General features: G+C 58.2%; 106 protein-coding genes, 1 tRNA gene and 7 pseudogenes (1 of these 114 only partly in view). 48 read left to right on the forward strand and 66 right to left on the reverse strand.

Translation table 11 applies throughout. The features are described from left to right. The 6 genes and pseudogenes from AC2FD8_RS07650 to AC2FD8_RS07675 form a co-directional block, all read left to right on the forward strand. Positions 1-7 carry the end of a Gfo/Idh/MocA family protein gene (locus AC2FD8_RS07650; RefSeq protein WP_496855221.1) on the forward strand. Its footprint begins 1,184 nt before the window's first position, so 7 of the gene's 1,191 nt are visible here — the last part of the coding sequence; its start codon lies off the left edge, out of view; it ends in the stop codon at positions 5-7. Between the two features lie 137 nt (positions 8-144). Continuing rightward, positions 145-1,074, forward strand: coding sequence for a sugar phosphate isomerase/epimerase family protein (locus AC2FD8_RS07655; protein WP_496874296.1), 930 nt, complete (start codon positions 145-147; stop codon positions 1,072-1,074). Further along, the gene (locus AC2FD8_RS07660; protein ID WP_496855219.1) at positions 1,055-2,464 is read left to right on the forward strand and encodes an aldehyde dehydrogenase family protein; all 1,410 of its coding nucleotides are present in this window, start codon (positions 1,055-1,057) and stop codon (positions 2,462-2,464) included. The genes AC2FD8_RS07655 and AC2FD8_RS07660 overlap by 20 nt, the downstream gene beginning before the upstream one ends. Then, positions 2,464-4,245 (forward strand): thiamine pyrophosphate-binding protein, encoded by a 1,782-nt coding sequence (locus AC2FD8_RS07665; protein WP_496855217.1) that lies wholly within the window; start codon positions 2,464-2,466, stop codon positions 4,243-4,245. The genes AC2FD8_RS07660 and AC2FD8_RS07665 overlap by 1 nt, the downstream gene beginning before the upstream one ends. Before the next feature lie 151 nt (positions 4,246-4,396). Next, positions 4,397-4,606 (forward strand): annotated as a pseudogene (locus AC2FD8_RS07670) (IS3 family transposase); the annotation flags it as partial. 180 nt (positions 4,607-4,786) lie between these two features. Continuing rightward, positions 4,787-5,935 (forward strand): amidohydrolase, encoded by a 1,149-nt coding sequence (locus AC2FD8_RS07675; protein ID WP_496855216.1) that lies wholly within the window; start codon positions 4,787-4,789, stop codon positions 5,933-5,935. A gap of 146 nt (positions 5,936-6,081) precedes the next feature. On the opposite strand, the gene AC2FD8_RS07680 is transcribed toward AC2FD8_RS07675, so the two are convergent. The 10 genes and pseudogenes from AC2FD8_RS07680 to AC2FD8_RS07725 form a co-directional block, all read right to left on the reverse strand. Continuing rightward, the gene (locus AC2FD8_RS07680) at positions 6,082-6,486 is read right to left on the reverse strand and encodes a universal stress protein (protein WP_496855214.1); all 405 of its coding nucleotides are present in this window, start codon (positions 6,484-6,486) and stop codon (positions 6,082-6,084) included. Between the two features lie 12 nt (positions 6,487-6,498). Continuing rightward, positions 6,499-7,806 (reverse strand): TRAP transporter large permease, encoded by a 1,308-nt coding sequence (locus tag AC2FD8_RS07685; protein WP_496855212.1) that lies wholly within the window; start codon positions 7,804-7,806, stop codon positions 6,499-6,501. Between the two features lie 170 nt (positions 7,807-7,976). Next, positions 7,977-9,023, reverse strand: coding sequence for a TRAP transporter substrate-binding protein (locus AC2FD8_RS07690; RefSeq protein WP_496855210.1), 1,047 nt, complete (start codon positions 9,021-9,023; stop codon positions 7,977-7,979). Between the two features lie 70 nt (positions 9,024-9,093). Beyond that, a complete protein-coding gene (locus AC2FD8_RS07695) occupies positions 9,094-9,603 on the reverse strand; it encodes a TRAP transporter small permease subunit (RefSeq protein WP_496855208.1) in 510 nt (169 codons plus the stop codon). Positions 9,604-9,937: 334 nt separating this feature from the next. Then, positions 9,938-11,440, reverse strand: a complete 1,503-nt coding sequence (locus tag AC2FD8_RS07700; protein ID WP_496855206.1) for a CoA-acylating methylmalonate-semialdehyde dehydrogenase — start codon at positions 11,438-11,440, stop codon at positions 9,938-9,940. Positions 11,441-11,600: 160 nt separating this feature from the next. Beyond that, a complete protein-coding gene (locus tag AC2FD8_RS07705) occupies positions 11,601-13,214 on the reverse strand; it encodes an aminotransferase-like domain-containing protein (RefSeq protein ID WP_496855205.1) in 1,614 nt (537 codons plus the stop codon). Next, a complete protein-coding gene (locus tag AC2FD8_RS07710) occupies positions 13,189-14,184 on the reverse strand; it encodes an MBL fold metallo-hydrolase (protein WP_496855203.1) in 996 nt (331 codons plus the stop codon). The genes AC2FD8_RS07705 and AC2FD8_RS07710 overlap by 26 nt, the downstream gene beginning before the upstream one ends. A gap of 109 nt (positions 14,185-14,293) precedes the next feature. Continuing rightward, on the reverse strand, positions 14,294-15,409 hold the full coding sequence (locus tag AC2FD8_RS07715; RefSeq protein WP_496855201.1) for a LuxR C-terminal-related transcriptional regulator: 1,116 nt from the start codon (positions 15,407-15,409) through the stop codon (positions 14,294-14,296). A 103-nt stretch (positions 15,410-15,512) separates the two neighbouring features. Further along, positions 15,513-15,647, reverse strand: a pseudogene (locus AC2FD8_RS07720) (IS3 family transposase); the annotation flags it as partial. A gap of 15 nt (positions 15,648-15,662) precedes the next feature. Further along, a complete protein-coding gene (locus AC2FD8_RS07725; RefSeq protein WP_496855199.1) occupies positions 15,663-15,800 on the reverse strand; it encodes a hypothetical protein in 138 nt (45 codons plus the stop codon). A gap of 74 nt (positions 15,801-15,874) precedes the next feature. On the opposite strand from AC2FD8_RS07725, the gene AC2FD8_RS07730 reads away from it, so the two are divergent. From AC2FD8_RS07730 to AC2FD8_RS07740, 3 genes and pseudogenes are all read left to right on the forward strand, one after another. Further along, complete coding sequence (locus AC2FD8_RS07730) at positions 15,875-16,090, forward strand: hypothetical protein (protein ID WP_496855197.1); 216 nt, start codon at positions 15,875-15,877, stop codon at positions 16,088-16,090. A 191-nt stretch (positions 16,091-16,281) separates the two neighbouring features. Then, positions 16,282-19,014 (forward strand): aminotransferase class I/II-fold pyridoxal phosphate-dependent enzyme, encoded by a 2,733-nt coding sequence (locus AC2FD8_RS07735; RefSeq protein WP_496855196.1) that lies wholly within the window; start codon positions 16,282-16,284, stop codon positions 19,012-19,014. 118 nt (positions 19,015-19,132) lie between these two features. Next, positions 19,133-19,273, forward strand: a pseudogene (locus tag AC2FD8_RS07740) (DDE-type integrase/transposase/recombinase); the annotation flags it as partial. A 46-nt stretch (positions 19,274-19,319) separates the two neighbouring features. On the opposite strand, the pseudogene AC2FD8_RS07745 reads toward AC2FD8_RS07740, so the two are convergent. Beyond that, positions 19,320-19,451, reverse strand: a pseudogene (locus tag AC2FD8_RS07745) (3-methyl-2-oxobutanoate hydroxymethyltransferase); the annotation flags it as partial. A 29-nt stretch (positions 19,452-19,480) separates the two neighbouring features. Here AC2FD8_RS07745 and AC2FD8_RS07750 point away from each other — a divergent pair. After that, positions 19,481-19,798 carry a hypothetical protein gene (locus tag AC2FD8_RS07750; protein WP_496855194.1) on the forward strand — a complete coding sequence of 106 codons (318 nt, stop codon included), beginning with the start codon at positions 19,481-19,483 and terminating at the stop codon, positions 19,796-19,798. A 151-nt stretch (positions 19,799-19,949) separates the two neighbouring features. On the opposite strand, the gene AC2FD8_RS07755 is transcribed toward AC2FD8_RS07750, so the two are convergent. Both AC2FD8_RS07755 and AC2FD8_RS07760 read right to left on the reverse strand, forming a co-directional pair. Further along, a complete protein-coding gene (locus AC2FD8_RS07755) occupies positions 19,950-20,336 on the reverse strand; it encodes a hypothetical protein (protein ID WP_496855192.1) in 387 nt (128 codons plus the stop codon). Positions 20,337-20,354: 18 nt separating this feature from the next. Continuing rightward, positions 20,355-20,978 (reverse strand): HD domain-containing protein, encoded by a 624-nt coding sequence (locus AC2FD8_RS07760; RefSeq protein WP_496855190.1) that lies wholly within the window; start codon positions 20,976-20,978, stop codon positions 20,355-20,357. Between the two features lie 140 nt (positions 20,979-21,118). Here AC2FD8_RS07760 and AC2FD8_RS07765 point away from each other — a divergent pair, with 140 nt between their 5' ends. Next, on the forward strand, positions 21,119-22,003 hold the full coding sequence (locus tag AC2FD8_RS07765; RefSeq protein ID WP_496855188.1) for a LysR family transcriptional regulator: 885 nt from the start codon (positions 21,119-21,121) through the stop codon (positions 22,001-22,003). 250 nt (positions 22,004-22,253) lie between these two features. Here the strand turns inward: AC2FD8_RS07765 and AC2FD8_RS07770 are convergent, their stop codons facing one another. From AC2FD8_RS07770 to xdhA, 10 genes are all read right to left on the reverse strand, one after another. Continuing rightward, positions 22,254-23,306 carry an aromatic ring-hydroxylating oxygenase subunit alpha gene (locus tag AC2FD8_RS07770; protein ID WP_496855186.1) on the reverse strand — a complete coding sequence of 351 codons (1,053 nt, stop codon included), beginning with the start codon at positions 23,304-23,306 and terminating at the stop codon, positions 22,254-22,256. A gap of 284 nt (positions 23,307-23,590) precedes the next feature. Then, complete coding sequence (locus AC2FD8_RS07775) at positions 23,591-24,733, reverse strand: aromatic ring-hydroxylating oxygenase subunit alpha (RefSeq protein WP_496855184.1); 1,143 nt, start codon at positions 24,731-24,733, stop codon at positions 23,591-23,593. 322 nt (positions 24,734-25,055) lie between these two features. After that, complete coding sequence (locus AC2FD8_RS07780; protein WP_496855182.1) at positions 25,056-25,559, reverse strand: hypothetical protein; 504 nt, start codon at positions 25,557-25,559, stop codon at positions 25,056-25,058. 69 nt (positions 25,560-25,628) lie between these two features. After that, the gene (locus tag AC2FD8_RS07785) at positions 25,629-26,705 is read right to left on the reverse strand and encodes a BMP family ABC transporter substrate-binding protein (protein WP_496855180.1); all 1,077 of its coding nucleotides are present in this window, start codon (positions 26,703-26,705) and stop codon (positions 25,629-25,631) included. A gap of 31 nt (positions 26,706-26,736) precedes the next feature. Next, a complete protein-coding gene (locus tag AC2FD8_RS07790) occupies positions 26,737-27,657 on the reverse strand; it encodes an ABC transporter permease (protein ID WP_496855178.1) in 921 nt (306 codons plus the stop codon). Beyond that, entirely contained in the window at positions 27,657-28,739 is a 1,083-nt protein-coding gene (locus AC2FD8_RS07795; protein ID WP_496855176.1) for an ABC transporter permease, read from the reverse strand. The genes AC2FD8_RS07790 and AC2FD8_RS07795 overlap by 1 nt, the downstream gene beginning before the upstream one ends. 63 nt (positions 28,740-28,802) lie before the next feature. Continuing rightward, on the reverse strand, positions 28,803-30,320 hold the full coding sequence (locus AC2FD8_RS07800; protein ID WP_496855174.1) for an ABC transporter ATP-binding protein: 1,518 nt from the start codon (positions 30,318-30,320) through the stop codon (positions 28,803-28,805). Further along, positions 30,317-31,252: a xanthine dehydrogenase accessory protein XdhC gene (xdhC, locus tag AC2FD8_RS07805; protein ID WP_496855173.1), complete on the reverse strand. Its 936-nt coding sequence runs from the start codon at positions 31,250-31,252 to the stop codon at positions 30,317-30,319. Before xdhC ends, AC2FD8_RS07800 begins: the two co-directional genes overlap by 4 nt. Beyond that, positions 31,252-33,654 carry a xanthine dehydrogenase molybdopterin binding subunit gene (gene xdhB / locus AC2FD8_RS07810; protein WP_496855171.1) on the reverse strand — a complete coding sequence of 801 codons (2,403 nt, stop codon included), beginning with the start codon at positions 33,652-33,654 and terminating at the stop codon, positions 31,252-31,254. Before xdhB ends, xdhC begins: the two co-directional genes overlap by 1 nt. Then, positions 33,651-35,048 carry a xanthine dehydrogenase small subunit gene (gene xdhA / locus AC2FD8_RS07815; protein WP_496855169.1) on the reverse strand — a complete coding sequence of 466 codons (1,398 nt, stop codon included), beginning with the start codon at positions 35,046-35,048 and terminating at the stop codon, positions 33,651-33,653. Before xdhA ends, xdhB begins: the two co-directional genes overlap by 4 nt. A 343-nt stretch (positions 35,049-35,391) precedes the next feature. Between xdhA and dnaE the strand changes: the two genes are divergently transcribed. Continuing rightward, a complete protein-coding gene (gene dnaE / locus AC2FD8_RS07820; protein ID WP_496855167.1) occupies positions 35,392-38,946 on the forward strand; it encodes a DNA polymerase III subunit alpha in 3,555 nt (1,184 codons plus the stop codon). A gap of 28 nt (positions 38,947-38,974) precedes the next feature. Here dnaE and AC2FD8_RS07825 read toward each other — a convergent pair whose 3' ends face one another. Continuing rightward, positions 38,975-39,613, reverse strand: coding sequence for an imm11 family protein (locus AC2FD8_RS07825; RefSeq protein WP_496855165.1), 639 nt, complete (start codon positions 39,611-39,613; stop codon positions 38,975-38,977). A 59-nt stretch (positions 39,614-39,672) separates the two neighbouring features. Then, entirely contained in the window at positions 39,673-39,867 is a 195-nt protein-coding gene (locus AC2FD8_RS07830; protein ID WP_496855163.1) for a SlyX family protein, read from the reverse strand. 137 nt (positions 39,868-40,004) lie between these two features. Here AC2FD8_RS07830 and hisS point away from each other — a divergent pair, with 137 nt between their 5' ends. From hisS to hisG, 3 genes are read left to right on the forward strand one after another with little or no spacing between them, the layout of a single operon-like run. After that, positions 40,005-41,492, forward strand: coding sequence for a histidine--tRNA ligase (gene hisS / locus AC2FD8_RS07835; RefSeq protein ID WP_496855161.1), 1,488 nt, complete (start codon positions 40,005-40,007; stop codon positions 41,490-41,492). Positions 41,493-41,495: 3 nt separating this feature from the next. Continuing rightward, positions 41,496-42,584, forward strand: a complete 1,089-nt coding sequence (locus AC2FD8_RS07840; RefSeq protein WP_496855159.1) for an ATP phosphoribosyltransferase regulatory subunit — start codon at positions 41,496-41,498, stop codon at positions 42,582-42,584. Next, positions 42,581-43,270 (forward strand): ATP phosphoribosyltransferase, encoded by a 690-nt coding sequence (gene hisG / locus AC2FD8_RS07845; protein WP_496855158.1) that lies wholly within the window; start codon positions 42,581-42,583, stop codon positions 43,268-43,270. Before AC2FD8_RS07840 ends, hisG begins: the two co-directional genes overlap by 4 nt. Here the strand turns inward: hisG and AC2FD8_RS07850 are convergent, their stop codons facing one another. Then, the gene (locus AC2FD8_RS07850; RefSeq protein WP_496855156.1) at positions 43,271-43,702 is read right to left on the reverse strand and encodes a DUF1489 family protein; all 432 of its coding nucleotides are present in this window, start codon (positions 43,700-43,702) and stop codon (positions 43,271-43,273) included. A 129-nt stretch (positions 43,703-43,831) separates the two neighbouring features. Between AC2FD8_RS07850 and AC2FD8_RS07855 the strand changes: the two genes are divergently transcribed. Together AC2FD8_RS07855 and AC2FD8_RS07860 are read left to right on the forward strand one after the other, a co-directional pair. Beyond that, complete coding sequence (locus AC2FD8_RS07855) at positions 43,832-46,114, forward strand: adenosylcobalamin-dependent ribonucleoside-diphosphate reductase (protein WP_496855154.1); 2,283 nt, start codon at positions 43,832-43,834, stop codon at positions 46,112-46,114. Positions 46,115-46,205: 91 nt separating this feature from the next. Further along, positions 46,206-47,164 (forward strand): IS630 family transposase gene (locus tag AC2FD8_RS07860; protein ID WP_496855152.1). Its coding sequence is split into 2 segments (ribosomal slippage): positions 46,206-46,547 and positions 46,550-47,164, totalling 957 coding nucleotides; the frame shifts between segments, so codons are not numbered across the junction. Between the two features lies 1 nt (position 47,165). Here the strand turns inward: AC2FD8_RS07860 and AC2FD8_RS07865 are convergent. Beyond that, on the reverse strand, positions 47,166-47,831 hold the full coding sequence (locus AC2FD8_RS07865) for a hypothetical protein (RefSeq protein WP_496855150.1): 666 nt from the start codon (positions 47,829-47,831) through the stop codon (positions 47,166-47,168). 80 nt (positions 47,832-47,911) lie between these two features. On the opposite strand from AC2FD8_RS07865, the gene AC2FD8_RS07870 reads away from it, so the two are divergent. Further along, on the forward strand, positions 47,912-48,130 hold the full coding sequence (locus AC2FD8_RS07870; RefSeq protein WP_496855149.1) for a hypothetical protein: 219 nt from the start codon (positions 47,912-47,914) through the stop codon (positions 48,128-48,130). A gap of 123 nt (positions 48,131-48,253) precedes the next feature. On the opposite strand, the gene AC2FD8_RS07875 is transcribed toward AC2FD8_RS07870, so the two are convergent. The 9 genes from AC2FD8_RS07875 to AC2FD8_RS07915 form a co-directional block, all read right to left on the reverse strand. Further along, complete coding sequence (locus tag AC2FD8_RS07875) at positions 48,254-48,511, reverse strand: hypothetical protein (RefSeq protein WP_496855147.1); 258 nt, start codon at positions 48,509-48,511, stop codon at positions 48,254-48,256. A gap of 11 nt (positions 48,512-48,522) precedes the next feature. Further along, positions 48,523-49,218: a NapC/NirT family cytochrome c gene (locus tag AC2FD8_RS07880; RefSeq protein WP_496855145.1), complete on the reverse strand. Its 696-nt coding sequence runs from the start codon at positions 49,216-49,218 to the stop codon at positions 48,523-48,525. 29 nt (positions 49,219-49,247) lie between these two features. Continuing rightward, the gene (locus AC2FD8_RS07885) at positions 49,248-49,685 is read right to left on the reverse strand and encodes a nitrate reductase cytochrome c-type subunit (RefSeq protein ID WP_496855144.1); all 438 of its coding nucleotides are present in this window, start codon (positions 49,683-49,685) and stop codon (positions 49,248-49,250) included. Between the two features lie 22 nt (positions 49,686-49,707). Then, positions 49,708-50,607: a quinol dehydrogenase ferredoxin subunit NapH gene (gene napH, locus AC2FD8_RS07890; protein ID WP_496855143.1), complete on the reverse strand. Its 900-nt coding sequence runs from the start codon at positions 50,605-50,607 to the stop codon at positions 49,708-49,710. After that, complete coding sequence (gene napG, locus AC2FD8_RS07895; RefSeq protein WP_496855141.1) at positions 50,604-51,410, reverse strand: ferredoxin-type protein NapG; 807 nt, start codon at positions 51,408-51,410, stop codon at positions 50,604-50,606. The genes napH and napG overlap by 4 nt, the downstream gene beginning before the upstream one ends. 18 nt (positions 51,411-51,428) lie before the next feature. Beyond that, positions 51,429-53,921, reverse strand: a complete 2,493-nt coding sequence (napA, locus tag AC2FD8_RS07900; protein WP_496855139.1) for a nitrate reductase catalytic subunit NapA — start codon at positions 53,919-53,921, stop codon at positions 51,429-51,431. Continuing rightward, a complete protein-coding gene (locus AC2FD8_RS07905) occupies positions 53,918-54,211 on the reverse strand; it encodes a chaperone NapD (protein WP_496855137.1) in 294 nt (97 codons plus the stop codon). The genes napA and AC2FD8_RS07905 overlap by 4 nt, the downstream gene beginning before the upstream one ends. After that, the gene (gene napF / locus AC2FD8_RS07910; RefSeq protein WP_496855135.1) at positions 54,208-54,657 is read right to left on the reverse strand and encodes a ferredoxin-type protein NapF; all 450 of its coding nucleotides are present in this window, start codon (positions 54,655-54,657) and stop codon (positions 54,208-54,210) included. The genes AC2FD8_RS07905 and napF overlap by 4 nt, the downstream gene beginning before the upstream one ends. Positions 54,658-54,795: 138 nt before the next feature. After that, the gene (locus AC2FD8_RS07915) at positions 54,796-55,476 is read right to left on the reverse strand and encodes a Crp/Fnr family transcriptional regulator (protein WP_496855133.1); all 681 of its coding nucleotides are present in this window, start codon (positions 55,474-55,476) and stop codon (positions 54,796-54,798) included. A 166-nt stretch (positions 55,477-55,642) separates the two neighbouring features. On the opposite strand from AC2FD8_RS07915, the gene AC2FD8_RS07920 reads away from it, so the two are divergent. The 3 genes from AC2FD8_RS07920 to AC2FD8_RS07930 are packed head-to-tail and all read left to right on the forward strand — an operon-like array spanning position 55,643 to position 57,894. Next, positions 55,643-56,107, forward strand: coding sequence for a transposase (locus tag AC2FD8_RS07920; RefSeq protein WP_496855131.1), 465 nt, complete (start codon positions 55,643-55,645; stop codon positions 56,105-56,107). A 60-nt stretch (positions 56,108-56,167) separates the two neighbouring features. Then, a complete protein-coding gene (locus tag AC2FD8_RS07925) occupies positions 56,168-57,001 on the forward strand; it encodes an IS3 family transposase (protein ID WP_496874299.1) in 834 nt (277 codons plus the stop codon). A 59-nt stretch (positions 57,002-57,060) separates the two neighbouring features. Further along, positions 57,061-57,894 carry an exonuclease domain-containing protein gene (locus tag AC2FD8_RS07930; RefSeq protein WP_496855128.1) on the forward strand — a complete coding sequence of 278 codons (834 nt, stop codon included), beginning with the start codon at positions 57,061-57,063 and terminating at the stop codon, positions 57,892-57,894. A gap of 274 nt (positions 57,895-58,168) precedes the next feature. On the opposite strand, the gene ftrA is transcribed toward AC2FD8_RS07930, so the two are convergent. Continuing rightward, a complete protein-coding gene (gene ftrA / locus AC2FD8_RS07935; protein ID WP_496855126.1) occupies positions 58,169-59,140 on the reverse strand; it encodes a transcriptional regulator FtrA in 972 nt (323 codons plus the stop codon). A gap of 99 nt (positions 59,141-59,239) precedes the next feature. On the opposite strand from ftrA, the gene AC2FD8_RS07940 reads away from it, so the two are divergent. Both AC2FD8_RS07940 and AC2FD8_RS07945 read left to right on the forward strand, forming a co-directional pair. Then, complete coding sequence (locus AC2FD8_RS07940; protein ID WP_496855124.1) at positions 59,240-59,683, forward strand: rhodanese-like domain-containing protein; 444 nt, start codon at positions 59,240-59,242, stop codon at positions 59,681-59,683. 44 nt (positions 59,684-59,727) lie between these two features. Further along, on the forward strand, positions 59,728-60,198 hold the full coding sequence (locus AC2FD8_RS07945) for a GNAT family N-acetyltransferase (RefSeq protein ID WP_496855122.1): 471 nt from the start codon (positions 59,728-59,730) through the stop codon (positions 60,196-60,198). Positions 60,199-60,378: 180 nt separating this feature from the next. Here the strand turns inward: AC2FD8_RS07945 and AC2FD8_RS07950 are convergent, their stop codons facing one another. Continuing rightward, on the reverse strand, positions 60,379-60,963 hold the full coding sequence (locus tag AC2FD8_RS07950; protein ID WP_496855120.1) for a TetR/AcrR family transcriptional regulator: 585 nt from the start codon (positions 60,961-60,963) through the stop codon (positions 60,379-60,381). A 64-nt stretch (positions 60,964-61,027) separates the two neighbouring features. Here AC2FD8_RS07950 and AC2FD8_RS07955 point away from each other — a divergent pair, with 64 nt between their 5' ends. After that, positions 61,028-61,387 carry a nuclear transport factor 2 family protein gene (locus AC2FD8_RS07955; protein WP_496855118.1) on the forward strand — a complete coding sequence of 120 codons (360 nt, stop codon included), beginning with the start codon at positions 61,028-61,030 and terminating at the stop codon, positions 61,385-61,387. Positions 61,388-61,397: 10 nt separating this feature from the next. After that, positions 61,398-61,838 carry a hypothetical protein gene (locus AC2FD8_RS07960; RefSeq protein ID WP_496855116.1) on the forward strand — a complete coding sequence of 147 codons (441 nt, stop codon included), beginning with the start codon at positions 61,398-61,400 and terminating at the stop codon, positions 61,836-61,838. Between the two features lie 12 nt (positions 61,839-61,850). Here AC2FD8_RS07960 and AC2FD8_RS07965 read toward each other — a convergent pair. From AC2FD8_RS07965 to AC2FD8_RS07980, 4 genes and pseudogenes are all read right to left on the reverse strand, one after another. Then, positions 61,851-62,048: pseudogene (locus tag AC2FD8_RS07965) on the reverse strand (transposase); the annotation flags it as partial. A gap of 41 nt (positions 62,049-62,089) precedes the next feature. Next, entirely contained in the window at positions 62,090-63,715 is a 1,626-nt protein-coding gene (locus AC2FD8_RS07970; RefSeq protein ID WP_496855115.1) for an FAD-binding oxidoreductase, read from the reverse strand. A gap of 23 nt (positions 63,716-63,738) precedes the next feature. Beyond that, positions 63,739-64,215 carry a nuclear transport factor 2 family protein gene (locus tag AC2FD8_RS07975; protein WP_496874297.1) on the reverse strand — a complete coding sequence of 159 codons (477 nt, stop codon included), beginning with the start codon at positions 64,213-64,215 and terminating at the stop codon, positions 63,739-63,741. Positions 64,216-64,249: 34 nt separating this feature from the next. Next, on the reverse strand, positions 64,250-64,870 hold the full coding sequence (locus tag AC2FD8_RS07980) for a glutathione S-transferase family protein (RefSeq protein ID WP_496855111.1): 621 nt from the start codon (positions 64,868-64,870) through the stop codon (positions 64,250-64,252). Positions 64,871-64,985: 115 nt separating this feature from the next. Between AC2FD8_RS07980 and AC2FD8_RS07985 the strand changes: the two genes are divergently transcribed. After that, positions 64,986-65,885 (forward strand): LysR family transcriptional regulator, encoded by a 900-nt coding sequence (locus AC2FD8_RS07985; protein ID WP_496855109.1) that lies wholly within the window; start codon positions 64,986-64,988, stop codon positions 65,883-65,885. Positions 65,886-66,111: 226 nt separating this feature from the next. Here the strand turns inward: AC2FD8_RS07985 and AC2FD8_RS07990 are convergent. Beyond that, positions 66,112-68,547 (reverse strand): annotated as a pseudogene (locus tag AC2FD8_RS07990) (GcvT family protein). Positions 68,548-68,782: 235 nt separating this feature from the next. Between AC2FD8_RS07990 and AC2FD8_RS07995 the strand changes: the two are divergent. The 7 genes and pseudogenes from AC2FD8_RS07995 to AC2FD8_RS08025 form a co-directional block, all read left to right on the forward strand. After that, positions 68,783-68,944, forward strand: a pseudogene (locus AC2FD8_RS07995) (trimethylamine methyltransferase family protein); the annotation flags it as partial. A 107-nt stretch (positions 68,945-69,051) separates the two neighbouring features. Further along, entirely contained in the window at positions 69,052-69,204 is a 153-nt protein-coding gene (locus tag AC2FD8_RS08000) for a hypothetical protein (RefSeq protein ID WP_496855107.1), read from the forward strand. A gap of 101 nt (positions 69,205-69,305) precedes the next feature. Beyond that, positions 69,306-69,461 carry a hypothetical protein gene (locus AC2FD8_RS08005; protein WP_496855105.1) on the forward strand — a complete coding sequence of 52 codons (156 nt, stop codon included), beginning with the start codon at positions 69,306-69,308 and terminating at the stop codon, positions 69,459-69,461. A 350-nt stretch (positions 69,462-69,811) separates the two neighbouring features. Next, entirely contained in the window at positions 69,812-70,426 is a 615-nt protein-coding gene (locus AC2FD8_RS08010; RefSeq protein ID WP_496855103.1) for a CDP-alcohol phosphatidyltransferase family protein, read from the forward strand. Positions 70,427-70,441: 15 nt separating this feature from the next. Further along, positions 70,442-71,638, forward strand: coding sequence for an ABC transporter substrate-binding protein (locus tag AC2FD8_RS08015; RefSeq protein WP_496855101.1), 1,197 nt, complete (start codon positions 70,442-70,444; stop codon positions 71,636-71,638). Continuing rightward, complete coding sequence (locus AC2FD8_RS08020; RefSeq protein WP_496855099.1) at positions 71,628-73,340, forward strand: ABC transporter permease; 1,713 nt, start codon at positions 71,628-71,630, stop codon at positions 73,338-73,340. The genes AC2FD8_RS08015 and AC2FD8_RS08020 overlap by 11 nt, the downstream gene beginning before the upstream one ends. Beyond that, complete coding sequence (locus AC2FD8_RS08025; RefSeq protein WP_496855377.1) at positions 73,336-73,968, forward strand: ATP-binding cassette domain-containing protein; 633 nt, start codon at positions 73,336-73,338, stop codon at positions 73,966-73,968. The genes AC2FD8_RS08020 and AC2FD8_RS08025 overlap by 5 nt, the downstream gene beginning before the upstream one ends. A 47-nt stretch (positions 73,969-74,015) precedes the next feature. Here the strand turns inward: AC2FD8_RS08025 and AC2FD8_RS08030 are convergent, their stop codons facing one another. From AC2FD8_RS08030 to AC2FD8_RS08045, 4 genes are all read right to left on the reverse strand, one after another. Further along, the gene (locus AC2FD8_RS08030) at positions 74,016-75,413 is read right to left on the reverse strand and encodes a Dyp-type peroxidase (RefSeq protein WP_496855097.1); all 1,398 of its coding nucleotides are present in this window, start codon (positions 75,411-75,413) and stop codon (positions 74,016-74,018) included. Next, a complete protein-coding gene (locus AC2FD8_RS08035; protein WP_170376913.1) occupies positions 75,410-76,126 on the reverse strand; it encodes a hypothetical protein in 717 nt (238 codons plus the stop codon). Before AC2FD8_RS08035 ends, AC2FD8_RS08030 begins: the two co-directional genes overlap by 4 nt. Before the next feature lie 4 nt (positions 76,127-76,130). After that, positions 76,131-77,144, reverse strand: a complete 1,014-nt coding sequence (locus AC2FD8_RS08040) for a catalase (protein ID WP_496855095.1) — start codon at positions 77,142-77,144, stop codon at positions 76,131-76,133. Between the two features lie 133 nt (positions 77,145-77,277). Then, positions 77,278-78,327 (reverse strand): patatin-like phospholipase family protein, encoded by a 1,050-nt coding sequence (locus AC2FD8_RS08045; protein ID WP_496855094.1) that lies wholly within the window; start codon positions 78,325-78,327, stop codon positions 77,278-77,280. 221 nt (positions 78,328-78,548) lie between these two features. Between AC2FD8_RS08045 and AC2FD8_RS08050 the strand changes: the two genes are divergently transcribed. Further along, entirely contained in the window at positions 78,549-79,472 is a 924-nt protein-coding gene (locus AC2FD8_RS08050; protein WP_496855092.1) for an SMP-30/gluconolactonase/LRE family protein, read from the forward strand. Between the two features lie 142 nt (positions 79,473-79,614). On the opposite strand, the gene AC2FD8_RS08055 is transcribed toward AC2FD8_RS08050, so the two are convergent. The 6 genes from AC2FD8_RS08055 to AC2FD8_RS08080 form a co-directional block, all read right to left on the reverse strand. Continuing rightward, a complete protein-coding gene (locus tag AC2FD8_RS08055; protein ID WP_496855090.1) occupies positions 79,615-80,355 on the reverse strand; it encodes a 4'-phosphopantetheinyl transferase family protein in 741 nt (246 codons plus the stop codon). Between the two features lie 205 nt (positions 80,356-80,560). After that, positions 80,561-81,580 carry an endonuclease/exonuclease/phosphatase family protein gene (locus tag AC2FD8_RS08060; protein ID WP_496874298.1) on the reverse strand — a complete coding sequence of 340 codons (1,020 nt, stop codon included), beginning with the start codon at positions 81,578-81,580 and terminating at the stop codon, positions 80,561-80,563. Continuing rightward, positions 81,577-82,623 (reverse strand): ABC transporter ATP-binding protein, encoded by a 1,047-nt coding sequence (locus AC2FD8_RS08065; protein WP_496855088.1) that lies wholly within the window; start codon positions 82,621-82,623, stop codon positions 81,577-81,579. The genes AC2FD8_RS08060 and AC2FD8_RS08065 overlap by 4 nt, the downstream gene beginning before the upstream one ends. An 11-nt stretch (positions 82,624-82,634) precedes the next feature. Further along, positions 82,635-83,528 carry an ABC transporter permease subunit gene (locus AC2FD8_RS08070; RefSeq protein WP_496855087.1) on the reverse strand — a complete coding sequence of 298 codons (894 nt, stop codon included), beginning with the start codon at positions 83,526-83,528 and terminating at the stop codon, positions 82,635-82,637. A gap of 11 nt (positions 83,529-83,539) precedes the next feature. Then, positions 83,540-84,421: an ABC transporter permease subunit gene (locus tag AC2FD8_RS08075; RefSeq protein WP_496855085.1), complete on the reverse strand. Its 882-nt coding sequence runs from the start codon at positions 84,419-84,421 to the stop codon at positions 83,540-83,542. Positions 84,422-84,493: 72 nt separating this feature from the next. Beyond that, entirely contained in the window at positions 84,494-85,798 is a 1,305-nt protein-coding gene (locus AC2FD8_RS08080; RefSeq protein WP_496855083.1) for an extracellular solute-binding protein, read from the reverse strand. A gap of 216 nt (positions 85,799-86,014) precedes the next feature. Here AC2FD8_RS08080 and AC2FD8_RS08085 point away from each other — a divergent pair, with 216 nt between their 5' ends. Then, entirely contained in the window at positions 86,015-87,043 is a 1,029-nt protein-coding gene (locus AC2FD8_RS08085; protein WP_496855081.1) for a LacI family DNA-binding transcriptional regulator, read from the forward strand. Between the two features lie 134 nt (positions 87,044-87,177). On the opposite strand, the gene AC2FD8_RS08090 is transcribed toward AC2FD8_RS08085, so the two are convergent. Then, the gene (locus AC2FD8_RS08090) at positions 87,178-87,573 is read right to left on the reverse strand and encodes an RrF2 family transcriptional regulator (RefSeq protein ID WP_496855079.1); all 396 of its coding nucleotides are present in this window, start codon (positions 87,571-87,573) and stop codon (positions 87,178-87,180) included. A 104-nt stretch (positions 87,574-87,677) separates the two neighbouring features. Between AC2FD8_RS08090 and AC2FD8_RS08095 the strand changes: the two genes are divergently transcribed. Genes AC2FD8_RS08095 through AC2FD8_RS08105 form a run of 3 tightly spaced genes read left to right on the forward strand, consistent with a single transcriptional unit; the run spans position 87,678 to position 89,778 of the window. Then, positions 87,678-88,889, forward strand: coding sequence for a GTP-binding protein (locus AC2FD8_RS08095; RefSeq protein WP_496855077.1), 1,212 nt, complete (start codon positions 87,678-87,680; stop codon positions 88,887-88,889). Next, positions 88,886-89,521 (forward strand): DUF1826 domain-containing protein, encoded by a 636-nt coding sequence (locus AC2FD8_RS08100; RefSeq protein ID WP_496855075.1) that lies wholly within the window; start codon positions 88,886-88,888, stop codon positions 89,519-89,521. Before AC2FD8_RS08095 ends, AC2FD8_RS08100 begins: the two co-directional genes overlap by 4 nt. Next, positions 89,518-89,778, forward strand: a complete 261-nt coding sequence (locus tag AC2FD8_RS08105; RefSeq protein ID WP_496855073.1) for a DUF6525 family protein — start codon at positions 89,518-89,520, stop codon at positions 89,776-89,778. Before AC2FD8_RS08100 ends, AC2FD8_RS08105 begins: the two co-directional genes overlap by 4 nt. Before the next feature lie 174 nt (positions 89,779-89,952). On the opposite strand, the gene AC2FD8_RS08110 is transcribed toward AC2FD8_RS08105, so the two are convergent. The 7 genes from AC2FD8_RS08110 to AC2FD8_RS08140 all read right to left on the reverse strand — a co-directional run bounded on the left by AC2FD8_RS08110 (position 89,953) and on the right by AC2FD8_RS08140 (position 97,262). Continuing rightward, entirely contained in the window at positions 89,953-91,959 is a 2,007-nt protein-coding gene (locus tag AC2FD8_RS08110; protein WP_496855071.1) for an adenylate/guanylate cyclase domain-containing protein, read from the reverse strand. Between the two features lie 203 nt (positions 91,960-92,162). Continuing rightward, the gene (locus AC2FD8_RS08115; RefSeq protein WP_496855069.1) at positions 92,163-93,428 is read right to left on the reverse strand and encodes an ABC transporter permease; all 1,266 of its coding nucleotides are present in this window, start codon (positions 93,426-93,428) and stop codon (positions 92,163-92,165) included. Continuing rightward, complete coding sequence (locus tag AC2FD8_RS08120; protein ID WP_496855067.1) at positions 93,425-94,231, reverse strand: taurine ABC transporter ATP-binding protein; 807 nt, start codon at positions 94,229-94,231, stop codon at positions 93,425-93,427. Before AC2FD8_RS08120 ends, AC2FD8_RS08115 begins: the two co-directional genes overlap by 4 nt. A 69-nt stretch (positions 94,232-94,300) precedes the next feature. Beyond that, positions 94,301-95,296 (reverse strand): taurine ABC transporter substrate-binding protein, encoded by a 996-nt coding sequence (locus AC2FD8_RS08125; RefSeq protein ID WP_496855066.1) that lies wholly within the window; start codon positions 95,294-95,296, stop codon positions 94,301-94,303. Continuing rightward, complete coding sequence (locus AC2FD8_RS08130) at positions 95,293-95,619, reverse strand: hypothetical protein (RefSeq protein WP_496855064.1); 327 nt, start codon at positions 95,617-95,619, stop codon at positions 95,293-95,295. Before AC2FD8_RS08130 ends, AC2FD8_RS08125 begins: the two co-directional genes overlap by 4 nt. Beyond that, positions 95,616-95,996, reverse strand: coding sequence for a carboxymuconolactone decarboxylase family protein (locus AC2FD8_RS08135; protein ID WP_496855062.1), 381 nt, complete (start codon positions 95,994-95,996; stop codon positions 95,616-95,618). Before AC2FD8_RS08135 ends, AC2FD8_RS08130 begins: the two co-directional genes overlap by 4 nt. Before the next feature lie 168 nt (positions 95,997-96,164). Beyond that, positions 96,165-97,262: an aromatic ring-hydroxylating oxygenase subunit alpha gene (locus tag AC2FD8_RS08140; RefSeq protein WP_496855060.1), complete on the reverse strand. Its 1,098-nt coding sequence runs from the start codon at positions 97,260-97,262 to the stop codon at positions 96,165-96,167. A gap of 134 nt (positions 97,263-97,396) precedes the next feature. Between AC2FD8_RS08140 and AC2FD8_RS08145 the strand changes: the two genes are divergently transcribed. From AC2FD8_RS08145 to AC2FD8_RS08155, 3 genes are all read left to right on the forward strand, one after another. Further along, positions 97,397-99,874, forward strand: a complete 2,478-nt coding sequence (locus AC2FD8_RS08145) for an FAD-dependent oxidoreductase (protein WP_496855058.1) — start codon at positions 97,397-97,399, stop codon at positions 99,872-99,874. A 66-nt stretch (positions 99,875-99,940) separates the two neighbouring features. After that, positions 99,941-101,044: a mandelate racemase/muconate lactonizing enzyme family protein gene (locus AC2FD8_RS08150; RefSeq protein ID WP_496855056.1), complete on the forward strand. Its 1,104-nt coding sequence runs from the start codon at positions 99,941-99,943 to the stop codon at positions 101,042-101,044. 98 nt (positions 101,045-101,142) lie between these two features. Further along, positions 101,143-101,307 carry a hypothetical protein gene (locus AC2FD8_RS08155; RefSeq protein WP_496855054.1) on the forward strand — a complete coding sequence of 55 codons (165 nt, stop codon included), beginning with the start codon at positions 101,143-101,145 and terminating at the stop codon, positions 101,305-101,307. A gap of 97 nt (positions 101,308-101,404) precedes the next feature. On the opposite strand, the gene AC2FD8_RS08160 is transcribed toward AC2FD8_RS08155, so the two are convergent. Then, positions 101,405-101,481 (reverse strand) — tRNA-Pro (locus AC2FD8_RS08160). A gap of 105 nt (positions 101,482-101,586) precedes the next feature. Beyond that, positions 101,587-102,702 (reverse strand): THUMP domain-containing class I SAM-dependent RNA methyltransferase, encoded by a 1,116-nt coding sequence (locus AC2FD8_RS08165; RefSeq protein ID WP_496855052.1) that lies wholly within the window; start codon positions 102,700-102,702, stop codon positions 101,587-101,589. A gap of 295 nt (positions 102,703-102,997) precedes the next feature. On the opposite strand from AC2FD8_RS08165, the gene AC2FD8_RS08170 reads away from it, so the two are divergent. The 6 genes from AC2FD8_RS08170 to nqrF are packed head-to-tail and all read left to right on the forward strand — an operon-like array spanning position 102,998 to position 108,870. Then, on the forward strand, positions 102,998-104,341 hold the full coding sequence (locus AC2FD8_RS08170; protein WP_496855050.1) for a Na(+)-translocating NADH-quinone reductase subunit A: 1,344 nt from the start codon (positions 102,998-103,000) through the stop codon (positions 104,339-104,341). A 5-nt stretch (positions 104,342-104,346) separates the two neighbouring features. Then, positions 104,347-105,555 (forward strand): NADH:ubiquinone reductase (Na(+)-transporting) subunit B, encoded by a 1,209-nt coding sequence (locus AC2FD8_RS08175; protein ID WP_496855048.1) that lies wholly within the window; start codon positions 104,347-104,349, stop codon positions 105,553-105,555. Continuing rightward, positions 105,548-106,375: a Na(+)-translocating NADH-quinone reductase subunit C gene (locus AC2FD8_RS08180; RefSeq protein ID WP_496855046.1), complete on the forward strand. Its 828-nt coding sequence runs from the start codon at positions 105,548-105,550 to the stop codon at positions 106,373-106,375. The genes AC2FD8_RS08175 and AC2FD8_RS08180 overlap by 8 nt, the downstream gene beginning before the upstream one ends. Continuing rightward, complete coding sequence (locus AC2FD8_RS08185; RefSeq protein ID WP_496855044.1) at positions 106,375-107,028, forward strand: NADH:ubiquinone reductase (Na(+)-transporting) subunit D; 654 nt, start codon at positions 106,375-106,377, stop codon at positions 107,026-107,028. The genes AC2FD8_RS08180 and AC2FD8_RS08185 overlap by 1 nt, the downstream gene beginning before the upstream one ends. Beyond that, the gene (gene nqrE / locus AC2FD8_RS08190; RefSeq protein WP_039526851.1) at positions 107,028-107,636 is read left to right on the forward strand and encodes an NADH:ubiquinone reductase (Na(+)-transporting) subunit E; all 609 of its coding nucleotides are present in this window, start codon (positions 107,028-107,030) and stop codon (positions 107,634-107,636) included. The genes AC2FD8_RS08185 and nqrE overlap by 1 nt, the downstream gene beginning before the upstream one ends. Positions 107,637-107,646: 10 nt before the next feature. Continuing rightward, entirely contained in the window at positions 107,647-108,870 is a 1,224-nt protein-coding gene (gene nqrF / locus AC2FD8_RS08195) for an NADH:ubiquinone reductase (Na(+)-transporting) subunit F (protein WP_496855042.1), read from the forward strand. Between the two features lie 691 nt (positions 108,871-109,561). Here nqrF and tviB read toward each other — a convergent pair. Together tviB and AC2FD8_RS08205 are read right to left on the reverse strand one after the other, a co-directional pair. Further along, entirely contained in the window at positions 109,562-110,845 is a 1,284-nt protein-coding gene (tviB, locus tag AC2FD8_RS08200) for a Vi polysaccharide biosynthesis UDP-N-acetylglucosamine C-6 dehydrogenase TviB (RefSeq protein ID WP_496855040.1), read from the reverse strand. A gap of 15 nt (positions 110,846-110,860) precedes the next feature. Next, positions 110,861-111,874 carry a GDP-mannose 4,6-dehydratase gene (locus AC2FD8_RS08205; RefSeq protein ID WP_496855038.1) on the reverse strand — a complete coding sequence of 338 codons (1,014 nt, stop codon included), beginning with the start codon at positions 111,872-111,874 and terminating at the stop codon, positions 110,861-110,863. Between the two features lie 125 nt (positions 111,875-111,999). Here AC2FD8_RS08205 and AC2FD8_RS08210 point away from each other — a divergent pair, with 125 nt between their 5' ends. Next, complete coding sequence (locus tag AC2FD8_RS08210) at positions 112,000-112,743, forward strand: metallophosphoesterase family protein (protein ID WP_496855036.1); 744 nt, start codon at positions 112,000-112,002, stop codon at positions 112,741-112,743. A gap of 40 nt (positions 112,744-112,783) precedes the next feature. Here AC2FD8_RS08210 and AC2FD8_RS08215 read toward each other — a convergent pair whose 3' ends face one another. After that, positions 112,784-113,308, reverse strand: coding sequence for a CBS domain-containing protein (locus AC2FD8_RS08215; protein WP_496855034.1), 525 nt, complete (start codon positions 113,306-113,308; stop codon positions 112,784-112,786). Between the last annotated feature and the right edge of the window lie 75 nt (positions 113,309-113,383).

Consider the following 113,383-nt stretch of genomic DNA (forward strand, 5'->3'; position numbering starts at 1 on the left):
CGTATAACGAGTTGGAGTTGTAACGATTGAACACGCCCGGGAGACCCCCGGGCGTTTTTTGTTGGTGACCATATTCTAAGTTGATATTTTAAAAAATATCAGATATTTTTGCACACATGTGATGAAATTGAGATTCGCAGACATGTGGAGCTGTCGCTTATGGCGAAACCCGAAGAGGCAGGCGCAAGCCCCTCTCTCTATTCTTTGGCGCATCTGACGCTGATTGGCTGCACGCCGCCTGAGTTGGTCTATATCGCCGCGCGGGCCGGTTACGATGCCGTCAGCCCCCGGTTCATTCCGATGCATGTGCCTGGCGAGTTCACCCAGTCTCCGATCGACAAGGCGCAGGTCCAGGCCACCAAAGCCGCATTGTCCACAACAGGGCTAAAGGTGCTGGACGTTGAGCTGGCGCGCATTACGGAAGATGTCGATCCGCGCAGTTTTGAACCTTCTCTTGAGATCGGCGGGGAATTGGGCGCCAAGCGCATGATCATGAGCGCGTGGACCAATACCCGCGACGATCGTGATTTTCTGATCGACGTCTATTCCGAGACCTGCGAGTTGGCAGCGCCTTATGGGCTGACGGTGGATTTGGAATTCCCGAGCTTCTCTCGCTTGCGCACCCTGGACGAGACGTTGGATATTGTCCGCGCCTCTGATCAGCCGAATGGCGGTATTCTGGTCGATACGCTCTACTTGCACCTCAGTCGGGTGGATTTAGGAGAGCTTCTGCACGTCCCTTCGGACCTGTTTCACTTCCTGCATATCTCGGATTGCCTGCCCGGCATTGCCGATACGCGTGAGGGCATGATCCAGCTGGCCCGCGATGCGCGGCTCTATCCCGGTGAGGGCTGGATTGATTTCACGGGCATCATCGAACGGATGCCGCCAGTCGATTATTCCATTGAATTGCCCAACCAAAGCCGCGTTGCCGAGTTGGGATATGAAGAACACGCGCGTCGCTGTCTCAGCCACGCAAAGCGAACATTCGGCGCGGCGCGATCTCAGCGCCGCATGCCAGATGCAGCCATTCCAAAACACCAAGAGGATCATCATGGGCAAAGAGCTCACTGAAAACGACCGCAATATGGCGGGTGATATGCTGGCGCGCGCCCGCGCGGCCATGGCCGAGATCGAGGACTGGGATCAAGCGCGGCTCGACCGTCTGTCTCAGGCCATTGCGTGGTATGCAGGGAATGAGAAAACCTTCACGCGTCTGGCCCAACAAGGCGTAGATGAAAGCGGCATCGGAGATCGCGCAGGGCGCCCGGCGAAGAGATTCAAGATACACATGGTACTGCGTGATGTCCTGCGTACCCCTTCAACCGGTGTCGTCGAAGTGGATGAGGAAAAAGGACTGGTTAAATATGCCAAGCCAGCTGGCGTTATCGCATCCTTGATCCCAATGACCAACCCGGCGATGACGCCACCGGTGACCGGTGTTTCCGCCGCAAATGCCCGGAATGCCGTCATCTTCAGCCCGCATCCGCGAACCGCTCATACCACCTTCGAAATGGTCGAGGTCATGCGCGCGGCCTGCCGTGCCGCTGGTGCCCCCGAGGATCTGTTTCAATCCATTCGCAAACCGTCGATCCCGTTGACGCAACATCTGATGGAGATCTGCGACCTGACTTTGGCGACGGGTGGCAAGCCGATGGTCAAAGCGGCGTACAGTTCAGGGCGTCCGGCTTATGGTGTCGGTGCGGGCAATTCATCCATTGTCATCGATGAAACGGCCGATTTGGACATCGCGGCGCAGAACACCCGTATTTCCAAGACCTCTGACTTTGGCTCGGGCTGTTCAGCTGACGGCAACATCATCATCCAGCGATCGGTCTATGACGATATGGTCAAAGCGCTTGTGGCCGAAGGCGGGTACCTGTGTTCAGACGAAGAGAAGGCCATGCTCGAAGCGGCGATGTGGGACGAAAAGGGCAACCGTACGTTCCCGACCATCGCCTGCCCGCCGCAGCAAACGGCCGAGGTTGCCGGGTTCTCGATCCCCGAAGATCGCAAGTTTCTGATGGTTGAAAATCAGGGGCAAATCGGGCCGCAGCACAAGTTCTCGAAGGAGAAACTGACCACGCTGATGGCGCTTTATCACTTCGACACGTTCGATGACGCGCTGGAAACGGTCAGCCAGATTTACAACACCGGCGGCAAGGGCCATTCCTGCGGCATCTACAGCCACAATGACGATCATATCGACCGGCTCGCGCGTCTGGCTCCGGTCAGCCGTATGATGGTGCGACAGCCACAATCGAAGGCCAACGCAGGCGCCTGGACCAATGGCATGCCCATGACCAGCAGCCTGGGCTGCGGCATCTGGGGCGGCAACATCACCAATGAAAACGTCACCATGAAACACATGATGAACTACACTTGGGTCAGTCGTCCCATCCCCGAGGATCGCCCCTCGGAGCAGGACCTGTTCGGTGAGTTCTACGGGCAGGAGGTCGCGTGATGGACGCAAGCAAACTGGACGGCAAAACCGTCGCCGAACATATCGTTGATTTCCTCGAACGTCGCGAAGTCAAACATGTATTCGGCCTGTGCGGCCATACGAACATCGCGGTTCTGGCCGCATTGGCCGAAAGCCCGATTGATTTCGTCACCGTACGACACGAACAAATCGCCAGCCACGCGGCGGACGCTTACGCCCGCGTGACGGGCAAGGCCTCGGTGGTCTTGTCGCACCTCTCCCCAGGTTTGACAAATTGCGCCACCGGGGTCGCAAACGCGGCGCTGGACTGTATCCCCATGGTCGTGATCGCGGGCGATATTCCCACGCACTACTATGGCAAACATCCGCATCAGGAAGTAAACCTGCACGCGGACGCAGCCCAGTGGGAGATCTACCGACCCTTTGTTAAGCGCGCTTGGAGGGTAGATCGGGCTGATTTGATGGCCGAAATTCTGGAAAAGGCGTTTCATCTGGCCGAAAGCGGTCAGCCCGGACCGGTACTGGTCAACGTGCCCATGGACATCTTCTCGGAAGTGATCTCATCAGACAGTTTCGACCGTATCCGCGACAACACGCGCGCGCTCAGGAAACCGTCGATTGACGATGAAACAGCGCGAGATATTGTCGAAGCGTTGGCGCAGGCCGAAAACCCGGTCGCTTATGTCGGCGGTGGTATCCTGTTGGCACAAGCCAGCGAGGAATTGCGCGAATTCGTTGAACACATGGGCTTGCCCGTCGCGCATTCCCTGATGGGCAAGGGCGCGCTGCGGGACGATCATCCGCTGGTGCTGGGCATGACGGGCTTTTGGGGCACCGAATTGGTCAACCAGTCCTGCTTGAACGCGGATTATATCTTTGCAGTAGGGACAAGGTTCAAAGAGGCCGATTGTTCCAGCTGGTACCCCGGATACACATTCAACATTCCGGGTTCCAAGGTCATCCATATCGATATCGAACCGCAGGAGATCGGCCGGAATTACCCCACCGAGATCGGAGTCGTTGCGGATGCCAAAGCCGCGCTGCGTGTTCTCAACCGGGTCGCTCGCGAGATGTACCCGGACGGTTTCAACCGCCCGGCGCTGGAACAGCAGATCACGAATTTCCGGACAGATTTCAAGGCGCGCAACGTGGAAATGGCGACCTCATCGGCCTTTCCGATGATGCCCGAGCGTATTCTGGCAGATACTCGCAAGGCTCTGCCAGAAGATGCCATCATCACTACGGACGTTGGTTGGAACAAGAACGGCGTCGGACAACAGTTCGATATCCTGACGCCGGGTTCGATCCTGACGCCGGGCGGCTTTGCGACGATGGGTTTTGGCCCTCCGGGCGCGATCGGCGCAAAGCTGGCAGCACCTGATCGTGTTGTGCTTAGTCTGGTCGGCGACGGTGGTTTTGGTCAAAACCCGTCGATGTTGGCAACTGCGGTTGAACTTGATCTGGGCATCATATGGCTGGTCATGAACAACAACGCCTTCGGCACAATTGCTGGCCTTCAAAAGGCGCATTACGGTCTGACCTATGGAACAACCTTCCCCGGATCCGCCGAAGCACCTGCAAACGGACCGGGCTATGCCGACATTGCACGAGCCTACGGCGCGGAAGGCCACAGACTTAGCACTGCGGACGAGTTGTTGCCCGCGTTGGAAGCGGCAATCGCCAGTGGCAAGCCAACCGTGCTCGATGTGCCAATGATCAACAATCCGACACCAACGACCGGACACTGGAACATCCTGGACATATACTCACCCGACAAAGAGGTGTCTCACGTCGCGACCTGACCAGCCTATTCTTTCTGACATCAGCATCCATGGAATGGACTGGTTTGATTGCGTAGCAGAGGGTTTGACGCGCATCGTCACCATTAGACAATGGTGACGAGAATGAAATTCGGGTAACAAAAAGCGTCGGCAGCGAGGATCCCCAAAAGACATCCGCAGGAAGTAGAGGCGTCAACATTCCGCGGAGGGGAATATCCGTATTGTTTTTATGGGCTTCGTGGGGAACACAGCAATGCGGACCGTATCGCCGTGAGGGAATATCACACGCCTGTATGAAAGCCGCTCGAAGGAGTTCCTTGAAGCTGGCAAAAAGCGGTTGGCTGGCGATGTCGCCCGCCAGGCTACCAGTTCCGAAGTGAAGGCAGTGGCCGCCAAGCGACCCCGGCTCGGCGATCGGCGTAATGCTGGAGCGTAAGGGAATGACCTTGAACCACAAGAAACTATATTGGTCGAAATACTCCCCAGCAGAGGTCTTTTTTGTGTCTGCATTGCCGAGTATTCGGGGTACCCTCGTTGGACACCATCCAGCGGAAAAGAATGAATGCCACCAATTGACCTGATTGCGCTACGCCATGAATTTCACAGAACGCCCGAACTTGGGTTTGCTGAAGAAAACACAAAAGCAAGAGTTGCAGAATTCCTTGAGGATATTGGTATCGAGACCCATGTTGGCGCGGGTGTTGTTGGTGTCCTGAAACGGGGGAAAGGCAATCGTGCAATCGGTCTAAGGGCCGACATGGACGCGCTGCCAATCCTTGAGGCAAGCAAACATGACTATGTGTCTCAGACAGCGGGCGTCATGCACGCCTGCGGGCATGACGGCCATATGACAATGCTATTGGGCGCAGCGGCAGCCCTCGCTGAAGAGGCTGATTTTGATGGCACAGTCCTTTTCATTTTCCAACCCAACGAAGAACATGGTTTGGGCGCACAAGCCATGATTTCCGAGGGCATTCTGGAACGTTTCCCCGTCGAGGAAATCTATGCCATTCACAATCTGCCTGGCGCACCCGTGGGGCAGGTGTCTACGCGACCCGGTCAAATCTGTTCCAGCGAAAGCCTGTTTGAAATTTTGATCGAAGGACAAGGTGGCCACGCCTCCATGCCGCAGGTGGGGCGAGATGCCATTACCATCGGGGCAGAGATTGTGCAGGCGTTGCAAACCATCGTCTCGCGCAAGCTTGCTCCGGGCGCGGGCGTCGTGGTTTCGGTAACGGAATTCCTGACCGATGGTCAGCGCAATGTCCTACCTGGCACCGCAACCCTCAAGGGGGATGTGCGTGCGCGGATGCCCGAAGATCGCGAGGAAGTCGCGCGTCTCATGTGTCAGATTGCAGAAGGTATCGGAGCTGCCCATGGCGTATCGGTATCTGTGAAATTCAACACCGAGTTCATCGAGACGATCAATGCTCCGGACCAAACGCGCGCGGTGGTAGACGCAGCTCTGGCCCTTGGGTTGGAGACGGAAGGCAATCGCGAACCCATGAGCTTCTCCGAGGATTTCGCGCATTTCTCAGCCGCAGTGCCAGGATGTTTCTTGCTGATGGGCAACGGGGAAAAGGGGCCTTGTGGCCAGCCACTTCATTCAGACGACTATGATTTCAACGATGATCTGTTGCCAATTGGGTCTGCGTTTTGGGTACAGCTTGTGCGTGACCGCCTGCCAACAACCGGAGGCGGGAATGAGTAGTCGTGTTTGATGCACGAACGAATGCGTTCCGTGCTGAAATGAGCAAGGAAGGCGTCGATGTCGCTGCTTGTACCGCAGCGAAGGTCATCCCGGCGGGAGGTCCAATAGAAAGTACATAATTTGAAGGCACTGCCCTCAGATGAACCTTACCGGATCACCACAACGCTACAGTTAGCATGGCGTGTCACCCGCGCGGCCGTCGATCCTAGCAGCAGGTCCGAAAAGCCCGGGCGGTGAGAGGAGACCACGATGCAATCGGGTTTATGCTTCTTTTGCCAACTCAGGATCGCATTGGTGGAATGACCGGTCACCACGTGGATCTCTACGTCGTCGGCTCCAAACTGTTGGTAAAGTTCATCCGTGACGGCCTCGATGCTCTTTTCCATTTGATCTTTTGGGAAGTAAGAGCCGACATAGGACGGCAGCTCTTCCAGGATGGACAACGCTGAGATCCGCCCTCCTTTGTTCAACAGCTTTCGTGCGGCTTCCATTGAGGGCACGTACTCTGCGCTATGGCCTGGAACAATGGGGACAAGTATGTGATCGAACATCTGATGTTCCTTCTACTTCAGTGCATTGGGCAGCCAGGTCGCGATCTCAGGGAAGATGAAGATCAGGGTGAGGCCCACAAATTGCAGCACCACAAACGGCCCGACCGAGTTATAGACATCTCCCATGCTCACATCCTTGGGCAGAACCCCCTTGATCCAGAACAAGACGAACCCGAATGGCGGCGTAAGATAGGCAATCTGAATGTTCACGATGAACAACGCGCCGAACCACAGCTTGTCGATCCCCAATTCATCCACGATCGGGATGAACAGCGGAGTGCACAGCAGGATGATCGCCCAGTCGTCCATCACCATGCCCAGAATCAAGATGATCAGCATCATCATCAGCAGGATACCAGTGCTTCCGCCCGGCATGGACAACACCAGATTTGTCAGAAGATCCTGACTGCCCAGCGTATTGAACACGTTCAGGTAAATCGTGGCACCGATGAGAATCCACAGGCCCATTCCACTCAGTTTGACCGTGGAGATCAGCGACTCCAGCAGAACAGCTTTGGTCAGCTTGCCGTAGATAAAGTTAATGACAAATGCGCCCGCAGCGCCAAATGCTGCTGCCTCGGCCGGTGTCGCAATGCCGCCCCAGATGACGCCCAAAACGACCAGAATGAGCAGCGCAAAGGGCCAGATGCTCAAGACGGCGGTTACTTTTTCCTTCGCCGTGAATTTCTGGTCTGCCGGAAGGGCAGGGCCGAGTTCCGGCTGAATCCGGCAACGGATCCCGATATAGATGGTGTAGAAAGTGGCAAGCATCAGGCCCGGCATCAGGCCGGCCATGAACAAGTCACCGATAGAGACTTTTGCCAACAGACCATAGAAGATGAATGGCACGCTGGGCGGGATCAAAGCGCCCAAAGCGCCGCCCGCAGCGATACAACCGATGGCGATCTTACGATCATACCCATATCGCATCATGGATGGGTAAGCGATCTGACCCATCGTCGTCGTAGCGGGTGGTGTAATTCCGGTGATGGCTGCGAAAACAGTACAGACCTGAACTGTGCCCATCGCCAGACCGCCGTGGATATGGCCAATCAGCTTGTAGACCGCGTCATAGGCAGCCTCGGCAATGCCTGAAAATCGTATGAGCGATCCCATGAACAAAAACAGTGGAACCGTCACAAGGATCGAACTCCACGGTGTCGAATAGAACGCACTTGGTACCGCCAAAAGCGCACGTGGTTCAAACATCATCGCGAAAATGACGGCCGTGCCCCCAAGACCAAACGCAACTGGAAGGCCCATGAACAGGATGGCAAACAGGACAAGAAAGTATAATACAGTGATAAGTTCCAGGCTCATTTGGTCATCCTAACCAAGGATCCGAGGCACATGGTGGCCGCGTTGATCCAGTAATTATTCTTTCGGTTCAGCGAAAAACTGAGTTGGTATCATCGGCCCCTTGCCAGGGGCCAATGAAGGTGCTGCATCCCTGAGATCGTCCAGACAGATGCAGCCACGCACAGAACAGATCAGTTCGATGCGGCTTTGTCGTCGAGGAACTTCCGGTAGATTTCAACGCCTTTTGCGTTGCCTTTGGATGCCGCGGCAACCTGGGGCCAGACTTCTTCGATGGACTTGGTGCGCATCCGCTCAACTTCTTCATCGCTCATGACGATGACTTCGCCGCCAGAATCACGGAGAATTTGCAGAGCTTCCTCAACGCCTTCCGCGTGCAAACGGCTGGTCTCGAAGTAAGTTTCCTTGAAAACCCCTTCGATCTGTTCGCGCTGCCAGTCGGTCAGAGCGTTCCAGGCCTGAAGGTTGACGAAGATCTCCTGGTGCTGCGCAGGGTTCCAGCCAGGCATGATCGCGTATTTGATCACTTCCTGGAAGGACATGTCGTCGATACCACCGGTGTCCCAGTACGTGCCGTCGATGGTTCCGAGCTTGATCGCAGTGTAGATTTCACCGCCGTTCATCGAAACAGGCGAGCCGCCCATGGTCGAGTGGAAGATGGCCTGCGGACCGCCTGCACGCATCTTTTGACCTTCGAGGTCTTCCATCTTCTCGACCGGGAACTTGGTGAACATTGCGTTGGGACCCTGGTTTGTCCAACCGACCCAATGCAGGTTCCGCGCGTTCGCCGCCTCCTGTACGATATCGCCGACGCGGTAATCCGGGTTGCCCCACATTACTTCCCAGGCCTCTTCGGTGCTGTTGGCGCCCATCGCCATGCCAAAGGCAAGCATCCCTTCGGGCATGTCACCGCCATAGACCGATCCCCAACCGGCATAGCCGTCTGTCTGACCAGCCGCTGCAGCCGCAAAAGCTTCGGAGCCACTGACCAGCGCACCTGCGGGTTCAACCCGGATCTTGACGGTGCCCTCTGTGGCTTTCTCGACCGCTTCAACCCATGGGATCAGACCATTGTCCCATCCGGCGTCGGTTTGATCAAAGGCCGGCTGGAACACCCATTCGGTTACCTCGTCAGGCGCGCCCTCGGCAAGCGCAGCGCCCGCACCGATTGCAAATGCACCCGCCAAGAGCGTTGCCTTTATTGATCTCTCAATCTTCATTTGGATCTCCTCCCAATTATTGAGTTGGTGTGCGACAGGTTGGCCCTGCCGAGATTTTCTGAGTACCCGGCTATTCGCCGCCTTCCCGTCCGAAAATGGTTTGGATGTCGCGCAACAGTTTGGTGATCACGATCGCCAAAACAAAAACTCCGCTGATCGGGATTGCGTATTTGATCGGATAAATCGGAATCGGGATTGCTGTTGGCGTCCACTGGTTCAGCATCTGTGAAAGGGCGGCTGCTTCGTAACCCTTCCAGATCAACGTGCCCAGAAACAGGATCGCGACCGGAGCTGTAAGAACATCAAGGATGGCCTTCTTGCGCGTGCTTGCCCCCGCATAGAACACGTCAAGCTTGACGAAACTGTCATACCGCAAGGCATAGACACCGCCGACACAAGCAAGAAGAACCATAGCGGCCTGAAGCGTCGTACCGATCCATTGGGACGGGCTGTTCAACGCATAACGCAGGAAGACGTCCGAAACACCGAAGACCATGCAGTACAATATCAGGAACCAGCCAATTCGCCCCATTACTTCGGCGATAGCGTTCGTTACGGCCTCACATCCACGCAAAAGCATGATCGTTCTCCCCTTTTTGGGGCCACATCAGACCTTGCTATCTGCGCCCAAGACGCAAAGCTTCGGATGACATGCCCCCGGTCTGCCGATTGGCTCGACAGGTTATTCCCATCTGATAGAACAATCAACCAATTGTGAGAGAAAGGCACAGATGGCAAAACATTTGGATACAGATTCCACTGTCGACCGTCGCAACTTCCCGAATAATTGTCACCGCGTCCTGGTTCTTTGACTGCGGCACCAGCGGCACAAAACCAACAAGGTCGCCAGACACAATTGCACCGCCAACCCCGAACAGATTTGACGGTGTCAATTCCGGTATTCTGTCGGGCCGTCAGACGTCTTTGCCGCCGGTAAAGTTGAATTCAGCGCCAGTGCGAATCCCGGACGGCCAGCGCGTGGTCATTGTCTTGAGACGTGTATTGAACCGCACACCTTCCATGCCGTGAATATGATGGTCCCCAAACAAGGACCGCTTCCATCCGCCAAACGAGTGATAGGCAACCGGCACCGGGATCGGCACGTTCACCCCGACCATGCCAATACGGGCTTTCGCCCAGAAATCGCGTGCTGCATCGCCGTCCTGGGTGAAGATGGCGGTGCCGTTGCCATATTCATGGTCATTCACAAGCCCTAGCGCTTCGTCATAGCTTTCCGCGCGCACGACCGACAGCACCGGGCCAAAGATCTCGTCCTTGTAGATCGACATATCTGGGGTCACGCGATCGAACAGGCAGCCTCCGATGAAGAAGCCATCCTCATAGCCCTGCAGGGAGATGCCGCGCCCGTCCACGACAAGTTCTGCCCCTTTCTCAAGCCCCTGGTCGATGTAGGAATGAATACGATCATAGCTTTCTTTGGTGATAACCGGCCCAAGTTCCGAGGATGGGTCGGTATAGGGCGCCACTTTCAGCGCACGTACCCTTGGCTCCAGTGCCGCAACCAGTCGATCGGCGGTGTCTTCACCGACGGGCACGGCCACCGAAATCGCCATACATCTCTCACCTGCCGAGCCATAGGCCGATCCGATCAGCGCATCTGTCACCTGATCCATGTCCGCATCGGGCATCACGACCAGATGGTTCTTTGCGCCACACAGCGCTTGAACCCTTTTGCCATTGGCCGTGCCGCGGGAATAGATGTATTGGCCAATTGCGGTTGATCCGACAAAGCTGACAGCCTGAACGGTCGGGTGATCAAGAAGCGTGTCCACGGCCTCTTTGTCGCCGTTGATCACGTTAAAGACACCGGATGGCAGTCCGGCCTGCGCCAGCAATTCCGCGATGCGCAGAACAACGCTGGGATCCCGTTCAGAGGGTTTCAGCACAAAGGTGTTTCCACAGGCGATAGAGACCGGGTACATCCATAGCGGCACCATGGCGGGAAAATTGAAAGGGGTGATACCGGCGACAACGCCAAGGGGCTGGCGCACAGAAAAACTATCGACATTTGCGGCGACCGCCTCCGAATACTCGCCCTTCAGAAGCTGCGGAATTCCACAGGCGAATTCCACGACCTCGATCCCGCGCGCAATCTCACCTTTTGCATCCGGTATTGTCTTGCCATGCTCCGCCGACAAAAGCTCGGCCAGCTCATCCGTGTGTTTCTTCAGCAGGTCGCGGAACTCAAACATCACCATGGCCCGCTTGGCCGGCGGGGTGGCAGCCCAGGCCGGAGCCGCTTCGTCGGCAGCTTGAACAATGGTGTTCACATCCTCGACCGAAGCCAGTGTGACCTTGCCTGTAACACCACCCGTTGCCGGGTTGATCACATCGGCGACCCGATTGCTTGTTCCGGGCCAATTCTCGTTCGAAACGAAGTGTCCCATAATGTTCATCGCGACCTCCCCCATATTTTTAACTGTTAAAGGTCAAAAAAAGTAAGGCAGAGCTAACTTTGGGTAGATACAGATGGGTTTTAGTTTGGACACAGATTTTGTCGCGCCCGGCAGAATCTGCGTTTCGCGTTGAACCCTGAAACAGGGCTTGAGGTCTTTGTCAGGCCGACCTCGCGCAGATATCGATCGCTTTGCGCAACCCGAGCAATCCCGGCTCGATCAGGTTGGTGCGCACCGCCGAAATACCAAGCCTGAAAGTGTGCTCGCCACCAAATGCATCCGAAAAACAGGCAGCAGACGGTTCGATGATGACGTTCTGGCTGCGTGCGACTTTGGCAATATTCTCGGCATTCAACCGATCCCGGCTGCGGAAAAAGAAGTTTGTGCTTCCGAACTCGTATTGCACATCAAAGTCGGGGAAAAGCTCCTCCACCAGCTGCGAAGCAACTGTCCACCTTTCCCTGAAGGCTTCGTGCAGCCGGGAACATAGCCCCTCGTGATATCCAAAGCGAAGAAACAATGAGGCCGTGTGCTGAAGGACATTGGGCGGGTGCCGGATCATCATCCCACGTAGGGCACGTGCCTCGCGCACAAGCGGCTCCTGTGCGACGAGGTATCCAAGTCGCAAACCGGGGGCCAGGCTTTTTGACAGGCTTCCGGTATAGATCACGCGGCCTTGCGCGTGATCACTGTAAAGCGGCGGCATGTTCTTTGGGTCAAAGTTCATGTCCCCTTCGTAGTCGTCTTCAATGATCAGGAAATCCATGCGTTCTGCCATTTCCAGCAGACGGGCCTTTCTGGCCGGAGACATCGACACCACGGTCGGGAATTGTCGGTTCGGCGTGACATAGACAAGATCGCAGCCTTCAAGCCGCTCGTCGATGACAAGGCCATCCTTGTCCACAGGAATGAACCGAACTTCATCGAAGGTTTGCTGGAAAATGTTGCGCGCATCGGCGTAGCCAGGGTCTTCCATCGCGACAACGCGTCCGAAACCTCGCAAAAGCGTCGCAACCATAAAGATCGCCTGTTGGGCGCCCATGGTCACAAGGACATTCTCGGGCTCAGCCGAAATGCCCCGCGCCGGGAGCAGCCTTGTGCAAATCTGCTCAACAAATGTCTCACAATCGAGGTATTGGTTGTCGCCCGTCCAAAGACTCAGATCCCGCATGTTCAGTGCCAGCCGCGAACATTCGCGCCACTCAGTCAGCGGAAACCGGTTTGCGGCGATCTGGTTGCAGACAAACGGATATTTGAAATCGGACCAATCCGACGGTCGCGACATACAGAACGCCTTCGACGGCAATCCCCGGCGGGTGATGCGTTCGACGATGTTGGGCGACACGTCATCTCCGAGCGCTGTCCGGGTTTCCAGCCGATTGACCTCGCGCGCTACGAAATATCCTGATCGCGGCATGGACGTAATCGCCCCGTCATCCAGCAATCTGGAATACGCTCCGAGCACTGAATTGACCGATACATCAAGGCTGCGAGCAAGCGCGCGGCAGGATGGCAGCTTTGCGCCATTCCGAAGCGCTCCCCTGGAAATCAAGTCGGAAATCCCGGAATGGATCTGGTCTCGAACGCCCAAAGGGTGATTGCGATCAACCGAGATCGACCGCAGCAACGCAGCCGCATTGGCGCTTGGCGCTTTTCCGGCTGCGGTGTTTTGTGTGGCATCCTGCTTGCGACCCCGATCGAGGTCGATCTCGGTCTGGCCATCACAGGCCAGACCGGACAGGGCCACTTTATGCGGTGTGTGCGTGGTTGCCAAAATAGAGGAACTCCTTGGACATTCCTTTCACATCTCCTGCTTCAAGTTGCAGCGAGGGGCCGTCGAGCATCTTGTAGCTCTTCTGCGACTTGACCCAGTCATCTGCGTGCTGAAGTGTTGTAAGGGTATATGATGTCGTCTCGCTCAGATAGTGTGTCGGGATCACGATATTTGGGTTCAGGCGCGTGACGATGTCATTACCCTGTTTGTAGTCCAGAATATGCTGCGAGCCATCGACCGGCAATGTCAATACGTCGACGCGGCCAATCGCATCCCAGAACTCCTGCGGCGGATTGTGCCGGTTGTCGCCCCAGATCAAGGTCCGAATGCCCCCGGTCTCGACCAGATAAACCACCATATCCATGTGGCTCACATTGTCAGGGGGGCAGGCATTCACGCCGAATTCCCCAAGTGCATTCGTCCAGTCATACCAACCCGGCGCCCGGCAGACGTGCTTGTCGGCAAAGCCGGTAATCTTGAGGTCGGCAAATTCGAAATTTCCCACCATCCGATCCAGGACCATGGTCGAAATCGGTCGGTGAATGGCGTCGTGGTCAAAATGCGTGTGGGTCGACATGCAGATGTCCACCGGCGTTTCAGGAAACTCGTTCTTGAACCACAAGCCCCAAGCCCCGGAAGGATCGTCCCGCCATGGGTCAAAAAGAACGCTCGCGCCCCCTGGCGAGGTTATCTTGATCGCACAATGTCCGAAGAAATCGATGCCCACGGCGCCCGCGACCGAGCTTCCTGTCGTCGCCTGCAGGTCGATGACATGATTATTGTTACCCGGCTGGGTCCAGTCCGTTGACTGGGCCTGGACTGAGGTGCCGCTCAGCAGGTTCGCGGCCCCGCCGACGCCAGCAGCTCCGGCCGCCATGAAGAACGATCGACGCGACAAGCCCGGAGCCAGCGCATCTTTTCGACCATTTTTCAGTGTGGGTTGAAGGTTGAGATCTTCTTTTTTGTCCATGGTGTCCTCCTGTCGCCGCTGTTTCTAGCGGTGAGAAAAAGGCTAGCACCGATGCAGATTTCCATACCATCAGATTACCAAGGGGAAACCATGGGGAATTCCCCCATGTTTATTTCCTGAGAGCCAACAGTTCAGACCTGAGATTCTTGCCCGATTTGCGCAGTCCCAGCTTGTTGCGGATGTTATGGCGGTGAAACTCGATTGTACTGTGTCCGCGCGACATCAACCGGGCGATGTCCTTGGTGGAATGTCCCTGAAGGATAAGCTGGGCAACTTCCTGTTCTGCTGGCGTCAGCTTGTCGAACACCGTCACAAGATGACCTGACATGTCTGCCGTTATGTCAGCAAGATTTTCCTCAATCATCTGCAAATAGGAATTGGCGACGGGGTCGCCCTCGATCCGTGCTTGCAGTTTTGACAATACCGGCAAAACCAAACCCTTGATTTGCGTCAGAAATCTTTCGTCATATTCGTCCCGAGATCTTTCAACACTTCGCAACAGCACCTTCAATGCCGCGTTGGACTCCTCCAGATCGCGGGTTCGGCGCAGCACGCGCCTTTCCGTATCTTCCAAAGTTTCTTTCAGTTTCTTTTCCAGCACGGTGCGCCGCTCGATCTCGATCAGCAGGGCAAGGTCGGCTTCGATGACCCGTGCGAACTCTTCCAGTCCCCGCCGAAACCGGAGCGCGCGCTGATTGTTGCGGCGGTCAAGCATGCAGATCGTTCCGAAGACGGAACTGTCGGGCCATTTAAGCGGCAATCCGATGTAAAAGCTCATGCCGTGTTCGAGGTCGTCATTGTCAGACCAGCGCGGGTCGGACAGGGCATCTTCAACGACAAGTTCTCCTTCGCGGATCACCGAATCGCAATACAGCTTGTCACTAAGCGTGAATGTCAGCCCTTCTTCATAGGAATGCGCGTCGGATTGATTGCGCAGGTACACCGAATGCTCGGGCGCATGGGTCTTCATCACCAGGCTGGCCGGGACCCCCGCAAGCTCGGCGATAAGATCGACGATACGCTGCCAGTTCAGGCGAGTTTGCTGCGGTATCTTCGGCTTGGGGATTTCATTTTCGCCGTCCAGTTGTTGCATATCCTCTCCTGTCGATGCCACGAGGATTCCAGCTTTCGATGGTAAGCTCACAATCCCGCGGACTTCGTACAGTAGCTTCAGACACAGGTTCTTCTTAGTCAACGGTGCGCGACATTTGGTGGGGCGCAGCATGTGAGAGGTGATCGCGGAAATTCGGACCAACGGTTAAGGTGGATCGCATGATGAAAGTGACGATCCAAAATGAAGAAACGCACGAACCATTTGCCAGAGTTTAAGGCGTACAGCCGATCTTCGACGAAATCGACACAATCGCTGCCCAACGGCGTTCATGCTGCCTTGCCTCAGCCAATACCATCCGCACAGCACACTCGCGCACTTCTGGTGAATACTTGTTCGTTGTCTTTCTCAAAACGCTCCATCCTACTCATGAATTGGAGACTCCGGTAAATTCGGCGCGGTTCGGGCCTTCCCACCAGACGCTTTGAAACCAAACGGCGTGAACCCAGCCCATGACGGGGCCGGGTGTTTCAATCACGTGCAGATCGCGGGCTTGCAAAAACATGCGGTTTTGTGTTCCGATGAAAATGCCGGATCACATGGCGGTCGCAATCGGTAAGAAAAGAGAAGAAAACCAAAATGACCCCCTTTGGCAAAACCGCAATCCAGATGCATGTCGGTGCTTTCTGTTCGAATGTCGAGACGATGTTGCAGCGGATTGACTTGATGATGGCACGGACCCCTCGGTGCCAGATCGCCCTGTCCCGCAAACTGGCGCCTTCTGGTTCACGCGACCGTCTTGAGCAGCCATTCTTCTCAAAGGACACCCAGTCACGCCTAAAGGATGCGGCGTGATGTTTCGGTATCTGGCTGAATCCCGGCTCGTTGTTCGAGAAACGCGAAGACAGGCAGATTTTCAACGATCCGGCAGTGATCAATCCAGGTGGCGAGACCCAGACCAATGATCTTTGTCTCTACGACGGGCGTTCAGGCACAGGCTGACACCCAGGCCGCTTTTCAACATAGGCAGGAAGGAAACACACTTTATGGACGGCAATTCCGAGAACGAAAAGCTTCACACCATCTCGGACTACTACAGCGCCTCGCAACTTAGGGCAGACCGATGGAGCGCCTTGCGGGAAACAGCGGAATCCCTGAGCCAGGGCGGCAACGCCGAATATCAGGAACGGGCGCGAAAGTTACTTCAGGCACTGGCACCGATTGAACTGTATTTTGCGTTTCCGGGTGGTTCAGCCTTCGACTATCTGCGCCGCTTGCTGGATCATGGAAATTTCGCCGATTTCTCAACCGCCGTGCGCCGGGTTTCAAGGGCGCTCACCTCGGGTGCCTATCGCCGCCGCTCGATCCCACTGATCGCGGATGAGACAGAAGTCGATGAGTTCGAGGATGAATCGACCCAAAGCCATGAAGCCCGCGCGCTGGGTCGGCCTTATTTTGAGGTTCTGATCGTTGACAATGTCAACGAGCATCAAGAGCGGTTCTTGCAACAAAGCCTGCAACGGATGCGCCGCAGTGAAGATCCGTTCATCTATGAAACGGTTATTGTCCCCAGTGTCGAGGACGCCTTGATCGGGGTTTTGTTCAACCAAAATGTGCAGGCAGTGATCGTCCGCCCCGGGTTGAGCTTGAAATCCAACAACGAAACCAACGTGTTGGGCCGCTATATCAGCCTTTATGGTGAAGGCGCCGATCTTGACGCATTGTCCCCTTCAGAATACGGCCCCGAGACCTGCCGCCGGATCGGCATGTTGCGGCCCGAACTGGATGCGTATCTGATTACCGACCGCTCTGCCGAGGATATTGCCGGTCATGATCTGGGTCTGTGCAGGCGCGTGTTCTACAATCAGGAGGACTTTCTGGAACTGCACCTGAACATCCTGCGCGGGGTGCAGCGGCGCTACAAGACGCCGTTTTTCACGGCGCTCAAGGAATATTCCAAGCAACCCACCGGCGTTTTCCACGCCATGCCGATCAGCCGCGGCAAGTCGATCAGCCGCAGTCATTGGATTCAGGACATGGGGGCATTCTACGGATCGAATATCTTCATGGCCGAAACCTCGGCCACCTCAGGTGGGCTGGATTCGCTGCTGGAGCCCAAGGGTCCGATCAAGGAGGCACAGGAAGCCGCCGCTCGTGCATTCGGATCAAAGCAGACCTACTTTGCCACCAACGGGACATCGACCTGCAATAAGATCGTTGTGCAGGCGCTGGTGAAACCCGGTGATATCGTGCTGGTCGACCGTGACTGCCACAAATCGCATCACTACGGCATGGTGCTGGCGGGGGCGAGCGTGGTTTACATGGACAGCTATCCGTTACACGATTACTCGATGTACGGTGCGGTCCCGATCCGCGAGATCAAGCACAAGCTGCTGGCCTTGCGTGCTGCTGGAAAGCTGGACCGCGTGCGCATGGTTCTGCTGACCAACTGCACCTTCGATGGCATCGTCTATAATGTGCAGCGGGTGATGCAGGAATGCCTGGCGATCAAGAAAGACCTTGTATTCCTGTGGGATGAGGCCTGGTTCGCCTATGCAAGGTTTGCACCAAATTCGCGTGTACGTACCGCAATGCGGTCGGCCAATATTCTGCGCGAACAATTTCGCACGACAGAACACGCCGAAGCGTATGAGGTTCAAAAGGCGGCTCTTGACGGCGCCGACGACGAGGTATGGCTGAACACACGCCTGATTGCGCCTCCCGATGCGCGGGTTCGGGTCTACGCCACGCAATCAACACACAAGACGCTGACATCCTTGCGGCAGGGCTCGATGATTCATGTCAACGACCAGCAATTCAAAGGCGCCGTGGAAGAGGCCTTTCACGAGGCCTATATGACCCACACTTCGACCTCGCCCAATTACCAGATCATCGCTTCGTTGGATGTCGGTCGGAGGCAGGTCGAGATCGAAGGATACGAGTTCGTCCAGAGGCAGGTTGAAAGCGCGATGGCGATCCGGCGGGCGGTGTCGACTCATCCACTGCTGAAGAAATACTTCAAGCTGATCACGGCGGGTGACATGATCCCTGAGCAATACCGCGAAAGCGGCATGGCCAGCTATTTCGATCCCGATCAGGGATGGGCCGATGTCTGGGATTGTTGGGCCAAGGACGAGTTCGTTCTGGATGCCACCCGGATTACCCTGCATGTTGGCGCGACCGGCTGGGATGGCGATACGTTCAAGACCAAGGTCCTGATGGACAAATACGGCATCCAGATCAACAAGACCTCGCGCAATACCGTGCTGTTCATGACTAATATTGGTACCACGCGCAGCTCGGTCGCCTATCTGATCGAAGTGCTGGTCGAGATCGCCAAGGAATTGGACGATCAGATGGACGATGCCTCGAAGATGGAAAAACGGGCCTTCGACAAGCGCGTCAGAAACCTGATCGAGCACGTCCCGCCGCTGCCCGATTTCAGCCGGTTCCACGACGCGTTCCGCTGCGAAAAAGGCACCGAGGCAGGCGATATCCGCACGGCGTTTTTCTTGTCCTATGACGAAGACAATTGCGACTACGTCGAACCCGACAAAGACATGCTGGACCGGCTGGAGGCAGGCGAAGAAATGGTCTCGGCTACCTTCGTTATCCCGTATCCGCCGGGCTTTCCCATTCTGGTGCCGGGGCAGGTCATCAGCCCCGAAATTCTGAAGTTCATGCAAGAACTGGACGTGTCGGAAATTCACGGATTCCGCGCAGACATGGGCCTGCGTATATTTACCGAAGATGCTTTGAAATCCGTCAAGAGAAAATAGGGGACCAGCCGGGCAGATGCCGAAGAAGGCGATCTGTCGCAAGCTTTGACCGACGTGTTTCATCTTGGTGCTGTGTGATCCAACTGACGGTTGACTACGGAAGTGCCCCGGGCTGCCCCCACTCAGAACGGATTGGCGTTTCCACCGGGGTCCTTCGACATACCGTTCGAGTTCTTTGACGGGCGACTGGGTTTATCTTTACCGAGCGATCGATAGACACGGCAAGACCCTGGATTCCATGTTGTCCGAGCGCCGGAATCTTCATAGCTTCTGAAGGTACGATATAGCTCCATCGCCTCTTCGTGCGTGCGCCCAAAGGCTTTCAATCCTCCGCGCCAATGGCTGAATGTCGGCACGAGGCCCATGTGAACCTGAACGGGGATCCCCTCGCGTGCCAGCATTTCCACAACCGGCAACGAGCGGTTGGTGAAATACATGTCTGTTCGGCCTCCATCTGACCCACTGCATGGCGCAGGATCTCTTCGTGGGTGGTGAACTGACGCCAGCCCATCGCGGTCCCGATGAAATGCGTCGACGCCAGTTCTCGCGCCAAGTCTATATCGCGATCCCAGACTGTCAGCGTATCAATCCCGGCTTAAACACAGGCACGGATTTCCTGCTCATTGGCAGGATTGCACATTGTCAAACACTGCCCGCTACCCTTGAGGTCCTGCAAATCCTTGACTGCAAAATTGCGCTTCGCGGGTTTGCGCCCGAAAGTGTAGATGTTTTTATTTCGCTTCTTGCTAAGTGTTCGACCATATTTTTCGGCGACGTTCCTTGATCAGCACCACAAACCAGACGGGATTGTTCTGGAATGTGATCATGGTGCCCCAGCCGTTGGCATAGGCATACCACTTGAAGCATTCCCAAAACGTCCAGAACTGCATCGCCACAAACGACCAGAACATGTTGTCCCAGACCTGGTTTTTGAACTAAAACGCTTTGGTATTCTTCATCATGGGGCGCATGTCATAGCGCATCTTATCTCCCTGAGTGCCGAACTTCCAAAGCAATACGTGAAGGCCGCCTGCGACAGTGAACAAGATGATGGAATTTCGAATCCAAACCTCTGAAATCCATCCGAATGACAGTGTTTCCGCGCGGCTTAGTTCTGGTGTGAAAAACAACCAGGTAATCACGGCACCAATCAGGAGCAGGCACCGCATGCCGACCGGATTCCAACTGCGCAGCAGATACATCAGAGAGGCGATCGGTTTCATCGGCCAATCCCAATAGGGCGCGACCTGGATCGGAAGCGAGGGCGTGAAGTTCCAGATTTGACGCGGCGTGCGTGCTTGAGGGTCTGCTCGCTCGGTCATGAATTGCCTTACCTTTGCCTATGCAGCTGCACGCTCAGCAGCGACCTGGGCGTTCACCAGCGGCTGATCAGCGGCCTGAGTGATTTCGGGGTCGTAGGGTGTCCGCGCAAACACCTCTTGAACCATGGGCGCGAAGAACGACAAGGGTAGCGTGTCATAATCAGGATCAAAACTGGCCTGATCCCAGCGTTCGCAGAATTCAGCGCAATCATCAAAATACTTGTGGCCACGGTGGCGTTCTCGCTTGTGCTGATCAAACCCTTCAAGGTGATGACCGTAGTAAAGCATCTGAAAATCCCCGTGGGTTTCAACGCACCAGCGGCATTGTTCGCGCACGAAGGGCTTCAGGATGCTTGCTGCGTACTCATCGTGATTATAGGGTGCAAAAATATCGCCGATATCATGCAGAAGTGCCGAAACAACCCAATCGGTATCAGCACCGTCGCGCCAGGCACGGGTCGCAGATTGTACCGAATGCCCCAGCCGCGTGATCTGATAGCCCGACAAGCTTTCGTCCAGATTTTCCAAAGCATGCAACAACCGATCTGCTGTTCCTTTGGTATGATCAATCTCATGCGCGGTGAGGAATTCATATTCTTCCTTGGTACCGTCTTTCATCTGGGTAAAGTTCACACGATCCATTTAGCTTGCCTTCGTTAAAATGTCGCTTGGGTTCTTGGGATACTGTCACAACCGGGGCTTTACCGCGATGCTAAATAGTGGAATGCTTGCATTCCATTTTGTTATGGCAGAGGCTTGAATTGCGCCGAAATACTCCTCCTTTGAATACGCTTCTGGTTTTTGAGGCCGCCGCGCGACATTGTAACTTCACCCGCGCGGCTGCAGAGTTGTCGGTGGCACAGCCAGCTGTCACGCGCCAAATAGCAAAATTGGAAAGCTGGATAGGTACAGAACTGTTCAATCGGCATGGGAACTCGGTCGAGTTAACTGCTGAGGGCCAAGCACTGGCGCAGGTTTCTGAGGGAATATTTGATCGGTTAGAGCTTGCGCTTCGGGATATTATTCCAAGAAACGATCAGGATATTCTGATCGGGTCGTCATTTGGGGTGGCGCATTTGTGGCTGATGCCAAGGATCAGCGGTATGCGCATGGCGGCCAGCGCAACAGTGAACTTTCGGACTTCAGACGACTACCGCAGTTTTGATGAACCGGGCGTCGATTGCTCAATACGATTTGGGAATGGTGATTTTGGTCCGTATTGTTGTGATCTGCTAATTCCGGAACGTTGCCAGATCATCGCAAGTCCAGCCTTTCTGACGGCTCATCCGGAATTCGATCCAAAGGACCCGATCCGGACAATAGGTACCAGGAACATGTTTGAACACGGCGACCCGCACGCGAACGGATGGACGACATGGTCCAGTTTCTATGAAGCCGCTGGGCAGGCCTTGCCTGACCCCGAACACCTGACAACAATTCTAAGCTACCCCACGATGCTTGACATGGTCTGCGCCGGTGAAGGTATCGGCATCGGGTATTGGGGATTGGAAGACCATCTCGTCGAAGAGCAGCGCATAAAAAGGGTTGGCAAGGCCATCGGTAGAGACGGCTATGGCTATTACCTCGTTTACAAAAAGGAAATGCTGGCAAAGCGTTCATTTGGTCGCTTGCGCGAGTTTCTTCTTAGCCCCGTGTCCGGTGGATAGAAATCATCCAGGAGACACGTAAGCTTCAAATGAGAAGCAGGAACAAACGGGCAATTTGGTGGCTTTGGATGCCCGACGATCCATTTCGTCGCGATCAAGTCTGAAGATCAGCAGGCCCCGTATCTGCTATCTATCGCACACGCCATACTTCGTGTTCGCCAACGGCAGGGAGGGGCTCCGAATGCCAAAGAGTCAGACGCAGAAACGCCTATTGTTGAGATATTTCAAGGGGTTCACGCTTCGCACACGTTCAGGCCAGATCAGGGGTCGTATCCTGTTGGGCCAGCCAGGTCTGGAAATCGCGGATCGTGCCTTCATAGTCATCCCCTGCCAGCGGCCCTTCGATCGCATGCGCAGAATGCAGCGCGACCTGCATGCGCTCAAGCTTTTCGCGATCCTCTCGGTTGACCTCTTCCCAAAGCGCAATTCGCCCTTGGATCGTGTCATGGTCGAGGTCATCGCGATAGACGGACATCGTCCATTTGACGCGGATCAGGTTCGCGTGGATTGGGAAGATGGACAGCGACACAAGCAGGCTGGCGGCTTGGCTGGCCACCTGTGTAGGAAACTTGGCAAAGAGGGACGACCGTTTTTGTTCTGCCTCGCTCAGGCCGGGCGCGCCGTCTCCGCGCGGCGTGATATTGTCTGGGTAATTCGCAGCGTAGGAGGTGTAGCCATCCCCGTTGACCAGCTTGCGCGACAGCCCTGACGGGGTGTAGCCGTGCAGGGTTTGCGGATGGACCACGCTCAGGTGGTAGCCTTCCATGAAGTTCTCAACCAGGCATTTCCAGTTGGTCTGCCAGTTCTCTTCAGCCACATGCACAAGGCGGAAATCCTCTGTCTTGTAGGGCGCCAGCATGGCATCAAGCTCGGGATGCTCAAACGGTGGGGCGTCTGGCGTCAGGTTCACGTAGATGAATCCGTTCCATAGCTGCACCTGGTGTTCCGGAAGCCTGCAGGATTTGGGATCAAAGCCCGCATTTTCCATCCGCGGAGCACGCAGCAAGGCACCGTCGCGCCCATAGGTCCATGCGTGATAGGAACAAACAAACCGCTTTGTGTTCCCGCTTCCTTCTGCCAGCGGCATTCCGCGATGGCGACACACATTTGCAAACACGCGGATACAGTCGTCATCGCTACGCACGACAAGCAAGGGCTCATTCAGAAGCTGCACAGTGAAAAAGTCTCCTGGTTCAGAGACTTCATCGACCCGGCCCAAACAGTGCCATCCTTTGCGCAGCACAGTGCGCGCCTCGTGGTCGAATTGCGCCTGAGAGGTATAGAACGTTCCGGGCATACCCATGGGGCGATCCGCAGGCAGGGCGGCCAAGTCTTGAAGTTTCGTTCGCAGATGGGTCGTTCCGGCCTCCGTTCTTGCGGTTTGCAAACGTCCCAGGAGGCCGCAACCGCCTCGGTGGGACAATCCTGGGTCCTGTCACTGCGCAGGTCGGCCACGGGCCAATTGACCTTGCCGACCAGCATCAGATCCGGCGCCCTTGGGCCAAGGCTTGGCACAGGTCATTGTCTCGCGTCTGTTTCGGGCAGGTACCGACAGTGTTGAATCGGCAAATGCGGGATTGGGCCATGCTAAGAGGCACCTCCCGCGTCGATTTTTGCCATCAAATACTGCGCAAAATCGTAGTTCGGGCGTTCCAGATGGCTCAAATGCCCGGGTGCTGCCGCTTCTGATGACAGACCCCGATACACCTTTTCGGTGCAGCCGCGATCCTCGACATTCACGTCATCTAAAAGCGTCTTGAGCGCGGTGAAATTGTCATGCGCATCCGGGTCATCGGCAAAGTCATTCGACATGCCGCCGCCAAAGCGGATATGCACCTGACCCGGCCCTTTGGGATGCAAAGACAGATACCAGAAATACCCCGGCGTCAGTGTGATCATCAGACTTGGATAAAGCGCCAGAAGAAAAGTCGTGCGGCGTTCATCGCCTTTTAGCCGATCATTGCTGGGATGCGCCATTGCTATGCGCAGGGATTCATCCTTCAGAATTGTGTGGTAGTTGAAGGCCGCGCTGCCGGGTGGGCAAATCATGTCCTCCAGCCGCGACAATCCACCAATCGTGCCCGCGTGACACACAGGCAAATGGTAGCTTTCCATGAAATTCTCGGCCAACACTTTCCAGTTGGTATCCCAGACATGTTCTTCATAGAACGCCTCGGAATAGTTGGCCATGTCATAGCCCTCGATCATCGCGGCCACCTCGGACAGCTGCTTGGCCACAGGGTCCGCGTTTGGATCAAGACAGACAAATACCCAGCCCAGCCATTCCTCGCAGCGGACCTGAGGCAGCGCGTAGTTTTCTTTGCAGAACCCCTCGTTCTGCTTCATCGCGGGCGCGCCGCGCAGCTTGCCGTCAAGGTTATAGGTCCAGGCGTGGTAGGGGCAGACGATTGTCTTGGCATTCCCGCGCCCATGCAAAAGTGTCGACATGCGGTGCAGGCACACATTGCTCATCGCGCGCAGATCTCCGCCTCGGTCGCGCAGCACAACGATTGGCTGCCCAGCAAGTTCACAGGCCACATAGTCCCCGATAGACGACAACGCATCGGCGCGACCCACACAATACCAATCCTTGCGGAAGATGTGTTCCAGCTCTGCATCGACAAAGCTCTGTTCTGTATAAACCTCAGTCGGCATGGCCCGCGCCCGTTCAAACGGGACCGAGGTATTGGCGCGCAGAGCGGCGATCGGATCAACTTGGTCTTTGGGCATGAACGAACCTCTTTGCCTGAGTCGCGGGTGGCCTACCGCCCTTGCATAATGAGACGGCTTTTGCTGGAAACAATCTAAAAGTCGATCTTGCCGATGATTTGATGCAGTTCAATCAAATTTAGGCGACACAAAATTGGTGCTGCACGGGCAAAACGACCAGCTTACCCGTGCGCACCGTTGACACGTGCGGCCCCAACGAAAACCGCGCGGGCTGTTTGGTTGAAACCTCCCAAGGCACCATAGACGCCCGCGACCGCGTGTCGGGCTTTGGGGTGTTACGGGGTTGTAAAGCGTTAGACGTCAGATATCTGGCGCCCGGGTTTCAGTGCACAAACCTATTTGCCAAAGACACTGATGATTCAACATAGGCTTCCACCTCGGACGCAGTCTGCAGGCGTTTGTTGATGTGAAGTGACAGACCCTTCTGATCACGCACCAAATAGGGTACATCGGCGGGTGTGTCGCCGAATTGATTCAACGCGGATAGCTCCGTCACGCCTTTCACGGGGTCGAATGCCTGTTCGGCCCCCGGGGCTGTCACAAGGGTTGCGGGGTCATCGTCTTCGATGGCACGCAACTCGCGCGCGTCGGGGCCGAGGCCCTTGAACAGACTATCCAGCATGACCCGGCCAAACCCTCCTGCTTTGGCCATCATGAGGTTGAACATCACCTGCGGTTTTTCCGGCAAAGGCGGGGCATATACGGCCAGACCAGATGATATCCCCAGATCGGGCCGACACCACACCGTATAGCTGGAGGCGCCGCTTCGGCTGCCGGTATGGATCTTCAGCTGCCATCCCTCATCGGGAGCGCTCAGAGCGGTCACCTAAAAAAGGCCCGCATGTCTATGCGGGCCTTTTCAATATTCTGAAGCCATGTCGCGGCAGGTCGCAATTTACTGCGGAATCTCGCCGTCCAAACCTTCGATGTAGAAGTTCATACCGGCCAGTGTGCCATCATCAGCGGTTTCGCCTTCGGCCAGCCAGTCGCTGCCATCCTGCTTTTTGATCGGGCCAGTGAAGGGGTGGTATTCACCTGCGGCCATGGCCGCTTTCAGCGCCAGAGCCTCTTCTTTGACATCTGCAGGAACCGCGTCCGAGATTTCGCCGATCGCGACCATACCCTCACGGATGCCGTCCCATGTGTTGGCGCTTTCCCAAGTGCCATCCATCACGGCCTTGGTCCGTGCGATGTAATAGGGCGCCCAGTCATCGATGATCGAGGATACGCGCGGGAACGGGGCGTATTCGCTCATGTCCGAAGCCTGGCCAAAGGTCACGACGTTGCCCGCCTCTTGCGCAGCGGCCTGAGGCGCGGTCGAGTCGGTATGCTGCAGGATTACGTCTGCGCCCTGTTCGATCAGAACGGTGGCGGCGTCAGCCTCTTTTGCCGGGTCGAACCAGGTGTAGGCCCAGACGATCTTGAACTCGACATCCGGGTTCACCTTCTTGGCGTGAAGATAGGCCGAGTTGATGCCACGGATCACCTCAGGGATGGGGTAGGACCCGATATAGCCGATGATGTTCGACTTGGTCATCTTACCGGCGATATGGCCCTGAACAGCGCGGCCTTCATAGAAACGGGCCGAGTAGACCGAGACGTTGTCGGCCGTTTTGTATCCGGTCGCATGTTCGAATTTCACATTCGGGAATTTCTTCGCCACGTTGATGGTCGGGTCCATGTAGCCGAAGGAGGTGGTGAAGATCAGGTCAGCGCCTTCCAGCGCCATTTGCGTCATGACGCGCTCGGCATCCGGGCCTTCGGGAACGGATTCGACAAAGACAGTTTCAACCTTGTCGCCGAACTCTTCCTCAACGGCCAGGCGGCCCTTGTTGTGTTCATAGGTCCAGCCGCCGTCGCCCACCGGGCCGACATAGACGAAGCCGACCTTGGTCTTGTCGTCAGCTGCCATGGCCCCCGAGGCAAGACCCAGCGCCATGGCGGCGCTTGCCAGAAGTGTCGTGAATTTCATGTGTTACTCCCCAAGTTGGTTCAGTTGGCCCCTAGTGCGAGGCATGGAAAATCCGGCCCAGTGAGGCAGGTGCGCTGCTCTTGTCGGCCGAAAGGATCACAAGCACAAGGATCGTGATGATGTAGGGCGACATTGCCAGATACTCGACCGGGATGGCAACGCCCGCTGCCTGCAAATTAAGCTGCAACACGGTGATGCCGCCGAACAAATAGGCACCCAGCAAGGCCCGCCAAGGCTTCCAACTGGCAAACACCACCAAGGCCAGAGCGATCCAGCCAACTCCAGCGGTCATGCCCTCGGTCCACTGAGGGACACGGATCAAGCTGATATAGGCACCGCCCAGCCCTGCGCAGGCCCCGCCGAACAGGATTGCCATGATGCGAATTTTGATGACCTTGTAGCCCAACGCATGCGCCGCATCGTGGTTTTCACCCACCGCGCGCAGGATCAGACCGACGCGTGTGTATTTCAGCGTAGCCCAGACCGCCGCAGTCAAAGCGATACCGACATAGAGGATCGGGTCATGCTGGAAAAAGATCGGCCCTATGACGGGGATATCGCTGATCAGGGGGATATGAATATCTCCCATGCTGGGTGGTTTGACCCCGACATAGCTTTGACCCAGCAGGGCACTGAACCCAAGGCCGAACAAAGTCAGCGCAAGGCCACTGGCAACCTGATTGGCCAAGGCGACCTGCGTCAGCAACACGAACAACAGCGACAGCACTGCGCCACCAATGGCCGATGCTATAAAACCTAACCACGGCGAGCCGGTCTCGACCGAGATCGCAAAGCCGCTGATTGCACCGACGATCATCATACCCTCGACACCAAGGTTCAGAACGCCTGCTTTTTCGACGACCAGCTCTCCGATCGCGGCCAGCAGCAGGGGGGTTGCGGCCACCATCAACGAGGCGACCAGAAGGACGGGATTGATTTCACCAAGGTCCATTACGCTACCTCGCTACGGGCCGCACGGATGCGGTAATTTGTCAGAAGATCGAGTGCCAGCAGGAAGAACAGAAGCATCCCCTGGAACACCTGAATGGCGGCGGCAGGCAAACCCAGCTGAGACTGCGCTATTTCGCCGCCGATATAAGTCAGCGCCATCAAGCCACCGGCCAGCAGGATACCCACCGGGTGCAGACGGCCAAGGAACGCCACGATGATCGCGGTAAAGCCATAGCCTACGTTAAAGTCGATGCTGACCACGCCCGAGGGGCCTGAGACTTCGAACATCCCCGCAAGCCCCGCTAAAGCCCCGGACAGGCCCAGACAGAACAGGATCAGACGGGCCGGGTTCACACCGGCGAACTTTGCCGCACGAGGTGCCTCACCGGTCAAACGGATGTGAAAGCCCAGCATGTGCCGGTTCAGAAGGACATAGGAAAAGATCACTGCGATCAAGGCAGTGACCACACCCCAATGCATCCCTGAACCGGCGATCAGCTCAGCATTATGTGCGCTGTCATAGGATTGCAGATTGCGCGACCCGGGAAAGCCGAACCCTTCGGGGTTCTTCAGCAGGCCCAGAGACACCGAGGCCAGCATCTGTTCGGCCACGTAAACCAACATCAGCGACACAAGGATTTCGTTGGTGCCAAAGCGAACCTTCAGAAAGGCCGGGATCGTCGCCCAAAGCCAGCCACCAAACGCGCCCGCGATCACCATGATCGGAAAGATGTAAAACGCATCCAGAGGGTAAAAGGCCAGCCCGGCCCCGGCCCCGAAGATGGCCCCCATGATGTACTGCCCTTCGGCCCCGATATTCCAGATGCCGGCGCGAAAACCCAACGCCAGGCCGATCGCAATCAGCACCAATGGCGCGCCTTTTACCAGCAGTTGCGGGCGGTAGTAAAATGCGAACTCGCCGAACAGCGGCTCCCAGAAGATGGTGCCGATGGCCTCAACCGGGTTCTTGCCCAGAATGGCGAACAGGATACCGCCAAAGACCATCGTGGCAATTACCGCCACCAAGGGGGTCGCATAGGACCACGCTTTCGACGGTTGCGGCCGTTTTTCCAACACAATCATGTACTTATTCCCCGCCCGTCTTCATCTTTTTCCAAATACTCTCGCCGAAGTCGGCGCGACAGATCACACATGCGCCACCTCCATGCCATGGGCACCACCCATCATCAGGCCGATTTCGTCAACGGTAAGTCCCGTTGTTTCGCGTGGCGCGCTCAACCGCCCCTCGTTCAAGGCCGCAAAACTGTCCGAGATTTCCATCAACTCGTCCAAATCCTGACTGATGCAGATGACAGCGGTGCCCTTGGCCGCCAGATCCAGAATGGCCTGCCGGATCGACGCCGCCGCCGCTGCATCCACACCCCAGGTTGGCTGGTTCACCACCAACACCTCAGGGTTCTGCAAGACCTCCCGACCAATCACGAATTTCTGCAGGTTCCCGCCTGACAGCGATCGTGCCGCGTTCTCAGGGCCGGGCGTTCTGACGTCAAAGGCACTGATGATCTTTTCAGCGAAGCTCTTTGTCTCGGACCATTTGAGGAAGCCCCTGTTCTCCAATCCTTCGCGTACCGACCCGGTCAGCAGGGCATTCTCGGTCAGGCTCATATCCGGCGCGGCGGCATGGCCCAGACGTTCTTCGGGCGCAGTCAGCACGCCCAGTTTCCGACGGGCGGTGGGGCCAAGTTTGCCGATGTGCTGCCCATTGAACTTGATCGAGTCTGAGGGCGTTCGGATTTCACCCGACAGCACCCCCAGCAACTCATCCTGACCGTTGCCAGCGACACCGCCGATGCCAAGAACCTCACCTTTGCGGACCGTCATATGGACATTCTTCAGCGCCGTTCCGAATTCCGAGGGCGATGGCACCGACAAACCGCTGACATCCAACGCAACCTCGCCGAACTCACGGCCCGAGCGTTCGGGTGTCTGCAATGTCGAACCCACCATCATCTCGGCCATGTCGCGGGCCGAGGTTTCGGCGGGCACGCATTCACCCACATTCTTGCCCAGACGCAAGATCGTGGCGTGGTCACACAACGTACGGATTTCCTCCAGCTTGTGCGAAATATACAGGATCGAGGTGCCCTCAGACCGCAGCTTGTTCAACGTTTCAAACAGGATTTCGACCTCTTGCGGGGTCAGCACGCTGGTTGGTTCGTCCATGATCAGCAGCTTGGGATCCTGCAGAAGGCAGCGAATGATCTCGACCCGCTGACGCTCTCCCGCGGAAAGATCGCCGACCGTGCGGTACGGGTCCAAAGGCAAGCCATACGTCTCGGACACTTCGCGGATGCGCGAGGCCAGATCGCCCATAGGCGGCGGGTTCTCCATCCCCAGCGCAATATTTTCAGCCACGTTCAGCGCATCGAACAATGAGAAGTGCTGGAACACCATCGCAATCCCATCGGCCCGCGCCGCGCGTGGTTCCGCTGGGGCGAAAGGTTGGCCGCGCAACATCATGGCGCCGCTGTCCGGCTTCACCAGGCCATAGATCATTTTGACCAGCGTGGATTTCCCCGCGCCGTTTTCGCCCAAAAGCGCATGTACTTCGCCTTCGCCGATGTCGAAAGACACCTGATCATTGGCCACGACGCCTGGATAGGCCTTGGTCAGCCCTTGCAGGCTTAAGAGTGGAGTGGTCACGCGCTCAGGTCCTTCTTCAACTCAGTCTGTCGGGCCGGACGCAGAAGCTGCGCGGCGACGCCAACGGCGATCATTTGCGGGTGTTTGCCCAAGCCGGGATCGCCGATTGGACAGGTGATCCGGCTGATCTGTTCAGGCGAATGCCCAAGAGCTGCCAGCCGCGACCGGAACCGCGCCCATTTCGTAGCCGAGCCGATCAGCCCCGCAAAGCGGAAATCATGCGAAAGCAGCCGGTTGCACAGCTCTAAATCCAGATTGTGTGAATAAGTAAGCACAAGATGCTCGGCATCGGGCGGTGCATGGCGAACCAGCTCGGCCGGTTTGGCCACTGGAACTGAGGCGACACCTGCTGGGACCGAGGCCGGGAAGCGTTCGGGTCCTGTGTCGACCCAGGTGATCGCGATGTCGGGTAGGGGGGACAGAACGTCCACCAATGCTCGGCCTACATGGCCCGCACCCCAGATCCACAGGTTCCGCGTGGGCTTGTGAACGGGTTCCACCATCCAGCCCTCAATAAGCTGCGGTGCGGGGGCAATCCCCTGTCCACGTGCAGTTGCCAGCAACCGTTTCACGGACAGAGGCATTTCGCCTGCAGAAGCGGATCGCGCTATGACCGTGTCGCCGAGTGCTTCAACCGCCTTTAGATCAAAGACCTCGCTGAACAGTGAAACTGCACCGCCGCAGCATTGGCCCAACTCGGGGCCAAGCGCGTGATGGGTCAGACGGGCGGGTAGGGATTGGGCCCGTGCGGCTTCGGCGGCCTGAAACTCCAAAGTGCCGCCGCCGATCGTTCCGCTCTGGCCATCCGGCCAGACCAACATCGCGGCGCCCACCTCGCGCGGGGACGAGCCCTTGATCGCGGCGATGACCACACGAGTCACCGTTCCGTGGGTTTTGACTGCCTCCCTCAAAGCCTCCAGATCAAAGCCCATCAGATGCCTCCTTTCATCCGCTGGACACCGCGCCAGACTTCCTCGGCCGTGGCGGGTGCATCCAGCGCCGGATAGCTTTCGCCGCAGGCTGCGACCGCATTCGACAGGGCCAACCATGCCGATATACCCAGCATGAAAGGCGGTTCACCCACCGCTTTCGAGCGATAGATCGTGTCCTCGCGGTTCTCGCCATCCCACAGCGCGACATTGAAGATGTCGGGCCGGTCCGAGCAGGCGGGGATTTTGTAGGTCGAGGGCGCGTGTGTGCGCAGATTGCCCTTGCCATCCCAGACCAATTCTTCTGTCGTCAGCCAGCCTGCGCCTTGTACATAGCCGCCTTCGACCTGTCCGATATCGAGGGCCGGGTTCAGCGATGCTCCCGCATCATGCAGGATATCGGTGCGCAGAATGCGATTTTCGCCGGTCAGCGTGTCCACGGCCACCTCGGTCACCGAGGCCCCATAGGCGAAGTAAAAGAACGGACGCCCTCGCCCAGCAATCCGGTCCCATTCGATCTTGGGCGTTTTGTAGAAACCGGTTGCCGACAGGCTGATGCGCCCTTGATAGGCCAAAGCGGCGGCCTCAGAGAAGGTATAGCGTTCCGCACCGACTGAGACGTGACCGTCTGAGAAAGTAACTGTCGACGGGTCGGCCTGATGACGCTCGGCCAGATAGTCGGCCATGCGGTCGCGGATCGTGTCGCAGGCGGCTTTGACCGCCATGCCGTTCAGGTCACTGCCCGAAGACGCCGCCGTGGCCGAGGTATTGGGCACTTTGGCCGTATCGGTTGCGGTGATCTTGACCATCTCCAGTGGAATGCCAAAGCGCGACGCAGCGACCTGTGCGACTTTCTGGAACAGGCCTTGCCCCATCTCGGTGCCGCCGTGGTTCAGGTGGACCGAGCCGTCCTGATACACATGCACCAACGCACCTGCTTGATTGAGGTGGGTCAGCGTGAAGGAAATCCCGAACTTGACCGGCGAGAACGCAATGCCCTTCTTGATCACGCTGTTCTCTGCGTTCCATTTTTCGATGGCAGCCTTACGCGCGGCATAGTCGCTGGATTTCAGCAGAGCTTCGGTCATGCCATGCAGTTCGAAGTCGCTGACCTCCATGCCGTAGGGCGTGGTGTTTCCGCCTGCAGGCAGAGGGCGCACGGGCGCCTCGCCCATCTCAACTGCGCCGCGGCTGGTCAGGTCTTCATGCGGATCAGGCTGGCCCATTGGTTTCTCTGCCGGCGCAACCTCAGCGACCTTGTGGGCGGGTTCGTAGTAGTTGCGACGGCGCAGCTCGACCGGGTCCAGACCCAGTGCATGCGCGGCGTGGTCCATCACGCGTTCGATCCCGACCATGCCCTGAGGGCCTCCGAACCCACGATAGGCAGTTGCGGATTGGCTGTTGGTCTTAAGTCGGTGGCTTTCGATCCGCGCATTGGGCAGCAGGTAGGCGTTGTCCGAATGCAGCATCGCTCGGTCGGCGACGGGCAAAGACAAGTCCTGTGCCCAGCCGCAAATCACATAGTGGTGGAACGAGACGCCCTGAATATGGCCGTTCTCATCGAACCCGGCTTTGTAGGAGATGCGGAACGCGTGGCGTTTTCCGGTGATGATCATGTCGTCATCACGATCATAGCGCATCTTGCAGGCCTTGCCGGTTGCGCGCGCGGTGATTGCACAAGCCACGGCCAAAGCGTTTCCTTGGCTTTCCTTGCCGCCGAACCCGCCGCCCATCCGGCGGGTTTCAACCCGGACGGCGTGCATCGGAACGCCCAGTGCATCGGCCACCTTGTGCTGAATCTCGGTCGGGTGCTGGGTGGAACTGTGGACCAGCATATCCGCGCCTTCATTGGGCACGGCCAGAGCTGCCTGTCCTTCGAGGTAGAAATGCTCCTGCCCGCCAAGCTCAAAGCTTCCTTCGATGATATGGCGCGCGCTGGCGATTGCGGCATCCGCGTCGCCCTTGGCGTAGATGCGGGGGCCATCCTCGAACCGGCTGTCGGCGGCCAGAGCGTCTTCGATGGTCAGGATCGGGGTGTCTTCGGCATAGTCAATCTTGCCCAGCCGCGCGGCCTTGCGGGCGGCGAGGTGACTGGTGGCAACGACAAGAAACACCGGCTGACCGATATAGTGCACCGTGCCGTCCGACAGCAGCGGTTCATCATGGATCGAGGGAGAGACATCGTTGGCAAAGGGCAGATCCTCGGCCGTCATCACCATCACGACCCCATCTGCGGCCTTCACCGCCGACAGATCCATCGCGCTGATCGTACCTTTGGCAATCGTGCTCAGACCAAAAGCCAGATGAAGGGTGCCCTTTGGTGTCGGGATATCATCCACATAGCGCGCGGCACCTGCCACATGCAGTGGTGCCGCGTCGTGGGGGAGGGGTTTGGTCACGCTCATGCCGTCACCTTTAGCACGTCTGTCACTTCGCCCTGATCTTCCAGGAAATACCGTTCCAGCATCGCTTTGGCGGTCTCCAGTCGATAGGTTGCCGAGGCGCGCATGTCCGTGAGTGGTGAATAATCCTCGGCAAAGTTGGGCAGCGCGGCGTCAATCACCTCACGCGACCAAGGTTTGCCGATCAGTGCGGCCTCGACATGGGTTGCCCGTTTCGGCGTACCAGCCATACCACCAAATGCGATGCGCGCCTTGGTGACGGTGTCGTCAGTAACGGTGATATTGAAACACCCGCAAACGGCCGAGATATCCTGATCGAACCTTTTGCTGAGTTTGTAGCATTTCAACCGGTCGGGCTGGCGGGGGAAGCTGACCGCCTCGACGAACTCGCCGGGCGCGCGGTCTTGCTTGCCGTAGTCGATGAAGAAGTCCTCGATCGGGATGCTGCGGTGCGTGTCGCCCTTGCGCAAATGCAGGGTTGCGTTCAGGGCGATCAGCGCGGGTGGATTGTCCCCGATGGGCGAGCCATTGGCGATGTTGCCGCCGACAGTTGCCGCGTGGCGGACCTGAACGCTGGCATAACGGCGGATCATTTCAGCGTAGGAAGGGTAGAGACTGGCAAGAGCCTCGCCCATCCGGTTCATGTCGACCATGGCGCCGAACCGGATATTTTCGTCTGTGATTGTGACTTGTTTGAGGTCTTCGCAGCGGCTGAGGAAGATCACCGGGTCGAGGTCGCGCAGTTGCTTGGTGACCCACAGGCCAACATCAGTTGCACCGGCGATAAGGGTGGCGTCCGGGTGTCGCGCATAGATTGCCGCCAGTTCGTCGGATGACGTCGGAAGGTAGGGGGGCTCTGCCCCCCGGCCTGCGGCCTCCCCCCGAGGTATTTTCGAACAAGAGAAGGATTGGTCGTCGGTGATCCATTGCGGGACGGGCTGAGGTTCGGCGGCGTTGGCGGCGCGGATGATCGGGGCATAGCCGGTGCAGCGGCACAGGTTGCCCGCCAGTTGAGTGTCGTGGTCGGTCGCTCCATTCGTGTGACCGGCAACCATCGACATCACGAAGCCCGGTGTGCAAAATCCGCATTGTGAGCCGTGCAAATCGACCATCGCGTTCTGAACCGGATGAGGTTCTGCGTTCGGGCCGCTTGCGCCCTCGACCGTGCGGAGGGCTTTGCCATGGAGTTGCGGCAGGAACAGGATGCAGGCGTTCAGCGCCTTGGCGCCGCCCTCATCTGTGACCATCACGGTGCAGGCACCGCAATCGCCTTCGTTGCAGCCTTCCTTGGTGCCGGTCAGGCCGCGATCTTCGCGCAGCCAGTCCAACAGGGTGGCTGTCGGATTTACATCCGCCAGCTGCACTGTCTCTCCGTTCAGAAGAAACGTGATGTCCATTCGTGAAACCCGTCGCCTTACTCAGTTTTGCCCATTGGACCCTCCTTCGATGCGACGTAGAAAGAGTGGCGGGCGAAGTGCTTGCCGTCAGATGTTAGAAACAGCGCAGGTGATCTGGCAAGAAAAACTACCTATACGATGCATCATTGAACCCGGGCTGCCTTTGAATATTGCGTAATTGTAGAAGTCAGTCACTTGTAAATAAATACCTTTTCCGCAATGGCGCTGAATCTGGCCCGAAGCACCTTCTGAAAAAGCCGAATAATCGCCGCTGATTTTTTTGGCAGTCCGCAGAGTCGGTTCGCGCTTTTTCGTCGCTGCTGACTGGGGTAGCTTGCGGGGTATGAGCAGTACTCCTCGATTCATTCACCTTCGCGTTCACACTGAATACTCCCTGTTGGAAGGCGCTGTGCGGCTGAAAAAGCTGCCGGGCCTGTGTGAGAAGGCAGAGATGCCCGCCGTTGCGGTGACTGACACCAATTCTATGTTCTCGGCGCTGGAGTTTTCGGTAACCGCCAGCGGGACGGGTATTCAGCCGATCATGGGGTGCCAGGTCGATCTGACCTATGTGCAGCCGCAGCCCGGTGAAAAGCCGAAGGCACCTGCGCCCTTGGTTCTGCTGGCGCAGTCCGAGGTTGGGTATGAGAACCTGATGAAGCTGAGCTCTTGCCTTTACGTGGACAAGGGCGGGCAGTTGCCACAGGTTACTTTGGAGGAGCTTTCGGATCGATCCGAGGGTCTGATCTGTCTGACTGGGGGGCCGGAAGGCCCGGTCGGGATGTTGCTACAGCAAGGTCAGCGCCCGGCGGCTGACACTCTGGTAGACCGGTTGGCGGGGATGTTCCCGGATCGCCTGTACATCGAACTGCAACGCCATCCGGGTGAGGGCGGTCAGCCCGAGGCGGAACGCCTGACGGAGCGGGGCCATGTCGAGATGGCCTATGCCAAGAACCTGCCCCTGGTCGCCACCAATGACGTCTACTTTCCGACCTCGGATATGTATGAGGCGCATGATGCGCTGATCTGTATCGCCGAGGGGGCCTATGTCGATCAGCAAGCCGGTCGCCGCCGTCTGACCGCGCAGCATTATTTCAAGTCGCAGCAGGAAATGGTGACTCTGTTTGCAGATTTGCCCGAGGCGATTGAGAACACAGTCGAGATCGCGCGCCGTTGCGCCTTCATGGCCTACCGTCGTGATCCGATCTTGCCGAAATTTGCTGATGACGAGGTCGCGGAACTGCGCCGCATTGCAAATGACGGGCTGCAGAAGCGTCTGGCCGTGATCCCTCATGCGGTGACACCCGAGGAATATCAGGAACGTCTGGATTTTGAACTGGATATCATCGAGGGCATGGGGTTCCCCGGCTACTTCCTGATCGTTGCCGACTTTATCCAATGGTCCAAGGATCATGACATCCCTGTAGGCCCAGGGCGAGGGTCTGGTGCAGGGTCTTTGGTGGCTTATGCGCTGACGATCACCGATCTCGACCCTTTGCGCTACAGCTTGCTGTTCGAGCGCTTTCTGAACCCCGAGCGGGTTTCGATGCCGGACTTTGATATCGACTTCTGTATGGATCGCCGGGAAGAGGTGATCCGTTATGTCCAGCAAAAATACGGGCGCGACAAGGTGGGGCAGATCATCACCTTTGGTGCATTGCTGTCGAAAGCTGCCGTGCGTGACATCGGGCGGGTGTTGCAGATGCCTTATGGGCAGGTCGATCGGCTGTCCAAGATGATCCCCGTCGAGGGGGTGAAGCCTGTCTCGATCGAAAAGGCACTGAAGGACGAACCGCGACTGCGCGAAGAGGCGCGGAATGAAGAGGTTGTGGAGCGGTTGCTCAACTACGGCCAGCAGGTCGAAGGGTTGTTGCGGAACGCCTCGACCCATGCGGCGGGTGTGGTGATCGGGGATCGGCCACTGGACGCGCTGGTGCCTCTTTATCAGGATCCGCGATCCGATATGCCCGCGACCCAGTTCAATATGAAGTGGGTGGAACAGGCCGGGTTGGTGAAGTTCGACTTTCTGGGTCTGAAAACCCTGACCGTGATTCAGAATGCGATGGACCTGATCTTCAAGTCCGGGCGCCCTTTGCACATCGCGGCCGACGGGACCGAGCTTTACGAACCGGCTGACGGCGCCGAGAACCAGATCAATGCCATCCCGCTGGATGATGAGGCGACGTATAAGCTGTATTCGGCGGCCAAAACCGTGGCGGTGTTCCAGGTGGAATCCTCGGGCATGATGGATGCGCTCAAGCGGATGAAGCCGGATTGTATCGAAGACATCATCGCCCTCGTCGCGCTGTATCGTCCCGGTCCGATGGAAAACATCCCAAAGTTCTGCGAGGTCAAGAACAAGCTAAGCGAACGGGACACGCTGCACCCGTCCATCGACCATATTCTGGACGAGACGCAAGGCATCATCGTTTATCAGGAACAGGTGATGCAGATCGCGCAGGAAATGGCGGGATACAGCCTTGGCGGCGCCGACCTGCTGCGCCGCGCGATGGGTAAGAAAATTCAAGAGGCGATGGACGCCGAGCGACCCAAATTCCTCAAGGGTGCCGCCGAAAACGATGTGGACGAGGCCAAGGCGACCGAGGTCTGGAACCTGCTGGACAAGTTCGCCAATTACGGCTTCAACAAATCCCACGCGGCGGCCTATGCGGTGGTCAGCTATCAGACCGGCTGGCTGAAGGCGAACCACCCGGTCGAGTTCATGGCCGGTGTCATGAACTGCGATATTCACCTGACCGACAAGTTGGCCGTCTACTTCGAAGAGGTCCGCAAAGGGCTGGAACTGCCTTACATCCCGCCATGTGTGAACCGGTCTCAGGCCACGTTTGATGTGGACAACGGGCATCTGGTCTATGCGCTGGGCGCGTTGAAAAACGTAGGCGTCGAGGCGATGAGCCTTGTTGTGGAAGGGCGTCGCGCCGGAGGCGCGCAGGATCAAGGTCACGCCGGAGGGGCGCAGAATCAAGAGAGCGACAAGCCCTTCGTCAACCTGTTCGACTTCGCGCGCCGGGTCGATCTGAAGAAAGTCGGCAAGCGGCCGCTGGAAATGCTGGCACGGGCCGGGGCGTTTGATCAGCTCGACAAGAATCGCCGCCGTGTGTTCGAAAGCCTCGATCCGCTGGTGCAGTATTCGGCGGCGATCCATGAACAGAAGAACTCGAACCAGGTATCATTGTTTGGTGAGGCCGGGGATGACCTGCCCGAACCGCGCCTGTCGCCGACGCCCGACTGGTTGCCTGCCGAACGCCTGAGCGAAGAGTACAAGGCCATCGGCTTCTACCTGTCGGGCCACCCGCTGGACGACTATATGCCTGCGCTGAAACGCAAACAGGTGCTGACCCTGGATGAGGTGACGGAAAAGGCGCGTTCTGGCCCTCTGATCGCCAAGATGGCCGGGGTTGTTGCGGGCCGGCAGGAAAGGAAATCCGCGCGCGGTAATCGCTTTGCCTTTGCGCAGCTCTCGGACCCGACGGGCGCGTATGAGGTCACGCTGTTTTCCGACACGCTGGAAAAATGTCGTGACTTTCTGGAGACCGGCGCGCAGGTCGTTCTGACCGCCGAAGCCACAATGGAGGCCGATCAGTTGAAATTGCTGGGCCGCTCAGTCGGTCCGGTGGATTCGGTTGTGGCCGAGGCTGGTGCCACCGGCCTGCGTATCTTCGTCGATGCGCCACAGGTGCTGCCCACGGTGGCGACGGTGCTGGCAGATGCCACCAGTGCTGCAAAGGGGGCCGCCAAGGGGCCGATCCAGTTGTGCCTGATGGATCCCGGCTTGCCGGGCGATGTCGAGATGGATCTGGGTCAGAACTTCCCGATCAACCCACAGATCAAAGGCGCGATCAAGTCACTGGACGGCGTTCTGTCCGTGGAAGAGGTCTGATCACAGGCTCAGGGAGCACAGGGCAATGCTAGAGCGTGCCGACGGATGCACGGACCAGCCCCCAGCCTTTATCCACTCCGGCGGCTTTCAGGCCGGAAGCGAGAGCATCTGAGAGGAAGAAGATTCTAGGGACTTTGGGGTCAAGCCAGATGTCCGGGCCGTTCAGGGCTTCGGGAACAACCACCAACTCCTTTTCCCGGCCAATATTAGGGAGATATAGAACTCCGCCCCCTCGACAGTTGAGTGGCACATGAAGCTCCCCTTCTGGACCCAGAGCCTCATAGTTTCCCATGGATCGTTTGTTACACACGTTGAGAAGATAGTAAGGCTCGGGCGTTGTCGGCACTGTTTCTGTCGGGTCCAACAGCTTCAACGGGTGAAACACTGTATGCCCCAGATCGAACTGCTCCAGAACGGATTTGGTGGTTTCTGAGACAAGCGGATAGCCACCGCCATTGATAAAAGGATCAATATGGTATTCAGCCTTGGAATTGTAGAACCAGACATCCCCGACCTGCTCTTTGGTCAGGGGTTCCCCACGTTTCCAGCCACGACCTGACTCTTGAACCATCCGGTTGGACCATTCGATATCTTCCGCAGACCGTCTGGCTTTCCATCTGTCACCGAACTCTTTGCGCAGCACAGGTTTAATATTGATGTCGTTCATCGTCGTGGCAATCCACACGCAGGGGACATCCATGCCTTGGCTCTCCATCCCGGACCCTCTCAATAGTGCGGCGGGCGTTCGTCTCCGAATACAACCCCGCCCGAGCCTTCCTGCGCCCGTTCGGCCTCGCGTTGCAGCAGCATTTCGACGCGGCGGGTCAGGCGGTCGATCTCGGATTGCTGGCTTGTGACGACGGTGTTCAGCTCTTCGAGTGTACGGGTCAGATGGGCGATCTGTTCTTCCAGATGCTGCATGGTGATGTCCTGTGGGGTCTCGTTCAGGGACGGTCATAGCGGGCCTGCACAGCCAAGACCAGCGAAAGCGCGCCTTGCCCCGATGCGGGCCATGGGATAGACCGCGCGCGGAACATGACCTGTGAAGGACGCCCCCGATGGCCAAGCCCAAGAAACAGCCCCGCCCCAAGGCCGCAACGCCGAAAGGGTTCCGTGACTATTTCGGCGAGGAAGTCACGCAGCGCACCGAGATGCTGCGGACGATTGCAGGCGTGTATCATCGGTACGGGTTTGACGCCTTGGAAAGCAGCGCAGTCGAGACCGTCGAGGCGCTGGGCAAGTTCCTGCCCGACGTGGACCGCCCGAACGAAGGCGTCTTCGCATGGCAGGAATTTGACGAAGGCGGCAATGGCGATTGGATGGCCTTGCGCTATGATCTGACCGCACCTTTGGCCCGCGTCTATGCGCAGCACCGCAACGATCTGCCGACGCCCTATCGCCGCTATGCGATGGGGCCTGTGTGGCGGAACGAAAAGCCGGGGCCGGGGCGCTATCGTCAGTTTTATCAGTGCGATGCGGATACGGTCGGCACCGCCTCGATGGCGGCGGATGCCGAGATCTGCGCGATGCTGTCGGACACGCTGGAGACCGTGGGAATTCCGCGCGGCGACTATCTGGTGCGCGTGAACAACCGCAAGGTTCTGAACGGTGTGCTTGAGGCGATGGGGCTGGGCGAAGACGCCAGCGCCCGCGACAACGTCCTGCGCACCATCGACAAGTTCGACAAGGTGGGTGAGGCCGGTGTGCGTGAGCTGCTGACCAAGGGCCGTCTGGATGCCTCGGGCGCGTTTATCGATGGTGTGGGTCTGAGCGACGATCAGGCCGGGCCTGTGATTGCCTTCCTGACCTCCAAAGCTGCGGATACCGCCGGAACGCTGGCGAACCTGCGTGCGGCCGTGGGCGACAGCAAGATAGGTGCAGACGGCATTGCTGAGCTGGAACAGATCGGCGCATTGCTGGATGCGGGCGGATACGGTTCGGATCGGATCGAGATTGATCCGTCGGTTGTACGTGGTCTCGGCTACTACACCGGCCCGGTCTATGAAGCCGAACTGACCTTTGAGATTTTTGACGAAAAAGGCCGCAAGCGGCAGTTCGGGTCGGTCTCGGGCGGCGGGCGTTACGATGATCTGGTCAAACGCTTCACGGGGCAGGAAGTGCCTGCGACCGGTGTTTCCATCGGTGTTGACCGTCTGCTGGCCGCTCTGCGCGAAAAGGGTCGGCTTAGCGCGCAGGCGACAGGTCCTGTTGTTGTCACCGTGATGGATCGCGACCGTATGGCTGACTATCAGGCGATGGTGGCCGAGCTGCGCAACGCGGGTATCCGGGCCGAGGTTTATCTGGGCAATCCCAAGAACTTTGGCAATCAGCTGAAATATGCGGACAAGCGGAACTCTCCCATCGCCGTGATCGAAGGCGGTGACGAAAAGGCGGGCGGGATCGTTCAGATCAAAGATCTGATCCTTGGTGCCAAAATCGCCGAAAGCGCCACGCTTGAGGAATGGAAGGAACGCCCCAGCCAGTTCGAAGTGCCACGCGGTGATCTGGTCGCCAAGGTGCGTGAAATTCTGAACAGTCAGGACTGAGCCATGGCCAACCGTTCCCAGATACAGGCCCGCGCCGCGATGATGCGCGTCCGGTTCGAGGCGGCAGGCGCGCAGGTGGTCGATACGCCTCTGTTGCAACCGGCCGAGACTTTGCTGGACCTCTATGGCGAAGACATCCGCGCGCGTGCCTATGTCACCTCGGACGCCCTGCGGGGCGAGCAGATGTTACGGCCCGATTTCACTCTGCCCGTTGTACAGATGCATATGTCAGACGGGGCTGAGCCTGCGCGCTACACCTATTCCGGAGAGGTTTTTCGCCGTCAGGAGCATGACCCAGACCGCTCGAATGAATACATCCAGGTGGGCTATGAGGTCTTTGACCGCGACGACCCATCAGGCGCGGACGCCGAGGTGTTCTCGCTGTTTGCGTTGCAGTTAAGGGGTCTGCCTTTACGGGCCGCGACCGGGGATATCGGAATTCTGACCGCCGCCGTCGAGGGCCTTCGCACAACCGAGCGTCGCAAGACCGCCCTGATGCGGCACCTGTGGCGCCCCCGCCGGTTCCGTATTCTTCTGGACCGGTTTGCAGGTCGCAAACCCGGCCCCGAAGGGCGCGACGATCTGCTGAATGTCGCAGACCCTCTGGACAACGACATTCCGATGATCGGCAAGCGCCGTGCGTCCGAGATCGAGGCGCGGATCGAAGCCCTGCGCGAAGATCGCGACACACCGCCCATCTCAGACAACGAACTGGCCGGGTTGGAGACGCTGTTGAATGTGCGTGAGACCATGCCGTTTGCCTTGGAACAGTTGCGCGACGTTGCGGTCGACCTGCCGCAGATCACGCAAGCGCTTGATCGGCTTGAAGCCCGGATCGCAGCGATGCAGGCACGGGGTGTGGATGTCGAACGGTTGGATTTCGAAGCCTCCTACGGGCGGACTTCGATGGAGTATTACGACGGGTTTGTCTTTGGCTTTTACGCCGAAGGTCGCCCGGATCTAGCTCCGATCGCCACTGGCGGGCGCTATGATGCGCTGACCCGGCAGTTGGGCGACGGGTCCGAGATACCAGCGGTGGGCGGCGTCATTCGCCCGGACCTGATGCTCGAGATCGAGGAGGACGCGCAATGAGCCTGAAACTGGGTGTGCCTTCGAAGGGCCGGTTGATGGACAAGACCTTTGCATGGTTCGAAAAGCGCGGCATTACCCTGTCGCGCAGTGGATCGGACCGGGAATATGCGGGCAAGGTCGAGGGGATCGACGGCGTCTCGCTGATCCTGCTGTCGGCGGGCGAAATCCCGCGTGAGCTGGCCGCGGGCCGTATCCATCTGGGTGTAACGGGCGTTGACCTTGTGCAGGAGAAGCTGCCGCGCTGGGAGCAACAGGTTGAAGAAATCGCCGCGCTAGGCTTCGGCAAGGCGGATCTGATTATCGCCGCGCCGGCCTGCTGGGTCGATGTGGATACGCTGGACGATCTGGATGCAGCCGCCGCCGCTTTCCGCAGAACACACGGTCACCGGCTGCGGATCGCTACAAAATACCACCGTTTGGTGCGTGAGTTTCTGACCGATGCCGGGGTGGCCGACTATGCTCTGGTCGACAGTCAGGGCGCGACCGAAGGCACCGTGATGAACGAAACCGCCGAAGCCATAGCCGATATCACCTCGACCGGTGAAACCCTGCGGGCCAATCACCTGAAGATCCTTTCGGACGGTCTGATCCTGCAGTCGCAGGCGACCCTGTGGCGCAGCCGTGTTGCGAGTTACGAGGCGGGCGACAAGGCGGTTCTGTCCGCGCTTCTGGATCGCCTGCGCTGACTACAATATGCCGATTTCAGCCAGGGCGCGGTTCAGATCGTCGGGAAGGGCATCGTCTTGCGCGCGCGTTTTGGGCAGATCGGCAGGGGTGTCCTCGGGCTTGAGGTAGCGCCAGCCCTGAAAGGGGCGCTTCAGGGCGTTCTGGGTGCGATGCACTTCGGGGTCGAGAACGATGGCGCAGCGGCGGATACCGTCTTCGCCACGTACCTCATCTAGGCGCAGGATGCGCTGGCGGCATTGGATCACGCCTTTGATCACCCAATAGATCGACCCGCCGTTCAGAATCTCGGCCTCGCGCTTGGGCCACATGCGCGTCACATGGCGCGGGCAGCCATCCGCGTAAAGCGGCTTGCGGCTGTCCTGCCACGCCATCAGCGTCTCGACGCTTTCCGAGCCAACTGACAGCTTTATGAGGTTCACGTACTTATCCACAGCTTTCCCACAGAGTCGTCCCAAGGATGATCCTTATATTGTAGCCTTCAGGCGCTTGTCATCAAGGTGTTGTGGTTTAGTTGTGATCTGGGCTAGTCTGGATGCCTCTTTCAGCATAGGGAATCACCAATGAGCCGCTTTGCCGCCCCCATCGCCGAGCAGATCTGGGACATGAAATACCGCTTCAAACAGGCGGATGGCACGCCCATCGATCAAACGGTCGAGGACAGTTGGCGACGCATCGCCCGTGATCTGGCGCGGGTGGAAAAAGACCCGGCGCATTGGGAAGAAAAGTTCTACGCCGCGCTGGAGGATTTCAAATACCTGCCCGCCGGACGCATCACCGCAGGCGCGGGCACCGCACGGCAGGTGACCCTGTTCAACTGCTTCGTCATGGGCACCGTGCCCGACAGCATGGGCGGTATCTTCGACATGCTGAAAGAGGCTGCGTTGACCATGCAGCAGGGTGGTGGGATCGGCTATGATTTCTCAACCATCCGTCCGCGTGGGGCGGATGTGAAAGGGGTCGCTGCAGATGCTTCTGGCCCGCTGAGCTTCATGGATGTTTGGGACGCAATGTGCCGCACGATCATGTCCGCAGGCTCGCGCAGGGGCGCGATGATGGCGACGATGCGCTGCGATCACCCGGATATCGAACAGTTCATCACGGCCAAATCCGACCCGGCACGCTTGCGCATGTTCAACATGTCGGTGCTGGTGACCGATCCGTTCATGGAGGCGGTCAAGGCCGACGGCCCGTGGGAACTGGTGTTCGACGGCAAGGTTTATCACACCGTTCAGGCGCGGGACCTGTGGAACAAGATCATGCAGGCGACCTATGATTATGCCGAGCCGGGCGTGATCTTCATCGACCGCATCAACGCGGCCAACAACCTGAGCTATGTCGAGACGATTGCCGCGACCAACCCCTGTGGCGAGCAACCTCTGCCGCCCTACGGCGCATGCCTGTTGGGTTCGATCAATCTGGCTCGGTTGGTGGCTGAGCCGTTCGACGACGCCGCGCATCTGGACGAGGACGCTTTGAAAGAGCTGGTCGCCACCGCTGTGCGGATGATGGACAATGTGGTGGACGCGTCGAAGTTCCCTCTGCCCGAACAAGAGGCCGAGGCGCAGGCCAAGCGCCGCATCGGGCTGGGTGTGACAGGTCTCGCGGATGCGCTTTTGATGTTGGGCCTGCGCTATGGCTCGGACGAGGCGGCGCGTCAGACCGAGCGCTGGTTGCACGCAATCGCCCGCGCCGCGTATCTGGCGTCGGTGCAATTGGCGAAGGAGAAGGGGGCGTTCCCCTTGTTCGATGCCGAGAAATTCCTGTCCAGCGGCACGATGCAGCAGATGGATGACGATGTGCGCGATGAAATCCGCTCGCACGGGATCCGCAACGCGTTACTGACATCGATTGCGCCGACAGGGACGATCTCTCTCTATGCCGGGAACGTTTCGTCGGGGATCGAGCCGGTTTTTGCCTATGCCTACACGCGCAAAGTGTTGCAAAAGGATGGCTCGCGCACCGAGGAAGAGGTGGTGGACTATGCCGTCCAGATGTGGCGCGACAAGTTCGGCGACAAGAACCTACCTGAGTTTTTCGTGAATGCGCAGACACTTTCTCCGTCTGATCACGTCAAGATGCAGGCCGCGGCGCAGAAATGGATCGACAGTTCGATTTCGAAAACGATCAACTGCCCCGAAGATATCAGTTTTGATGCCTTCAAGGATGTCTACATGCAGGCCTGGGATCAGGGCTGCAAAGGCTGCACCACCTATCGCCCCAATGATGTGACCGGCTCGGTCCTGACCGTATCAGAAAGCGCCGACACAGCGCCGGGCGAAAGCGCCGCCGCCCCGCATGAAGTTGATGGCGGCGATGTCGTTTACATGTCCGAACCGCTGGACCGCCCGCAGTCGCTAGAGGGGTCGACCTACAAGTTAAAATGGCCCGACAGTGAGCATGCGATCTATCTGACGATCAATGATATTGTCATCGGAGGTCGCCGTCGCCCGTTCGAGGTGTTCATCAACTCGAAGAACATGGAGCATTACGCCTGGACGCTGGCGCTGACACGCATGATCTCAGCCGTATTCCGGCGAGGTGGGGATGTATCCTTCGTGGTCGAAGAGCTTAAGGCCGTGTTCGACCCGCGCGGCGGTGCCTGGGTGAAGGGCAAGTATATCCCCTCGATCCTGGCAGCAATTGGCGGCGTGATTGAGCAGCATATGGTAAATATAGGCTTCCTTGAGGGTGAGGGGATGGGGCTGAAGTCTGATCCTCAGGCGCAGGTCGTCAATATGGACGCTCCACGGGGCAAGGCATGCCCGTCCTGTGGGCAGTATGACATGGTGATGATCGAAGGTTGCATGACGTGTAGAAGCTGCGGTTATTCCAAATGTAGTTAGCCATGAGCTAAAGCGTTTCTAGAAAAACCTGAATCGTTAGGGATTCCCTTTGGCGGCTGATTGTGATTCATCCTGTTTGGGAGGATGGATCATGTCAGCACCTTTGCCGTCGGCGCTTCGGATGCGGTTTCAGAGATTGATTGAAGAAGGATTGAGCGGGCGCGCAGCGGCGTTGCGTCTGACGCTGTCGCCTGCGACGGGTGCACGCTGGGCGCGGCAAGTTCACCAAACCGGCCGGGTCGATCCGGCCCCTCAAGGCCGCCCGCTCGGTACCGGCAAACTTGCGCCTCATGAAGCCTTTGTCACGGAACTGATAACTCAGGATCCCGACATCACCTTGTTTGAACTACGCGATGCCCTGGCCGATGCCACCGGATTGCAGGTCCAGCACTCTGCCATTGGTCATCTGTTGAAACGCCTTGGCTTCACGCACAAAAAAAGTCGCTGGAGGCCACCGAACGCCGCCGCGCCAAGGTAAGGCGGCAGCGCGGGGATTGGTTCGCACATCGCCTGCCAGCTATCGCACGGATGCCGGAACGCGTTGTCTTTCTTGATGAAACAGCGGTCAAGACCAACCTCACCCGGCTGCGCGGCTGGGCCCCGCGCGGAAAACGCCTGAAAGCGGATGCACCGTTCGGCAGTTGGGGCACTCAAACCCTGATCACGGGCTTGACCGTTGATGCCCTGATCGCTCCCTGGGTGATCAAAGGGGCGATGAATGGTCCTGCCTTTGCCGCATATGTCCGCGAGGTTCTGGTCCCGGAGATTGCTCCTGGAACTGCCGTGGTGCTGGATAACCTGGCAACGCACCGTAACAAGGAGGCTGCAGCTGCGCTCAACGCGCATGGCTGCTGGTTTCTGTACTTGCCGCCATATTCGCCAGACCTGAACCCCATAGAACAAGCTTTCTCAAAGCTGAAAGCCCATCTGCGGCGCAAAGGCGCGCGCTCGTTCACGTCAGTATTCAACGCAATCGGCGAAATCTGTGAACTCTATGATCCAATCGAATGCTGGAACTACTTCAAAGCTGCCGGATATGCCTCAGGTTAAATTAGAAACGCTCTAAAACACCAATTGTGGAAACCAGCATCGGTCTGCAATTTAACCAGCTCAAACTGAAACTTTGACCATCAAAACTTTGCCACTGCTTTTGAGGCCGTGGCAATTTTAACAAAACCAGGTTGTTTTGTGGAAGATCTGCGCCTTCCCCTGACACAACGATATTCAGCATGTGCAAAAAGAAGATCAACACGCATGCGCCACGAACCACACCCAGCGGAAACTGCAACTGGGTCAACCAGCTTGTCCCAACGATCAGCACCGCGACAGCCATCTGCCAAGGATGAATGATAACATCATCCTGAAACAGCTCAATTGCGGCCCAATAGATCAGAACCGGGATCACGCCCGAAATCATCACAAGAACAAACTGGATTGGCCCCTCGCTCAGATTGATGCTCGGAGAGGAGACGATCACGTAAGGGCCAAGGCTCAGGCAAAGCAGCACCACGGCCAGACTTTTTCGGGTTCGGGGTCCGTTTGTCAGAAAGATCAAAGCACAGAGATAGAGAACACCAACGGCGCTGCCACGCAGGAAAACATCGAAGAGCGCTAAATCTGACATCACATGCATAAGCGAAGTTCGAATTGGCTTGCCGGTCAATGGCCAGGCCATGTCGAAACTGAAGAATCCTCGCCGAAAGCTCAAAATGCCCATCGGTTTTCGAATTCAGAGAGCATCTGCAATCCATGCGCGTCAGGTCGTTGTGCACATCCTTTCTTTACTTGGAGATGTTAATGACACATTTCACCACGCTCTTGTCCGTCTATACCAATGTCTTTGGTGGAGGCTTCATGCGCTATGTTATCGGAGCAGGCCGTTCTTTTGGTGCATGTGAACTGCTCCCAAATTCAACGCGTCCTAGAAGTTATCCGAAATTGGAAGCCGATGTTTGTTACACCTGCAAAATCAGCACTGCACCTTGGAGTTGCCTCGGTCGCGGTTCCAGCCAGTAACGTAACCTATTGAATTGGCATAGGCGGAGTTCGGTATCTGTCCCAATCAAGAACCTGCACACTGGGGCGAGCCTTGCAAAGCTGTGTAGCTCCCCAAAAGCGCTTGTCGTGCCAGCGTTATGCCTAAACTGTTGCACCCTTCAATCGAATGGCGCAGCCGACGCAGCCTGCCAGCACACCGACGATCACTGCGACTGTCAGTTCAAGCATCTCAACATGGGCAAAGTTCCAGCTGGCGAAGAGGAGGGTTTCTACCACCCCTACCACCCCGCCCATAATTGCGGCAAGCCAGAGGCGGCGGGTCATCATGCCCAGTGCAACGCCCAGGACACCAGGGAGACTCAGGGCATTTCCGCCAATTGTTCCAAGTAGTTCCAGCATCAGATCCCCCTTTATTCCGATCGGTTGCGCAAATAGAACTGAATGGCTTGCTGATCCGCGACTGCCTGTTGGCGGGGCGGGGCGGGCATGTTCAGCACTTCAAGCACTTTTTGGTACTCGTCCAGATATCCCGGCGGCAGCTCATGCGCGATGCCTTGGTGGCAGTCGATACAGGTCATGCCGGTGTCGATGGCGCGCTGGTGTTCAGATGCGGCGCGGGTCTCTTGCAGGGTGAAATCCATATACTCGAAATTGTGGCAGTTGCGGCATTCGCGGCTGTCCGAAGCCTTCATTTTGGTCCATACCGCCGACGCCATCTGTAACCGGTGTGCTTCGTATTTTTCCGGTGTGCTGATGGTGCCCATCACCTCGTGGTAGACATCCTTGACCGCCATGATTTTCGCTTTGAGTTTATGGTTCCATTCGTGCGGCACGTGGCAGTCCGAACAAATCGCCCGGACGCCGGAATGGTTGTTGTAGTGGATGGTTTCGCGGTATTCGCCGAGGTTCGTCTCCATCGTGTGGCAGGAGACGCAGAATTCTTCGGTATTCGTTGCTTCCAGGGCCCAGTGGAACCCGCCCCAGAAAATAATCCCGGCAAGGAATCCGGCGATCAGGGTGAAACCGACGCTCAGCATCGCGGTCGGGCCCCAGAACCAGTCCCAGAGCCGGCGGATACGACCGCGATTGTCGGGGGGGTTTGCCATCTTGGTCTCTCCTTCTGTTCAGGTGCGGCTCAGCGGCCCGAGGACGGCTGAAAGACATTCTCGACCAGCGCGGGCGCATCGGCCTGCGGCACGTGGCATTGGTTGCAGAAATACCGGGTTCCCGCGATGTGATCGAGTTCGTTGCCGTCACGGTCCAGATAATGCGTCATCGACAGGGTCGGCGCATTGCGCTCACCGGCCTTGGTCCAGTCGTGGCAGGACAGGCATTGATTGGTGCGGGTGTCGATCTGGTACTGGTCGATCGAATGCGGGATCAGCGGCGGTTGCTGGCGATAGTTGCGCTGCATGCGGCCTTCGATATTGCGGTGGATCTGATCGACCGCGACCGGCTCATCAACTTCGGCGCCGCGCAGGGTAGTGACCTGCGCCGATTGTGCGACAGCGATCCCACAGGCCAGCGCTGCCGGGATCAGGGCGGATAGGCCCCATATGGTTGGCTTGTTCATGTCTGGCTCTCCCTTTCTTTGGTCAGGCGGCGCGCGGGTCCGGCGCGGCAGGTGGTTCGGCCAATCGGTTGTCGAACCGATGGGTAAAGTTGAAAACGTCAACCGCACAAACATCGATGCAGCGGCCGCAATTGGAGCAATCGGGCGACAGGATCAGCGGGCTGGTGCCTGTCTTTCCCTTCAGCACAGGGGAAATCACCTGGTTTTCCGGGCAGACCGCGTAGCAATCCATGCAATCGTCACAGGCCGCGCGGTTGGCAGCGCTGACGCGCAGCAGGCTTTTCCGGCCAATCAGGCCATAGAAGGCGCCCACCGGGCAGACATGGCCGCACCAGCCGTGGCGCGACACGAATAGATCAAACAGAAAGATCGCGGCGATCATGGCCCAGACGAATCCCATGCCAAAGACCAGCCCGCGATGCAGCATGGTGATCGGGTTGATCAGTTCCCATGCGATGGTGCCGGTCAGGGCCGAAACGATCAGCACAGTGGCCATAATCCACAGCCGCGTGCTGCGCTTGGGTTGCCAACCCTTGGGCAGATACAGCCAACGATGCAGCCAGTTTGCGGCATCGGTCACCGGGTTGATCGGACAGACCCAGGAACAATAAACCCGCCCCCCGATCAGCGCATAGGTCACCAGCACGGTCCCCCCGCCGATCACGGCGGTCAGCGCAGGCCAATGCCCAGCGACCAAGCCTTGCAACAGGATGAACGGGTCGGTCAGCGGCAAAACACCCAGCGTCAGCGACCCGGCCAACGTGCCCTGCACGATCCAGATGCCGAACCAAGGGCCCAGCAGGAACAGCAGCAGGAAAAACAGCTGGCTGGCACGGCGCAGCAGCAGATAGCGATGCGCGCCGATCCAGCCTTTGACCGCGATGGCCTCTTGGCCCACCGGATCATGGGTGCGCGCGCTCATGGTCGGGCCTCCGGCAGTTTGAAGGCTGGCTCAAATCCGCCGGGTGTAACGAGGTTATCGGTCCCCGGCCCCGGCAGGCGATCGGGGAGATCGATCAACTCATCCACAAGCGGCGTGTTTTCCTCCCACCCCTTGCGATAGTGTTCAGCCGACGCGCCACGGGCCAGCCGCGCGGGCAGCACCTTGATCGCCGCCTCGGGCAGCACGCAGGCCTTTTCGCAGACCCCGCAGCCCGTGCAATGATCGGCATGCACGGTCGGCGCAAATATCGCGTGGTGGCCAGAGCGTTCGTTGTGCGACAATTCCAGCGTGATCGCGTCGTCGATGACCGGGCAAACGCGATAGCAGACATCGCAGCGCAGGCCGAGGAAGTTCAGACAGTTTTCCTGATCAACCAGCACGGCGGTGCCCATCTGCGCATCGTCGATATTGTCCAGCCCCTTGTCCAGCGCACCCGTCGGACAGGCGGCCACGCAAGGGATGTCATCGCACATTTCGCACGGTGTTTCGCGCGCGCTAAAATAGGGCGTGCCGGTGGCCGCCCCATCCACGCCCAGTTCCGCCAGTTTTAGCGTATCATAAGGGCAATCGCGCACGCACAGCCCGCAGCGGATGCAGGCGGCTAGAAAGTCCACTTCGGGCAGCGCGCCAGGCGGGCGCAGCGCCTCGGCCGGCAGGGCACGGGCGTCGCGGGCCAGATAGGTCAGCAGCGATCCGGCCGCGACGCAGCCACCCGCCATCCGTGCCGTATCCGTCAGGAATCGGCGTCGTTGTGGGGACAGGGGTTTGCTAGCGGTGGCCATGCCTTCACCCTCGCCGAACTATGCCCGCTCGATCTTGCAGGCGCATTTCTTGAAATCGGTTTCCTTGGACAATGGACAGGTGGCATCGAGCGTCAGCTTGTTGGTCAGCTGGCCCTCGTCAAACCAGGGCATGAACACCAGCCCGCGCGGCATCTTGTTGCGGCCGCGGGTTTCAACCCGGCTGGCGACCTCGCCCCGACGGGTAGAGACGATGATCTCTTGCCCCCGGCGCAACCCACGGTCCTTGGCATCTTCGGGGTGCATATAGACCACCGCTGCGGTATAGGCCCGGTGCAGTTCGGGGACCCGGCGGGTCATCGACCCGGAATGCCAATGCTCCAGCACCCGACCGGTGCAGAACCAGAGATCGTATTCTTCATCCGGCACTTCGGCAGCAACCTCGTAAGGGGCGAAGATGATATTCGCCTTGCCGTCCTTCTTGCCGTAGAAATTCACCTCGGACCCTTCGGGCACGTATGGATCATAGCCTTCGCGGAACCGATACAGCGTTTCATTGCCGTCCACGACCGGCCAGCGCAGGCCGCGTGCCTGGTGATACGTGTCGAAGGGCGCCAGATCATGCGCGTGGCCGCGGCCAAATTCGGCATATTCCTCGAACAGACCCTTTTGCACGTAGAACCCGAAATGTTCGGATTCGTCATTGGCAAAACCCTGGGCGGTTTCCGAAAGCGGGAACCTGTCGACCACGCCATTGGTAAAAAGCACGTCATAAAGCGTCTTGCCCGCCAGTTCAGGTTTCTTGGCAATTAGCTCCTCGCCCCAGGACTCTTCCACTGTGAAGCGCTTGGAAAACTCCATCACTTGCCAAAGGTCCGACTTGGCCTCGCCGGGTGCGTCCACCTGTTGGCGCCAGAACTGGGTCCGGCGTTCGGCGTTGCCATAGGCACCTTCCTTTTCCACCCACATCGCGGTGGGTAGGATCAGGTCGGCCGACATGGTGGTTACCGTGGGATAGGGGTCTGACACGGTGATAAAGTTTTCCGGGTTGCGATAGCCGGGATAGCCTTCTTCGTTGATATTGGGCGCGGCTTGCATGTTGTTGTTGCACTGCACCCAATAGGCATTCAGATCGCCATCCTTCAGCTTGCGGTTCTGCAGCACGGCGTGGAAACCGGGCTTGGGCGGAATGGTGCCCGCCGGGATATTCCAGGCGGTTTCGCAAATCTCGCGGTGCTTGTCGTTCATCACCACCATGTCGGCAGGCAGACGGTGGGCAAATGTGCCAACCTCGCGTGCTGTACCGCAGGCCGAGGGCTGCCCCGTCAACGAAAACGGCGAATTGCCCGGTTCGGAAATCTTGCCCACCAACAAGTGCACATTATACATCAGCGAATTGACCCATGATCCGCGCGTGTGCTGGTTGAACCCCATGGTCCAAAGGCTCATGACCTTGCGGTTGGGGTCGGCGTATTGCTGGGCCAGCCGCTCCAGTTGCTCTGCCGGGACGCCAGACAGTTCCGACACGTATTCCAGCGTATATGGCGCGACCGCAGCGGCATATTCATCAAAGCTCATCGGCTCCAGCTTGCCCGAATTGGGGTTCTCTGCGGCCTCTTGCAGTTCATGGGTATCGCGCAGACCATAGCCGATATCGGTTGCGGTCTTGGTGATGTTGACGTGCTTGCGAACAAACTCTTCGTTCACCGCGCCATTCTGGATGATGTAATTGGCGATATAGTTCAGGATCGCCAGGTCGGTCTGCGGCGCAAAGATCATGCCATTGTCGGCCAGCTCAAACGAGCGGTGTTCAAAGGTCGACAGCACATGCACCTCGGTCCCCGGTTTGGTCAGGCGCGTATCGGTCAGGCGCGACCACAGGATCGGGTGCATTTCCGCCATGTTCGACCCCCAAAGCACAAAGGTATCGGCGTGCTCCAGATCGTCGTAACAGCCCATCGGTTCATCAATGCCAAAGCTGCGGATGAACCCCACCACGGCAGACGCCATGCAATGCCGCGCATTGGGATCGATGTTGTTGGTGCGGAACCCGGCCTTCATCAGCTTGGCCGCGGCATAGCCTTCCCAAACCGTCCACTGGCCGGATCCGAACATGCCCACGCTGGTCGGGCCCTTTTTGGCCAGCGCTTCTTTCCACTTCTGCGCCATGACGTCAAAGGCCTCGTCCCAGGATACGGGCTCAAACTCTCCGTTCTTGTCATAGGTGCCGTTGGTCTTGCGCAGCAGCGGCGTGGTCAGCCGGTCCTGCCCATACATGATCTTGGACAGGAAATAGCCCTTGATGCAGTTTAGCCCGCGGTTCACCGATGCCTCAGGATCGCCCTGGGTGGCCACGACCCGGCCTTCCTTGGTGCCCACCAGAACCGAACAGCCCGTACCGCAGAACCGGCACGGCGCTTTGTCCCAGCGGATATCCGGCGTCGCGGCCTGGGCGTTGGCCGTGCCGGCAGCCAGCGGAATACCAGCGGCGGATGCGGTCGCAGTCGCGGCAGTTGCTTTCAAGAACGTACGGCGGGATTCGGAAATGGTCATGGGCTGGTCCTCCGGCTGATATCTTGGCTAAGGGCATTGGCGCGCGGACGAGTCTCCGCAAGGTCTTCGAAATGGTGATAGGTCAGGGTGAGAGAGATCACCCCGGGGATCTGGTGCAGGTCCATGATGATCTCGGACGCCATTCTTGCAGGCGTATCTTCAACCACCACAACAAATCGGCCGTCGTCGGCAGCGGCGTGAACCTCTACACCGTCGGTGTTCAGCATAGCGGCCTTGGCCGTCTCGGTGCGCTCCTGCGCGATATGAACAAGGCATCCGCAGATATTCATCCCGCCGCCTCCATGCGCTGCCCGGAGCCATATGTCATGGTGATCGCGCCTGTGGGGCATATGCTCACACAGGCCCCGCATCCGCTGCAGGCGTCAGGGTCGATATGGATCGCGCCTACCGGCCCGGCGCGCAGATAATAGCGCAGCGCACGCGTATCGCAGGCATCGGTGCAACTGCGGCAGGAAACGCCCGCGTTCAGCAGGCAGGCAGCGCCGAGCGATGCGGTCAGCGTCCAGGGCAGGCTGTCCAACTGCGCAAAAACGTCCTCTTCGCAGGCGTCCGCGCAATCGCCGCAGAAGGTGCAAAAATTGCCCGAGAAGTCGATGACTGGCGTTCGTGCGGGTCCATGCGTCAGGACCGTCTCCGGGCAGGCCGAAATACAATCGCCGCAAGATGTACATTTTTCCCGAACCCGAGACTCATCCGTCCACGGTGGCCGCACCATCCCTTCGTTACGCCTCTGCCAGCCGACCTGCCGTTTTTGCGATCTGAATACCTGATCTGCTGTCAAAACATTGCCCCCCGTGCTGACCTGAGCCTAGCCAGCCAGGCGATGCCCGTCCTTGACGGAAGTCAAGACTGACTAGGAAAGCATTGAGAAGTTTTTGAGCGCCTCAATATCATGCAAACGGATCTGCCGCCCCTTGATCGAAACGCCATGCTTGTTCAGCTTTCGAAAGGCGCGCGAAAGGGTTTCGGGCTCCATCCCCAGAAGGGAGGCAAGGACTTGCTTTTCATAAGGAATCTCGATGGTTTGGACCGACGCACCTTGGGGCGCACGGGCCAGGATATATTGGGCGATCCTCTCTGCGCCAGAATTCGACTTCAGCTGTTCAATCTGCCGGATCAGCCGGTGCATGTGCATGTAAGTTGCACTCAGGACCGCGCCGAATGCCTCTGGATCGGCGCCAATCGCCTTGCGAACTACCTCGTTGGGCACTGCAAGGACCCGGCTGTCGACCAGCGTGGCCGCCGATACCGGATAAGAATGTGAGCCAAAGACCAACGCCTCGGCAAAGCTATCCCCGCCGTGAAATACCTCCACCACCGTCTCTTTCCCGTCTTTGCCAATGCTCGAAAGTGACACAAGGCCAGATAGGATCGCATATACGGTCGTTGCATGCTCCCCCTGCCGAAACAGCGTCTCTCTTGCCGGAACCTCCAACACGCGACCCTGAGCAAAAACGCTGTTCCGAATTGCCTTTGGAAGAGAGCCAAAGAAAAGCGTCGACTGGGCGATCTCCATATCAACTTTAGTAATCATAGGTTTCTCTCTGTGAAGTCAGTTGGAATCACCGCGAAGTGTCCACAACAAACAATAACTTCCAATGACACAATATCCTCAATGTTGGAATTGGGCACGGTCCGTATTTTGCTAGTCTGTATTCGCCGCGGCGAAGATTTGGATCGCACCATTTCATTCTTCGCGATTGACCGGTCCCGCAGTCTTCGCCACCACCCGCAACCTGGATGATGCAGCTTCGAGCTATTGCTGCGTCAGCAATAGCCGCAGGTGCGCATGGTCGGTTGCTCGCCTGAACTTCGTCCCTGTTCCCGGACATCGGGGTAATTTACCTCTGTCCAGGAGAGGAGCATGGAATGGGACAATCGAGACGAACGTTCACAGTGAGTTCAAAGCCGCAGCTGTTGGTCGGCTTTATGAGCCTGGTGCTACACAAACCGGCGTGGCCAAGGAACTGGGTGTCACAAGCTCGCAGTTGAAGACGTGGCGGTTGGAGATTGAAGCGGCAGGATCGATGGCCGCGATGCGCAGGCAACAGGCGGATGCCGCGGAGTTGGATCGTTTGCGCAAAGAGAACAAGCGCTTGAAATTGGAAAACGAGATCCTGGAGAAAGCCTCCGTTTTTGTCGCCTCAAGGGCAGCGAAGACATGAACGCGAAGCGTGCTTTCATCGTTGCCCAATAGGCAAGTTATCCTGTCGCTCAGCTCTGTCGTGTTTTGGGCATTGCGCAGCTGGTTTTATGATTTTGAACACTCGCAACCGGCTCGAATTCGACGACAACAACGGTGCGCAGAGCGAGATGCCGATCTGCTTACAAAGATCAAAACAGCGTTCGCTCGAAGCAATAAGCGATACGGGTCGAAGCGGGTCCACCGGGATTTGAGGGCTGGCGGCGAGGTCGTGTCAGAGCGGCGCGTGGCGAAAATTACGCAAAAGAACAAGATCTCACCACGGCTGCACAAGCGACGCAAGCCGCGCACCACAGATAGTAATCACAGCCTTAAGCCCTCACCAAATCTGCTGGAACAAAAGTTCGATTGCATTATCCCAAACCGAATTTGGCTCGCTGATATCACTTACGTCGATACGGGCGAGGGATGGCTCTACGTCGTTGCAGTTAAGGATATGGCCACACGTGAAATCGTGGGTTGGGCTATGGACGATCATCTGCGTTCAGAACTGTGTTGTGATGCGCTGAACATGGCCCTGGGGCGACGTGGCCCGGTGCTCGGTCTCATCCATCATTCGGATCGCGGCGTCCAATATGCTGGGAGTGAATACCGTGCATTGCTGCGTTCTGCTAAGATCGTTCAATCCATGAGCCGGACAGGCCAGTGTCTCGACAACGCGCCAATGGAGAGCTTCTTTGCTTCGCTGAAAAAAGAGCTCGTACATCAAACGCAGTTCAAAACGCGCGCTCAGGCAAAAGCCGCGATCTTCGAGTACATTGAAATCTTCTACAACCGGCAGAGGCGACATTCGGCCATTGGTTACCAAACACCAGCGCAAGCGTACCTAACCATGACTTGGAAAAGCGCCGCGTAGGGTCAATAATCAAACTGTCCGGAAATCGGGACGAACTCCATGGCCGAGATTGCTGCTGCGTGGCAGCACAGATTTTTTCGCTCATGCCGCAATTTTCGTTCTGCGAGTGCGCGCAGCGAAAATATCAAATTCACAGGATGGGCTCTATTCCGCTGTTCGCCACAAACTGTACCAATGACTGCTATCATGTGCTGCGTGGTCTGGAAACGAAACCTGGCTGCCTCGCTCAGCTGCGGTCTGGCTTTGCATTAGTCAGTAAGCGTGTGAAAGTCATTATCATGGCCAATGCTGCATCTTTTTCTTTACCAACCTGTTTCAATCAGGCCGAACCACTAAGCGACAGTCTTAGGTTCATAGCTGTGGACGTCGAGACTGCCGGGTACGATATCGCGAGCATCTGTCAAATTGGCCTCGCGTTTGTAGGGTTTGACAGCTCAGTTGTAACTTATAGTGCATACATCGATCCCTGCACGCCATTCGCTGCCGGCAACACCCGATTGCATGGCATTGATGCAGCAACTGTCAAAAACGCCCCCAAATTTGCAGAAGTACTGCCAGGCCTGCGTCCGGTTCTTGAAGCATATCCGCTTATTCAACATAGCCGTTACGATGAGAAAGCCTTTGATGCAGCGTGCCGACTTGCAGGACTTCAAGTATTGAAGTCGGTATGGTCAGACAGCGTTGCCATCGCTCGCCAAGCATGGCCGGAGTTGCGGGGCAATGGTGGGCATGGTCTGGCCAATCTCAAAAAGGTGTTAGAGCTTCAATTCAAACACCATGATGCCGGAGAAGATGCACGTGCTGCTGCCGAAGTTACTTTGAAAGCAGAAGCGTCAATGGGGCGAAAAATCAGGCTGCTGAATGCCTCACAGCAGTTGGTCTTTGATTTTTAGTGATGCGAGAGGGCGACTTCGTGGGTCGTAAGCATCAAAACAACCATCAGCGCAAACTGAGGGTTCAAATTTCATGAGAAATAGTACTTAGAATTAATATACATGCTATGTGTATTTTATGGACGCCAAAGAGTAACATTCAAAGATAGGTGTCAGTTAAGGCTATGATTTACATACAAAAAATGTTTATCAAATGAGCAAGCTATGGGTCATTTTACAATCATGGAGGAAAGGGAGAGAGGCAGTATCTTTCTAAATCTCGATTTCTCTTGCTTCAGCTGCGTATACGCCGCGGGCCAAACGAGCGGCGATATTGCGATGGGCTTGCGCGCCTGATCGCACGAAACTCCCGGCGGAAAGTCTCCAACGATCCGAAGCCGCACGCAAATGCGATATCTGCCAACGGCACATCGTTTTCTTCCAGGAGGTTCGCGGCGTGGGCTACACGCTCTGATTTCAGCCAACTAATGGGCGTTTCGCCAGTAGCTTCACGAAAACGCCTGGCCAGTGTACGTTGTGACAGGTTGGCGACCTCGGCCATACGTTCAATTGTCCAACGTTCGTTCAGCGAGGTGCGGATTTTGTCCAGAAGTGGTGCGATCCGACCACCACGCTCTGACGGCACCGGGCGCGGGATGAACTGGCTTTGTCCGCCATCGCGTTGGGCCGGCAATACCAGCCGTCGCGCAACCGAATTGGCGTGGTCGGCGCCAAAATCCTGCCTGATGATATGCAGGCACAGGTCGAGGCCCGCCGCCGAACCCGCAGAGGTCAAAAGTTGATCTTCATCCACGAAGAGAACGTCGGGATCCACCTTGATTTTCGGGTGGAAATCTACGAGTGTTTCTGTGTATCGCCAATGGGTCGTCGCACGGTGGCCGTCCAACAAGCCAGTTGCGGCAAGCACAAAAACGCCCGAGCAAATCGTAGCAATACGCGCCCCATTTTGGTGGGCGCGGATCAGAGTGGACACAAGCGTTTCCGGCACTGGAATGTGTGCGCCTTTCCACCCGGGAATAACAATGAGATTGGCGGCTTCGAGTGCTTTCAAATCGTGGTCTGCCTCGATCCGCACGCCGCCAAGTCCGTGTATCTCGCCTGGTTCAGCAGCGATTGTTCGTGTGGTGTACCAAAAGTCAAATTCGTCCCGCGGCAATGCGAAAGCTTCAACGGCAATGCCGAATTCAAAAGTGCATAAACCGTCATAGGCAAGGATACAGACGGTGGGTTTTGTGAAGTTGCTCATTTTGGCAGAATCTGACCGTTGTTTGACTATCTTGCCACTAGCATATGTTCAAGCTTTGCCGCAATACCTGTGAAACACTCATGAAACTGGAGACCAGTTATGTCCACACTCCCAAGTGCCGTTGCCGAAACCCCCGCAGCCACCAGCGAAGATGCGCTGACACATTTTTCCAAGAGACTGAGTTTTGAAACTGACTGCTGGGACACCCATCACGGGTTGTCGAAAGGGGCTGAGGACTTTGTTGTACTCGATGTGCGAGGGCCAGCGAACTACGTCGAAGGTCATGTGCCAGGTGCCATCAGCTTGCCGCATGGTAAGATCACCGAGCGCAAAATGGGGGATTGGCCAGAGAACACGTTGTTTGTTGTCTATTGCGCCGGGCCGCATTGCAATGGTGCGAACAAGGCCGCTGTGCGTCTGGCGCGTCTCGGCCGCCCTGTCAAAGAGATGATCGGCGGTGTGACCGGCTGGATTGACGAGGGTTTCATGCTTGCCAAAGGCGAAGCCCCCTCCAGTGTCGCCGACGTTGAAGGCAAGGCGTGAACTGGGGTAAGATTGACACGGATGTTGATTGCAAAAGGGCATCGATGATGCGCGTAAAGCTGCGGGACGCCATGCCAAACGACGTGCCGCAGCTGATCGAACTGATGCGCGGTCTGGCGCGGTTTGAAGACTATATCGATGACTTCAACGTGACAGAGGATGATCTTTTGCGTCACGGCTTTGGCCCGAATGCTCTGTTTCGGGCACATGTGGCTGAAGTCTCCGATGGTGAAACGCCCCGTCTCGGCGGGATGGCAGTCACTTATATCGTGCCCTGGACCTACAGCCTGCGCCCCAAACTCATCCTGAAAGAGCTGTTCATAGCAGAAGAATGTCGAGGCCAGGGGCTTGGTGCGTCGCTGATGCAATCGGTCAAGGATCGAGCGAGAGATGTCGGTGCCGATCACGTTGCCTGGACCGTCATGCAAGGCAATGAGAAGGCCGAGGCCTTTTATCGCTCTAACGGTGGCGCACCAGATTTGAAGTGGAACAACTGGACGATGCCTGTAGATTGAGTTCATTGCAAAGCGGCGCAGCGCATCTGTTGGCCAGCGATCCTTTGTGATGGTACCAGCAGGTGCATGCCTGCGCCGATGCCTGACTAGAGGCACCAATCGCAAAATTTCCTGCATTTCATCGGACCGAGTTTCGATTGAGGCAGTGTGATGGTCGACAACTGCCAGCAGGCTGGTGTGCTACTGGCCCAGAATGCGCGGCATCATTGCTGCGACCGCTTCAAGCGGGGCGCGACTTTTTGTGATCCTCGACATGAGTTCGGCACCCTCAAGCGCAGCGACAATGGCGGTCGCACGCTCTCGCGCGTCATGGATGTCACAGCCATGACATTCAAGTTGTCCCGCCACAAGGTCTATCCAGTCCGAGAGGATTTCTGCGCCAGTCGCCCGCAATGTCTCAGTCTCGGCATTTGCGTGGAGCGCTGTTGCCGTGACTGGGCAGCTTTCAAGCCAATTCGTCATTTCGAGACTATCTGCCCATCTGATTGCACAAGCTTGTAGCCCCCGGACCAAGTCTGAGTTCGATTGAATAGCAGCAGAAATACCCTCTGCGACAGAGGCTCCGCCACGTTGCATCGCTTCGCGCGCAAGCTGTTCTTTGCCTCCGGGAAAATGAAAATACACTGATCCGACTGGCGCACTGCTTTCCTGTACAACATCCGAAATGGCTGTCGCCCCATAGCCTTTGCGGCGCAGCACACGATCTGCACCATCGAGCAGGCGTTCGCGGCTACCTGATTTCCGTGTTTTTCGTTTTTGTTGCATTCGTTTCTCTAGCTATATAGAGCGTTCTCTATAGTTAGTAGGATGTAAATTTGGAAGGGCAGAAATGGGCGATACAGAAACGCTATTGAAAGACTTTGCAGAGGCGTGGGGTGCGCGGGATCTCGACGCGGTTGTCGCGCTTTTTGCAGAGGATGGCGTCTATGCCGCGTCGGTTGGCCCGGAACCCGGAACCCGGGCCCAGGGGAGGCAGGCGATACGTGCGCTGGTCGCCGAGATGTTCAAAGTTGACAACGGCGCCACATCGGAAACTTCCGAGCCAGTGTTGTTTGAGGATGGAGCCTTCTGGACCTGGCGTTACACCTTGCCTGATGGCTCGGTAGAATTGGGATGTGATTACCTACGCATTGTCGATGGCAAAATCGCGTTGAAGGATGCGTATCGCAAAACCCGGATGACTGGCTGAGGGCGTCGAAATGGAAATCTACAAGGCCAGATTGTTCAAAGCGCATAACGTTGTTCAGATGTCGGGGATCCAGGTGAAACCTTACTCGATTTCTGCCCCAGGCCGAGAGGACATCGATCTAAATGGCATGCTGGATCAGGCTGCAATTTCGCTTGCATCATCCATCGTGACATCAATGGCGCATCGCGAATTAGGTTACCTCATCTTTCATGCGGGAGAAGAAGCGAATTGGCTTTTAACACGCATCTGGATGGACGGCGGAATTGTCTCCGGGCTATTGGCGCGTTTTGAGGGTGGTAAAATCATTGATGTGCACGAGCCCTTCATCGAATGCGTTTGGGAAGAGATCGTCGCTCATCACGAACGTCAGGCCTGGGTCCGCCATATGATGACTACTGAAGAAAATCCGACAGGGTATCTGACCGATCTTTTGCCTGACGGCAGGTACTGAGCGCAGCTTACGTTCCCCTTCGGATTTGATACCTGTACTGTCGATCAGAAGGTTCAGCGGCCCGGTTCCTCTGCGATACGGGAAGCTGCCATTCAGGGTCAGGCAGGTCTGGATCGCAGCATCGCTGTTGACGCCGCGCCTGCCGCCCGGTGGCGGCACCCAGACCATCTCCGGATCAAACCAAAGCTCAAACGATCCGCGGCGCTTCAGTGCAACATTTTAAGCCGACCAGTTTGTGCAATAAAGCCGGTTCAGGTGCCAAAGACCTCGGAATGGATTTGGTTCGCAATCACCCCCGATGCCTCAAGGCCGCCTTTCAGATCGGCCATGAAATCCAATGGGCCGCACAGCAAATACCGGGCCTTGGGTCCGGCATTCAATGCCATCAAATCCTGCGCCGTGATCCGGCCCTTGATGTCAAAATCCCGCCTCGCCACGTCATTGAACTCGGGCGCACTGTAGTAGATCTGTTTCCGTGCGGCCGGGCTGTTGGCAATCAGGCGGTCAGCTTCGCCCCGCAATGCGTGAAATCGCCCATTGCGCGCGGCGTGTACGAACCAGATCGGACGATCAGGGTGTTGCGCCACAGCCTGATGCAGCATGGCGATCATCGGGGTCACGCCAACGCCGGCGCTGACCAGGACTAGGGGGCTGTCGCCCGGTGGGATCAGGAAATCTCCGGCCGGCGGTTTGGCCTCGATCACGTCACCCACTTGCACCGTGTCGTGCAGAAAGCGGGACGCCGTGCCGTCAGGCTCGCGTTTCACAGTGATCCGGTAGTGATCTTCGACCGGGCTGCCGGACAGGGTGTATGTCCTGCGCAGTTTTGTGTCGTGTGTCGGAAGGTCGAGTGTAATCGGCAGGTGCTGCCCGGCACGGAATGGGGTAAGTGACCCCCCCTCGGCGGGCCGCAAGTGGAATGAGGTGACCCCTTCAGCCTCGGTCACCTTGTCCGTAACAACCAGTTGTCTCGATGGTGTCGGTTTAGCCGACCATCTCAGCGATAGCGCGGTTGGTCGGTCGATCACGGCGTCAACCTGGACGTCGATCATGCGCAGGATGTTTGGATCGCGCGCTTCGGCTGGGGTCCAGTCGATCTCAGCCCGCCCGGACAGGTGCAAGAGCCCTCCGGTCGCGAAATCGACAAATAGCAGCCCGATGCGGGGGTTCTCCAACAGGTTGCCAATCGTGTTGAAGAAGTTGTTGCCGGAATAGTCGGGTATACGCAGACGCTTCTCGTCAACCACTCGGACAAATCCGGGTGTCCCGCCACGATGAGAGGCATCAAACCCGTTCGACGCCGCCTGATGCGGACCTTGCCGACCGGACCCAATGAACAGGGTATCTGATGTGCGGATACGGGCCATCTGCGCCGGGTTGAGGCGGTCTGAGACCTCTGCCTCTTTCAGATCGCGATTGGCGACACGGTGCCAGTCGCGTTCGTTGATATATTGGGGGCAGTTGCCAAAGCTCTGGCGGATGTCGATGGTGAAACCGGTATCGGTCGGGCGGGTCCGACCGCTGAACCGATTGCGCCGCCGCGTCGCCAACTCGATGCCGATAGCGCCCATATCAGCGCCATTCCCCAGGGTTTCCACCAACGGATCCTGTGGGTCAATCGCCGTTGCAACGGTCAGCGTTCGGGGATCAGGCGAGTGAACGAACCCGTCCGGGCCTTCAATGATCGTTGCCCATATGCGACCTTCTGCATCGCTGGACGCAGCCACCAGAAACGGCTGCGCCTGATAGAAGGCACGATGCTGGTCCGGCAGATAGTCGCGAATGTACGGCGCCGCCCTACGGGCTATATCGCCCGCACCTGCCCGCATCTGCGCCGCCAGTTCGCCCGCATGAAACGGAGATTCTGTGCCCGACATGCTTTTGCCTCCTTTAGGTGGATTTAAAGACCCAGATCGCTAAGCCCCGGATGGTCGTCCGGGCGGCGGCCCAAAGGCCAGTGGAACTTGCGCTCTTGCTCTGCAATTGGCAGTTCGTTGATGCTGGCAAACCGGTGGGCCATGTAGCCGTTATCGTCGAACTCCCAGTTTTCATTGCCGTAGGCCCGGAACCAGTTTCCGCTATCGTCGCGGTATTCATAGGCGTAGCGCACCGCGATGCGGTTGCCGTCATGCGCCCAGAGTTCCTTGATCAGGCGATAATCCAGTTCCTTGTTCCATTTGCGGGTCAGAAATTCCTCGATTTCGGCGCGGCCAACGGGGAACTCGGCCCGGTTTCGCCATTGGCTGTCCGGTGTGTAGGCAAGTGCAACCTTGGCCGGGTTGCGGCCATTCCATCCGTCTTCCGCCAGGCGGACCTTTTCAATGGCGGTTTCGCAGGTGAAGGGCGGAAGAGGATGGCGGGGGGCTTCGGGTGTCATGACGGATCTCCGGTCAGTTACATGGCGCAGTCGGTCAGGAAACAAGGCCGGCGGCAGTTGCGGGCATCGGCTCGAACCCGTCCAGCGCCTCGAACCGGGCGATCCACGCACGCACATTCGGATAGGGATCGAGCGAAACGTTCCCCTCGGGCGCGTGGGCAGTGTAGGAATAGGCGGCCACATCTGCGATGGTCGGTCGATCGCCGACCAGCCAGTCGCGGCCTTCCAGCCCTTGTTCAAGTTTTTGCATCGCCTTGGCCGCGGTTGCGGTGGCGAAATCGACGTCCAGAGGTGCCCCAAATACCGTGATCAACCGCGCCGCGCAGGACCCGAATGCGATCTCACCCGCGGCGAGGGTCAGCCAGCGCTGCACTGCTGCTTCGCCCACCGCATCGGTCGGCATCCAGTCGGGCGCGTATTGCCGGGCCAGGTACACAAGGATCGCGTTGGAATCCGAGACCACAACATCGCCATCCTCAAGCACTGGGACTTGTCCGTTGGGGTTCATCTCCAGGAACTCGGGCGTTTTATGCGCGCCTGCGACAAGATCGACGAAAACGGCCTCGTGGGCGATCCCGGCCAGCTTGGCAAAGACCAGGGCGCGGTGTGCGTGGCCGGATTTCGGGAAATGGTGGATACGTACTGAGTTCGACATTTGTCAGCTCCTGTCATGCGCGGATTTGCTTCTGCGGCTATAGATACAGCTTGCCACAATGCGCGATAATGGGCAGTTTTAGGGGATCATTAAGCCTTGAAAGGGCGCAACACTCATGGACAAGATCGACCGAATGCGCGCCTTCGCGCTGGTGGCGCAGAACGCCTCGTTCACTTTGGCGGCCCAGCGGCTGGGGCGGTCGTCTCGTTTGGTCAGCAAATACGTGGCCGATCTGGAGGAGGCACTGGGCGTTCAGCTTCTGAACCGGACCACCCGCAGCGTGTCCCTGACGGATGCGGGGGCGACCTATCTGGCAATGTGTGAACCGCTTCTGGACGGGTTCGATGAAATGGAGGAGGCGGTGCGCAATGCGCAGACCTCCCTGCGCGGGGTGATACGGATTTCCGCACCGACAGGATTCGGATCACTGCGGCTTGCCCCGTCGCTGGCCACCTTTGTTGACAAGCACACAGAGGTTGAGATTGACCTCAACCTGTCCGACCGCCGGGTGTCGATTGTCGAGGAAGGTCTGGACTTGGCGATCAGGATCGGGCCGACACGGGACAGTTCCCTCAAGATGCGACGGTTGGGGCCGATGCCGCTGATAGTATGTGCGTCTCCTGCCTATCTCGAACGTGCAGGTGTGCCCGCGCATCCAAGTGCCCTTGCCACGCATGAATGCATTCTGGACGGCAATATGAGCGACCCTGCGGTCTGGCGGTTCAATGTGGACGGGAAAGAGGTGGCGGTTCACGTCCATGGCCGCCTGCAGGCCAATGCGCCCGCAGCCACAGCACGGCTGGCCGCAGCGGGGGTGGCCGTTGCCAGATGTCCGGCGTACACGGTGGCCGACGCCCTCAAGACCGGAGAGCTGGTCGAGCTGTTCGCCGAACATCGCGTCACGCCTTATGTCGTGGCCGCACTTTTCCCGCAAAACCGGCGCCTGAGCACGCGGGTCCGCGCGTTGATTGACCATCTGGCAAGCGATGACCTGATCTGCAACGCCGGGGCGTGATGCCTTTGATCTATCGTTGCTTCGTCTCTTGACCAATCCCTGGCCCTTTGTATTCGTGGGGTTGCGCGTTGGATGATCCTCACCGCAATCACCGCCACCAACCCAGTGCTGAGCGCCGTCGGCACGGAATTTTGCCTTGCGCACGGCCATGGATTTCGCCCGAATCTGCAAGCAGTTTCACTTTGCGGCGGTTGCACTCAGACCTTCCTGCAGCGGTCGAAACGGTCTAGGCGCGCATCCGCGCGTGTTCGGGATCATAGGGTGAGGCAGGGATGACCCGCGCGCCGACCAGATCCCCATACATGTCGATCTGCACACGGGTCCCTTCGCCCGCCAGCGCGGGATCAATGAACGCGTAGGCCAGGTTCTGTCCGACCCGATGACCCCAATCGCCCGAGGTGACGGTGCCCACCACAGTGTCGCCCTGCATCAACGAAGCCCCGCCATGAGCCGGTGCGTGGGTGGCGTCGATCTGTAGCGCTACGAGCTGCTTGCGCTTGCCGCTGGCATGGCGTCCCAACAGGGCATACTTGCCGATGAAATCGCCTTTGGTCAGGTCTACGAACCGATCCAGACCGGTCTCATATGGGTCGAATTCCGTGAGAATGTCTGATTTCCAATGCAGAAAGCCTTTCTCCATCCGCATGGATTCAACCGCGCGCGCGCCAAACAGCTTCATGCCATGGGCCTCACCCGCCGCGCGCAACGCCAGATAAGCCGCATAGAGCGAGGCGTTGGGCATGTGGATTTCATAGGCCAACTCGCCCGAGAAGCTAATGCCCATAACCGTGGCCGGGGCAAACCCGACGAAACATTCGCGCACGGACAGCCAGGGGAAGGCCTCTTTTGACCAGTCGCCCCGGGCGCAGGCCGACAGAACATCGCGCGCTTTGGGGCCAGCCAGAACCAGAATGGTCTGGTCATTGGTCAGGGATCGGATGTGAACATCTTCATCCTCTTTGATGTGCTGGGTCAGCCAATCCATGTCGTGATACTCACTGGCCGCAGCCGAGCCGTACCACACACGCTCTGGCCCACGATCCGAGGCAGGTAGGTTTGCGACGGTGGCTTCGGCTTTGACCATGCCGAGGTGGTTCAGTAGATAGCCTAGGCCCACGCGCCCATCGCGTTAGGTGACCGTGCCGCAGCACATGCGATCAAGGAAGCTGTGGCGATCAGTTCCGGTGATCTCAAACCGGTTGAAGCCGTTGACCTCGCACAGGCCAACATTCTCCTGCACGTTCTTCACATCGGCAGCGACGATGTCGAACGCCTCATTAAAGTTGAAGGCAAGCGTGGGGTGAAAATCGGGCGATGGCTTGAGGTAGTCCATCCGCTCCCACCCGTTCACAACGGTAAACTCGGCCCCTTCTGCCGCCAGTACAGGCGTCAGCGGAGTTGTCTTGGCTGGGCGTCCGGCGGGGCGATGTTCATGCGGGAAGTGAAAACGGAATTCGTTCTGGTAGTCCTCGATAGCCTTCAGGGAGGTCAGTTCCACATTCGTATGGCCGGTAAATCGGCGCGGATCGAGGCACCATGTGTCATAACAAGCCTCACCATGAACAATCTGTTGCGCCAGTAGCCAACCATGGCCGCCGCCTTCGCCCAGCCCTGCGCGCAGGCCAATGATGCAGAAGGCATTGCGTTTGCCAGGGATCGGGCCGACCAGAGGGGCCCCGTCGATGGTATAGGTGATCGGTCCGTTCACAATGGATCGGATGCCTGTTTCTTCCAAAGCTGGCATACGCTCGAACGCTCCGGCAAGAACGTCCATGACACGTTCCAGATCGTCGGGGCAGAGGGCGTTTACAAAGTTCGGATCTATACCGTCCATGCCCCAGGTTTTGCAGTCCTGCTCATAGAACCCGACCAGCAGCCCACCCTTTTCCTGACGGCAGTAATAGTCACTGATCGGGCAGCGCAGCAGCGGCATCCGGTGACCGGCTTTGGCAATGCCAGGAATATCTTCCGTTAGGAAATACTGATGCTCCATCGAGGCGACGGGATGGTGAACCCCCATCATCGCGCCCACTTCGTTCACGCGGTAGCCACAGGCATTGACGACGATGTCACACTCAATGTCGCCATGTTCCGTATGCACGGTCCAGGTGTCATCCTTTTGCTGGGTCAGCGCGGTGACCGGAGTATTGCGGTACACCTCAGCCCCAGCCTTGCGGGCGTGATAGGCCAGCGCCTGACACAGCTGGGCCGGGTCGATATCCCCGTCCAGAGGGTCCCACAATCCGCCCAGCAGGTTGGTGGTCGATATCAGAGGGTGGCGGCGGGCGCATTCCTCAGCGTCGATTACCTCAAAATGCACGCCCATCCCACGCGCCATCGAAGTGAAGTGGCGGTAGCCCTGCATTTGCGCTTGGGTATTGGCCAGCCGGATGCCGCCATCGGCATGGTGGTAGTTGATCGGATATTCCGAGTTCTCGGAGAGTTCCTTGTACAGGTTGATCGAATGCGTCTTCAGCCCGACCATGGTCTGGTTCATACCGAAATTCGTCACCTGCGCCGCCGAATGCCATGTCGTCCCGCTGGTCAGTTCGTTCCGCTCGACCAGAACAACGTCGCTCCAGCCTTCCTGCGTCAGGTGGTAAAGCGTCGAGCATCCGGCAATGCCTCCGCCGATGACAACAACTTTGGTACGGGATTTCATGACAGGTGAGCCTCCGGTGTTCGCTTGCCCTGCATACGAAGGCCGTTTTTTATAACGTGCAATTGTAGAGTGATATATTGAGACGTTTTCAAAATTAAAAATCCAATTTGTCGAAGAGGCGAATGATCAAGTTGCGAAGACCTTCGCCCTACATGGCCGCGAGACCGCAGTTTTGAATGCCGCGTCTGCGCAGCTGCCCTCGGGCGTGGCCTGTTCCATGACCGACGCCAAGGCCATGGACGCACAATATGGGATGGAGAAAGGCATAACCTCCATGGCTGCGGCCTTGGCGGGTGGGAACCTGATCTACGAAAGCTCGGGTATGACCGCATCATTGTTGGGGGCGAGTTTTGAGGCTTTCGTGCTGGATGATGAGATGCATTCCAATACCTATCGCGCCTTGCGCGGGGTTGGGGTAACGGACGAGAACCTCGGGTTCGATGCGATTTGTGATGCCGTTCTGGGTGATGGCACTTCTTGGGTGGCCAGCACACTCATGCCGCGATGGAACGGGATTACTTCTACCCCACGCTGGCTGATCGCGCCGAGCCGCGCACATGGGCTGAAAATATTGCGCAGTCAAAGCGTGGTCTCGGATCAGCGCGCGCATCCTGCCATCTAACAGGTCCAAAACGGACCGCGAACAATCGCGTGTAGAGACAATCGCAAGCGTGCGGGCAAAGCTTTTACCCGGAAACTTGTGCATGCTGAGATTTGATTGAAACCTTTTGGCACGCGAGAACAGCAAAGGGGTGGTGATGGTCCAGTCCGCACCTGCGGCGACCATGGCCATCAAATTCTGGTCGTTGTGGCATTCGAAATTGGACTGCGGTAAAAGCCCCAGCCGTCGCATCTGGGACTCGATCTGCCGGGCGATGATCAGATTGCCGGAAAACCGCAAGAACGGCAGTTAGGTCCGCCCTTCGACAATGTCCGAAATTGGAAGAGAAATAGCTGTCATGAATTGAAACTATTGTTGGCAAATTATCAGATCAATCAGAAGCTGCACCCGCCGCCGGGAAAGCCGCTGCCTTTTCGTGTTGCAGATGACACAACACCGTGAAGATACGCTATTCCCTTTTTCTTTCACGGCGCCGTTCTTTAATCGTACCCCAAGAAAATGGCTCGATCCTGCGGAAGTCGTGAAATTGGGGAATGAGGCAATCAATGTTGGAAAACAGGTCTCTTTGTTCTTTTCATCCAAACGCACTGGCATGTGAAGACGGCTCCACCGTGCCAGTTGTAGACAGCCCCGAGGCCAACCATGCTTGATGCCCGTATTCGCCCTTTGATCGATCCGCCACTGAACGCGATTGGCCGGGGGTTGGCGGCGCGTGGTGTCTCGGCTGACCTTGTGACACTGGCGGGTCTGGGGTTTGGGCTGTTGGCCGCTGGGGCGATTGTTCTGGGTTTGCAGGTTCTGGCCGTCCTGTTCATTCTTTCGTCGCGTCTGGCGGATGGGCTGGATGGGGCAATCGCGCGTGCTGGTCGCAAGACCGACTTTGGCGGCTACCTTGATATCACCTGCGATTTTCTGTTCTACGGCGCGATTCCCATGGCGTTTGTCTGGGCGGACACGTCGGCAAATGCACTGGCCGGAGCATGGTTGCTGGTCAGCTTCTACTTCAACGGCGCGACCTTCCTGGGCTATGCAATCCTCGCCGAAAAACGCGGGCTGGAGTCGCAGAAACACGGCGCCAAGTCGCTTTACTTCACCGGTGGTCTTCTGGAAGGCACTGAAACCATCGCCTTCTTCATCGCAATCTGCCTGCTGCCTGCATGGTTCAGCCCAATGGCATGGGCGTTTGGCGCGATTTGCTTTGTCACCGCCATTTCGCGCATCCTGTTGGCGCGGCAGGTCTTCACTCACTCGGAATAAACGCAAGGAAAACCCATGAAACATCTATTTGCTGCCCTCTGCGCGGCGCTGGCCGGAACAGCATGGGCTGAACCTGATCCCGCAAACTGGCAGGACGTGTTGGCCGAAGCCAATGGCCAGACCGTCTATTGGAACGCATGGGGTGGTTCGACCACGATCAATGACTTCATCGAATGGGTCGGAACCCGCGTCGAAGAGGAACATGGCGTCAAGCTTGAGCATGTGAAGCTCTCCGATACGGCCGATGCGGTCAGCCGGGTGATCGCCGAGAAGTCCGCCGGTCAGGACACGGACGGAGCGATTGATCTGATCTGGATCAACGGCGCCAATTTCAGTGCCATGAAAGAGGCCGATCTTCTGTTCGGACCCTTTGCCGAGGCTCTGCCTAACTGGCGCCTTGTGGATGTCGAGGGCAAGACCGTCACCACTGATTTCACCGTCCCGACCGAAGGGTTCGAAAGCCCTTGGGCCATGGCGCAAGTCGTGTTCATCTATGACAGCGAAGTTCTGCCCGAACCGCCCAAATCCGCTGAGGCAATTCGTGAATGGGCGGCTGCGAATCCGGGTCGTTTTACCTTCCCCCAGCCCCCTGATTTTCTGGGAACGACGTTCCTGAAACAGATGCTGATCGAACTGGTCGAGGACCCGGCCATCCTGCAACAGCCAGCCGGTGACGACTATGCGCAGGTGACGGCGCCGCTGTGGGACTGGTTGCAGGATGTGACGCCCGACCTCTGGCGTGCAGGTCGTGCCTATCCGCAAACCGGGCCGAGCCAGCTGCAACTGATCAACGATGGCGAAGTCGACATGGCGATCAGCTTCTCTCCGGGTGAGGCGACAACCGCCATCGCCAACCAGCAGCTGCCGGAAAGCGCGCGCACTTTCGTTCTGGAGGATGGAACACTGGGCAATGCCAGCTTTGTGGCCATCCCCTACAATGCCTCGGCCAAGGCGGGTGCCATGGTCATTGCCGATTTCCTGATGAGCCCCGAGGCGCAGCTGCGCGCGCAAGACCCGGAGGTATTGGGCTTTAGCACCGTGCTGGACATGGCCGCTCTGCCCGCCGACGATCGCGCCAGATTCGACGCGTTGGAGCTGGGCGTGGCAACCCTGTCGCCCGCCGAGCTTGGCCAAGCTTTGCCTGAGCCGCATCCCAGCTGGATGACCCGGATCGAAGCGGATTGGGCCGAGCGCTACGGCGTTGGCAACTGACCTCAGCCCCGGCAAACGATGGGGGCTGGCTCCGACGCTGACTATGGCGTTGCTGCTGGGTCCCATCGCAGCCGGGCTATTGGGAACGATCCTCCCGGCCTTCGGAGGCATGCGCCCGGACGGGCAAAACGGGTTCTCATTTGATCCATGGACGCGCCTCTGGGCCGAGCCCGGCGTGGGCCAAGCCCTCTGGCTGTCGTTCAAAACCGGTTTCCTTTCGACACTTGGGGCGCTGATCGGGTGTTTTCTGCTGATCGCAGGTTGGCAGGGCACACGCGCGTTTTCGCGGCTTGAGGCGCTGCTATCGCCCCTTTTGTCCGTACCCCATGCGGCGGCTGCGCTGGGGCTGGCGTTCCTGATCGCGCCGTCTGGCTGGGTTGCGCGGCTCATCTCGCCCGGTCTGACGGGATGGACACGCCCTCCGGACGTGTTGATCCTGCAAGACCCCGGTGGGTGGTCCCTGATTGCAGGACTGATGGTTAAAGAACTGCCGTTTCTGCTGCTGATGTCGCTGGCCGCGTTGCCGCAGATCAAATCGGCCGAGCGGATGCGTGTGACGCAGGTGCTGGGCTACGGCAGGGTTCGGGGGTGGTTTCTGGCCGTGATGCCTGCGCTGTACAAACAGATCCGGCTGCCGATCTATGCGGTCTTGGCTTACGCGATGTCGAATGTGGATGTCGCGATGGTTTTGGGGCCGTCGCGCCCGCCGACTTTGTCCATGTTCATCCTGCGTTGGATGACGGACCCCGATCTTGCTTTGCGCGCGCCCGCTGCGGCGGCTGCGTTGGTTCAGTTGGGGCTGGTGGCCGCAGCCATCATGGTCTGGCGGGGTGGTGAAAGGGCCGTTGCCGGGCTGATCAACCGTGGTGTTGAAAGCGGAACGCGCGGCATGGGCTTGCGCGACACCGCCCTCAGAACCGTTGGCCTCGTGGTGTCACTTACGGCGGGGATCGCGGTGTTTGGCGGTTTGGTCAGCCAGTTCATCTGGTCTTTTGCCGGACGTTGGAGGTTTCCCGACGCGCTACCAACCAGCTTCAGCCTGATGTCCTGGGAGCGCCACGGCCCGGACGCTGTTGAGGTCACCTTGATCACCTTGGCACTGGCCTTTGCCACCGCACTGATCGCTCTGGTTCTGGTGATCGGCTGTCTGAACGCGGAACTCCGCGCCGGGCGCACGATGAACAGGACCGGTATGGTAATCCTTTATATGCCACTCATCCTGCCTCAGATTGCCTTTCTGCCGGGCCTGCAGATCTTGATGATCCAGATAGGAGCGGCGCAAGGCGTCTTCCCCGTGGTCCTGACCCATTTGGTCTTCGTTCTGCCCTACGTGTTTCTGGCCTTGGCCGGCCCTTACCGAGCGCTCGACCGCCGCTATGCCACGATTGGCAGCGCTATGGGGCTGGGACCGGTTGGAGTGCTCTGGCGTATCCGTCTTCCGATGCTGTTGGCTCCGATCCTGACGGCGCTTGCAGTGGGGATGGCGGTATCGGTCGGCCAATATCTGGCTACCCTTCTGGCTTCGGGCGGGCGGCTGAACACGTTGACCACCGAGGCGCTGGCGCTGTTTTCAGGCGGCGATCGTCGTGCAATAGGGGTCTGGACCATCGCGCTGGCGTTCACGGCATGGCTGCCGTTCCTGCTGGCCTTGATGATCCCCGGAATTGTCTTTCGCAACAAAAGTGGATTGCGCCATGATTGAAAACGGTCTCTCACTGGATCAGCTTTCGATCTCTCACGCCGATGGCAAAGGGCTGGTGCAGCTATCGGCTGACATTGCACCCGGAGAGGTCCTGAGCTTGATGGGGCCATCCGGGGTTGGGAAATCAACCGTTCTTGCGGCAATCACCGGAACTTTGTCGCCCGCCTTTCACTTGGCGGGGCGTATCACGTTGAACGGAAGGGTTTTGAATGCCTTGCCGCCGCAGAAGCGGCGCGTTGGGATCCTGTTTCAGGACCACCTGCTATTTCCACACCTGTCTGTTGGTCAGAATGTCGGCTTTGGCCTGCCGCCCCGCACCCCCGACCGGGCCGCGCGCATTCAAGCCGCCCTGTCCGAGATCGGACTGGACGCGTTTGAAGCCCGCGATCCCGAGACCCTGTCCGGAGGTCAGCGTGCCCGTGTGGCCCTGATGCGGATGCTTCTGGCGGAACCTGACGCGTTGCTTTTGGATGAGCCTTTCTCGCGCCTTGATGTTGGTCTCAGGGGCAGAATGCGGGACCTCGTCTTTACCCGAGCCCGCGCGGCGCGGCTGCCGGTCTTGCTGGTGACGCATGACATCGCAGACGCCGAGGCCGCAGGGGGCAGGGTTGTGACACTGCCCGAATAGCGGTTTTGGTCGAGATCATCAGCTTTGTCTGGTTCCGGCGCACTTGCCTAATTTGTCAATTCGGACAGGTACTTGATCGCCGTCAGGCTGGGCAGGAACGTGTACGCTCCGCCGCGTGTGTGGATCAGGCGGGGAAAGCCGTGCAGCCGGATCGTGCCGCCGTCGGGCAGGTTGAGATCGAACCAGCTGGTTTCCGGCGTGTTCGCCCCAAGCAGAGGGTCATTGGCCCCCGTGATCGTGGGGTCGTGCAGGCCAAGGTTGATCCAGTCGCACATCACCGCTTCGAACTGCGCGCCGATATTGGCGCCGATGAAGCTGCCCAGCAGGCCGCGCTCAGCCGTGTCGGGGTTTTTGGGGTCGAAATCCGGGCCGTAGGACATGCCACGCCGCACCAGACGCCGCGTGTAATTGGCGATGCGCTGCACGATCCGGCCGCCACGCGGGTTGCCTCGTCGCAGATGCGACCCGACAGGACAGCGGGAATGGGCGTTGTAGTTGAAATTGGTCAGTGAGACCTCATGCTCGGGCCATTGCGCATCCGGTGACAGCTCGTATGGAACACCGTTGCGCCAGCGACCGCACATTTGCGCCGCGACAACTTCGCGCAGCGCGCCGTGGATGTCCAGGCCTTCGCCGATGCGATCCAGATTGTTCGGATCGACCAGTTTGTCGCGATCCGGGTGATCCATCAGGTCATCGGCGGCTTTGTCCAGATAGGCCTCGAAGGCGGTCGCATCCTGCGCCAGAATCCGGAACGCGTTGAACGACCCGTTGAAGCCGAGCGCATTGGGCGAGGGAACGCGAAACAGAACCCCCTCTTGCCGTGTGGGATAACCCAGAAGGGCGGTGCCTAGCGGGTCAATGGGCTCGTCGACACCGGCCTGTTCTGGGTCAAAGACCTGCTCGAACCGAGGCTGAGATATTCCGTCGACATAGCCGAAGAACACCTTGCCATCGGCCAGATTGCGGCCGTCGCGTTTGCCCAGAATGGTGAAGGCCGCGCCAACCTGTTTCTCGACTTGGTCGAGGTGATCCTGAACGTCCGAATAGACCGACGCCATGATGTGAACACGGTCCGGCTGATCAAACGGCGCCGCCCAGTGGTCCGGGGCGCTGGTGCCGAAATCCCCCAGCTTCATCGCGCGTTTCGTCATGCCCTGCACGAATTCGCGTGGGAAGGTCTTCAGATGCTCGGGGGCGGTGCCAAGGGCGTGCAGCCCTGCATAGGTGATACCGATGTTGAAACAGAAGGGCGGCTTGACCTGCCACAATACGCCACGGGTGATCGCCGGAACGCTTTCACTGCCGCCGTCTACAGCGGTCGCCAGAAACCGGCGGGCCGCCGCGCGGTCGGTGACTTCAAGAAACAGATGGCGCACCAGATCGCGGCGATAACCGCGCAGGATGTTGCCCTGAATGTCGGCGAGATCGAGTTTTGCAGTCACCAGCCTTGTCCAAATTTTTGGCGCACTTGCGCAGCGGAAACGCCCGGATAGGCGCGATAACCGCCCCCCAGCGACAGGTTAGGGTTCGCGTAGAGTTGCAGAACAAACGCACGCGGAAGGGTTTCCAGCCGATGCGGCGGCTGGTTCGGAGGCAGCCCTTTCGCCTCGTCCTGCAGGCCGAACAGGTCGGTCGGGAAATCGGGGGCCTGAAACAGATCGTGTTCATGGACCCAGTCGATGAACTCTTCGACGTTGTGTTCGGTCGGGATCAGGTGTTCCGCCCCGTCCACGAGCGAGATGACATCGTTGAACACACTGCCGATGGTGGTGATGAAATCCCGAATGTAGTTGCTGAAATCGCCGTCATAGACCGAAATCATGCAAATCTTGTCGTCGATCAGCAGAAACCGGGCGAAATGCACCGTTCCGACATTGTCGAGCCCGGCAAAGATCTCTTCGACATTTTGGGCGATGGCCAGCGCAGCGTGGGCGCGTCCGGCGGGCGAGGGGTCTTTCAGCGGCATGATCAGGTTCATCATGCGCTGCACGTTCTCGCTGGGTTGCGGTGAAGGGCGCGGGCCGCCGGGCAGTTTCGGCTTGGGGTCGCGCCAGTGCCAATAGGGCACAACGATATAGCGCGACAGGAACTTGAACCACCCCCGGTCCGGCAGGGTGTTGACGTAGCGGTTGAACCAGCTGTTCTGACGAGTCATGGCCTTACCCCTTCGAGAACGGGCAAGGGGACCCGCCGCGCCAAACGCTTGAGAATTTGTACGATTCGATGCGCATTTTCAGCACCGGATCATCCGATGCCTCGATGCCGGGGGTCAGCAGTCCGGGATTGAAGCTGAGCTTTTCGGCGTGTTCTACCTGATCCTCAGGCACGGCGTTCAGCGTGAGAACACCCATCATGATCCGCTTGCGATGAGGCGGCCAGGGGCGCGAGGAGTTGTTGAAATCGTCTCCGACCTCGCCGATTGTCATCATCAGCGAGAACCGCGCAGGCTCCTTGGCGAGACGTTCCCTGAGTTCGGCCTGCAGATAGTCATCCACTGGCGTTTCATCCGGGTCGGTGTTCAGCACACCTGCGATGGGCTGCCACGAGAACCGCACCCAGCGTCGCACGTTATCGGCTCCGGTCACGATGAATGTATGGCAGGCGTGATAGGCCGCCCGCGCATAGCTGGTCGGCGCGCCGATCTGGGCGGCCTGCAATACACCAAGCTGAGAATAGGCGTTCCTGTCGGCAAACCCGATGGCACCTTCGTCCGGGCTGATCGTCTCGCCCGGATAGGGGTCGCGTTCAGGCAGCATCAGTTGAAGGTAGTTCCAGATTTTCTGCCACGGGGTCTGACCGTTGTAGAGCTTGGGCTTTGCGGCCTCGGCGAAATCCAGAAATTTCTCAGGCGTCGGGGTGAAGAACTCGGGCAGGTTCATCGCGATCAGGTCGGTATCGGACCCGTCCGACAGGTGAAACCGCACCGCCAGACCCCGGACATCGGACCAGCCATCATGCACCACTGCGCAGCCTGACCCGTTTGAGAACCGAACAATCACATCCGTCTTTTCTGTGGTGAAATGATCCGCGGTGCAGAAATTCCGGGCGATGGGCGTGGGCTTGAAATAGCCGGTCGCACTTATCCCGATTGTGTGAACGGGACGCAGGGCCGGATCACCATCTGGACGATGCAGAACTTCTACCAGCTTCTCGGCAAGGCCGGGATCGCTCATAACTTGACCACCTGTTAACTGAAGTTACCCCCAAAACGTGGCGTTAACCATAAACACTGGTCGGGCAAAGGCAACAGAAAGAATACATAATACCCGGCGAAGCCACTGTTTGATCACACAAAACCGAGGTCGGCTACCATTTGTTCAGCATGTCTTTCGCATGGGTCCAGTATTCACTTTGCCGGCAGGCGTAGAATGCCTTTTCCATCAGGTCGTAGGATTCAGGCCGGTGCGTAGCCAGCCCCACGACCTTGGGGAGCGGAGGGTTCAGACGCACCATCCGCTCTTTCAATACAAGATGGGCCATCCAATGCTGGTTTTCGGCTGATGTGGTAAGAAGCATTTCGATCAACGCCCCCCGAGGCGCGCCCGACGTGATGCCGAACCATTTCAACAGGCCCCAGTCATCGGGGTTCTTGATCATCTCCTCCGAGATGTCTGTCGGCTGTTGACCGGTGCCGATCGATAGCGCCTCGACATGTGCCAACCCTTCGGCGCGGCCCGTGGCGATGGCCACATTGATGCCGTTCATGACCGGGTTGTTGGCAAAAGTCCCGCCATCCACGAAATAGCCATAGTCCACACCGTCCGAGATGATCTGATGCGGTGGAAAATAGGATGGTGCGGCCGAGCTTGCCATGGCGACGTCCAGCAGGCCGACATCGCTCATATCCAGCCATTGTTTATGGCCCAGCGTCTGGTTTGTGATAGTGAACGGAGACCACCCCACCTTGTCGCTGCGATGCAGGCACACGGTGTTGACCGCCAGAACCAGATCCGGCGACAGAGAATTGACTTTGCGGTCGCCCACAAGACTGCGCCCGATCTCCTCCAGCCCGGTGGCGTTGTATTGCGAGGCGGTGATGCCGGGACCTCCGCCCAGTTTGAACCGCCGCAGCACCTCATCCAGCGCCTTGTCCAGAAAGCTGTGTTCGTTTTCGCGGAAGATCTTGTCGGCATCTTCGCGGTAATGCGCTGCAAGGTCGCCAATCAGCTGGCCCAAATCCTTGCCCTGCGTCCGACCATCCGCCAATGCCACGGCGATCAGCCCACCGGTCGAAGTGCCCGCGAAGCCGTCGGCCTTGTCCAGAAAGCCGGTCTCTTCCTGCAGGCTTTGCAGGATCAGGCAGGTCAGGTAGCCCCTGATCCCCCCGCCATCACAGGACACGAGTCTGAATACCATTCGATGCGCCTCATCGCTTTTTTGTTGCTGGGGTTTTTAGAATATTTGGCATGGTAAAAGCCAGCCGTTTTGCGGCCCGTTTAGGCGCATCTCGCGCACCAAATTGGAAAAAGCCTTGCGAAAACCAGCATTTGTCAGCACAGTTCGCCGCGAAAAGGACGGGCTTGGCCCGCAATGGCCGACCCCGCCGGGGGCCACGGCGCAAACAGGGAGTTGAGGCAATGGCGTTGGAACTACATGAGATGTGCAGCGGGCTGGGCTTTCCCGAAGGTCCGGTTGCGATGAATGACGGCTCGGTCCTGTTCGTGGATATCAAAGAACAGACCCTTGCGCGCCTGTCCGTCGATGGCACCGTCAGTGTGGTGGCCGAAATCCCTGGTGGCCCCAATGGCGTGGCGATTGGCCCGGACGGGGCGGCGTATGTCTGCAACAATGGCGGCGTCTACAGTTTCGTGCCCTACGGCCCCGATGATATCACCGTTCCCGCCCCCATTCGCCCCCATTACAAAGGCGGGTCCGTGCATCGGGTCGATCTTGAGACCGGAGAGGTCACGATGCTGTTCGACTCCTACGAGGGGAAACGGCTGATCGCGCCCGACGATCTGGTCTTCGACAAGGAGGGCGGGTTCTGGTTCACCGATACCGGGATCGAGGACGCGGAATCCACGCGCTATGGTGGGCTGTACTACGCCACGATTGACGGCAAGACCCTGATCAAAGCTGCCACGATCCCGATGCCCAATGGGGTTGGGCTGTCGCCGGATGGCGACACCGTCTATGTCTCGGATACGGTGTTTGGGCGACTTTGGGCGATGAAGATCACGGGCAAGGGGCAGGTCGCGCCCGGCCCGATTCCCGGGATGCCGGGGCAGGTGGTGCAGACCTTGCCGGGGTATCAATGGCTCGACAGTCTCAAGGTCGAGGCCGACGGACGGGTTTGTGTGGCGACGATTTTCAACGGCGGGATCACCGTGTTCAGCCCTGACGGGTCAACCGAACATGTCGCCATCCCTGACCTCTTCACCACCAATATGTGTTTTGGCGGCGACGACATGCAGGATATTTGGATCACGGCGTCCAGCACAGGCAAAATCTACAAAGCCAGATGGCCTCGTCCGGGATTGAAGCTGGAGTTTACGGCTTGATGCAAAGGCCGCCTGCCTTGCGTGGGCGAGGTCAGCAGATGCTTGAGCGATAGCCAATAGCGGATCAAGAATTCGGTGTGTCGCAGGTGTGGCCTGTCTACATGGAACAAGAAGGGCAGGGCCTTGGCCCGCCTACCGAGGCTCAGCCTGCCGGCGCGGGTGTGACAAGCCAGGTAATAACGCTGCGGTCCAGTTGGCGGTAGCCGATGTCGAAGACCGCCCCTGCCGTGACCGTATTCTCCAACGATTTGGTCAACCGCAGCCGCAGGACGGTTTCGCTGGGCGCGCAGTGCAGTTCGGCATGGTCAAACCCAAAGAACTGTTGAACCGCCGGGAACAGGGCCTTGTAGAGTGTCTCTTTGGCCGAGAATACAAGTGTTGCCGTCAACGCCGGCGCGCCGCTTTCCTGGATGAGCCGGGTTTCTTCGGGCTGCAAAGCGACCTTGAAAATCGCATCCAGTGAGGATCCTTCGGCGATGTCCTCTATATCGACGCCAACCAAAGTTCTGGGCTGATCAGTAACAATCGCCGCACAGCGCCCCTTTGAATGCGTGATCGAGCCTGCCACACCTGCGGGCCAGATCGGTTCACGGTTGGGGCCTGTGGCGATCTGCGTCGACGCATGCCCCGTTGACGCCAAAGCGGCCAACGCCACGCTGCGGCTTGCCAGATACTCGGCCTTTCGCTTTTCAACGGCCCTGTGCAAACGATCCGGGCAGTCGACGTCCAGCGTCGTGAAAAGGCCTTCTGCAAAACGGGATTGATCAAACCTTGCGATCACAGCGGTCGCTGTTACAGACCCGATGTCCATGGTCCGCACGTCCTTCAGGAACCCGTTGGAGCGTGTTTCAAGGGAAGAGAGGTGTTGGGCGGGTAGTGTCATGGCCCCCTTGGCTTCCCTCAAGCGTCGCGCCACGTCAATCCGGTTTTTCAAATCGTATGACATCTGCGCAGTGGGGCAGCTTGAATTGTCGCGTACCATTTGAGGGCATCCGCCAAAACCCACCGCTCGCCCAAAGGGTTGGAGGCTAAGCGCCCCTCATACCCTCGAAACGCGTAGATGCGCGCAGCCTACGATCGGATTTGGATCAAGCGTCTGAAAGTGCGGAGATATCGGCCTTTGTCCACACGCAGTCGTGGTCAGAAAGCGGCGTGCCAGTGGCCGAGATCGAACTCAACACGCCTTTGTTTATGGGCGTGAAACCCCGCCCGGCCAGCCAATCCAGTTTCATCTTTCGGTCCGGATGTGGCGTGATCAGGCTAGGGCGGGTCGTGTCGCCCTCGGCCGTAAACGCCCACGAATAGCCTTGATCTTCGGCCAGTGCGAACAAGGTTTCGCGGCGCCAGTCGAAATCGGGGGGTAGGTGGTTGCCGGTGTTCAGATCTCCGCCGATCAGAACGGGCATATCGGGGGCGAAGGCGTCAATTTCCCGTAGCAGAAGTTCGAACTGCATTTGCCGGTGTTCAGCGGCGGAATTGCTTTCCAGATGGGTTGAGACCACGCAGATCGGCCCTCGTTCGGTTGGCACCACGGCGGCAATGGCCATGCGTCCGCCGACCCGGGGTTGTTCGGGATCGGCAGCGCCACTTTCGGGGGTAAACCAGTGGCCGTGGTCATCCAACCGGATCAACGCCGTGCGCTCAAACGGGACCGAGGATAGAACGGCGTTGCCGTGCCAGCCGGTTGTGTTGAAATCATCGGAGCAAAAGGCGCGCTCGGTCGGGCCGCCCAAATCAAGCTCGTGAAACTCGACGCCAAAGGCGTAGGTCATTCCGAGGGCGCGGGCGACCTCGTCGGTGGTGTGGCGTTGCGCGGTGCGGGCCATGCCGCAATCGACCTCGGACAATAGAACGATATCTGGCGCGATCGGGGCCAGATGCGCGGCAGTCTCTTCGGGAAACAGGCAGCGTTCAACATTCCACGCGGCGACGGTGATCTGCGCGGGCAGTTGGTCTGCTGTCGCTTCGCCGCCCAATTGCAGCGCGTTCATCGCGGGCAAAGATGCCATCAGCGACCGATGTGCCTTCGTTGTGCGTGGGGCGGCCAGGATTTCAGCCCGCTGGTCAGATGTCACAGCGGGCAAAACCGCGACAGTTTGTGTGATCAAAGGACTTTTCCCGTTTCCACGTCGAACAGACGCAGGGCGTCGTGTTTCAGGGTGATGCGGGTCTCGCCCGTGTGCACGCTATGGTCCTTGCCGACCATGACCGTAAACGGCTGGTCCGCAAGTTTGCCGTGCAGCAGCCGATGGGCACCAAGTTCTTCGAGGATGTCGACCTGGAACGAGATGGATCCATTCTCATCCAGTTCGACATCCTCGGGGCGTACACCCATGGTCAACGGGCCGTTGACGGCCTGCGGCGCGGGCATCAGCCCGTCATAGCCGTTGAGGCGCACTTGTCCGTCTGACGCTTCGGCCTCGATAAGGTTCATGGGTGGGGCACCCATGAACGAGGCGACGAAGGTAGAAGCCGGATTGTGGTAGATCTCGGAGGGGGTACCGATCTGCTCAATCCGGCCTGCGTTCAAAACGATGATCCTGTCGGCCATCGTCATCGCCTCGACCTGGTCATGGGTTACGTAAACTGCCGTCGTGCCAAGACGACGCTGCAGGGCTTTGATCTCGATCCGCATCTGGTTGCGCAGCTTTGCGTCGAGGTTCGAAAGGGGTTCATCAAAGAGGAACAAGGCAGGGTCGCGCACGACGGCACGGCCCATGGCGACGCGCTGGCGTTGACCACCGGACAATTGCGCCGGTTTGCGGTCGAGATATTCGGTCAGGTTCAGCATTTTGGCGGCGTCTTCGACCTTGGCGGCGATCTCGGACGCAGGCGTGCCGCGGTTCTTCAGGCCATATCCAATGTTCTTGCGTACTGTCATATGCGGGTAAAGCGCGTAGTTCTGGAACACCATCGCGATGTCCCGATCTGCCGGGTCCACGTCATTGACCACCCGGTCGCCGATTTTCAGCGTACCTTCGGTGATATCCTCGAGCCCTGCGATCATCCGCAACAAGGTGGACTTGCCGCACCCCGACGGGCCGACCAGAACGACGAACTCGCCGTCCTGAATGGTGAAGCTTGTGGTCTGAACGGCCTTGAAGCCGTTGGGATAGACCTTGCGGATGCCCTCTAATGATACCTGAGCCATGCGCGTATTCCTTATTTGTCGGATTCTGTGAGGCCCTTAACGAACCAATTCTGGAAGAAGATGACGATCGCCACCGGCGGGATCATCGCAACGATGGCCAGAGCCAGCGCTTGTCCATGCTCGGGGATCTGACTGTCGGTGTAGGTCAGCACGATCTGTTTGATCCCACGGACCAGCGTGAAGAAGCTTTCATCCGTCGTGATCAGCGTTGGCCACAGGTACTGGTTCCAGCCAAAGACGAACATGATGATGAAGATCGCGGCAATCATCGTGCGGCTGAGCGGGACGAGGATGTCGATAAAGAACTTCCACGGCCCTGCGCCGTCGATCCGGGCGGCCTCGGCCAGTTCTTCGGGGACGGACATAAAGAACTGCCGGAAAAAGAACGTGCCTGTGGCCGACGCGATCAGGGGAACGATCAGACCGGTATAGGTGTTGGTCAGACCCAGTTTCTGAATTGCCTCGTAAGAGGGCAGGATGCGGACCTCAAGCGGCAGCAAAAGGGTGGTGAAAATCGCCCAGAAGGCCAGTGTTGCAAAGCGAAGGCGGAAATAGACGATGGCATAGGCGGCCATCATCGAGATGATGATCTTGCCCACGGCAAAGCCGATGCCAAGGATGAAAGAGTTCATCAGCATCAAGGTGCCGTCAACGGTCTGCGTGAACCCGCCTTTTTCAAACATGGCGGCGTTGAAGTTCTTGCCCAGATCGTCGCCAAGGCCAAGCTGGATGCCCTCGCGGTGGATGGTCACCGCATCGTGGCTGGCTGTGGTCAGCGCCAGCAAAGGCGGCAGGATCATCAGCAAGGACCCAAGGATGAGGACAAAGTGATCTCCGATCGTTTCCCAGCGGATTCGGCGGGATTTGCGGGTCACGGCGGGTGTGTCGAGTGTGGTGTCGGCCATGATATCCTCCCTCAGGTATAGTGAATCCGGCGTTCCACCAGCCGGAACTGGAAGACGGTCAGGATCAGAACAAGGGCCATCAACACAACGGATTGCGCGGATGATCCGCCAAGGTCGTTGCCGCGGAAGCCATCCAGATACACCTTGTAGACAAGGGTCATCGGGTTGTTGCCCGGCTCACCCTTCATCAGTGCGTCGATGATGCCGAACGTGTCAAACAGGGCATAGGTGATGTTGATGATCAGCAGGAAAAACGCGGTCGGAGCCAGCAGAGGAAAGGTCACGTCCCAGAACCGCCGCGTGGATGAGCGGTTGTCGATCATGGCCGCCTCGCGGACTGAACGAGGGATGGATTGCAGGCCCGACAGGAAGAAGATGAAATTGACCGGGATCTGTTTCCACACCGCGACGATGATCATTGCCGTTGCGGTGGCGTTGTAGTCGACGCCTAGCTTGAAATCCCAGCCGAACAGCCCGAAGAACTTGGTCATGGGGCCGGTACTTTGATCAAAGAACAGAATGCCCAGAAAGCCCGCGACGGGCGGCGCAATCGCGTAGACCCACATCAGCAGGGTGCGATACGACCTCGCCCCTCGGATCACCTTGTCGGCCTTCACCGCCAGCAACAGCGCAATGGCCAGCGAAAAGAAGGTGACCAGAATGGAGAAGACAACCGTAAACCACGCGATGCGTTTGTACTGATCATTGCCCAGCAAGGAGGAGTAGTTGTCCGTCCCCACAAAGGTCGATCCAAACCCGAACGGGTCCTGCAGGTAGAACGATGATTGCAGCGCCCATCCAGCGGGCCAGTAGAAGAAGATGGCGATGATCATGAGCTGCGGCAGCAGCAGCGCCACAGGAAGCCAGATAGTGTCGAAGCCCGCGCGTTTCATTGTTGGTCCAGTTGCAAAATGGGGGATGGCCGCGCCCAAAGGCGCGACCATCTTGGGGGTGATCCCAGAACCTTAGCCCTGAGTCTTGGCGAAGCGCGCCAGCAATTCGTTGGCTTCGGCTTCAATGTTCTGGAAGGCGCTTTCCACGTCGGTCTCACCGGTCAGGATACGGCCATACTCGCGGTTCATGATGTCGCGGATCTGAACGTAGAAGCCCATGCGGTAGCCCTTGGTGTTGTCACCGGCCTTGGCCTGCAGTTGGTTCACACCAACTTCGGCGGCAGGATAGCGGTCATAGTGGCCATCTGCCTTGGCGGTTTCATAAGCGGCCTCGGTGATCGGGACATAGCCGGTTTCCTGGTGCCAGAAATATTGGGTCTCAGGTGCAGTCAGGAAGCGGAAGAACTCGGCGGTTGCCTTGTTTTCCTCGTCCGATTTACCCGACATCGCGAACAGGGCTGCACCGCCGATGAAGGTTTGGGTCGGCTCAGCGGTGACGGCTTCCCAATACGGCAGTTCGACCGCGCTGAATTCAAAGCCCAGGTCTTTCTGCAGCAGGCCGCCGAAGGAACCGGAAGAACCCAGCCACATGGCAACTTTACCTTCTTCGAACGGTTTTGCGTTGTCACCCCAACCGGTGCCATACCATTCGAACATTCCGTTGTCTTTCCACTCGGTCACGGCGGTGAAGTGCGCCTTGATCGCGTCGTTGTTGACCAGGATCTCGGTGTCCATGCCGTCATAGCCGTTATTGTTGGTCGCAAACGGCAGGTTGTGACGCGACATGAAGTTCTCGGTGAAGATCCAGGGCAGGTGCGACTGGCTGAGCGGGATGTAGCCTGCCTCTTTCAACGCCGGAGCGGTGGTCGACTGGAACTCTTCCCACGTCTTCGGCGGGGTCACGCCCGCAGCTTCCAGAGCGTCGACATTATAGTACAGGATCGGGGTCGACGAGTTGAACGGCATCCCGATCATCTTGCCATCGCTGTCGGCATAGAAATAACGCACACCGGCAATGTAGTCATTGATGTCGAATTCGACGCCGTTGTCGGCCAGCAGGTCTTGAACCGGAACGGTTGCGCCCTTGGCTGCGATCACGGTGGCAGCACCTGCGTCAAACACCTGCATGATGTTGGGCTGCTCGCCCGCGCGGAAGGCGGCAATCCCCGAGGTCAGCGTTTCTTCGTAGCTGCCCTTGTAAATCGGAGTGATTGTATATTCGTCCTGCGACTCGTTGAATTTCTCGGCAACCTTGTTGACAGTTTCCCCCAGCTGCCCGCCATGGGCATGCCACCAAGTGATTTCGGTTTCTGCAAAAGCTGCGGTCGCGGTGAACGCGAGCGCGGCAGCTGTTGCGCAAAACTTCAGATTGTTCATTTCGATCCTCCGGTTCGGTGTCGGCCCTTTGCAGCAAAAAGACCGTTGGCATTATGTGCCAGTTTTCACGCAGGCTCCCCTGCGGCGTTTTTCGCGCGCAGCCTCCGACCTACATTCGTGGAACGCGGCTGAAATCTGCACACGTGACCACATACTGTTAACGTATGACAGTTCGATGAAAGATTTCTAGCAATATTGACAAATTCGACAAAAAAGATGGACAGCTTAGGCGTGGTTGATGACAGCAAAAAACAACTGGACAGACCGCGCCGCGTTACGGCGCAGGCGGTTGCCGACGCGGCGGGCGTGTCCCGCTCGGCCGTGTCCCGGGCTTTTACGCCCGGCGCGTATCTAGACGCGGAAAAACGTATAAAAATCATGCATATGGCTGACAGTATGGGGTATCAACCCAACGCGTTGGCGGCAGGGTTGAAGGGGGGGCGATCGCACCTCGTGGCGGTCTTTGTAGGCAACAAACGCAGCACCTACGACTCAGAGTTTGTGAACCGGTTGGTCGGGCAGTTGAACGCTCTGAACAAGTGGCCGATTCTGATTGATGGCAGCGGCGAGAGCGCTGAATCAGCCATGGATCAGGTTTTGCGCTATCCGCTGGATGCTCTGATTCTGCGCGGAGGTAGCATGCCCGGCGCGCTTGTGACGCAATGCAGCAAATTCGGGGTCCCCATGATCTCATCCGGGCGCATCGTGGATGCGGCGGGGATCGACAATGTGTGCTGCAAGAATGCCGACGGGATGGCCCTCGCGACCCGTGTTTTGTTGGACAAGGGCCGCACACGGTTCGGGTTCATTGCGGGCGCGGCCGAGTTCGGATCTTCAGATGATCGGAGGGCCGGGGTGGTCAACACTTTGGCGTCGGCAGGATTGTCCCTGATCGCGGAAGAGGTCGGAGATTTCACGGTTGGGGCTGGATACGACGCAGCGCAAAAACTACTGCGAGAAAACGGCCTTGATGCGCTGATCTGTGCCAATGATGCGAGCGCGATCGGGGCGTTGACAGCCGCCCGAGAGCTGGGCGTGGATGTCCCCGAAACACTCTCGATTGTCGGCTTTGATGACATTGAAATGGCCGGGTGGCCCGCGTTCAATCTCAGCACGATCAACAATCCGATCGACCTGTCGGTCCAACATGTGGTCACCTTGCTGGAAAAACGTCTGGCTGAACCGGCAAAGGCCAGTGAGACCCTTCTGATCGAGCCATTCTTCGTTCCGCGCGGCACCCATTGACGCGGATACGGCTTGATGAGCCCGAAATCGCGAAGGGCTTTTCGGCGCCGCGCTAGATGACAGTATTCTTCACACCGCCGATTGCCCGCTCTTGCAGACAGAGAGAGGTCTCGATACCCAGGCATGGGCCTGTGTCAGACCTCTTTGATCGACGTCTCTGACAGTCTTTCCACCAGGCTTTGCTCAATCTCTTCCAGAACGCCGCGTACTCGTTTTTGCAGGGCGTGTTCGACAGAACAGGCTGGCGCCTCATCTTCACTGCCGCTGGCGACAAGGCGCTCGTCCAGCGCAAGGTAGACATCGGCCAGCGTGATTTCGCTCGGCACGCGGGCCAGACGCCATCCCCCGGCGTGGCCTTTCTCGGATGTCAGTAGACCGGCGGCGCGTAATTTTCCCAAAACGCGACGCACAACAACCGGGTTGGTTCCGGCATGGTCCGCAATTTCGGTTGAGGTGCGCACACGTTCGGGCTCTCCAGCCATATGGCTGAGCGTATGCAGGGCAAGTGACAGGCGGCTATTACGCTTCATATGACGAGGTTCTCCAAACCTGCTGGTAACGTAACTTTGGATGTTGCAATAATCTAGTAACTATGAAAGTTACAAGAACCGCATCCAGAGCTATGGAGAATCGTATGTCAGATACGCGCCTTCCCGTCACGGTGCTTTCCGGTTTTCTTGGGGCTGGCAAGACCACGTTGCTGAACCGGGTTCTCAACAACCGCGAAGGTCGCCGTGTCGCGGTGATCGTGAACGATATGTCTGAGGTGAATATCGATGCCGACCTCGTGCGCGCCGATACCGAGCTGAGCCGCACGGACGAGACGCTGGTTGAAATGTCGAACGGCTGTATCTGCTGCACCCTGCGCGATGACCTTCTCGATGAGGTCCGCCGACTGGCGGCCGAGGGGCGCTTTGATTATCTGCTGATTGAATCGACGGGTATTTCCGAGCCTCTGCCGGTGGCCGCGACCTTTGATTTCCGAGACGAATATGGCGACAGCCTGTCCGATGTGGCGCGTCTGGACACGATGGTGACGGTTGTCGATGCGGTGAACCTGCTTGGAGATTTTTCCTCGCATGACTTCCTGCAGGATCGCGGTGAGACCATGGGCGAGGAAGACGAACGCACCCTCGTCCATTTGCTGACCGATCAGATCGAGTTCGCCGATGTCGTGATCCTGAACAAGGTCGACGATGCCGGGCCGGACAAGGTCGACGCCGCCCGCAAGATCATCCGCAGCCTCAATGCGGATGCCGAGATCGTCGAGGTCAATCACTCCGCTGTGGCGGCTGAGAAAATCCTAGATACCGGCCTGTTTGATTTCGAAAAAGCCCATGAGCATCCGATGTGGGCCAAAGAGCTGTATGGATTTGCCGACCACGTGCCCGAGACTGAAGAATATGGTGTTGTGTCATATGTTTACCGGGCGCGTCTGCCTTTTATCCCCGAGCGTATCCTTGAGGTTCTGAACGGCGATCTGCCGGGTGTGATCCGGGCCAAGGGGCATTTCTGGATTTCGACGCGTCCCGATTGGGTGGCCGAGTTTTCGCTGGCCGGGGCGCTCTCCAGCGTGCAGCCTTTGGGCACTTGGTGGGCGTCGGTTCCGGAAGAGCGGCGGCCAACACATGACAGTGCCCGCGCATACATGCAGGCCCATTGGCAGGAACCGTGGGGAGACCGTCGGCAAGAGATCGTGTTCATCGGTGCGGGGATCGACTGGCCGACCCTCAGGGTACGCTTGGATGCCTGCCTTGTGCCTGCGGTGGCGGGTTTGGGGCCTGACAATTTGCCGGACTATCCCGACCCGTTCCCGATCTGGCGTCGGGCTGAGGCAGCAGCATGAGCACCGTCCGCCAAACCGTGATTGGCGCGGCCGTTGGCGTCGGCATTGCGGATACGCCCGAGGCGCTGAGCGCCTTTCTCAAGCCGGGCTGCGCAGCGGCACTTTGGCGGCGTCAAACTCCGCCCAGTGTTCAAAGCTGGCTGGATGATCTTGACCCCGATGACCTGCCGAAGGGGCGAGTGATCCTTCCATTGGGCAAGGTGGCCGAAACAGTCAGCCATCTCTGCGAAATCTCCGGATTGACTGCCTGCCCCGAGAGGGACTGGCTAGAAGCGGATATCGCCTTACTGACAGAGGTGTTTTCAGATCTGGTTTCGGCTCGGTATTTGCGGTTGCGTCTGGATGTTGTCACGACCAACGCCTGCCGCAAGTTTCATATCGATGCCATCACGGCGCGACTGGTCTGCACCTATCGCGGCACCGGCACACAATACGGAATTTCGCGCGACGGTGCTGAGCCGCAACGTGTCTTTACGGTGCAAACCGGGTCTCCGATCCTGCTGCGTGGGACACGCTGGCCGGAAACGCCACGGTCTGGCCTTCTGCACCGTTCTCCTCCGATCGAAGGTACCGGCGAAACCCGGCTTGTTCTGGTGCTGGACCCGATTTCGGACCCGGATGAGGCCGCATGACCGGAAATCTGGGACAAAGCAGCTTGCGGCGCAAGAAGCGCGCGGGCGACCCCATGGCCGCTTATGACAGCTTGCCAGCGCCGTTGCGGCACTGGTTGTCCGAAGCGGCCCTGCCGTGGTCGCCTGTATCGGCGCGCCGTATCTGGGCCAGGTCGTTGGCCAGCGGGCTGACGCCCGAGGAGACGTTGATGTCACTGAACCGGGCCGAAGCGAGAACGCTTGCGCGCGACAAGGCAGTGGCCCTGCCGCGCGGTTGAGGCATTCACCCTGTCGGCGCGCTTTGACTTGAGACTTCTACACCCTGCTGACACCACCCGACTGTTGTTTATTGATGCATTCCGGAGGGCGCGATGGCTACAAGCTAGTTAAGTGTTCAGTCCTGCGGGGTCATCGATCAGGGGTTCAAGCGACAGACCCCGTAATTTAGCCCGTCAAAGCGCCGCCTGCGCCCGTTCGATCATCACGATCGATGCCGGGTCGCCACCGCGCAGGGTGTCGGCGGTTTTGAAGGCGTCAATGGATTGGTCAAAACGCCCGGCTCTAAAATGGGTCAGGCCCGCCTCGTAGGCCGTTATCCAGGCAGGTAGCTCAGAAGTGTCACCGGTCATTGAGATCAGCTCAAAGACCACCAATTCCTCGGACCGGCCTGCGATCTCGAGCGTATCCAGTTCGCGGGCAATGATCGCGTCGCCGGCTTCACGGCGTGTTTCGGGGCCGATCAGAATTGCTGTGCCGTAGGTTTTGTTGACGCCTTCCAACCGGCTGGCCACGTTCACCACATCGCCAATGGCGGTGTAGTTCAGGCGATGCTCGGACCCGATATTGCCAACCAGCGCTTCGCCGCTATTCAATCCGATCCGCACATGCAGGGCCTCATCTGACTGGCTTTGCAGGGCCGAGTTCTCGACGACCTCCACCAGTTCCAACGCGGCGCGGCAGGCGTGTTCCGCGTGGTTCGGATTCTCCCGCGGCGCACCCCAGAAAGCCATCACAGCATCGCCGATGAATTTGTCGAGCGTACCGTCATGGCGCTCAATCGTTGAGGAGGCCGCGTTGAAAAACGGCTCCATCAGCTCCACGACTTTTGGGCCGTGTTTCTCAGCCAGACCGGTAAAGCCTGACACATCGCAGAACAGGACCGAGATCTCTTTGGTCTCGCCTCCGGGTTGCGACTTCACACCTGCGGCGACCAGCGTTTTCACCAGGTCTGTTGGCACATATTTGCGAAAGGCGGACAACCCGGCCGCCATGCTTGCTGTCGCGGCCGAGAGGTTTTCCAGTTCGACCAGATGCGAGGGGCGGCGTGTGACCTGTTCGACATCGAACCGTTCAATTCGGCTGAGGTCTTCGGCGACGCGTGACAACGGGTTGGCAACGACCCGGCGCACCAGCCAGATCGCGGCGATTGTGGCCAATGCCACCACGCCCAACAGGATATAGACCAGATTGACCAGGGCCCGGTCGATCCCGGACAAAAATGCGGATTCGGGGATGACCGTCGCCACCCGCCAGCCATAAAACCCCAGCGGCGTCAAAGCGACTGCATAGGCCACATCGTCATAGACGACCCGTTTCGTCAGGGTGCCTGCCACGACCTCGTCTGCCTCGGCCAGCAGTTTTTGGCCCGACAGTTTCGCCACTTCGTAAAGCTCACCCTCACCCATGCGGGCAGGCGTGATTTCGTCAGCGTTCGGGTCCGGCACGGCGATGACATCGCCATCGGCGCTGAGGATAAAGGCCGCGCCGAACTCACCGGGGCGCAATGATCCCAAAAAGCGCGACAGGCGGTCGGTATCAATGGCAACCGACAGAACGCCTTGCCGCTGGCGGCGTGCGTCGATTGGGCCGGAATAGGCGAACACCGTTTTGTCGCTGCCGGGCAGATCATGCACTTCGATCCAATCCGGCGTGTCACGATTGATGAAGTTGTCATACCATGCGTGGTCACGCGGATCGTAATCTGTCGCGGCAAAACTGCGTTCTTCGAACTGGATGTCGCCGGGGATAAAGATATAGCGGTCCCGACGCAGCTGCCTGTCGTGAATGTTCTCGTCGATTTCGATCATTTCCAGCCCGCTGTCGCCCAAACGGTGGGCGGCAAAGAAGTTGCCATCCGGCCAGCCGAAGGTGATCCACGAAATATTGGGCTGAGATTGCAGTTGAGACAGGAACACAAACTCGCGCTTGTCGGCCTGGCGCGTCTCGATCACGTTCTGAACGAAAATGGTCCGGACCGCAGCCCAGGCTGCCTCGGCGGATCTGAGGGTCAGGCCAACCTCAATGCGAACCGTGTTCGAGATCTGGCCGTTGATCTCGGCGGCCAGCATCTGACTGTTTTCCCGCGCCGTTGTCCACCATAGGGAATGCACGATGAAAGTGGACACGCCGATGGACAATGCGACGAGCATAGACACAGCTATCCCAACGGTGACACGCATTGAAGCTCCACGGTAGCCTGTAGTGACTGGCGCTGAAATGCGGACAGTCTGTTCGGGGCCAAGTCTAGGGGCTGCAACCGTCAGTTGCCAGTTGGTTTCAATCTGCGCTCTAACTTGTGTACTGGGCGAGAGGAGCGGTTGGCTTGAAGAACACCGGCAGATCGACGGATTGGCCGATCTGCCGGTGTTTTTGGTCTTTCAGGTCAGCTGCGACCTTTCCATGGAACCAGCACGTTCTCGGCCTTGCGCATCAGGATATCAATGCCGTAGCCGATGATGCCGATCAGCACGATGCCCATGATCACGATGTCGGTCAGCTGGAATTTCGAGGCCGCGATGATCATCATACCGGCCCCTTTCTGCGCCGCGACCAGCTCTGCCGCAACAACCGTACCCCAGCAGACGCCCATCGCCACCCGCGCACCCGTGAAGATCTCGGGCAAAGAGTTCGGGACGATCACATGACGCATGATCTGCCATTTGGACGCGCCCAGAGAATAGGCGGCGTGGATCTTGGAGATGTTCACCCCCGAAACCCCGGCACGGGCTGCAATGGTCATGATCCAGAGGGCGGCAAGGAACAGCAGAACGATCTTGCCGGTTTCCCAGATGCCGAACCAGATGATGACCAGCGGGATCAGCGCCAGCGGTGGAACGGGTCGCATGAATTCGACAATCGGGTCGAACCAGCCGCGGAACCAGCCCGACAAGCCCATCGCATAGCCCAGCGGAATACCCACGATGGCCCCGGCGATGAAGCCCGCGATGACGCGCAGCAAGGACCAGCCCAGATGCTGCCAAAGCGAGAAGTTCTGATAGCCTTCGTTGGCGATTTCAAAGAACCGTGCGACGACCGTCTCCGGCGCAGGCAGCCAGATCGGGTTCATCTGCAAACCCTGTGCTGGCGTAAATCTGATTGCGCCCTTGCCGGTTAACGCAACCGTCCCATCGCCCACGTTGATCCGCGCATCTGGCCCGATCGGAGTGCCATTGATCGCGACGATCTTTGCGCCCTCTTTGCGTTTTGCCTCGTCATTCTTGTCAAAAAGGATGGTCGAGGACCGCCCGGACGGTGCCGCAAAGGCATCGTCTTTGGCAAAGCCTTCACCGGGATCGACCTCGAAATCTTCGGTGTCTTCTCCGAATGCGGGGACGCGTATGAAGACGGTGGCATCATCGGTTGTGCCATCCGTGTTTTCGACCGTGTAGGTGAATTGAGTTTCCCCCACAAATGGACCCGGAACATGCAGAGGGATCAGTTTCGATCCTGTGAATGCCGCCCAAATCAGGAAAATCACAAGGACCGAGATGATTGAGGCCGCGCGATCCGCGCGCACGGCGCTTTCATCACCAAAGGTCACGGTTTTCAGGCTGGTGAAGTCCTGACGGCTTTGCAGGCCCTTACGCAGCAGGTGTACAACCAGAAATGCGCCGCCGAACAGGCCGATATAAAACAGAAGTACGATCATGATGCTTGCTCCGTCCGGCCCATGATTTCTTCTTCCATTTCCCAGATCATCGACAGGATTTCATCTCGGGTTTCGGCGAAACCATCGGATTTTTTCACATCGCGAAGGTCGGCGTTTACACCGCGTTCCGCGAAAGGCAGGTTGTATTCCTTGTGAATACGACCCGGACGCGGGGCCATCACGATCAGGCGTTCGCCCAGCAAAAGGGCCTCTTCGACCGAGTGTGTGATCAGGATGATGGTCTTGCCCGTCTCTTTCCAAAGCTTCAGAACCAGACCCTGCATCTTTTCGCGGGTCAGCGCGTCCAGAGCGCCCAAAGGCTCATCCATCAGGATCACGTCCGGCTCATTCGCCAGACACCGGGCCAGAGCTACACGCTGTTGCATACCGCCTGACAGCTCGTAAACCGCCTTTTCCTTGAAGTCCTGAAGGCCCACGACCTCCAGCAGATGGTCCGATATTTCGTCGCGTTGTTTCTTGGGCATGCCCTTCATGCGCGGGCCGAATTCCACGTTCTCGCGCACGTTCATCCATTCAAACAAGGCGCCTTTCTGGAATACCATGCCTCTTTCCGCATCGGGCCCTTCTACGACATGGCCATTCAGCTCAACCCGGCCCGAGGTGGGCGCGAGGAATCCTGCAACAATGTTCAGCAATGTTGTCTTACCACATCCCGAAGGTCCAAGGACCGAGACCAGCTCACCTTCCTTGAGGCTTAGCGAGACGTCCTGAAGGGCCTGCACCGAGGTGCCATTGGGCAAGTCAAAGCGCATGGACAAATCAACGATGTCCAGTTCAGGCATTCCGTTTCCTTCCTGCTGTTGTTTCCGGAGGCCAGCCCGAAGAATGGCCCCCAGATTATATGTATGATCTTAGTTGGATGCTGCAGCCAGCGGCGCAGCGTTCACAGCGCCTTCATAGGAGTCCAGCGCCGAGTCGATGCTGCCTGCGTCGACAAAGACCTTGGCAACACCACCCATGAACTCATGCGCGCCACCGCCCAGCCATTTGTCGGACAGCTGCTCTTCGGCGGACGGGAATGAGAAGGTTGCGATGGTCGCTTCGGCATCGGCCAGATCCATACCCGCATCCTTTGCAATTACGGCCAGCATCTCATCCTTGTCTGCGCCCGCATTCCACTGTGCGTTAGCGTCAGCGGTCACCTTGAGGAACGTGGACAGCAGTTCCGGCTCTTCCTCGATGAACGCGGCTGGTGCGCTTGTGACGTCGAACACCAGAATGCCAAGCTCTTCCTTCTCGGAACCGGTCAGCAGCACGTTGCCGTGTTCGGTCATGCGACGCAGTGCGCCACCCCAACCGCAGACCATGTCCAGGTTGCCCTGAGCAAACGCCGCCGCGCCATCGGCGGGCGCCATGTCGACGATCTCGAGTGAGCTGGTATCCACACCGAAATGCGCCATTTGAGACAGGAAGCCATAGTGCGCGGCCGTACCGATCGGAACACCGACTTTCTTGCCGTTCAACTCTCCGGCGTTGGACTTGTCGATTTCCAGCGCTTCGGCCACAACGCAGTTGTCGTTGTCCGAATAGCTGACCGCAACGTCTACGGCCTGCAGGTCCTGACCAGCCGAGGTCGCCACGACGAAGGGCGGAACGCCCTGGCTTACAGCGATCTGAACGTCACCGGACGCCATGGCGGCCGACATCGCAGTACCGGTGTCGAAGGACACCCAGTTAATCTTGACACCCATCTCTTCTTCATAGGTGCCGTTTGCCTTGGCGTACTGGAACGGCATTGGCCATTCTAGGAAATAGGCGACGGTGATTTCGTCCGCAGCCGCAGCTTGTGACGCCGAGAACGCAGCAAGACCTGCACACGCTGTTGAAAGCAGATATTTTTTGATCATTGGTTTATTTTCTCCCTGTAGTGATGATCATTTTTATGGGGCCCGATTTTTTGCGGACCGATGACTTCGACATTAGACTCAAGTTGGCGGTAACGCGAAACAAATTGTGCTCTGGCGCTGCAAAAATCAAAGCCCGAGCCGCGAAATTGAGCGCGTCTGAGGGCGGACGTCATGAAGCCGCGCCCTCCGGAATAGTCATTTGTTTTCAAGGGGGTCTCATGTTGAACCTTGCCGGCGCGCTGTTTCAGCCCGGTTAACGGGCTAGGCTGCAAGGGACTGAAACTCACCCCGGCAAGTGAGGCCTGTGCCGTAACGGGCATCATAGTAGATTCCGTTCCTCCAGCACTTTGCGCGCCACGCGGAAACACTCAAGCGATTGAGGGACACCGCAATAGATTCCGACCACGTGAATGATCGACTGGATCTCTTCCTTGGTGACACCGTTGTTCAGGGCGCCGTTGCAGTGAATTTCCCATTCATGCATCTTACCCAACGCGCCCAGCATGGCGAGGTTCATCATCGAACGTGTCTTGGCGTCAATCGTGTCGTCGCCCCAACCGAATCCCCAGCACCAGGCGGTCATCGCCTCTTGAAACGGGCGGGTAAAGTCATCCGCAGCCGCCAGGTTCTTTTCCACATATTCTGCGCCCAGCGTCGACTTTCTTTGCTTCAGCCCGGCTTCGAACAGGGTGTCATCCATAGGTCTTCCTCGTTATTTTGGGACCCGTTGACTATTGGTCAGCCAATCCGGCAGGCGGGTCTCCTGCCAGATGGGGCTTGCCTTTATATCCAAATTCGAGTGCTAAAAGCCGAGCGGCAACCCGGATAGTGACACGCTCTAGCATTCCGAAACCAAAACCAATTCAGGTCAGAAGGGCGCGTCTACGGCGTCTCGCATCCATTGTTGCAGCCGGGCGATGGAATGTTCGCTCATCACGCCGCATCTGGGGTCCAGAACCAGAGGGCCGGGCACATAGCCCTTGGACTTGAGGCCGCGATAGACGGATTCGACCAAACGAATATCCTCGGCCACGGTGGTCTCGCGGTCCTGTATTGCCAGCCCTCGGATCACATCGCTTTCATGGCCGCCTTCCGTATACCAGCCCCGCCAAACGGTACATCTGTCCACGGCTTCGGCCCGCCAGTGATAGGTGTTCAGCACATTCCCCGGATAGCACTGGAATGAGAACATGGGCCACAGGAACCACGACTGATAGTCTCCGGCATGGGGCAACGACAGGTCGATCGGATAGGTCATTTTGTCCAGCGCCTGACACTCGGTCGTGTGGCGCAGCACGTAGCCGCCTTGTTCGTCTGGACGGATGTCATAGGTTTCCGGCTTCACCACGCCCTCGGCAAAGGTGGGGTGGTTCGACGGGCAGTGGTAGCATTCCGAATAGTTCTCGACCGAGACCTTCCAGTTGCAATTCTCAGGAATTTCGACCCATTCCAACGGAGCGAGATCATCAATCTGGGGTACGAATTCGGCAATCTCTTCGCGCACGCCGGGATACCAGTCGTCCATCGGCGCGGCATTTTTGTCGAGATTGACGAAGATGAACCCCAGAAAAATCTCGGTTCGAACTTCGGTCAGGCAGATTTTTTCCCGTTCAAATCCGGGGACCGATTTGATGTTGGGCCCTGCGCGCAGCCCGCCTGTCAGTTCATATGTCCATTGGTGATAGGGGCAGACCACGACCCGAGTGTTGCCGGTGCCGGTCACCATCTCATGCGCGCGGTGCTGGCACACGTTGTAGAAGGTGCGCACCACCTCATCCCTGCCGCGAATGGCAAACAGGTTCTGACCCGCAATCTGAAAGGCGAAATAGTCACCCACATTCGGGATATCGGCCGCGTGTCCTGCGAATTGCCATGTCCGCGCCAGCAGCCCGTTCATCTCATCTTCGAAGACGGCGGGATCGGTGTAGTAGCGGGCCTCGAGCGAGTGGGTGAGCGGCTTGGTCATGATGGATCCTCAACTTGGAAACCGAGGGGCTTGCCTTGGGTAGCGTTCATTTGTGTCGTTATGTGTTGACCGTGGTACATTTGTTTGATTATCAAATCCACAGAAATCTGCGACTCTGGAACAGGAATCCTGCGATGTCCAAGAAAGAACTGCCCGAACGTGCAAAGGTCGTCATTGTTGGCGGCGGGGTCATGGGCTGTGGCCTGGCCTACCACCTTGGCCACGAAGGATGGGGGGATGAGACCATCCTGCTGGAAAAGGCCGAGCTGACCAGCGGCTCGACCTGGCACGCGGCGGGCCAGATCACTCATTCCACAAGCTCTTATGGGCTGGGCAAGATGGTCGACTACAATATCGGCCTCTATTCGAAAACGCTGGAAGAAGAGACCGGTCAGGCCGTCACGTGGCATGGCTGCGGGTCGTTCCGGCTGGCCTATACCGAGGATGAGATGGACTGGCTGCGCCACACGCTGTCCGTCGGTCGAGCCCTTGGCTTCAATATCGAGTTGGTGGGGCCCGAGTTCATTGCCGAAAAGCACCCGTTCTACAATCTCGATGGTGTCTTGGGCGCGCTGTACACGCCGGATGATGGCCATGTTGACCCTTCGAACGTGACCATGGCCATGGCGGCGGGTGCGCGGCAGAAAGGCGTGAAAATCTTCCGCCATTGCCGCGCGACCAACATCATGCAGAACGACGCAGGTGAATGGGTGGTCGAGACCGAACAGGGCACGATCACCTGCGAACATGTGGTCAACGCAGGCGGAACCTATGCACGGCTGATGGGCGAATGGTCCGATCTGCAGTTGCCCATGACCTCGATGACGCACCATTATTTCGTCACCGAAAACGTGCCCGAATTTCAGGATCTGGACACAGAACTGCCGGTGATCCGCGATGACAAGATGGTCTCGGGCTATATCCGGATGGAACAGAAAAAGGGCCTGATCGGGATCTATGAGAAAGAGAACTCGAACTCTGTCTGGCATGATGAATGCCCTTGGGAGTATGAGAACTGGCTGTTTGAGGCCGACTATGATCGCGTGATGCCGTGGCTTGAGAATTCGCTGGAGCGGATGCCTATCTTTGCCGAACTGGGCATCACTCGTGAGGTGCATGGCGCGATCAGCCACCCGCCCGATGGTAACCCCATGGTTGGTCCTGCGCCGGGCGTTAAGAACTACTGGTGCTGCTGCGGTACGCAGATCGGCATCGGCTGGGGTCCGGGTCTGACCCGCGAGTTAGCCAAATGGATGGTTCACGGTGCCGCCGATATCAACATGCGCGACTATGACCCGCGCCGCTTTGGCGGCTACGCCAAGAAAGACTGGCAGGTCGTCAAGGCGCATGAGGACTACAAGCTGCGCCACGAGATCCCTTTTCCGCATTTCAACCGTCTTGAAGGGCGTCCGATCAAACCGTCTCCGCTATATGAGATCCTCAAGGAAAAAGGCGCGGTGTATGAGGAGGTCTTCGGCCACGAACGCCCCCGCTGGTTTGCCCGAAATGGCGTGGAACAGCGCGACCACTACTCGTTCCGCCGCAACGAGGTCTTCGACATGGTTGCCCTGGAATGTCAGGCCGTGCGTGAGAGCGTGGGGATCATGGACGTGACCGCCTTCACCAAGGTTGAGGTTTCAGGGCCGGATGCCCATGCGCTGCTGGATCGCCTGACCGCGAACAAGATGCCGCAGAAAGACGGTTCGATCACGCTGACGCACTTCTTGAACCGCAGAGGGCGGATTGAGCTTGAGACCACGATCGTGCGCATGGCCGAGGATCGCTACTATCTGGTCTGCGCCGCGTTCTTCGAGCAACGTCTTGTCGATCACCTAAGCCAGAACCTCGCGGGAGAGGCCGTCTCGGTCAAAACGCTGTCTGAGGATTGGTCAGCTTTGTCCCTGAACGGCCCAAAATCCCGTGAGGTGCTGGCGAAATGCACCGATGTTGACCTGTCCAATGCCGGTTTCAGGTGGTTGTCGGCGCAGGAGATCACCGTTGCCGGGCACAAGGTCTGGGCCTTCCGCATGTCATATGCAGGTGAATTGGGCTGGGAATTCCACATGCCGGATGACGCTTGCGTTGACGTCTACAACGCGCTTTGGGCCGCGGGTGAGGAGTTTGGGATCGAGAACTACGGCTCGTTTGCGATGAACAGCTTGCGGATGGAAAAAGCCTTCCCTGGCGCTGGTGAGCTGACCAATGAAGTCACGCTGCCCGAGGCGAATGTGGGCAGATTCTTCAAGCTGGACAAAGAGTATCTGGGGGTTGAGGCCACGCGGGCCAGCGCCGCGCAGGCCCAAGCTGGGCAAATGCCCTGGATCTGCGCCTATCTCGAAATCGAGCCGGACGGCATCGAAGACGGTCATGGGGGCGAAGCAATCCGCATCGACGGCAAAGTCGTGGGCGCGACCGCTTCGGTTGCCTATGGTCATAGCGTCGGCAAAATCCTCGCCTTTGCGTTCGTCAAACCGCATGTGAACGTCCCCGGAACCGAGGTTGAGGTCGTGATCGCCGGTAGCCCGCGCAAGGGGCGCATCCTTGGCGAAGCGGCTTATGATCCAAAGTCCGAGCGTCCCAGAACAGACGCTCCAGCCGCTGTTCCGGCATAAATACGAAGGGGGCAGGGCGCGCGCACCTGCCCTCTCAACACGCTCTGCGTTAAAAGGAAGCCTAAGTTGAAGATCACCCGTATTGCCGTTTGGGAAGTCCCTCTGACCAGCCATGAAACCTATTACATGGCGGATGGGAAAACCTGCGATACCACGACGTCAGTGGTTCTGCGGCTCGATACGGATACAGGTTTGCAGGGCTGGGGGGAGGTCTGCCCGATCCCTCATTATCTGCCGGCCTATGCCAAAGGCGTCGTTCCGGCCGTGACCGAATTGGCGCCGGTGCTGATTGGGGCCGATCCCGTTGGGCCCGAGGCTTTGATGGAGAAACTGAACACTTACCTTCCGGGCCACGGCTATGCGAAATCGGCCATTGATACGGCGCTTTGGGATCTGACAGCGCAGGCCGCCGGTCTGCCTTTGCACAAACTGTTGGGCGGGCGGCAGGTCAAGGACATGCCGCTCTATCATTCGATCACGTGCGTTGCCCCGGATGAAATGGCCCGGATGGCGCGGGATGCGCATGACAAAGGTATGCGACAGTTTCAGGTCAAGCTGGGTGCAGACGCAGATTGGCAAGCGGATGTCGAACGCCTGGCCAAAGTGCGTGAGGCTGTTGGCCCCGGCCCGCTGGTCTATGGCGATTGGAACTGCGGCAGCGATGCGTTGACAGCGATCCGCGTGGGGCGTGCCGCGGCCCATCTGGACGTGATGCTGGAACAACCTTGTGCGACGCTGGAAGAATGCGCCCATGTTCAGCGCTCAACCGGTTTGCCGATGAAGATCGACGAGAACGCCTTAGATATCGCTTCGGTCATTCAGGCGCATCAGTTGGGTTGTATGCAGGCCGTTGCATTGAAACTGTCCAAGATGAGCGGCCTGTCAGCTATGCGTCAGATCCGCGACCTGTGCCTGACCCTGGGCACGCAGATGTGTATCGAGGATACTTGGGGCAGTGATATCACCACGGCTGCGCTGTTGCATCTGGCGGCCTCGACCCCGGAGCGCGGGATCATGAACACGTGTGACCTCAGCCACTATGTCGGCCCGCGCCTTGCGCCGGATGGGCCAGTGCGCGAGAACGGTCGTATTGCCCCACCCGAAGGCTTAGGGCTTGGGGTAGCCCCCGACACCGCAGTCCTGGGTCAGCCCGTCACGATCCTTGACTGAGCCTTCTGCGTCTGCCACGCGCCCTCAATCTGCACTACGCCTGAGATCGTGAAGTCCTGAGCCGCCAGCGCCAATACCGAAAGTGAAGGTAGGTCGTGATGGGCAGACGCTACGCCGCCAAGGTTGACGACAATCAGAAGGAAATCGTCACGGCCCTTCGAGGCGCCTACGGTGTCACTGTAATCCACGCCTACGCACAAGCCACCGGCGCAATAAAGTCGCGCTGGGAACACGAGATGATCCGAAAAATGTCAGCCGCTTAGAGGGTTAATCAATGCAAATGTTACCGCAATCACTCACGTGTAACAAAAACTCGGGAATCTGGGGCTAAGAAAAATCAACGTAAGATATTGATTTTATTGGTCGGAGTGAGAGGATTCGAACCTCCGACCCCTGCCTCCCGAAGACAGTGCTCTACCAGGCTGAGCTACACTCCGACCGTGGCGGCGGGTCTATACGCGTGGATTGGGATGCGCAAGAGGGATTCGCGCGCTCGGATTTGGAACAATCCGGGTGCGGTCTGTTCGCAAAGGTCAAGCAAGCTAATGCAGAATATCGGTTCTATACAGGCGAATTTTTGTGCCGCCATGGTCGACAAAAGGACCCGTCGGCAAAAATGGCAGGCGCGTCGCGCGGGCGAGGGCAGGGGCGCTGGTGATCACGCCGACTCGCCATCCCTGAAAGCGGTTCATCAGCGTTTTACCAAGGCTGCCATAGAGCGAACGCAGACGTTTTTCATCACCAATCCGTGCGCCGTATGGAGGGTTCACGATGACCAGGCCTGCGGGTCCAGCAGGTGGTTTGATATCGCTGACAGCGCGATGCTGGAAACGGGTATGCTGCGCTACGCCAGCCTGTTTGGCGTTGGCAGTGGCGGCCTCGACAGCGCCCGTGTTTCGGTCAGAGCCGTAGAACTGCAGGTCGGTTTCAGAAATGCGGCAAGCATCCCGCATTGCCTGCCAAGCATCGGTATCGAAACCAGACAGATGCTCGAAGGCAAAAGCTCGCGAGCGTCCTGGTGCCAACCCTAGCGCGATCTCGGCGGCTTCTATCACAAACGTGCCCGAGCCGCACATCGGGTCAAGAACCGGCTCCGCCCCCTCGAACCCGCATTCGCGCAGGAACATTGCGGCCATGGTTTCGCGCATGGGGGCCTTGGCGACAGCGGTTTTGTGACCGCGCTTGTGCAGCGGCTCGCCCGAGCTGTCGATCGACAGCGTGCAAAGGTCTTTTTCGATGCGCAGCAGAACACGCAGATCGGCCTCGGGAGAAATCGGTGCGCCCAAGGTGTCAGAGATCGCGCCTTCGATACGCTGGCGCGCGGCCCCGGCATGGTAAATGCGGGACTTGCGGCTTGTGGCTTCGACCTTCACGGCAACATCGGGGCGCAGAAAGTCCGACCATGGGAACTTGCGCGCGCGCTTGTCCAATTGGGCCAGATGAACTGCTGGAAAGCTGCCGATGCGTACCAGTACCTTGTTGGCACCGCGCAGGACGAGGTTTGCCCGCCAGACCTCGGACCAGTTGCCCGTACAGCTAACACCGCCGGGCACGACGTGCGCGCCTGCGAATCCGTTCTGTGCGGCCTCGGCGCAGAGCGGGGTTTCGAGGCCCGGTGTTGCCACCAGGAAGATATCGAGGTCGTGGTTCATGCTCATTTTTGTTGCTTACACCGGATACGTCAGAGGTGCGACCGGCAAAATATCGGAGTGTTAGCGCCAATATGAACAGTCGATTAAGGCAAAGTGACAAACAATAGATAATTTCCAGCCTAACGGGTTTGCGTTTTTGGTCATCGACGCGTAAAGGACCGTCATCAGACACACGCCTGCGGATTCCGACCTGCAAAAAGCGCTTTGCGACTCGGTTGGTTTTCATCCGCGCTATCAGACGCCTCTTTCAACCGGCCGATGATAGCTGGCGCAGGAGAGAGGCTTGGAAGACAGTAGCAAGATGCAAACTTTCAAACTGAAAAAAGGGCTGGAATTGCCAATTGAAGGTGCCCCGGATCAAACGATCCAGCCAGGGCCGGAGTTCAGCCAGGTTGCTGCATTGGGCGACGACTATTTGGGGTTGAAGCCCCGCATGTTGGTGCAGGAAGGCGACGAGGTGCAGCGTGGCACGCCGCTGTTCTGCCACAAGGACGTCCCCGAGGCGATGATGGTTGCCCCGATGACAGGCAAGGTTGTTCAGATCAACCGGGGTGCACGCCGCGTTTTGCAAAGCGTTGTGATCGAAATCTCCGACCCGAATGACGCGGGCGTCGATTTCTCGGGCGTAGGCAATGGCGACACAGCCGAGGGCGTGGCAGAAAAACTCTGCGCCGCCGGTCTTTGGACGGCGTTCCGCACACGGCCCTATTCGAAAATGCCTGCCCCGGGCACCAAACCTGCGGCGATCTTTGTCACCGCGATGGACAGCGAGCCGCTGGCTGCTGACGCCGCCGTGATCATCGCCGATGCAGGGGAAGCCTTTGCCGCCGGTCTGGCGGCAGTTGCCAAGCTGTCGGATGGCAAGACCTACCTGTGCCACAAGGACGGTGATGCGATTCCCGGCGCTGACGTGGCCGGAGTGGAAGCGGCGGCCTTCGAAGGTCCGCACCCTGCCGGTCTGGCGGGCACTCATATCCACTTCCTGGAGCCGCTTGCAGGTGACAAGCAGGTTTGGACCATCGGTTATCAGGACGTCATCGCGATTGGCCGCCTGATGCAGTCGGGCCATCTGGACCCGAATATTGTGATCGCCCTGTCCGGTCCGGGCGCACGTCAGCCGCGTCTGATCCGCACCGCCATGGGTGCGTCGACAGACGAGCTGACGCGCGATGAGATCAACGTGGACGGAACACCCCGGATCATTTCCGGCTCGGTCCTGTCGGGCAAGCAGGCCGAAGGGCCAACCGCCTATCTGGGCCGGTTCGCGCGTCAGATCACCATCATCCGGGAAGACCACGACCAGATTCCGATGGGCTGGATTCGTCCGATGCCGTCGAAATACTCGGTCCAACCGGTTCTGGGTTCGGCATTGTCGAACAAGCTGTATAGTCTGACCAGCAACCTGAATGGTGGCCGTCGCGCGATGGTACCGACAGGCGTGTTCGAACGGTTGATGCCGCAGGACTACCTGCCGACGCAGTTGCTGCGGGCCTTGCTGGTGATGGACACTGACACGGCTCAGGCACTGGGTGCGCTGGAGCTGGACGAAGAGGATATGGGCCTTGTCGGCTTTGCCTGTCCGGCGAAATATGAATACGGGCTGGCGCTTCGCGACTGCCTTGCCAAGATTGAAAAGGAGGGCTGATCCAAATGGGTTTGCGCAGCTTCTTTGATCGGATCGAGCCGAACTTTACCAAGGGCGGCAAGTACGAGAAATACTTCCCCATCTACGAGATGGTGGAAAGCTTTATCTACACTCCGAAAACTGTAACCACCGCCGCGCCGCATGCTCGGTCGTATATCGACATGAAGCGGATCATGACCTACGTCGTGATCGCGACGATCCCCTGTATCCTGTGGGGGATGTACAATACCGGCTATCAGGCGAACTCGGCCATTGCGCTGCTGGGGCCTGAATCGGCGACCGGATGGCGGATTGCCCTGCTGCAGATGTTTGGTATCTCGCTGGACCCCTCCAGCGTCTTTGCCAACGTGATGCACGGGCTGACCTATTTCCTGCCGATCTATATCGTGACGCTTGTCGCGGGCGGCATCTTCGAGGTCATCTTTGCCACCGTGCGCGGCCACGAAGTGAACGAGGGTTTCCTCGTTACCTCAATGCTTTACACGCTGATCATGCCTGCGACTGCGCCTTTGTGGCAGGTGGCATTGGGCATCATCTTTGGCGTTGTGATCGGGAAAGAAGTCTTTGGCGGCACGGGTAAGAACTTCCTGAACCCGGCTCTGGTCGGTCGTGCATTCCTGTACTTTGCCTATCCGGCCAGCATGTCCGGTGACACGGTCTGGACCCCGGTTGACGGCTTCTCGGGCGCGACGGCCCTGTCTGTTTCCGCGGCGCAAGGCTTTCAGGCGCTGGCAGCCGATGGCATCACCTGGGCTAACGCGTTCTTCGGCTCGATCCAGGGCAGCTTTGGTGAAACCTCGACGCTGGCCTGTATGATCGGTCTGGCCTTCCTGCTGGCAACTCGGATCGCCAACTTCCGCCTGATCGTCGGCTGCTTGGCTGGCACGATCGGCTTTACCCTGCTGCTGAACCTGATCGGTTCGGACACCAACCCGATGTTCGCGATGCCTTGGTATTGGCACGTGGTTATCGGTGGGTACGCTTTCGGTCTGGCCTTCATGGTGACCGAGCCGGTTTCGGCCAGCCACACCAACATGGGTCGCTACATCTATGGCGCGCTGATCGGTATCATGGTTGTGATGATCCGTGTCATCAATCCGGCTTTCCCTGAAGGCATGATGCTGGCCATTCTGTTCGGCAACGTCTTTGCTCCGCTGATCGACTACTTCGTCGTCCAAGCCAACATCAAACGGAGGGCGCGTCGCCATGTCTGATACGCAATCCCCAGATCAAAATGAGGCACCTAAGGGCGCGATTGCCAAGTTTCTGGCAGCCTCGCCAGATTCCGTCGGCAAGACGATCTTCATCGCGGTCGCTGTCTGTCTGGTCGCGTCGATGGTCGTGTCCGCCGCCGCCGTCAGCCTGCGCCCGGTGCAGGAGACCAACCGCCTGAAAGACAAACAGGTCAACGTTTTGCAGGTGGCGGGCGTCTTTGAGCCCGGCATCGACGTGACCGAAGCCTTCGCCGCGTTTGAGCCTCATGTGCTGGAACTGGCGACCGGCGCGTTTGTCGATGATCAGTTTGATCCGGCCACGTTCGACGATATTGCCGCCGCCAGCGACCCCGAGCTGAGCGTCTCGCTGGACGATGATCCCGCAGGCATCGGCCGCAAGTCGAACTTCCGCGTGATCTATCTGCTGCGCGATGATGCAGGGGCCCTGGATAAGGTGATCCTGCCGCTGCATGGCTACGGTCTTTGGTCCACACTCTATGGCTTCATCGCATTGGAGAATAACGGCAACGACATCTACGGCCTGCAATTCTATCAGCATGGTGAGACCCCCGGCCTTGGGGCCGAGGTGGACAACCCGCGCTGGAAGGCTCTGTGGAATGGCAAGCGGCTGCGGGACGACAATGGTGATCTGCAAATCACGGTTTCCAAGTCCCAGCCGGCTGCCGGACCCGACTTCTATATCGACGCGCTGGCGGGGGCGACCCTGACCTCGGTGGGTGTCGATAACCTTGTGAAATTCTGGATGGGCGATGCGGGTTACGCACCGTTTCTGGCCAAACTGCAAGCAGGAGAGCTCTGATGTCCCAGACCAAGAAAGAGATGCTGGTCGACCCGCTTGTCGACAACAACCCGATTACCTTGCAGGTGCTGGGCATCTGTTCGGCGCTGGCGGTGACCTCGTCGTTGCAGGTGTCGTTTGTGATGGCGTTGGCGGTGACATTTGTGACCTCGTTCTCGTCCTTCTTTATCTCATGTCTGCGCAACCAGATCCCCGGTTCGATCCGGATCATCGTGCAGATGGTGATCATCGCCTCGCTGGTGATCCTGGTGGATCAGGTCCTCAAGGCCTATGCGTTCGAGATCTCGAAAACCTTGTCGGTCTTCGTCGGCCTGATCATCACCAACTGTATCGTGATGGGCCGCGCCGAGGCGTTTGCCATGAAGAACCCGCCCGTCGCGTCCTTTATCGACGGCATGGGCAACGGCATGGGCTATGGCTTGATCCTGCTGTTGGTCGGCTTCATTCGTGAGCTGTTCGGGGCCGGATCGCTGTTTGGTGTCACCATTCTGGAGACTGTCAACAATGGCGGCTGGTACGTTCCCAACGGTATGCTGCTGCTGCCCCCGTCAGCGTTCTTCATCATCGGTCTGATCATCTGGGCCTTCCGCACATGGAAGCCGAACCAGGTGGAAGAGCGTGAATTCAAAATTCAGCAGGTAGAGGCCCACTGATGGAAGGTCTGATCTCACTGGCCGTAAAGGCCATCTTTGTCGAAAACCTTGCGCTCAGCTTCTTTCTGGGGATGTGTACCTTCATCGCCGTCTCCAAGAAGATCTCGACCGCGCTGGGTCTTGGGATTTCGGTGATGGTCGTGCAGGCCATCACCGTGCCTGCCAACAACCTGCTGCTGAACTACCTGCTGAAACCGGGTGCGTTGGCCTGGGCCGGGTTCCCGGATGTGGACCTGACCTTCCTTGGCCTGATCTCGTATATCGGTGTGATCGCGGCGATGGTGCAAATCCTCGAGATGGTTTTGGACAAGTATTTTCCGCCGCTCTACAACGCGCTGGGGATCTTCCTGCCGCTCATCACGGTGAACTGTGCCATCCTGGGTGGCTCGCTGTTCATGGTGGAACGGGATTACAACTTTGCCGAGGCAACCACCTATGGCCTGTCTTCGGGCTTTGGTTGGGCACTGGCGATCACCGCAATGGCGGGCGTGCGTGAAAAGCTGAAATACTCGGATATTCCCGACGGCCTGCAAGGGCTGGGGATCACCTTCATCACCGCGGGTCTGATGGCGATGGCCTTCATGTCCTTCTCGGGCGTGAAACTGTAAGGAGGGCAAAATGGAAACTTTCGGTTTAGGCGTTGCCCTTTTCACAGTGATCGTCATCGCGCTGGTGACGATCATTCTGGCGGCCCGTTCAAAGCTGGTCTCGACCGGTGATGTGAATATCACAATCAACGGCGAGAAAACCATCTCGGTCCCTGCCGGTGGCAAACTGCTGCAGACCTTGGCAGCCGAGAAACTGTTCGTTCCGTCCGCCTGTGGTGGTGGTGGTACCTGCGCGCAGTGCCGGGTGAAGGTGCATTCGGGTGGCGGATCGATCCTGCCGACCGAGGAAAGCCACATCACCAAGCGCGAGGCATCCTGTGGCGACCGTCTATCCTGTCAGGTTGCGGTCAAGCAGGATATGGATATCGAAGTCCCGGAAGAGGTCTTTGGCGTCAAGAAATGGGAATGCACCGTCCGCTCGAACGAGAACGTGGCGACCTTCATCAAGGCTCTGACTCTGGACCTGCCCGAAGGCGAGGACGTGAATTTCCGCGCTGGTGGTTACATCCAGATCGAAGCTCCTGCGCACCAGTTGAAATACACCGATTTCGACGTGGAAGAAGAATATCGCGAGGACTGGGATCGCTTCAATCTGTGGCAATACGAGTCCGTCGTGAACGAGCCGATCGAACGAGCCTATTCGATGGCCAACTATCCGGATGAAAAGGGCATGATCATGCTGAACGTCCGGGTTGCTTCGCCCCCTCCGGGGTCCGAAGGTATCCCTGCGGGTCAGATGTCGTCTTACATCTTCAATCTCAAGCCGGGTGACAAGGTCACAATCTCGGGTCCGTTTGGTGAGTTTTTCGCCCGCGACACTCAAAAAGAGATGGTGTTCATCGGCGGTGGCGCGGGCATGGCCCCCATGCGCAGCCACATCTTCGACCAGCTCAAGCGCCTGGAAAACCGCGATCGCAAGATCAGCTTCTGGTACGGTGCGCGGTCGAAGAAAGAGATGTTCTTTGTCGAGGATTTCGACACTCTTGCCAAAGAGTTCGACAATTTCGACTGGCACGTGGCCTTGTCGGACGCACAGCCCGAGGACGATTGGAAAGGCTATACCGGCTTCATCCACAACGTACTGTTCGAAGAATACCTCAAGAACCACCCCGCGCCCGAGGATTGCGAATTCTACATGTGTGGTCCTCCAATCATGAACCAGTCGGTCATCAACATGCTGCTGGATTTGGGCGTAGATCGCGAAGACATCATGCTTGACGATTTCGGCGGATAAGCGCTGAAGCACGCACTGGCATTACCGATAAGAGCCCCGCTGGCAATAGCGGGGCTTTTTCTTTGGCGCATGGTGCGTGAGAGTTGTCGGACTACTTAAATCAGAGCCCAGCCAGTTCGCGGGCTCTGTTTCATCAATCTGCCCGCCGCGAGATCCTCCATAGTCTTAATTTCTTTGCTGCGGACGGGTGGAATGCATAGCGGCAGGGCCACAAGAAAATATGGTGTTTAAGAAGGCTCTCCTTTTTCATTGGCTCGAACGGGGCTTTGTTCACGGGCGTATCTTGGAGGGCCGTGGATTTCGCCCGGGCCTGGCATTCAAACCGGTGTCATGAAAAAGACAGGTTCAGCAAGGATGGTTGAAGGGGCGCGAAAGTAAGCGCGCAATGGGCACGAGGACGCAATGTACACCCTGACGTTCAGTATTGTGTGGACCGCTCTTTTTTCTTTGGGGGTGATCCGGAATTTCTGCAACTTACCACGACCTTCAAAGTGCTCTTTTCACTTTGCCCGTTCGCGGGTTTACTGTTTATCTGGGACAGTCTGCGCAAGATAAAGCGCTTCAACAGTGTTCAGGTCGAGCATGAGAACAATCAGCGCGTTTATGTCTGGACTGAGTTGAACGGTCAGGCAAGGCGCAGTATCCAAGACCCCAGACCAGCCTGGCGAGCGGAAGACCGGGATTTCTCAGACTAGAGCCTCAGGTCGCTGGCATCGCGGGGCAGGCATGATTTGACGTCAAAGATCACGCTGTTGGATTTGCCGAACGCCCTGACCTGCGTGGGGTCCAGTGCACGGTATTCCTGATGCGCGACGGCCAGGATGACCGCGTCATAAGTCCCGTCCTGTGGTTCATCGATCAAAGTGAAACCATATTCCGCTTTCGCAGCTGTCGGATCGGCATGGGGGTCATGTACATCAACGCTCACCCCATAACTTTTGAGTTCCTCCACTATGTCGATCACGCGGGTATTGCGCAGGTCCGGGCAGTTTTCTTTGAAGGTGAGGCCCATCACCAGAACACGCGCGGCGCCCACGTTGATACCATCGCGCGTCATCCGCTTGACCAATTGTGAGACGACATAGCCGCCCATCCCGTCGTTCAGACGACGCCCCGCCAGAATGATCTGGGGGTGATGGCCCACGGCCTCGGCCTTGTGGGTCAGGTAGTACGGATCAACGCCGATGCAGTGGCCACCGACCAGACCGGGGCGGAACGGCAGGAAGTTCCATTTGGTTCCAGCGGCACGCAAAACGGCCTCGGTGTCGATCTCCATCCGTCCAAAGATCATCGCCAATTCATTCACCAGCGCGATGTTGAGGTCGCGTTGGGTGTTTTCGATCACCTTCGCGGCCTCGGCCACGCGGATGCTTTCAGCTTTGTGCGTTCCAGCCGTGATGATCCGCGCATAGAGCGCATCGACCAGATCGGCGACTTGAGGGGTTGAGCCCGAGGTCACCTTGCAGATATCCGCGATCCGATGGGTCTTGTCGCCCGGATTGATCCGTTCGGGGCTGTAACCGGCAAAGAAATCGCTGTTGAAACTCAGGCCCGAAGTGCGTTCCAGCACCGGTACACAATCTTCCTCAGTCGCGCCGGGGTAGACTGTGGATTCGTAGATCACCAGATCACCGGGTTTCAGCACCATTCCCACGGTTTCCGAGGCCGCGAGTAGAGGCGACAAATCAGGTTGTTTGCCAGCAGTGATCGGGGTGGGCACTGTGACAATGAAGGTGTCGCAAGCCGCGAGGTCGGACGCCCGCGTGGTGAAACTCAGACCCGTCGCAGCGGTCAGGTCTTCGGGTTCCACCTCCTGCGTTGTGTCCTGGCCATTGCACAAGGCATCGATACGTGCGGCGTTGATATCAAACCCGACCACGGGGCCGATTTTTCCAAAAGCGACCGCCAGCGGCAGGCCGACATAGCCCAACCCAATCACGGCGATTTTGCGGACATCAGGATTGGTTTCCAGCATTCCGGTCTTGGCCCTTTACTTGCCGTGATAGTCGCGGAACCACGCGACAAACTGCGCGATCCCGTCTTTGAAATTGGTTTCTGGGCGGTATCCCGTCAGGCGTTGTAACAGATCGGTATTGGCCCAGGTGGCGGGGACGTCGCCCATTTGCATGGGCATGTAATTGCGGATGGCCTCTTTTCCGATCGCGGCTTCGATGGCCTCGATGAAATCCATCAGACGCACCTTGTCACCATTGCCGATATTGACGACGCGGTACGGCGCGACGGGGGACAGGCTGTCGCCGTCCTCGACCTCATCCGCGCTGGCGGGCCGCACCGGAGGCACGTCGACCAGCAGACGAATACCGCGCACCAGATCCTCGACATTGGTGAAGTCGCGATACATGTCGCCGTGGTTGTAGATGTCGATCGGCCGATCTTCGAGGATCGCGTCGACGAACTTGTACAGCGCCAGATCGGGCCGTCCCCAGGTGCCATAGACCGTGAAGAACCGGAACATGGTGGTCGGCAGGTCCCAAAGATGGGCATAGGAGTGGGCCATTGCCTCATTGGCCTTCTTGGTGGCCGCGTAGATCGTCAGCTGGGTGTCGGCCTTTTCGACCTCGGTAAAGGGCATGTCTTCATTGGCGCCATAAACCGAAGAGGTCGAAGCCATCAGAAGATGCTGAACCTTGTGCAGGCGCGCGACCTCCATCACGTTGAAGGTGCCGACGACGTTTGAGTTGATGTAGCTGCGCGGCTCTTCCAGGCTGTAGCGGACACCGGCCTGTGCGGCGAGGTGGATGATCACCTCGGGCTGAAACTCATCCGCGACCTGCATCAGCCGTTCATGGTTTTCCAGCATGTCCTCGGTGGTGGTAAAGCCGGGATTTTGCAGCAACATCTGGTGGCGGCGCTGCTTGAGGGTGACGTCGTAGTAGTCAGTCATCCCGTCATAGCCATGCACACGGAACCCTTCGGACAGCAACAGCCTCGCCAGATGAAAGCCGATAAATCCGGCCGTGCCCGTGATCAAAACCCGCTTCATACATCCCTCACGCTTCGGCGACCCGTCTGCAATGTCTATCAAGGTTGCGCGCGCATTGGTCAACCGCCCGTTTCCGGACGGATTGCCGATTGTCCACCGCAGCCTGTCAGAGTAGAGGTCTCTGCATGGTGACGGGCTGGATCAAAGGACTACTTGGGCCGGGCGGGATGCGCGGCGCGAATGTGTCGGGCATCAGGCCCGAGGCGCGTTTCGTGGTGGTCGGAGATATCCACGGACGCCTGGACCTGTTACAAGCCCTGCTGCCGAAGCTTGATGAGGGCCTGCCCTGGGTGTTTGTTGGTGACTATGTCGACCGGGGCGACTATAGCGCGCAGGTATTGCGGCAGTTGAAACACCTGAGTTTGACCTCAAACGGGCGTGTGACCTGTCTGCTGGGCAATCATGAAGAAATGTTGTTGCGCTTTTTGCAAGACCCGTTCGGCATTGGCCCGATGTGGATGAACAACGGGGGCGCCCAGACGCTTGCGTCCTTTGGCATAAAGGATATCGACGCCGACAAGGGCGATCTGGCAGACCGTTTGCACCGGGCAATGGGGCAAGAGCTTGTGGATTGGCTGACTGAGTGCCCGTTGATATGGACCAGCGGCAATGTCTCGGTCGTTCATGCCGCTCTGGAGCCTCGGACATCACCGGCAAAACAGGACCGGAAAACCTGTCTTTGGGGCCACCCCAAGTTCCGACAGCAGCCGCGCCGGGATGGTCAATGGGTGGTGCATGGGCACACGATCGTCGACAAGGCCCACGTCCGAGACGGGGTGATTTCGATCGACACCGGCGCTTTCGCCACCAACTGCCTGACCGCTGCCGAGCTGTACCCCGGAGGGGTCACATTCACGGCAACAGCCTAGGTCGTCTGGCCCGAGGCGTAAAACCGCGAGCCGTTGTGCCTTAGCCTACGATCATCTGCTTCATGCGCAGCGCTTCGTATTCCAGCTCTTTCAGACGGAAATTCACGACGTCACCGATGGTGATCATACCGCACAACAGGCCATCGCGGACAACTGGCATGTGGCGGAACCGGCCCTCGGTCATGGTTTTCAGAACCGCATTCAGCGTGTCGTCAGGCGCGCAGGCCTTTACCTCAGAGGTCATCAGGTCTTCGACCGATTGCGGCAGGGTCTGGCCCGGGGTATCAGCCATACGGCGCACGATGTCACGCTCGGACAGAATGCCTTGCAGCGCTCCGTTCTGATCGGTGACCAGAACGGCACCGATATGTTTTTCCTTGAGGATATTGACCACCGCGTGAATTGTCTCGGTCGGACGGACCGAGAACACCGCGTCGCCTTTCCCCTCAAGCAGTTTCGCCACGGTCGTCTGCGACTGCGACAGGTTCGATCCTGTCGACTGGCTGTAGGTGGACTTGTCCTGTTTGTCGCCGCGTGTGGGGGCCTGGTATGAGGTTGGGGCCATTGGCAATCTCCTTTTGGTTCTTGCAGAGTCTTTCCCTTTTACCTTAGCGCAGCTAAATGGCCTGTATAGGGTGCA

The sequence above is a fragment of the Ruegeria sp. YTSC192 genome, from assembly GCF_059609705.1.

Excerpts from the sequence above, each read along its gene's own strand:
- AC2FD8_RS07660 (WP_496855219.1), top strand. The coding sequence starts at position 1,055 with ATGGGCAAAGAGCTCACTGAAAACGACCGCAATATGGCGGGTGATATG.
- AC2FD8_RS07665 (WP_496855217.1), top strand. The coding sequence starts at position 2,464 with ATGGACGCAAGCAAACTGGACGGCAAAACCGTCGCCGAACATATCGTT.
- AC2FD8_RS07675 (WP_496855216.1), top strand. The coding sequence starts at position 4,787 with ATGCCACCAATTGACCTGATTGCGCTACGCCATGAATTTCACAGAACG.
- AC2FD8_RS07680 (WP_496855214.1), bottom strand. The coding sequence starts at position 6,486 with ATGTTCGATCACATACTTGTCCCCATTGTTCCAGGCCATAGCGCAGAG.
- AC2FD8_RS07685 (WP_496855212.1), bottom strand. The coding sequence starts at position 7,806 with ATGAGCCTGGAACTTATCACTGTATTATACTTTCTTGTCCTGTTTGCC.
- AC2FD8_RS07690 (WP_496855210.1), bottom strand. The coding sequence starts at position 9,023 with ATGAAGATTGAGAGATCAATAAAGGCAACGCTCTTGGCGGGTGCATTT.
- AC2FD8_RS07695 (WP_496855208.1), bottom strand. The coding sequence starts at position 9,603 with ATGCTTTTGCGTGGATGTGAGGCCGTAACGAACGCTATCGCCGAAGTA.
- AC2FD8_RS07700 (WP_496855206.1), bottom strand. The coding sequence starts at position 11,440 with ATGAACATTATGGGACACTTCGTTTCGAACGAGAATTGGCCCGGAACA.
- AC2FD8_RS07710 (WP_496855203.1), bottom strand. The coding sequence starts at position 14,184 with ATGGACAAAAAAGAAGATCTCAACCTTCAACCCACACTGAAAAATGGT.
- AC2FD8_RS07715 (WP_496855201.1), bottom strand. The coding sequence starts at position 15,409 with ATGCTGCGCCCCACCAAATGTCGCGCACCGTTGACTAAGAAGAACCTG.
- AC2FD8_RS07725 (WP_496855199.1), bottom strand. The coding sequence starts at position 15,800 with ATGTTTTTGCAAGCCCGCGATCTGCACGTGATTGAAACACCCGGCCCC.
- AC2FD8_RS07730 (WP_496855197.1), top strand. The coding sequence starts at position 15,875 with ATGACCCCCTTTGGCAAAACCGCAATCCAGATGCATGTCGGTGCTTTC.
- AC2FD8_RS07735 (WP_496855196.1), top strand. The coding sequence starts at position 16,282 with ATGGACGGCAATTCCGAGAACGAAAAGCTTCACACCATCTCGGACTAC.
- AC2FD8_RS07750 (WP_496855194.1), top strand. The coding sequence starts at position 19,481 with ATGGCGCAGGATCTCTTCGTGGGTGGTGAACTGACGCCAGCCCATCGC.
- AC2FD8_RS07755 (WP_496855192.1), bottom strand. The coding sequence starts at position 20,336 with ATGACCGAGCGAGCAGACCCTCAAGCACGCACGCCGCGTCAAATCTGG.
- AC2FD8_RS07760 (WP_496855190.1), bottom strand. The coding sequence starts at position 20,978 with ATGGATCGTGTGAACTTTACCCAGATGAAAGACGGTACCAAGGAAGAA.
- AC2FD8_RS07770 (WP_496855186.1), bottom strand. The coding sequence starts at position 23,306 with ATGGGTATGCCCGGAACGTTCTATACCTCTCAGGCGCAATTCGACCAC.
- AC2FD8_RS07775 (WP_496855184.1), bottom strand. The coding sequence starts at position 24,733 with ATGCCCAAAGACCAAGTTGATCCGATCGCCGCTCTGCGCGCCAATACC.
- AC2FD8_RS07785 (WP_496855180.1), bottom strand. The coding sequence starts at position 26,705 with ATGAAATTCACGACACTTCTGGCAAGCGCCGCCATGGCGCTGGGTCTT.
- AC2FD8_RS07790 (WP_496855178.1), bottom strand. The coding sequence starts at position 27,657 with ATGGACCTTGGTGAAATCAATCCCGTCCTTCTGGTCGCCTCGTTGATG.
- AC2FD8_RS07795 (WP_496855176.1), bottom strand. The coding sequence starts at position 28,739 with ATGATTGTGTTGGAAAAACGGCCGCAACCGTCGAAAGCGTGGTCCTAT.
- xdhC (WP_496855173.1), bottom strand. The coding sequence starts at position 31,252 with ATGGGCTTTGATCTGGAGGCTTTGAGGGAGGCAGTCAAAACCCACGGA.
- xdhB (WP_496855171.1), bottom strand. The coding sequence starts at position 33,654 with ATGAGCGTGACCAAACCCCTCCCCCACGACGCGGCACCACTGCATGTG.
- xdhA (WP_496855169.1), bottom strand. The coding sequence starts at position 35,048 with ATGGACATCACGTTTCTTCTGAACGGAGAGACAGTGCAGCTGGCGGAT.
- dnaE (WP_496855167.1), top strand. The coding sequence starts at position 35,392 with ATGAGCAGTACTCCTCGATTCATTCACCTTCGCGTTCACACTGAATAC.
- AC2FD8_RS07825 (WP_496855165.1), bottom strand. The coding sequence starts at position 39,613 with ATGAACGACATCAATATTAAACCTGTGCTGCGCAAAGAGTTCGGTGAC.
- AC2FD8_RS07830 (WP_496855163.1), bottom strand. The coding sequence starts at position 39,867 with ATGCAGCATCTGGAAGAACAGATCGCCCATCTGACCCGTACACTCGAA.
- hisS (WP_496855161.1), top strand. The coding sequence starts at position 40,005 with ATGGCCAAGCCCAAGAAACAGCCCCGCCCCAAGGCCGCAACGCCGAAA.
- AC2FD8_RS07840 (WP_496855159.1), top strand. The coding sequence starts at position 41,496 with ATGGCCAACCGTTCCCAGATACAGGCCCGCGCCGCGATGATGCGCGTC.
- hisG (WP_496855158.1), top strand. The coding sequence starts at position 42,581 with ATGAGCCTGAAACTGGGTGTGCCTTCGAAGGGCCGGTTGATGGACAAG.
- AC2FD8_RS07855 (WP_496855154.1), top strand. The coding sequence starts at position 43,832 with ATGAGCCGCTTTGCCGCCCCCATCGCCGAGCAGATCTGGGACATGAAA.
- AC2FD8_RS07865 (WP_496855150.1), bottom strand. The coding sequence starts at position 47,831 with ATGGGCATTTTGAGCTTTCGGCGAGGATTCTTCAGTTTCGACATGGCC.
- AC2FD8_RS07870 (WP_496855149.1), top strand. The coding sequence starts at position 47,912 with ATGACACATTTCACCACGCTCTTGTCCGTCTATACCAATGTCTTTGGT.
- AC2FD8_RS07875 (WP_496855147.1), bottom strand. The coding sequence starts at position 48,511 with ATGCTGGAACTACTTGGAACAATTGGCGGAAATGCCCTGAGTCTCCCT.
- AC2FD8_RS07880 (WP_496855145.1), bottom strand. The coding sequence starts at position 49,218 with ATGGCAAACCCCCCCGACAATCGCGGTCGTATCCGCCGGCTCTGGGAC.
- AC2FD8_RS07885 (WP_496855144.1), bottom strand. The coding sequence starts at position 49,685 with ATGAACAAGCCAACCATATGGGGCCTATCCGCCCTGATCCCGGCAGCG.
- napH (WP_496855143.1), bottom strand. The coding sequence starts at position 50,607 with ATGAGCGCGCGCACCCATGATCCGGTGGGCCAAGAGGCCATCGCGGTC.
- napG (WP_496855141.1), bottom strand. The coding sequence starts at position 51,410 with ATGGCCACCGCTAGCAAACCCCTGTCCCCACAACGACGCCGATTCCTG.
- napA (WP_496855139.1), bottom strand. The coding sequence starts at position 53,921 with ATGACCATTTCCGAATCCCGCCGTACGTTCTTGAAAGCAACTGCCGCG.
- AC2FD8_RS07905 (WP_496855137.1), bottom strand. The coding sequence starts at position 54,211 with ATGAATATCTGCGGATGCCTTGTTCATATCGCGCAGGAGCGCACCGAG.
- napF (WP_496855135.1), bottom strand. The coding sequence starts at position 54,657 with ATGGTGCGGCCACCGTGGACGGATGAGTCTCGGGTTCGGGAAAAATGT.
- AC2FD8_RS07915 (WP_496855133.1), bottom strand. The coding sequence starts at position 55,476 with ATGATTACTAAAGTTGATATGGAGATCGCCCAGTCGACGCTTTTCTTT.
- ftrA (WP_496855126.1), bottom strand. The coding sequence starts at position 59,140 with ATGAGCAACTTCACAAAACCCACCGTCTGTATCCTTGCCTATGACGGT.
- AC2FD8_RS07940 (WP_496855124.1), top strand. The coding sequence starts at position 59,240 with ATGTCCACACTCCCAAGTGCCGTTGCCGAAACCCCCGCAGCCACCAGC.
- AC2FD8_RS07945 (WP_496855122.1), top strand. The coding sequence starts at position 59,728 with ATGATGCGCGTAAAGCTGCGGGACGCCATGCCAAACGACGTGCCGCAG.
- AC2FD8_RS07950 (WP_496855120.1), bottom strand. The coding sequence starts at position 60,963 with ATGCAACAAAAACGAAAAACACGGAAATCAGGTAGCCGCGAACGCCTG.
- AC2FD8_RS07955 (WP_496855118.1), top strand. The coding sequence starts at position 61,028 with ATGGGCGATACAGAAACGCTATTGAAAGACTTTGCAGAGGCGTGGGGT.
- AC2FD8_RS07960 (WP_496855116.1), top strand. The coding sequence starts at position 61,398 with ATGGAAATCTACAAGGCCAGATTGTTCAAAGCGCATAACGTTGTTCAG.
- AC2FD8_RS07970 (WP_496855115.1), bottom strand. The coding sequence starts at position 63,715 with ATGTCGGGCACAGAATCTCCGTTTCATGCGGGCGAACTGGCGGCGCAG.
- AC2FD8_RS07975 (WP_496874297.1), bottom strand. The coding sequence starts at position 64,215 with ATGACACCCGAAGCCCCCCGCCATCCTCTTCCGCCCTTCACCTGCGAA.
- AC2FD8_RS07980 (WP_496855111.1), bottom strand. The coding sequence starts at position 64,870 with ATGTCGAACTCAGTACGTATCCACCATTTCCCGAAATCCGGCCACGCA.
- AC2FD8_RS07985 (WP_496855109.1), top strand. The coding sequence starts at position 64,986 with ATGGACAAGATCGACCGAATGCGCGCCTTCGCGCTGGTGGCGCAGAAC.
- AC2FD8_RS08000 (WP_496855107.1), top strand. The coding sequence starts at position 69,052 with ATGGAACGGGATTACTTCTACCCCACGCTGGCTGATCGCGCCGAGCCG.
- AC2FD8_RS08005 (WP_496855105.1), top strand. The coding sequence starts at position 69,306 with ATGGTCCAGTCCGCACCTGCGGCGACCATGGCCATCAAATTCTGGTCG.
- AC2FD8_RS08010 (WP_496855103.1), top strand. The coding sequence starts at position 69,812 with ATGCTTGATGCCCGTATTCGCCCTTTGATCGATCCGCCACTGAACGCG.
- AC2FD8_RS08015 (WP_496855101.1), top strand. The coding sequence starts at position 70,442 with ATGAAACATCTATTTGCTGCCCTCTGCGCGGCGCTGGCCGGAACAGCA.
- AC2FD8_RS08035 (WP_170376913.1), bottom strand. The coding sequence starts at position 76,126 with ATGACTCGTCAGAACAGCTGGTTCAACCGCTACGTCAACACCCTGCCG.
- AC2FD8_RS08040 (WP_496855095.1), bottom strand. The coding sequence starts at position 77,144 with ATGAGCGATCCCGGCCTTGCCGAGAAGCTGGTAGAAGTTCTGCATCGT.
- AC2FD8_RS08045 (WP_496855094.1), bottom strand. The coding sequence starts at position 78,327 with ATGGTATTCAGACTCGTGTCCTGTGATGGCGGGGGGATCAGGGGCTAC.
- AC2FD8_RS08050 (WP_496855092.1), top strand. The coding sequence starts at position 78,549 with ATGGCGTTGGAACTACATGAGATGTGCAGCGGGCTGGGCTTTCCCGAA.
- AC2FD8_RS08055 (WP_496855090.1), bottom strand. The coding sequence starts at position 80,355 with ATGACACTACCCGCCCAACACCTCTCTTCCCTTGAAACACGCTCCAAC.
- AC2FD8_RS08065 (WP_496855088.1), bottom strand. The coding sequence starts at position 82,623 with ATGGCTCAGGTATCATTAGAGGGCATCCGCAAGGTCTATCCCAACGGC.
- AC2FD8_RS08070 (WP_496855087.1), bottom strand. The coding sequence starts at position 83,528 with ATGGCCGACACCACACTCGACACACCCGCCGTGACCCGCAAATCCCGC.
- AC2FD8_RS08075 (WP_496855085.1), bottom strand. The coding sequence starts at position 84,421 with ATGAAACGCGCGGGCTTCGACACTATCTGGCTTCCTGTGGCGCTGCTG.
- AC2FD8_RS08080 (WP_496855083.1), bottom strand. The coding sequence starts at position 85,798 with ATGAACAATCTGAAGTTTTGCGCAACAGCTGCCGCGCTCGCGTTCACC.
- AC2FD8_RS08085 (WP_496855081.1), top strand. The coding sequence starts at position 86,015 with ATGGACAGCTTAGGCGTGGTTGATGACAGCAAAAAACAACTGGACAGA.
- AC2FD8_RS08090 (WP_496855079.1), bottom strand. The coding sequence starts at position 87,573 with ATGAAGCGTAATAGCCGCCTGTCACTTGCCCTGCATACGCTCAGCCAT.
- AC2FD8_RS08095 (WP_496855077.1), top strand. The coding sequence starts at position 87,678 with ATGTCAGATACGCGCCTTCCCGTCACGGTGCTTTCCGGTTTTCTTGGG.
- AC2FD8_RS08100 (WP_496855075.1), top strand. The coding sequence starts at position 88,886 with ATGAGCACCGTCCGCCAAACCGTGATTGGCGCGGCCGTTGGCGTCGGC.
- AC2FD8_RS08105 (WP_496855073.1), top strand. The coding sequence starts at position 89,518 with ATGACCGGAAATCTGGGACAAAGCAGCTTGCGGCGCAAGAAGCGCGCG.
- AC2FD8_RS08110 (WP_496855071.1), bottom strand. The coding sequence starts at position 91,959 with ATGCGTGTCACCGTTGGGATAGCTGTGTCTATGCTCGTCGCATTGTCC.
- AC2FD8_RS08115 (WP_496855069.1), bottom strand. The coding sequence starts at position 93,428 with ATGATCGTACTTCTGTTTTATATCGGCCTGTTCGGCGGCGCATTTCTG.
- AC2FD8_RS08120 (WP_496855067.1), bottom strand. The coding sequence starts at position 94,231 with ATGCCTGAACTGGACATCGTTGATTTGTCCATGCGCTTTGACTTGCCC.
- AC2FD8_RS08125 (WP_496855066.1), bottom strand. The coding sequence starts at position 95,296 with ATGATCAAAAAATATCTGCTTTCAACAGCGTGTGCAGGTCTTGCTGCG.
- AC2FD8_RS08130 (WP_496855064.1), bottom strand. The coding sequence starts at position 95,619 with ATGATGCCCGTTACGGCACAGGCCTCACTTGCCGGGGTGAGTTTCAGT.
- AC2FD8_RS08135 (WP_496855062.1), bottom strand. The coding sequence starts at position 95,996 with ATGGATGACACCCTGTTCGAAGCCGGGCTGAAGCAAAGAAAGTCGACG.
- AC2FD8_RS08140 (WP_496855060.1), bottom strand. The coding sequence starts at position 97,262 with ATGACCAAGCCGCTCACCCACTCGCTCGAGGCCCGCTACTACACCGAT.
- AC2FD8_RS08145 (WP_496855058.1), top strand. The coding sequence starts at position 97,397 with ATGTCCAAGAAAGAACTGCCCGAACGTGCAAAGGTCGTCATTGTTGGC.
- AC2FD8_RS08155 (WP_496855054.1), top strand. The coding sequence starts at position 101,143 with ATGGGCAGACGCTACGCCGCCAAGGTTGACGACAATCAGAAGGAAATC.
- AC2FD8_RS08165 (WP_496855052.1), bottom strand. The coding sequence starts at position 102,702 with ATGAGCATGAACCACGACCTCGATATCTTCCTGGTGGCAACACCGGGC.
- AC2FD8_RS08170 (WP_496855050.1), top strand. The coding sequence starts at position 102,998 with ATGCAAACTTTCAAACTGAAAAAAGGGCTGGAATTGCCAATTGAAGGT.
- AC2FD8_RS08175 (WP_496855048.1), top strand. The coding sequence starts at position 104,347 with ATGGGTTTGCGCAGCTTCTTTGATCGGATCGAGCCGAACTTTACCAAG.
- AC2FD8_RS08180 (WP_496855046.1), top strand. The coding sequence starts at position 105,548 with ATGTCTGATACGCAATCCCCAGATCAAAATGAGGCACCTAAGGGCGCG.
- AC2FD8_RS08185 (WP_496855044.1), top strand. The coding sequence starts at position 106,375 with ATGTCCCAGACCAAGAAAGAGATGCTGGTCGACCCGCTTGTCGACAAC.
- nqrE (WP_039526851.1), top strand. The coding sequence starts at position 107,028 with ATGGAAGGTCTGATCTCACTGGCCGTAAAGGCCATCTTTGTCGAAAAC.
- nqrF (WP_496855042.1), top strand. The coding sequence starts at position 107,647 with ATGGAAACTTTCGGTTTAGGCGTTGCCCTTTTCACAGTGATCGTCATC.
- tviB (WP_496855040.1), bottom strand. The coding sequence starts at position 110,845 with ATGCTGGAAACCAATCCTGATGTCCGCAAAATCGCCGTGATTGGGTTG.
- AC2FD8_RS08205 (WP_496855038.1), bottom strand. The coding sequence starts at position 111,874 with ATGAAGCGGGTTTTGATCACGGGCACGGCCGGATTTATCGGCTTTCAT.
- AC2FD8_RS08210 (WP_496855036.1), top strand. The coding sequence starts at position 112,000 with ATGGTGACGGGCTGGATCAAAGGACTACTTGGGCCGGGCGGGATGCGC.
- AC2FD8_RS08215 (WP_496855034.1), bottom strand. The coding sequence starts at position 113,308 with ATGGCCCCAACCTCATACCAGGCCCCCACACGCGGCGACAAACAGGAC.